The 114,574-nt window shown below is 73.2% G+C and carries 98 protein-coding genes and 2 pseudogenes (1 of these 100 only partly in view); 53 read left to right on the top strand and 47 right to left on the bottom strand.

Features of this window, described 5'->3' with window-relative positions; genetic code table 11:
* Positions 1-84, top strand: partial view of an ATP-binding protein gene (locus ACIBSW_RS08445; RefSeq protein ID WP_354722427.1) — the end only. Its footprint begins 1,863 nt before the window's first position; 84 of the gene's 1,947 nt are visible here — the last part of the coding sequence; its start codon lies beyond the left edge, outside the window; the stop codon is at positions 82-84.
* Here ACIBSW_RS08445 and ACIBSW_RS08440 read toward each other — a convergent pair.
* Positions 36-767 carry a DUF2071 domain-containing protein gene (locus ACIBSW_RS08440; protein ID WP_354722426.1) on the bottom strand — a complete coding sequence of 244 codons (732 nt, stop codon included), beginning with the start codon at positions 765-767 and terminating at the stop codon, positions 36-38. The genes ACIBSW_RS08445 and ACIBSW_RS08440 overlap by 49 nt on opposite strands.
* A 93-nt stretch (positions 768-860) precedes the next feature.
* On the opposite strand from ACIBSW_RS08440, the gene ACIBSW_RS08435 reads away from it, so the two are divergent.
* Together ACIBSW_RS08435 and ACIBSW_RS08430 are read left to right on the top strand one after the other, a co-directional pair.
* Positions 861-1,598, top strand: coding sequence for a neutral zinc metallopeptidase (locus ACIBSW_RS08435; RefSeq protein WP_354722425.1), 738 nt, complete (start codon positions 861-863; stop codon positions 1,596-1,598).
* 104 nt (positions 1,599-1,702) lie between these two features.
* Complete coding sequence (locus ACIBSW_RS08430) at positions 1,703-2,350, top strand: HAD family phosphatase (RefSeq protein WP_354722424.1); 648 nt, start codon at positions 1,703-1,705, stop codon at positions 2,348-2,350.
* A gap of 46 nt (positions 2,351-2,396) precedes the next feature.
* Here the strand turns inward: ACIBSW_RS08430 and ACIBSW_RS08425 are convergent, their stop codons facing one another.
* Positions 2,397-4,940, bottom strand: coding sequence for an FtsX-like permease family protein (locus ACIBSW_RS08425; protein ID WP_354722423.1), 2,544 nt, complete (start codon positions 4,938-4,940; stop codon positions 2,397-2,399).
* A complete protein-coding gene (locus ACIBSW_RS08420) occupies positions 4,940-5,695 on the bottom strand; it encodes an ABC transporter ATP-binding protein (RefSeq protein WP_184998847.1) in 756 nt (251 codons plus the stop codon). Before ACIBSW_RS08420 ends, ACIBSW_RS08425 begins: the two co-directional genes overlap by 1 nt.
* Before the next feature lie 247 nt (positions 5,696-5,942).
* Here ACIBSW_RS08420 and ACIBSW_RS08415 point away from each other — a divergent pair, with 247 nt between their 5' ends.
* Complete coding sequence (locus tag ACIBSW_RS08415) at positions 5,943-6,434, top strand: DUF1778 domain-containing protein (RefSeq protein WP_354722422.1); 492 nt, start codon at positions 5,943-5,945, stop codon at positions 6,432-6,434.
* A gap of 28 nt (positions 6,435-6,462) precedes the next feature.
* A complete protein-coding gene (locus ACIBSW_RS08410) occupies positions 6,463-7,263 on the top strand; it encodes a DUF4097 family beta strand repeat-containing protein (protein WP_354722421.1) in 801 nt (266 codons plus the stop codon).
* 44 nt (positions 7,264-7,307) lie between these two features.
* On the opposite strand, the gene ACIBSW_RS08405 is transcribed toward ACIBSW_RS08410, so the two are convergent.
* Positions 7,308-8,018 (bottom strand): response regulator transcription factor, encoded by a 711-nt coding sequence (locus ACIBSW_RS08405; RefSeq protein ID WP_354722420.1) that lies wholly within the window; start codon positions 8,016-8,018, stop codon positions 7,308-7,310.
* Positions 8,019-8,150: 132 nt separating this feature from the next.
* Positions 8,151-9,311 (bottom strand): PD-(D/E)XK nuclease family protein, encoded by a 1,161-nt coding sequence (locus ACIBSW_RS08400; protein ID WP_354722419.1) that lies wholly within the window; start codon positions 9,309-9,311, stop codon positions 8,151-8,153.
* Positions 9,312-9,434: 123 nt separating this feature from the next.
* Here ACIBSW_RS08400 and ACIBSW_RS08395 point away from each other — a divergent pair, with 123 nt between their 5' ends.
* The 3 genes from ACIBSW_RS08395 to ACIBSW_RS08385 all read left to right on the top strand — a co-directional run bounded on the left by ACIBSW_RS08395 (position 9,435) and on the right by ACIBSW_RS08385 (position 12,193).
* Complete coding sequence (locus ACIBSW_RS08395) at positions 9,435-10,550, top strand: site-2 protease family protein (protein ID WP_354722448.1); 1,116 nt, start codon at positions 9,435-9,437, stop codon at positions 10,548-10,550.
* Positions 10,551-10,579: 29 nt separating this feature from the next.
* Positions 10,580-11,527: a tRNA (adenine-N1)-methyltransferase gene (locus tag ACIBSW_RS08390; protein WP_354722418.1), complete on the top strand. Its 948-nt coding sequence runs from the start codon at positions 10,580-10,582 to the stop codon at positions 11,525-11,527.
* A 75-nt stretch (positions 11,528-11,602) separates the two neighbouring features.
* A complete protein-coding gene (locus tag ACIBSW_RS08385) occupies positions 11,603-12,193 on the top strand; it encodes a hypothetical protein (RefSeq protein WP_184993337.1) in 591 nt (196 codons plus the stop codon).
* A gap of 58 nt (positions 12,194-12,251) precedes the next feature.
* Here the strand turns inward: ACIBSW_RS08385 and ACIBSW_RS08380 are convergent, their stop codons facing one another.
* Complete coding sequence (locus ACIBSW_RS08380) at positions 12,252-12,536, bottom strand: ferredoxin (protein ID WP_354722417.1); 285 nt, start codon at positions 12,534-12,536, stop codon at positions 12,252-12,254.
* A 184-nt stretch (positions 12,537-12,720) separates the two neighbouring features.
* On the opposite strand from ACIBSW_RS08380, the gene arc reads away from it, so the two are divergent.
* From arc to prcA, 6 genes are all read left to right on the top strand, one after another.
* On the top strand, positions 12,721-14,499 hold the full coding sequence (gene arc, locus ACIBSW_RS08375; RefSeq protein WP_184993339.1) for a proteasome ATPase: 1,779 nt from the start codon (positions 12,721-12,723) through the stop codon (positions 14,497-14,499).
* 227 nt (positions 14,500-14,726) lie between these two features.
* Complete coding sequence (dop, locus tag ACIBSW_RS08370) at positions 14,727-16,244, top strand: depupylase/deamidase Dop (protein WP_354722416.1); 1,518 nt, start codon at positions 14,727-14,729, stop codon at positions 16,242-16,244.
* Between the two features lie 104 nt (positions 16,245-16,348).
* Positions 16,349-16,564: a ubiquitin-like protein Pup gene (locus ACIBSW_RS08365; RefSeq protein WP_023364349.1), complete on the top strand. Its 216-nt coding sequence runs from the start codon at positions 16,349-16,351 to the stop codon at positions 16,562-16,564.
* A 22-nt stretch (positions 16,565-16,586) separates the two neighbouring features.
* Positions 16,587-16,907 (top strand): endonuclease VII domain-containing protein, encoded by a 321-nt coding sequence (locus ACIBSW_RS08360; protein ID WP_354722415.1) that lies wholly within the window; start codon positions 16,587-16,589, stop codon positions 16,905-16,907.
* The gene (gene prcB / locus ACIBSW_RS08355; RefSeq protein ID WP_354722414.1) at positions 16,826-17,665 is read left to right on the top strand and encodes a proteasome subunit beta; all 840 of its coding nucleotides are present in this window, start codon (positions 16,826-16,828) and stop codon (positions 17,663-17,665) included. The genes ACIBSW_RS08360 and prcB overlap by 82 nt, the downstream gene beginning before the upstream one ends.
* A 59-nt stretch (positions 17,666-17,724) precedes the next feature.
* Positions 17,725-18,555 (top strand): proteasome subunit alpha, encoded by an 831-nt coding sequence (gene prcA, locus ACIBSW_RS08350; RefSeq protein ID WP_354722413.1) that lies wholly within the window; start codon positions 17,725-17,727, stop codon positions 18,553-18,555.
* Positions 18,556-18,759: 204 nt separating this feature from the next.
* Here prcA and rfbB read toward each other — a convergent pair whose 3' ends face one another.
* Complete coding sequence (gene rfbB / locus ACIBSW_RS08345; RefSeq protein ID WP_354722412.1) at positions 18,760-19,734, bottom strand: dTDP-glucose 4,6-dehydratase; 975 nt, start codon at positions 19,732-19,734, stop codon at positions 18,760-18,762.
* A 128-nt stretch (positions 19,735-19,862) separates the two neighbouring features.
* Here rfbB and pafA point away from each other — a divergent pair, with 128 nt between their 5' ends.
* Positions 19,863-21,221, top strand: a complete 1,359-nt coding sequence (gene pafA, locus ACIBSW_RS08340) for a Pup--protein ligase (RefSeq protein ID WP_354722411.1) — start codon at positions 19,863-19,865, stop codon at positions 21,219-21,221.
* A 26-nt stretch (positions 21,222-21,247) separates the two neighbouring features.
* A complete protein-coding gene (locus ACIBSW_RS08335; protein ID WP_354722410.1) occupies positions 21,248-21,469 on the top strand; it encodes a hypothetical protein in 222 nt (73 codons plus the stop codon).
* Between the two features lie 32 nt (positions 21,470-21,501).
* On the opposite strand, the gene ACIBSW_RS08330 is transcribed toward ACIBSW_RS08335, so the two are convergent.
* Positions 21,502-22,587, bottom strand: coding sequence for a DUF3866 family protein (locus ACIBSW_RS08330; protein ID WP_354722409.1), 1,086 nt, complete (start codon positions 22,585-22,587; stop codon positions 21,502-21,504).
* A gap of 145 nt (positions 22,588-22,732) precedes the next feature.
* On the opposite strand from ACIBSW_RS08330, the gene ACIBSW_RS08325 reads away from it, so the two are divergent.
* The 8 genes from ACIBSW_RS08325 to ACIBSW_RS08290 all read left to right on the top strand — a co-directional run bounded on the left by ACIBSW_RS08325 (position 22,733) and on the right by ACIBSW_RS08290 (position 29,286).
* Entirely contained in the window at positions 22,733-23,728 is a 996-nt protein-coding gene (locus tag ACIBSW_RS08325; protein ID WP_354722408.1) for a WYL domain-containing protein, read from the top strand.
* Positions 23,725-24,711, top strand: a complete 987-nt coding sequence (locus tag ACIBSW_RS08320) for a YafY family protein (protein WP_354722407.1) — start codon at positions 23,725-23,727, stop codon at positions 24,709-24,711. The genes ACIBSW_RS08325 and ACIBSW_RS08320 overlap by 4 nt, the downstream gene beginning before the upstream one ends.
* Positions 24,712-24,721: 10 nt before the next feature.
* Positions 24,722-24,976 (top strand): hypothetical protein, encoded by a 255-nt coding sequence (locus ACIBSW_RS08315; protein WP_354722406.1) that lies wholly within the window; start codon positions 24,722-24,724, stop codon positions 24,974-24,976.
* Positions 24,977-25,153: 177 nt separating this feature from the next.
* Positions 25,154-25,483 (top strand): Sec-independent protein translocase subunit TatA, encoded by a 330-nt coding sequence (gene tatA / locus ACIBSW_RS08310; RefSeq protein ID WP_354722405.1) that lies wholly within the window; start codon positions 25,154-25,156, stop codon positions 25,481-25,483.
* Positions 25,484-25,489: 6 nt separating this feature from the next.
* Complete coding sequence (tatC, locus tag ACIBSW_RS08305) at positions 25,490-26,452, top strand: twin-arginine translocase subunit TatC (RefSeq protein ID WP_354722404.1); 963 nt, start codon at positions 25,490-25,492, stop codon at positions 26,450-26,452.
* Positions 26,453-26,478: 26 nt separating this feature from the next.
* Entirely contained in the window at positions 26,479-27,378 is a 900-nt protein-coding gene (locus tag ACIBSW_RS08300) for a diacylglycerol kinase family protein (protein ID WP_354722403.1), read from the top strand.
* 107 nt (positions 27,379-27,485) lie between these two features.
* Positions 27,486-27,668, top strand: a complete 183-nt coding sequence (locus ACIBSW_RS08295) for a hypothetical protein (protein ID WP_354722402.1) — start codon at positions 27,486-27,488, stop codon at positions 27,666-27,668.
* A 43-nt stretch (positions 27,669-27,711) separates the two neighbouring features.
* A complete protein-coding gene (locus tag ACIBSW_RS08290) occupies positions 27,712-29,286 on the top strand; it encodes a diguanylate cyclase (protein ID WP_354722401.1) in 1,575 nt (524 codons plus the stop codon).
* A gap of 20 nt (positions 29,287-29,306) precedes the next feature.
* Here ACIBSW_RS08290 and ACIBSW_RS08285 read toward each other — a convergent pair whose 3' ends face one another.
* Genes ACIBSW_RS08285 through ACIBSW_RS08275 form a run of 3 tightly spaced genes read right to left on the bottom strand, consistent with a single transcriptional unit; the run spans position 29,307 to position 30,971 of the window.
* Complete coding sequence (locus ACIBSW_RS08285; protein ID WP_354722400.1) at positions 29,307-29,717, bottom strand: VOC family protein; 411 nt, start codon at positions 29,715-29,717, stop codon at positions 29,307-29,309.
* A 40-nt stretch (positions 29,718-29,757) separates the two neighbouring features.
* Entirely contained in the window at positions 29,758-30,189 is a 432-nt protein-coding gene (locus tag ACIBSW_RS08280) for a helix-turn-helix transcriptional regulator (RefSeq protein ID WP_354722399.1), read from the bottom strand.
* 35 nt (positions 30,190-30,224) lie between these two features.
* Positions 30,225-30,971, bottom strand: a complete 747-nt coding sequence (locus tag ACIBSW_RS08275) for an HAD-IA family hydrolase (protein ID WP_354722447.1) — start codon at positions 30,969-30,971, stop codon at positions 30,225-30,227.
* Between the two features lie 85 nt (positions 30,972-31,056).
* On the opposite strand from ACIBSW_RS08275, the gene ACIBSW_RS08270 reads away from it, so the two are divergent.
* The 4 genes and pseudogenes from ACIBSW_RS08270 to ACIBSW_RS08255 all read left to right on the top strand — a co-directional run bounded on the left by ACIBSW_RS08270 (position 31,057) and on the right by ACIBSW_RS08255 (position 37,473).
* A complete protein-coding gene (locus tag ACIBSW_RS08270; protein ID WP_354722398.1) occupies positions 31,057-33,855 on the top strand; it encodes a DEAD/DEAH box helicase in 2,799 nt (932 codons plus the stop codon).
* Positions 33,856-33,945: 90 nt separating this feature from the next.
* Complete coding sequence (locus ACIBSW_RS08265) at positions 33,946-35,502, top strand: glycosyltransferase 87 family protein (RefSeq protein WP_354722397.1); 1,557 nt, start codon at positions 33,946-33,948, stop codon at positions 35,500-35,502.
* A 23-nt stretch (positions 35,503-35,525) separates the two neighbouring features.
* Positions 35,526-35,786 (top strand): annotated as a pseudogene (locus ACIBSW_RS08260) (hypothetical protein); the annotation flags it as partial.
* 397 nt (positions 35,787-36,183) lie between these two features.
* Positions 36,184-37,473, top strand: a complete 1,290-nt coding sequence (locus ACIBSW_RS08255) for an alpha amylase C-terminal domain-containing protein (protein WP_354722396.1) — start codon at positions 36,184-36,186, stop codon at positions 37,471-37,473.
* An 81-nt stretch (positions 37,474-37,554) separates the two neighbouring features.
* Here ACIBSW_RS08255 and ACIBSW_RS08250 read toward each other — a convergent pair whose 3' ends face one another.
* Entirely contained in the window at positions 37,555-38,556 is a 1,002-nt protein-coding gene (locus ACIBSW_RS08250) for an NAD(P)H-dependent glycerol-3-phosphate dehydrogenase (protein WP_354722395.1), read from the bottom strand.
* An 81-nt stretch (positions 38,557-38,637) separates the two neighbouring features.
* A complete protein-coding gene (locus ACIBSW_RS08245; RefSeq protein WP_354722394.1) occupies positions 38,638-39,279 on the bottom strand; it encodes an HAD family hydrolase in 642 nt (213 codons plus the stop codon).
* A gap of 63 nt (positions 39,280-39,342) precedes the next feature.
* Here ACIBSW_RS08245 and coaD point away from each other — a divergent pair, with 63 nt between their 5' ends.
* Positions 39,343-39,783: a pantetheine-phosphate adenylyltransferase gene (gene coaD / locus ACIBSW_RS08240; protein WP_354722393.1), complete on the top strand. Its 441-nt coding sequence runs from the start codon at positions 39,343-39,345 to the stop codon at positions 39,781-39,783.
* Here coaD and ACIBSW_RS08235 read toward each other — a convergent pair.
* Together ACIBSW_RS08235 and ACIBSW_RS08230 are read right to left on the bottom strand one after the other, a co-directional pair.
* A complete protein-coding gene (locus ACIBSW_RS08235) occupies positions 39,780-41,114 on the bottom strand; it encodes a pectate lyase (protein WP_354722392.1) in 1,335 nt (444 codons plus the stop codon). The genes coaD and ACIBSW_RS08235 overlap by 4 nt on opposite strands.
* Before the next feature lie 104 nt (positions 41,115-41,218).
* Complete coding sequence (locus ACIBSW_RS08230) at positions 41,219-41,599, bottom strand: VOC family protein (protein ID WP_354722391.1); 381 nt, start codon at positions 41,597-41,599, stop codon at positions 41,219-41,221.
* Positions 41,600-41,619: 20 nt separating this feature from the next.
* On the opposite strand from ACIBSW_RS08230, the gene ACIBSW_RS08225 reads away from it, so the two are divergent.
* Both ACIBSW_RS08225 and ACIBSW_RS08220 read left to right on the top strand, forming a co-directional pair.
* The gene (locus ACIBSW_RS08225; protein WP_354722390.1) at positions 41,620-42,573 is read left to right on the top strand and encodes an RNA polymerase subunit sigma-70; all 954 of its coding nucleotides are present in this window, start codon (positions 41,620-41,622) and stop codon (positions 42,571-42,573) included.
* The gene (locus ACIBSW_RS08220; RefSeq protein WP_354722389.1) at positions 42,557-43,339 is read left to right on the top strand and encodes an inositol monophosphatase family protein; all 783 of its coding nucleotides are present in this window, start codon (positions 42,557-42,559) and stop codon (positions 43,337-43,339) included. The genes ACIBSW_RS08225 and ACIBSW_RS08220 overlap by 17 nt, the downstream gene beginning before the upstream one ends.
* On the opposite strand, the gene ACIBSW_RS08215 is transcribed toward ACIBSW_RS08220, so the two are convergent.
* The 9 genes from ACIBSW_RS08215 to ACIBSW_RS08175 form a co-directional block, all read right to left on the bottom strand.
* Complete coding sequence (locus tag ACIBSW_RS08215) at positions 43,340-43,792, bottom strand: DUF1707 domain-containing protein (protein ID WP_354722388.1); 453 nt, start codon at positions 43,790-43,792, stop codon at positions 43,340-43,342. It lies immediately after the preceding gene.
* 53 nt (positions 43,793-43,845) lie between these two features.
* Positions 43,846-44,505 carry an FHA domain-containing protein gene (locus ACIBSW_RS08210; protein WP_354722387.1) on the bottom strand — a complete coding sequence of 220 codons (660 nt, stop codon included), beginning with the start codon at positions 44,503-44,505 and terminating at the stop codon, positions 43,846-43,848.
* Positions 44,502-45,767: a VWA domain-containing protein gene (locus ACIBSW_RS08205; protein WP_354722386.1), complete on the bottom strand. Its 1,266-nt coding sequence runs from the start codon at positions 45,765-45,767 to the stop codon at positions 44,502-44,504. Before ACIBSW_RS08205 ends, ACIBSW_RS08210 begins: the two co-directional genes overlap by 4 nt.
* 10 nt (positions 45,768-45,777) lie before the next feature.
* Positions 45,778-46,752: a protein phosphatase 2C domain-containing protein gene (locus ACIBSW_RS08200; RefSeq protein WP_354722385.1), complete on the bottom strand. Its 975-nt coding sequence runs from the start codon at positions 46,750-46,752 to the stop codon at positions 45,778-45,780.
* Entirely contained in the window at positions 46,749-48,884 is a 2,136-nt protein-coding gene (locus tag ACIBSW_RS08195) for a tetratricopeptide repeat protein (RefSeq protein ID WP_354722384.1), read from the bottom strand. The genes ACIBSW_RS08200 and ACIBSW_RS08195 overlap by 4 nt, the downstream gene beginning before the upstream one ends.
* 56 nt (positions 48,885-48,940) lie before the next feature.
* Positions 48,941-50,137 carry a hypothetical protein gene (locus ACIBSW_RS08190; protein WP_354722383.1) on the bottom strand — a complete coding sequence of 399 codons (1,197 nt, stop codon included), beginning with the start codon at positions 50,135-50,137 and terminating at the stop codon, positions 48,941-48,943.
* Positions 50,138-50,141: 4 nt separating this feature from the next.
* Positions 50,142-51,095 carry a glutamate ABC transporter substrate-binding protein gene (locus tag ACIBSW_RS08185; RefSeq protein WP_354722382.1) on the bottom strand — a complete coding sequence of 318 codons (954 nt, stop codon included), beginning with the start codon at positions 51,093-51,095 and terminating at the stop codon, positions 50,142-50,144.
* Entirely contained in the window at positions 51,095-52,417 is a 1,323-nt protein-coding gene (locus tag ACIBSW_RS08180) for a hypothetical protein (protein ID WP_354722381.1), read from the bottom strand. The genes ACIBSW_RS08185 and ACIBSW_RS08180 overlap by 1 nt, the downstream gene beginning before the upstream one ends.
* Before the next feature lie 177 nt (positions 52,418-52,594).
* Positions 52,595-54,142 (bottom strand): long-chain fatty acid--CoA ligase, encoded by a 1,548-nt coding sequence (locus tag ACIBSW_RS08175; RefSeq protein WP_354722380.1) that lies wholly within the window; start codon positions 54,140-54,142, stop codon positions 52,595-52,597.
* A gap of 216 nt (positions 54,143-54,358) precedes the next feature.
* Between ACIBSW_RS08175 and ACIBSW_RS08170 the strand changes: the two genes are divergently transcribed.
* A complete protein-coding gene (locus tag ACIBSW_RS08170) occupies positions 54,359-54,553 on the top strand; it encodes a ferredoxin (protein WP_354722379.1) in 195 nt (64 codons plus the stop codon).
* Between the two features lie 85 nt (positions 54,554-54,638).
* On the top strand, positions 54,639-56,132 hold the full coding sequence (locus ACIBSW_RS08165; RefSeq protein ID WP_354722378.1) for a M1 family metallopeptidase: 1,494 nt from the start codon (positions 54,639-54,641) through the stop codon (positions 56,130-56,132).
* An 18-nt stretch (positions 56,133-56,150) separates the two neighbouring features.
* Here the strand turns inward: ACIBSW_RS08165 and ACIBSW_RS08160 are convergent, their stop codons facing one another.
* The 5 genes from ACIBSW_RS08160 to ACIBSW_RS08140 are packed head-to-tail and all read right to left on the bottom strand — an operon-like array spanning position 56,151 to position 63,736.
* Positions 56,151-57,401 carry an extracellular solute-binding protein gene (locus ACIBSW_RS08160; RefSeq protein WP_354722377.1) on the bottom strand — a complete coding sequence of 417 codons (1,251 nt, stop codon included), beginning with the start codon at positions 57,399-57,401 and terminating at the stop codon, positions 56,151-56,153.
* Position 57,402: 1 nt separating this feature from the next.
* Positions 57,403-59,871 carry a caspase family protein gene (locus tag ACIBSW_RS08155; protein ID WP_404799313.1) on the bottom strand — a complete coding sequence of 823 codons (2,469 nt, stop codon included), beginning with the start codon at positions 59,869-59,871 and terminating at the stop codon, positions 57,403-57,405.
* A 52-nt stretch (positions 59,872-59,923) separates the two neighbouring features.
* Positions 59,924-60,307, bottom strand: a complete 384-nt coding sequence (locus ACIBSW_RS08150; protein ID WP_354729529.1) for a hypothetical protein — start codon at positions 60,305-60,307, stop codon at positions 59,924-59,926.
* A gap of 45 nt (positions 60,308-60,352) precedes the next feature.
* Positions 60,353-61,504 (bottom strand): DUF2786 domain-containing protein, encoded by a 1,152-nt coding sequence (locus tag ACIBSW_RS08145; protein WP_354729531.1) that lies wholly within the window; start codon positions 61,502-61,504, stop codon positions 60,353-60,355.
* Between the two features lie 57 nt (positions 61,505-61,561).
* Positions 61,562-63,736 carry an MMPL family transporter gene (locus ACIBSW_RS08140; RefSeq protein ID WP_354729532.1) on the bottom strand — a complete coding sequence of 725 codons (2,175 nt, stop codon included), beginning with the start codon at positions 63,734-63,736 and terminating at the stop codon, positions 61,562-61,564.
* Positions 63,737-63,955: 219 nt separating this feature from the next.
* On the opposite strand from ACIBSW_RS08140, the gene ACIBSW_RS08135 reads away from it, so the two are divergent.
* The 4 genes from ACIBSW_RS08135 (at position 63,956) to ACIBSW_RS08120 (ending at position 70,259) form a co-directional block, all read left to right on the top strand.
* Complete coding sequence (locus ACIBSW_RS08135) at positions 63,956-65,326, top strand: glycoside hydrolase family 6 protein (protein WP_354729534.1); 1,371 nt, start codon at positions 63,956-63,958, stop codon at positions 65,324-65,326.
* Positions 65,320-66,477, top strand: coding sequence for a cellulose-binding domain-containing protein (locus tag ACIBSW_RS08130; protein ID WP_354729536.1), 1,158 nt, complete (start codon positions 65,320-65,322; stop codon positions 66,475-66,477). The genes ACIBSW_RS08135 and ACIBSW_RS08130 overlap by 7 nt, the downstream gene beginning before the upstream one ends.
* A 121-nt stretch (positions 66,478-66,598) precedes the next feature.
* Entirely contained in the window at positions 66,599-68,050 is a 1,452-nt protein-coding gene (locus tag ACIBSW_RS08125) for an ATP-binding protein (protein ID WP_354729538.1), read from the top strand.
* 109 nt (positions 68,051-68,159) lie between these two features.
* Complete coding sequence (locus tag ACIBSW_RS08120) at positions 68,160-70,259, top strand: PQQ-binding-like beta-propeller repeat protein (RefSeq protein WP_354729540.1); 2,100 nt, start codon at positions 68,160-68,162, stop codon at positions 70,257-70,259.
* Here ACIBSW_RS08120 and ACIBSW_RS08115 read toward each other — a convergent pair.
* The 6 genes from ACIBSW_RS08115 to ACIBSW_RS08090 form a co-directional block, all read right to left on the bottom strand.
* Complete coding sequence (locus ACIBSW_RS08115) at positions 70,253-72,484, bottom strand: bifunctional diguanylate cyclase/phosphodiesterase (RefSeq protein WP_354729542.1); 2,232 nt, start codon at positions 72,482-72,484, stop codon at positions 70,253-70,255. The two genes, ACIBSW_RS08120 and ACIBSW_RS08115, sit on opposite strands and share 7 nt — an antisense overlap.
* 106 nt (positions 72,485-72,590) lie before the next feature.
* Entirely contained in the window at positions 72,591-74,222 is a 1,632-nt protein-coding gene (locus tag ACIBSW_RS08110; protein ID WP_354729544.1) for an acyl-CoA dehydrogenase family protein, read from the bottom strand.
* A gap of 27 nt (positions 74,223-74,249) precedes the next feature.
* Positions 74,250-74,960: an alpha/beta fold hydrolase gene (locus ACIBSW_RS08105; protein ID WP_354729546.1), complete on the bottom strand. Its 711-nt coding sequence runs from the start codon at positions 74,958-74,960 to the stop codon at positions 74,250-74,252.
* Positions 74,961-75,784: 824 nt separating this feature from the next.
* The gene (locus ACIBSW_RS08100) at positions 75,785-76,873 is read right to left on the bottom strand and encodes a helix-hairpin-helix domain-containing protein (RefSeq protein ID WP_354729247.1); all 1,089 of its coding nucleotides are present in this window, start codon (positions 76,871-76,873) and stop codon (positions 75,785-75,787) included.
* A 117-nt stretch (positions 76,874-76,990) separates the two neighbouring features.
* On the bottom strand, positions 76,991-79,948 hold the full coding sequence (locus tag ACIBSW_RS08095; protein ID WP_354729245.1) for an Ig-like domain-containing protein: 2,958 nt from the start codon (positions 79,946-79,948) through the stop codon (positions 76,991-76,993).
* Between the two features lie 170 nt (positions 79,949-80,118).
* Positions 80,119-81,018: a LysR family transcriptional regulator gene (locus ACIBSW_RS08090; protein WP_354729243.1), complete on the bottom strand. Its 900-nt coding sequence runs from the start codon at positions 81,016-81,018 to the stop codon at positions 80,119-80,121.
* Between the two features lie 71 nt (positions 81,019-81,089).
* On the opposite strand from ACIBSW_RS08090, the gene ACIBSW_RS08085 reads away from it, so the two are divergent.
* Genes ACIBSW_RS08085 through ACIBSW_RS08075 form a run of 3 tightly spaced genes read left to right on the top strand, consistent with a single transcriptional unit; the run spans position 81,090 to position 85,399 of the window.
* On the top strand, positions 81,090-82,199 hold the full coding sequence (locus tag ACIBSW_RS08085; protein ID WP_354729241.1) for a TDT family transporter: 1,110 nt from the start codon (positions 81,090-81,092) through the stop codon (positions 82,197-82,199).
* 12 nt (positions 82,200-82,211) lie between these two features.
* Positions 82,212-83,966, top strand: coding sequence for a dynamin family protein (locus ACIBSW_RS08080; RefSeq protein ID WP_354729239.1), 1,755 nt, complete (start codon positions 82,212-82,214; stop codon positions 83,964-83,966).
* On the top strand, positions 83,963-85,399 hold the full coding sequence (locus ACIBSW_RS08075; RefSeq protein ID WP_404799275.1) for a dynamin family protein: 1,437 nt from the start codon (positions 83,963-83,965) through the stop codon (positions 85,397-85,399). The genes ACIBSW_RS08080 and ACIBSW_RS08075 overlap by 4 nt, the downstream gene beginning before the upstream one ends.
* Positions 85,400-85,414: 15 nt before the next feature.
* Here ACIBSW_RS08075 and ACIBSW_RS08070 read toward each other — a convergent pair whose 3' ends face one another.
* The 4 genes from ACIBSW_RS08070 to ACIBSW_RS08055 form a co-directional block, all read right to left on the bottom strand.
* Entirely contained in the window at positions 85,415-86,263 is an 849-nt protein-coding gene (locus ACIBSW_RS08070; RefSeq protein WP_354729235.1) for a tetratricopeptide repeat protein, read from the bottom strand.
* Positions 86,264-86,266: 3 nt separating this feature from the next.
* Positions 86,267-88,831, bottom strand: coding sequence for an Hsp70 family protein (locus ACIBSW_RS08065; protein WP_354729234.1), 2,565 nt, complete (start codon positions 88,829-88,831; stop codon positions 86,267-86,269).
* 73 nt (positions 88,832-88,904) lie between these two features.
* Entirely contained in the window at positions 88,905-89,969 is a 1,065-nt protein-coding gene (locus ACIBSW_RS08060; RefSeq protein ID WP_354729232.1) for a hypothetical protein, read from the bottom strand.
* A 126-nt stretch (positions 89,970-90,095) separates the two neighbouring features.
* Positions 90,096-90,659 (bottom strand): GNAT family protein, encoded by a 564-nt coding sequence (locus ACIBSW_RS08055; protein ID WP_354729230.1) that lies wholly within the window; start codon positions 90,657-90,659, stop codon positions 90,096-90,098.
* A 62-nt stretch (positions 90,660-90,721) separates the two neighbouring features.
* On the opposite strand from ACIBSW_RS08055, the gene ACIBSW_RS08050 reads away from it, so the two are divergent.
* A complete protein-coding gene (locus ACIBSW_RS08050) occupies positions 90,722-92,983 on the top strand; it encodes a glycoside hydrolase family 9 protein (RefSeq protein WP_354729228.1) in 2,262 nt (753 codons plus the stop codon).
* A 16-nt stretch (positions 92,984-92,999) separates the two neighbouring features.
* The gene (locus ACIBSW_RS08045) at positions 93,000-93,560 is read left to right on the top strand and encodes an HAD domain-containing protein (protein WP_404799274.1); all 561 of its coding nucleotides are present in this window, start codon (positions 93,000-93,002) and stop codon (positions 93,558-93,560) included.
* A 493-nt stretch (positions 93,561-94,053) separates the two neighbouring features.
* Here ACIBSW_RS08045 and ACIBSW_RS08040 read toward each other — a convergent pair whose 3' ends face one another.
* Positions 94,054-94,437 (bottom strand): helix-turn-helix transcriptional regulator, encoded by a 384-nt coding sequence (locus ACIBSW_RS08040; RefSeq protein WP_354728556.1) that lies wholly within the window; start codon positions 94,435-94,437, stop codon positions 94,054-94,056.
* 208 nt (positions 94,438-94,645) lie between these two features.
* Between ACIBSW_RS08040 and ACIBSW_RS08035 the strand changes: the two genes are divergently transcribed.
* Both ACIBSW_RS08035 and ACIBSW_RS08030 read left to right on the top strand, forming a co-directional pair.
* Positions 94,646-94,969, top strand: coding sequence for a YciI family protein (locus tag ACIBSW_RS08035; RefSeq protein ID WP_354728554.1), 324 nt, complete (start codon positions 94,646-94,648; stop codon positions 94,967-94,969).
* Complete coding sequence (locus tag ACIBSW_RS08030; protein WP_354728552.1) at positions 94,966-96,198, top strand: DUF6596 domain-containing protein; 1,233 nt, start codon at positions 94,966-94,968, stop codon at positions 96,196-96,198. Before ACIBSW_RS08035 ends, ACIBSW_RS08030 begins: the two co-directional genes overlap by 4 nt.
* Here the strand turns inward: ACIBSW_RS08030 and ACIBSW_RS08025 are convergent.
* From ACIBSW_RS08025 to aceA, 3 genes are all read right to left on the bottom strand, one after another.
* A complete protein-coding gene (locus ACIBSW_RS08025; RefSeq protein WP_354728550.1) occupies positions 96,195-97,673 on the bottom strand; it encodes a mannitol dehydrogenase family protein in 1,479 nt (492 codons plus the stop codon). The two genes, ACIBSW_RS08030 and ACIBSW_RS08025, sit on opposite strands and share 4 nt — an antisense overlap.
* Before the next feature lie 167 nt (positions 97,674-97,840).
* Positions 97,841-99,436, bottom strand: a complete 1,596-nt coding sequence (aceB, locus tag ACIBSW_RS08020) for a malate synthase A (RefSeq protein WP_354728548.1) — start codon at positions 99,434-99,436, stop codon at positions 97,841-97,843.
* A complete protein-coding gene (gene aceA / locus ACIBSW_RS08015; RefSeq protein ID WP_377885239.1) occupies positions 99,436-100,713 on the bottom strand; it encodes an isocitrate lyase in 1,278 nt (425 codons plus the stop codon). Before aceA ends, aceB begins: the two co-directional genes overlap by 1 nt.
* A gap of 141 nt (positions 100,714-100,854) precedes the next feature.
* Between aceA and ACIBSW_RS08010 the strand changes: the two genes are divergently transcribed.
* Positions 100,855-102,306 carry an XRE family transcriptional regulator gene (locus ACIBSW_RS08010; protein WP_354728546.1) on the top strand — a complete coding sequence of 484 codons (1,452 nt, stop codon included), beginning with the start codon at positions 100,855-100,857 and terminating at the stop codon, positions 102,304-102,306.
* Here the strand turns inward: ACIBSW_RS08010 and ACIBSW_RS08005 are convergent.
* Complete coding sequence (locus tag ACIBSW_RS08005) at positions 102,298-103,071, bottom strand: methyltransferase domain-containing protein (protein ID WP_354728544.1); 774 nt, start codon at positions 103,069-103,071, stop codon at positions 102,298-102,300. The two genes, ACIBSW_RS08010 and ACIBSW_RS08005, sit on opposite strands and share 9 nt — an antisense overlap.
* Positions 103,072-103,157: 86 nt before the next feature.
* Here ACIBSW_RS08005 and ACIBSW_RS08000 point away from each other — a divergent pair.
* Positions 103,158-103,445 (top strand): annotated as a pseudogene (locus ACIBSW_RS08000) (winged helix-turn-helix transcriptional regulator); the annotation flags it as partial.
* A 346-nt stretch (positions 103,446-103,791) separates the two neighbouring features.
* On the opposite strand, the gene ACIBSW_RS07995 reads toward ACIBSW_RS08000, so the two are convergent.
* On the bottom strand, positions 103,792-104,688 hold the full coding sequence (locus ACIBSW_RS07995) for a polysaccharide deacetylase family protein (protein WP_354728542.1): 897 nt from the start codon (positions 104,686-104,688) through the stop codon (positions 103,792-103,794).
* Positions 104,689-104,920: 232 nt separating this feature from the next.
* Between ACIBSW_RS07995 and ACIBSW_RS07990 the strand changes: the two genes are divergently transcribed.
* From ACIBSW_RS07990 to ACIBSW_RS07975, 4 genes are all read left to right on the top strand, one after another.
* Positions 104,921-105,664 (top strand): lytic polysaccharide monooxygenase, encoded by a 744-nt coding sequence (locus ACIBSW_RS07990; protein WP_354728540.1) that lies wholly within the window; start codon positions 104,921-104,923, stop codon positions 105,662-105,664.
* Between the two features lie 77 nt (positions 105,665-105,741).
* Positions 105,742-106,284, top strand: coding sequence for a DUF305 domain-containing protein (locus tag ACIBSW_RS07985; protein WP_354728538.1), 543 nt, complete (start codon positions 105,742-105,744; stop codon positions 106,282-106,284).
* A 46-nt stretch (positions 106,285-106,330) separates the two neighbouring features.
* Positions 106,331-106,834, top strand: coding sequence for a MarR family transcriptional regulator (locus ACIBSW_RS07980; RefSeq protein WP_354728536.1), 504 nt, complete (start codon positions 106,331-106,333; stop codon positions 106,832-106,834).
* 17 nt (positions 106,835-106,851) lie between these two features.
* Positions 106,852-107,385 carry a GNAT family N-acetyltransferase gene (locus ACIBSW_RS07975; protein WP_354728534.1) on the top strand — a complete coding sequence of 178 codons (534 nt, stop codon included), beginning with the start codon at positions 106,852-106,854 and terminating at the stop codon, positions 107,383-107,385.
* A 3-nt stretch (positions 107,386-107,388) separates the two neighbouring features.
* Here the strand turns inward: ACIBSW_RS07975 and ACIBSW_RS07970 are convergent, their stop codons facing one another.
* Complete coding sequence (locus ACIBSW_RS07970; protein ID WP_354728533.1) at positions 107,389-108,027, bottom strand: response regulator transcription factor; 639 nt, start codon at positions 108,025-108,027, stop codon at positions 107,389-107,391.
* Entirely contained in the window at positions 108,024-109,199 is a 1,176-nt protein-coding gene (locus ACIBSW_RS07965; RefSeq protein WP_354728531.1) for a histidine kinase, read from the bottom strand. The genes ACIBSW_RS07970 and ACIBSW_RS07965 overlap by 4 nt, the downstream gene beginning before the upstream one ends.
* 152 nt (positions 109,200-109,351) lie before the next feature.
* On the opposite strand from ACIBSW_RS07965, the gene ACIBSW_RS07960 reads away from it, so the two are divergent.
* The 3 genes from ACIBSW_RS07960 (at position 109,352) to ACIBSW_RS07950 (ending at position 113,986) form a co-directional block, all read left to right on the top strand.
* Positions 109,352-110,134 (top strand): ABC transporter ATP-binding protein, encoded by a 783-nt coding sequence (locus ACIBSW_RS07960; RefSeq protein ID WP_404799273.1) that lies wholly within the window; start codon positions 109,352-109,354, stop codon positions 110,132-110,134.
* A complete protein-coding gene (locus tag ACIBSW_RS07955; RefSeq protein WP_354728529.1) occupies positions 110,131-112,683 on the top strand; it encodes an FtsX-like permease family protein in 2,553 nt (850 codons plus the stop codon). The genes ACIBSW_RS07960 and ACIBSW_RS07955 overlap by 4 nt, the downstream gene beginning before the upstream one ends.
* A 475-nt stretch (positions 112,684-113,158) precedes the next feature.
* Positions 113,159-113,986, top strand: a complete 828-nt coding sequence (locus ACIBSW_RS07950) for a hypothetical protein (RefSeq protein WP_354728527.1) — start codon at positions 113,159-113,161, stop codon at positions 113,984-113,986.
* The last annotated feature ends 588 nt before the right edge of the window (positions 113,987-114,574 follow it).

The raw sequence follows: 114,574 nt of genomic DNA, 5'->3' as shown, positions 1-114,574 counted from the left end.
GTGCGGCGGGTGCTGGGCGTCGCCACGGACCGGGGTCAGGCGGCGGCCGGCGCGCCGAAGACGACTGGCACGCCGGGGGAGTAGAGGACGCTGGCCGGCGGTCCGGCCGGTAGCGGCAGGCCGGCGGCGCGCAGCAGGCCGTCGTCGAGGTCGAGCAGCTCCGCGCGGTGCAGCGGCCAGCGGGGGTGCTCGTTCGGCAGGTGCACGGTGCGGCCCCAGGCGCGGGTGTGCAGGCCCCAGCGGGCGGTCACGAAGTGCTCCAGCGCCGACGGTCGATCCAGTGCCGCTCCGACGCGTACCGTCATGGAAGAGGCCGCCCCGCGCGGGGCGGGCCAGCGTCGCCTGCTGGTGTATCGCACGACGTCGCGGTCCTTTTCCAGGCGCATGCGGGACCACATGTAGGGCAGGCGCAGCAGCGCCCGCGCGGTCAGCACGGGCAGCAGGCGCTCGGCGTCCAGCGAGAGGAAGACGACCGCCCGCCGGCCCTGGCCGTCCACGCTGTACAGACGGACGTTCGTCTCGCAGAACGTGCCCAGGTAGGGAATGCCCGGGCCGCGCAGCGCGCCGAGCCGCACCATCCGGAAGCCGATCAGCCCGGCGTACGTGACGCCGTCGAGGGTGTCGGGGACGGTGCCGCGCGGCAGGAACGGCGCGACCACCTCCGGCGGCAGGGCCCAGTGCAGGAACGCCAGGTCGTGCCAGCGCTGCACCAGCCACGGGCGGCGCACCGGCCGCACCGTCTCGGGGGTCACGTCCTCGATCCGCACGGACCTATCATGCACGGGCATTGATCCTTTTGTGGTGCTCCGTGCGTATCGTGGGTACATCCCGGTAACGCCTGCCCCTCGGAGGACCCCCGCATGCCGGTACCGCGTCGTTCCCGCATCCTGCTGCCGGCCGTCGTCGTGGCCGCGCTGGTCGCGCTCGGTTGCGCCGCGGCGCCCGACGAGCCCGCCGCCGGTCCGGACCGCCCGGCGGCGACCGCCGACCGCGCCACCACGCCGGCCGGGGAGGATCCGGACGGCACCGACACCCCCGAGGAGTTCGCGGCCGACGTCGGCGACGCGACGCGGGTCGCCGAGGACTACTGGAAGGCCGGGTTCGCCGACTCCGACCTGAAGTTCCGGCCCGTCGCCGAGGTCATCCCGTACGAGCGGGAGGGCGAGGTGGAGTGCGGCGGGCAAGCGCTCGGGCTCAACAACGCGGCGTACTGCTCGGCCGGCGACTTCATCGCGTACGACATGAACTGGGCGTTCGCCGCGTTCCGGCAGATCGGCGACGCGTTCATCTTCTACCTGCTCGGCCACGAGTACGCGCACGCGATCCAGGCCCGGCTGCGGATCGCGCACGAGCTCTCGATCGACCAGGAGCTGCAGGCCGACTGCATGGCGGGCGCGTACATCGGCGACATGGAGCGCAAGGGCCGGCTCAGCCTCGACGACGGCGACCTGGACGAGCTCGCCGCGGGCCTGGAGGCGGTCGGCGACGACCCGGGCCAGCCCTGGTTCGCCGAGGGCGCGCACGGCTCGGCGGAGCAGCGCACCAGGGCCTTCAACCGCGGCTACCGGGACTCGCTCGAGCCCTGCGACGTGTCGTAGCCGTCACACCATGGCGCCCGGCGGCGCCGGGTTCGCCAGAATGGGCGGGTAGACGATCCGATCGGCCCGGGAGGCCCGCCCTGACATCACGACTACCGGCTGCGGTGCTCTTCGACATGGACGGCACGCTGGTCGACAGCGAGAAGGTCTGGGAGGTCGCGCTGCACGAGCTCGCGGCGCGGGCCGGCGGCGAGCTGTCCCCGGCGGCGCGGCGGGCGATGATCGGCTCCAGCATGGCCGCCTCGATGCGGATCCTCCGCGACGACCTGGGCCAGCCCGGCCGCGACGAGGCCGCCGACATCGACTGGCTGGAGCGGCGCGTCGAGGAGCTCTTCGCCGACGGACTGGTCTGGCAGCCCGGCGCGTTCGAGCTGCTGAAGGCCGTGCGGGCCGCGGGCCTGCCGACCGCGCTGGTCACCTCGACCGGCCGCCGGCTGGTGGAGGTCGCGCTGGACACCCTCGGCCGGGAGAACTTCGACGTGGTGGTCTGCGGCGACGAGGTGTCCGCCCCGAAGCCGGACCCGGCGCCGTACCGGACCGCGGCCGGCCTGCTGGGCGTGGATATCGCGGAGTGCGTGGCGATCGAGGATTCGCCGACCGGCCTCGCCAGCGCGGTGGCCTCCGGCGCCGCGGTGCTCGCGGTGCCCGCCGAGCTGGAGCTGCCGGCGACCGACGGCGTCCACCTGCGCGACTCCCTCGAGGACGTCGACCCGGCGTTCCTGTCGAGCCTGCTCGCCCCGGTACCGGGCTGAGCCCGCGCTGGCCCGTTCTCTCGAGCCGACGCGGGAACTCCCCCCGTCAGTCGTGGGCGATGGCGCCCAGGACGTTGAGGCGGGCGGCGCGGATCGCCGGCAGTACCGCGGCGATCACGCCGACCAGGGCGGCCAGCACCAGGTAGGTGCCCATCCGGCCCCAGGGCAGCACCAGCTCGGTGATGCCGTCGCTCTCCAGGGCCCGGGTCACCGCGGTGCCCAGCCCGGCGCCGACGACCACGCCGAGCAGCGCGCCGAAGACCGAGATCACCACGGCCTCGACCGTCACCATGCGCATCGTCTGCGCCCGGCCCAGGCCGACCGCGCGCAGCAGGCCCAGCTCGCGGGTCCGCTCCAGCACCGACAGCGCCAGCGTGTTGATGACGCCGAGCACGGCGATCAGGATCGCCAGCGCCAGCAGGATCTGGATCATCGTGATGATCACGTCGAACGTCGAGGCCTGCTGGTCGACGAACGCCTGCGCGTCCTGCGCCGAGACCTCGGGACTGTCCGCCAGCAGGGCCTTGACCTGCGGCAGTACCTGGCCGACCGGAACGCCGGCGTCGAGCCGGACGAAGCCGATCATCGGCTGGGAGATGCCGAAGTCCTTCGAGGCGGCGGCCGGCAACAGGAAGTTGCCCGGCAGCGCGTCCTCCGGGAACGTCGCCGCGACCGTGTACTCGTGCGGATCGCCGCGGGACGCCTGGATCGTCAGCCGGGTGCCGACCTGCCAGCCGTGCTCGCTCGCCTCCGCCGCGCTCACGACGACCTGGTCGTCGCGCAGCGTCGTCAGCGTGGCGCCGTCCCCGTACGCCTCGGACAGCCCGGCCAGGTCGTCGGTGGCGTCCACCCACTGCTTCTCGCCGTTGACCAGGACCTGGTCGCTCCAGAGGCCGGCCGCCGCCCGTACGCCCGGAATGGCCGCGGCCTGGCGCAGCACGGCCGGGTCGTAGGTCGCCGGGCGCGGGCCGTTGTCGTCCCCGCTGATGATCACTTCGGCCTTCAGGACGGTCGCGGCCATCGCCTGGAGGCTGCTCTTGGCGGAGTCCATCACCACGGTGACGCCGGTGACCAGCGCGATGCCGACCATCAGCGCGGCCGCGGTGATCGCCGTGCGGCGCGGGTTGCGGCCCGAGTTGAGCCGGCCCAGCCGGCCCGGCAGCGACCACGAGAAGAGCCGGCCGATCACCGAGACGACCGGGCGGCTGATCAGCGGGGTGAGCAGCGCGATGCCGATGAACGACACCAGCACGCCGCCGAGGATCGTCCAGAGGGTGGCGTCGCCGACATCCCCGAACAGCCCGATGCCCAGCGCCGTCGCCCCGGCCGCCGTGACCACGCCGCCCGCGATGCTGATCTTGGTGAGCGGCCGGTCCGGCGTGGCGACGTCCTGCATCGCCGCGACCGGTGAGATCCGCGACGCGCGCAGCGCCGGCAGCACCGCGGCGACCACGGTGACCAGCACGCCGACGACGAACGAGCTGATGATCGCCTCGAGCGGCACGCCGAGGGGCGCCAGCTCCAGCCCGCCGCCACCGACTGAGCTGAACAGGTACGCCAGCCCGAAGCCGACCCCGACGCCGGCCGCGAGGCCGAGCACCGCGGCGACCAGCCCGATCACCACCGCCTCGACGAGGACCGAGCCGATGACCTGGCGCCGACTCGCGCCGATCGCCCGCATCAGCGCCAGCTCCCGGGTGCGCTGCGCGACGATGATCGAGAAGGTGTTGAGGATCAGGAAGACGCCGACGAACAGGGCGACGCCGGCGAAGCCCAACAGGATGTTGCTGAAGAAGCCGAGCCCCTCCTGGATGCCGGCCGCGCTCTCCTCGGCGAGCTGCTCGCCGGTCCGGGACTCGTAGCCGGCGCCGACGACGCCCGCGATCCGGTCCCGCAGCGCCTCCGGCGTCACGCCGTCGTCCGCCGTCACCTGCACCGAGCTGAAGACGCCGGTCTCGCCGAGCATGAGCTGCTGCGCGACGGGCTCGGTGAACGCGACCTCCTGCGCGCCGCCGATGCTGTCCCGGTTGCCGCTGTAGCCCCAGATGCCGACGAGGGTGAACTCCTTCTTCGGCTCCAGCGTGAGCACGCCGACCCGGTCGCCGACCTTGATGCCGGCGGCCTTGGCCACTGCCGCGTTCACGGCGATCTCGGTCGCGGCGGTCGGGCCGCGGCCCTCGCGCAGCTGCATCAGGTCGTCGGTGCCGGTCCAGTTGTTGCCGAGCCGGGGCGGGCCCATCGAGGTGAGCACCTTGCCGTCGCTGCCGATCACCCGGGCGCCGTCGGCGCTGACCTGCCCGACCGCCTTCTTCACCCCGGGAACGCCACGCACCTGCTCGACCACGGAGGCGGGCAGCGGGGCGGCCACCTGTTCGCCCTCGAACTCGGAGACCTCGACCTTGGGCTTGGCGCTCACCGAGACGTCGGTCGTGGAGAACGCGCTGGCGAACAGGGAGTCGAACGAGCGGTTCAGGGTGTCGGTGACCACGAACGCGCCGGCCACGAACATGACGCCGAGCACGACGGCGAGCCCGGAGAGGATGAGCCGCAGCTTGCGCGCCAGCAGGCTCTTCAGGGTCGCGCGCAGCATCAGAGCACCACCGGCGCGGCGTGGGTGTCGAGGCGCTTCATCATGTCCAGCACCGACTCGGGCGTCGGCTCGAGCAGCTCGTCGACGATCTCGCCGTCGGCCAGGAAGACGACGCGGTCGGCATAGCTCGCCGCCACCGGGTCGTGGGTGACCATGATGATGGTCTGGTGGTGCTCGCGGACGCTGGCACGCAGGAACGAGAGCACCTCGGCGCCCGACCGCGAGTCCAGGTTGCCGGTCGGCTCGTCGGCGAAGATGACGTCGGGCCGGCCGATCAGGGCCCGGGCGCACGCGACGCGCTGCTGCTGGCCGCCGGAGAGCTGGCTGGGCCGGTGGCTCAGCCGGTCCCGCAGGCCGACGGTGTCGATGACGATGTCCCACCACTGCGGATCGGGCTTGCGGCCGGCGATGTCCAGCGGCAGCCGGATGTTCTCCTGCGCGCTGAGCGTCGGCAGCAGGTTGAACTGCTGGAAGATGAAGCCGACCCGGTCCCGGCGCAGCCGGGTGAGCGCCTTGTCGCCCAGCCCGGTCACGGCGGTGCCGCCGATGTGCACCTCGCCACGGTCGACCGTGTCCAGGCCGGCCAGGCAGTGCATCAGGGTGGACTTGCCGCTGCCGGACGGGCCCATGATGGCCGTGAACCGGCCCCGCTCGAAGTCCGCGCTCACCCCGCGCAGCGCGACGACCCGGGCCTCGCCGGAGCCGTAGACCTTCCAGACCTCTTTCGCACGTGCGGCCACCGGATCGCCGGCCATCGTCGCTGTCACTTCCGCCCCCTGTAGTCCATCTTGTGGACCGGCCGGACTGTGGCGCCCGGCCGGCCCGCCCAGTGTTTCGTCGAAATCGGGCGGGGGCGTCCGCCCACGGGCGGAGCGCGACGCGGAGATTTGCTCGGGGATTCCTCCAGCGGACTCTCAGGGTTGTCCCTGACTCCGGCTCGCGCGGCGGGTTGACGTCGACGTGGCGGTTGACAGACGTCACCAATGACGTCACTATGGCGTCATGGACCTGACACCGTACCTCGAGTCGCTGCGCGGCGACCTCGCCGCGGCGGCGGCGCCGGGCGGCCCGGAGACCACCCGCGCGGCCGAGCTGCTCAGCCACGCGATCGAGGCCTCGGCCCGGCTCGCGCTGCTGCAGGCGCTCTCCGACGCGGCGGCCGAGATCACCACGCGGCTGCACGGGCCCGTGGTCGACGTCCGGCTCCGCGGCCGGCAGGCGGACCTCGTGGTCAGCCAGGTCGACGCCGAGCCCGAGCCGCCGGCCGCGGCGCCGGCCGCGCCGCCGCTGGAGGGCGGCGACCTGGCCCGGCTCACGCTGCGCATGCCGGAGGCGCTGAAGACCTACGTCGAGCAGGCCGCCGCGGCCGAGGGCGTCTCGGTCAACTCCTGGCTGGTCCGGGCCGTCACCGCGGCCGCGGCCCGGCCGGCACCCGAACCGCCGCGGGGCCGGGGCCGCACCGGAAAGCACATCACCGGCTTCGCACAGGCCTGACCAGCTCACCCACCGAAAGGACAAGACCATGCCCGAGTTCGACCACGCGACACCCGTCACGGTCTCCCTGCGCCTGCAGCGCGGCGAGGCGGACGTCTACGCCGAGCCACGCCAGACCGTCCGGGTGGACGTCACTGAGGCGGGCGCCGACGCGTCGGAGACCTTCACCGTACGGCTGGAGGGCGACACGCTGATCGTCCACGCGCCGGAGGGCGCGCCGTGGCAGTGGCGCTACCCGAAGACCAGGGTCGTCGTCCGGGTGCCGGAGGGCAGCTCGCTGGCGATGAAGTCGGCGTCGGCCGACGTCCGCGCGGTGGGCCGCTACGCGACGGTGCAGGCCAGCCTGCAGTCCGCCGACGCCGAGGTGGACCGGGTCGACGGCGACGCGAGCCTGAAGGCCGCCAGCGGCGACCTGAAGGTGGCGCACGTCGGCGGAGCGCTGCGGCTGGGCAGCTCGTCGGGCGACGTCGAGGTCGGTGACGTCATCGGTGACGTCAGCGTCGACACCGCGAGCGGCGACATCACCATCCGGGCGGCCGGCGCGTCCGTGCAGGCGGAGTCGGCGTCGGGCGACATCGAGGTCGGAGTGCTCCGGCGCGGCCGGGCCCGGATCAAGACGGCGTCGGGCGACGTCTCGGTCGGCGTCGCCGCGGGTACCGGCGTCTGGCTGGACCTGAGCACCGCGTCCGGCTCGACGTCGAACGACCTGTCGATGGGCGCGACGCCGCCCGGCGGCGAGCAGCAGGCGACCCTGGAGCTGGGCGTGCGCACGGCGAGCGGCGACATCGACGTGCACCGCGCCGCGGGCGCGACGCCGCTCGCGGCGTAGGTCCTGTTCGGCCCGGGGGCCGGCTGCGGTAGGCCCCCGGCGTCTCAGCGGCCGGGCCGGACCAGCCCGGCCTCGTAGGCCAGCACGACCGCCTGCACGCGGTCGCGGAGGCCGAGCTTGGTCAGCAGATGCCCGACGTGGGTCTTGACCGTCGTCTCGCTGACGGTCAGGGCCCGGGCGATCTCGGCGTTCGAGTGCCCCTTCGCGATGTGCATGAAGACCTCGCGCTCGCGCTCGGTCAGGGCGCCGAGGGCCGGCGCGGCCGACATGGCGGCGGGCGCCGGCAGCGCGTCGGCGAGGCGGGCGAGCAGCCGCGCCAGGAGCTGCGGTGCGACGACCGAGCCGCCGTCGGCGACCGCGCGGATGGCCGACACCAGCTCGGCCGGCGGCACGTCCTTGCCCAGGTAGCCGGCCGCGCCGGCGGCGACGGCGGCGAGCACGTGCTCGTCGGCGTCGAGCGCGGTCAGGATCAGCACGCGCACCGGCAGCCCGGAGTCGCCGATGGCCCGGGTGGCGGCGAGCCCGTCGAGGCGCGGCAGCCGCACATCCATCACGACCACGTCGGGCAGCAGGCGGCGGGCGAGGTCGACGGCCTCGACCCCGTCGCCGGCCTCGCCGACGACGGCCAGGCCCTCGGCGCCGTTCAGCGCCATCCGCAGCCCGGACCGCAGCATGGGCTGGTCGTCGGCGAGCAGCACCCGGACCGGTCGGGTGGCCGCCGCGGCTGTCGCCGTCGCGCGGTCGCTCGCCGTCATCCGCTGTGCCTCCAGTGCTGGGTAGCCGGCCCTGCAATCGGCCCTGCACACGATAGGTGATCCCCGCAGGTCCCTATCCCCGGCGGCATCCCCCGCCGGGCGGTGGCGGGGCCGGGTGGCGGGCCGTCGCGGTTACGGGCGGCGGGACGACGGCACCGGGGTGGTGCCGGCCGCGCCGGGGCCACCGGTCGTGCCGCTGTCGTCGGGCACCGCCGGGCCGGGCACCGCCGGGCCGGGCGCCGCCGCCGGGTCGGGCACCGCAAGGCCGGGCGCCGCCGCCGGGCCGGGTGTCTCGGCCGCTGCCGGTTCGGGGTAGGCCGGGGGAGTGCCGCCGAACTCGGGGCAGAACCGCTGGTGGCTGCACCACCCGCAGAGCTTGCTCGGCTTCGGGCGGAAGTCCCGGTCGGCCTTGGCCCGCTCGATCGCCTGGGACAGCGCCATCAGGGTGCGCTCGAAGCGCTCCAGCTCCGCCGCGTCCGGGCTGTAGTCGCAGACCTCGGCGTCCTTGAGGTAGAGCAGGCGCAGCACCCGGGGCACGACCCCGCGGGTGCGCCACAGCACCAGCGCGTAGAACTTCAGCTGGAACAGCGCGCGGCCCTCGAACGCCTCGCGCGGCGCGCCGCCGGTCTTGTAGTCGACCACCCGCAGGTCGCCGGCGGGCGAGACGTCGAGGCGGTCGATGTAGCCGCGGATCAGCAGCTCGTCGCCGACCAGCGTCGACACCAGGCTCTCCCGCTCGGCCGGCTCCAGCCGCCGCGGGTCCTCGACCGCGAAGTAGCCGGCGAGCAGGTCGCCGGCGCCGCTCAGGAACGCCGCGATCCGCTCCGCCTCCGCGCCCGCCGCGATGCCGGGCAGCGGCTCCGCGGCCTCGCCCGGCGCCGCGACGGTCCCGTCCGGCGCGGTCCCGTCCGGCGCGGTGGTCGCGTCCGGGGCGGCCGGGGCGAACAGGCCGGCCAGCAGCGGCTCCTCGCCGAGCAGGCGGGCCCACTCCGGCGCGACCAGCGCGGCCGCCGACTCCGGCGTGCGCTGCTCGGCCGGCAGGTCGAACAGGCGCTCCAGCACCGCGTGCACCAGCGTGCCGCGCACCTGGTCGGCGGTCGGCCGCTCCGGCAGCCGGTCGATCGTGCGGAAGCGGAACAGCAGCGGGCAGGTCTTGAAGTCCGCGGCCCGCGACGGCGACAGCGACGGCCCGGCGGGGCGCTCGTCCGGGCCGGGCACCCGGCCGGCGGCGGGGCCGGGCACCGCGTCGCCGGGCGCGTCCGCGGAAGGAGACAAAACCGTTTCTGCCGTCATGGTGACAAGGCTATGGGACGGGTATGACGAAACCGGCGAGGCGGGGCTCTCAGGCGCGGTCCGTAGCATCGATGCGTGGACGAAGGCGCTCAGCAGACCCGCCAGGCGCGGCGGCCCGGCCGGATGGTCGGTCACGTGCTCGGCTTCCCGGTGTACCTGCACCCCTCGATGCTGCTGCTCGCGCTGCTGGTCACGGTCGTCTACGGCGGCTACGCGGAGGCCGAGCTGGGCCTGTCCGGCGCGCCCGCGTACGCCGCGGGCTTCGGTTTCGTGGTCTGCCTGCTGGCCTCGGTGCTGCTGCACGAGCTGGGCCACGCGCTGACCGCCCGGCGCTACGGCATCGGGGTGCGCCGCATCACCCTGGAGCTGCTCGGCGGCTGGACCGAGCTGGACCGCGACGCGCCGACGCCCCGCGTCGACGCGCTGGTCTCGCTGGCCGGCCCGGCGGTCTCGTTCGTGCTCGGCGGGCTCGCGACCGCCGCCGCGCTCGCCCTGCCGGACCGCACGGTCGCCGGCCAGATCGTGTTCCAGATCGCCGCCGGCAACATCATCATCGCCATCTTCAACGTGCTGCCGGGGCTGCCGCTGGACGGCGGCCGGGCGCTGCGGGCCGGGCTCTGGGCGCTGATCAAGGACCGGAACCGGGCCACCGTCGCGGCCGCCTGGTGCGGCCGGTGCATCGCGGTGCTCACCGGCATGGCCGTCTTCACCCTGTACCGGCTGAACGTCCTCACGCTGTTCGGCCTGGTCTTCATCCTGCTCGTGGTCTACACGCTGTGGCAGGGCGCCGGGCAGTCCATCAGGCTGGCCCGGATGACGCGGCGGTACCCGCTGGTCGACCTGGGCACCCTCGCGCGGCCGCTCTTCGCCGTACCCTCGGGAACGCCGCTGGCCGAGGCACAGCGCCGCGCCGACGCGGCGGACCGGGCCCGCGACGCCCTGGCCGTCGCCGATTCCAGCGGCCGGGTGGTCGCCCTGGTCGACGCGGCCGGCTCGGCCGCCGTGCCGGCCGAACGGCGGCCGTGGGTCTCGGTCGACTCGGTCTCCCAGGACCTCGGCCGGCTGCCCGTCCTGTCGCTCGGGCTGAGCGGCGAACAGGTGGTCCGGGCCGTGCAGGCGCACCCGGGTGCGCAGTACGTGGTCACCTCCGGGGAGGATGTCGTCGGCGTGCTGCACATCGCGGACCTGGCCGAGCTGCTGGAACCGCGCCGCGCCGCGCGCAGGCCGTCCGGCCGTTGAGTTCTCCTACCGACATGAAAGAGCGATCAGTGACTGTGCAATCCACCACCGTCGTCGACGAGCCCGCGCCCGCCCACCGCGGGCCGTTCCGCGAGGGCGACCGTGTGCAGCTCACGGATCCCAAGAACCGCATGCACACCATCGTGCTGGAGTCCGGCAAGGCCTTCCACACCCACCGTGGCGCCCTGGAGCACGACGCCCTGATCGGCCTGCCCGAGGGCAGCGTCGTGGTCTCCAGCGGCGGCACGGCCTACCTGGCGCTGCGCCCGCTGCTCTCCGACTACGTGCTCTCCATGCCGCGCGGCGCCCAGGTGATCTACCCGAAGGACGCGGCGCAGATCGTCGCCATGGGCGACATCTTCCCGGGCGCCAAGGTCATGGAGGCCGGCGCCGGGTCGGGCGCGCTGACCTGCTCGCTGCTGCGGGCCGTCGGCAGCACCGGCGAGCTGCACTCGTACGAGCTCAGGGACGACTTCGCGGCGATCGCGCGCAAGAACGTCGAGGCGTTCTTCGGCGGGCCGCACCCCGCCTGGCACCTGCACCAGGGCGACGTGGCGGAGGCCGAGGGGTCCGGTTTCGACCGGATCGTCCTTGACATGCTGACCCCCTGGGAGGCCCTCGGCATGGTCGAGCGCGCGCTCGTGCCCGGCGGCGTCTTCATCGGTTATGTCGCCACCACCCCGCAGCTCTCGGAGCTGGTCGAGGCGCTGCGCGAGCGCGGCGGCTGGACCGAGCCCCGGGCCTGGGAGTCGCTGGTGCGCGACTGGCACGCGGACGGCCTCGCCGTGCGCCCCGACCACCGGATGATCGCGCACACCGCGTTCCTGGTCTCCGCGCGCCGGCTCGCGCCCGGCGTGACCGCGCCGCCGCGGCGCCGCAAGCCCAGCAAGGGCGCCGAGGCGTACGCCCTGCGCAAGGCCGCGCGGGCGGCCATCGCGGCCGAAGGTACGGAGACGGCTGACGATACCGGGGTGTGACGGTTCGGGACGGATCCGGTAGTTTCCGTCGCGGGTTTCGATGGGGTTTGGGAGCGGAGGGAACGGGTGGGCGCGATGAGTTCTCCGCCGTTCGGTGGCAGCAATGAGATGCCGGCGGTCTTCCCGGACTGGTCGCCTTACGAGGATCTCGACTCGGCCGCCCGGGCCTACCTGCGCGATCCCGAGGTGGCGCTCGACGCGCTCTTCGGGGTGCTGCGCGGCGCGTCCGTGCTGTGCTTCACGCTGGAGCGCTTCGTCAACGAGGTCAACGGCGTCTGGCAGGAGGTCGTCATCTGCGACGGCAGCCGGCTGGTGCTCTGGCACGGCGAGGACGTGGCGCCCGGCGACGGCCCGGTCGGCTCGATGACCTCGTCGCTGCGGGTGGTGCCGCTCTCGACGGTCACCGAGGTGGGCTGCCGCCGGCGGCTCACCCGGACGCCGACCGGGCAGGCGCGGGTCGACAGCATCGACGTCTATCTGCTGCTGAGCTCGGTGGACGACGCGGTGCCGCCGCCCGGGATGGCCGAGGACGAGGGCCGGGCCGCGCTGCGGCACGACGCGCTGCGCTTCGGCAAGACGCTCGACGACGGCGGACCGGGGCAAATCGCCCGATTGGAAGAGTTTTCCCGAGTTGTCGCATCTTTGGTCGGTCGCCCGACCCTGTGACATTTCCGGCACCACCGGACGGGCGCCGCGCACGGCCCGTCCGGGCCCGGCCGGCGCCTCAGTCGGCGTCCGGTCCGGCGATCTCGACGTCGTCGTCGCTGCGCACGACGTGGATGCAATCGCCTGGGCACTCCTTGGCCGCGTCGATCACCTCGAGCCGCAGCCGGGCCGGCACGCCGGTGCGCACCCCGGGGTTCTGCAGCAGCTCACCCGTGCTGTCCTTGACGTACGCGAGCCCGTCGATGTCGAACTCGAACACCTCGGGCGCGTACTGCACGCACAGCCCGTCACCGGTGCACAGGTCCTGATCCACCCAGACCTCGAGCTCGCCCGTCTCGGTCACAGCCGACACCGTTTACCTCCCCTGACTAGCCCCGTCCGACGTTACCCGAAGGCTCTGACCACTCGGTGCGGGTACCTGGCCGAATCGATCAAGGTTCAGTGACGAGGGTGTTGCATGGGTCGAAAACCGGCCCACAGCGGCTAGTGTTATCTCCAAGACGTTCGAGCCCCCGGGGAGGTGGGACGTGGCACGTAGCGACGAGGCGTCAGGCGCCGCACGTTGGGAGAAAGAGGCCAACGATCTCTCCAGCCAGGTTGCGTTCCTGCAGGAGGAGCTAGCCCTGGTTCGGCGCAAGTTGACCGAAAGCCCCCGACACGTCCGGCAGCTCGAGGAACGGCTCGCGGCAACGCAGGCGCAGCTCGCTCGGCTGACCGAGAACAACGACCGGCTCGTGGCGACCCTCAAGGAAGCCCGGGCTCAGATCGTCACTCTCAAAGAGGAGATTGACCGGCTCGCCCAGCCGCCCAGCGGCTACGGCGTATTCCTCGCCGCCCATGAGGACGGCACAGTCGATGTCTTCACGGGCGGACGCAAGCTCCGGGTGGCGGTCTCCCCGTCGCTGGCGGTCGAGGAGCTCAGGCGGGGGCAGGAAGTCCTGCTCAACGACGCTCTCAACGTGGTCGACGCGTTCGGCTACGAGCGGGTCGGCGAGGTCGTCCTCCTCAAGGAGATCCTCGAGGACCCGGCCGGCGGTCCGGGCGACCGGGCGCTGGTCATCTCGCACGCCGACGAGGAGCGGATCGTCCACCTGGCCGATTCGCTGCTGGTGTCGAAGCTGCGCGCGGGCGACTCGCTCATGATCGAGCCGCGCTCGGCGTACGCGTACGAGCGCATCCCGAAGAGCGAGGTCGAGGAGCTCGTCCTCGAAGAGGTGCCGGACGTCGACTACACCGACATCGGCGGCCTGCACTCGCAGATCGAGCAGATCCGCGACGCGGTGGAGCTGCCGTTCCTGCACGCCGAGCTGTTCCGGGAGCACCAGCTGCGCCCGCCGAAGGGCATCCTGCTCTACGGCCCGCCCGGCTGTGGCAAGACCCTGATCGCCAAGGCCGTGGCGAACTCGCTCGCGAAGAAGATCGCCGAGCGCCGTGGCGAGGAGAAGCACACCAGCTACTTCCTCAACATCAAGGGTCCCGAGCTGCTCAACAAGTACGTGGGTGAGACCGAGCGGCACATCCGCCTGGTCTTCCAGCGGGCGCGGGAGAAGGCCGGCGAGGGTACGCCGGTCATCGTGTTCTTCGACGAGATGGACTCGATATTCCGCACCCGCGGCTCCGGCGTCTCCTCCGATGTGGAGAACACCATCGTCCCGCAGCTGCTCAGCGAGATCGACGGTGTCGAGGGCCTGGAGAACGTCATCGTCATCGGCGCCTCCAACCGGGAAGACATGATCGACCCGGCGATCCTGCGCCCCGGCCGGCTCGATGTGAAGATCAAGATCGAGCGTCCGGACGCGGAGGCGGCGAAGGACATCTTCGCCAAGTACATCCTCAGTGGCCTGCCGCTGAGCGACGACGACCTGACCGAGCACGGCGGCGACCGGGACGTGACCGTCGCGGCCATGATCGAGGCGGTCGTCCTCCGGATGTACACGGAGTCCGAGGAGAACCGCTTCCTGGAGGTCACCTACGCCAACGGTGACAAGGAGGTCCTCTACTTCAAGGACTTCAACTCCGGCGCGATGATCCAGAACATCGTCGACCGCGGCAAGAAGATGGCGATCAAGGAGTTCCTCACCTCCGGCAAGAAGGGTCTCCGGCTCCAGCACCTGCTCGACAGCTGCGTCGACGAGTTCCGGGAGAACGAGGACCTGCCCAACACCACCAACCCCGACGACTGGGCCCGCATCTCCGGCAAGAAGGGCGAGCGGATCGTCTACATCCGCACGCTGGTCTCCGGTGGCAAGGGCGCAGAGGCCGGCCGCTCGATCGAGACGGCCAGCAACACCGGTCAGTACCTGTAGAACATGGCAACGCCCGACGCGGGCGGGGAGGCGCTACGACGCGCCACCTCGTCCGCGTCGCGCATCTCTACTCTGCGTATCGTGGCGAGCACGCCCAGAGCGGAGAACCGCTCGGGGAGCGTCTAGGCTCGATACATGGGCAACGGCAGCACAGTGGCGGGTGAGGTGGTCGGCATGAGCTCGGTTCCGACTCGCGTCATCTCCGTGGCGTCAGCGGAGGTGATCGCATGAGCGTTCGACGGATCATGGGTACCGAGGTGGAGTACGGCATCTCGGTGCCTGGTCAGCCCGGCGCCAACCCGATGGTCACCTCGTCCCAGGTGGTCAACGCGTACGGGGCGCGTCCGGAGTTGAACCGGGGCGGCCGGGCCCGGTGGGACTACGAGGAGGAGTCGCCGCTGCGCGACGCCCGCGGTTTCACCTACTCCGGTGCCGCGTACGACCCGGCGGACGCGCTCGCCGACGAGGACCTCGGCCTGGCCAACGTGATACTGACCAACGGTGCCCGGCTCTACGTGGACCACGCGCACCCGGAGTACAGCACCCCGGAGTGCACCAACCCGCTGGACATCGTCCGCTGGGACAAGGCCGGCGAGCGGGTGATGGCCGAGGCGTCGCGGCGGGCCGCCACGATTCCCGGCACGCACCGCATCCAGCTCTACAAGAACAACACCGACAACAAGGGCGCCTCGTACGGCTCGCACGAGAACTACCTGATGCGCCGGCAGACGCCGTTCGCCGACATCGTGGCGCACCTGACCCCGTTCTTCGTGACCCGGCAGATCTTCTGCGGCGCCGGCCGCGTCGGCATCGGCCAGGACGGCACCGGCGCGGGCTTCCAGATCTCCTCGCGGGCCGACTTCTTCGAGGTCGAGGTGGGTCTCGAGACCACCCTGAAGCGGCCGATCATCAACACCCGCGACGAGCCGCACTCCGACGCCGACAAGTACCGCCGCCTGCACGTGATCATCGGCGACGCGAACCTCTCCGAGATCTCCACCTACCTCAAGGTCGGCACGACCGCGCTGATCCTCAACATGATCGAGGAGAAGGTCTTCACCGGCGAGCTGGGCGTCGCGGACCCCGTCTCCGAGCTCAAGGCGGTCAGCCACGATCCGTCGCTCAAGCACCTGATGCGGCTGCGCGACGGCCGCCGGCTCACCGCGCTCGACCTGCAGTGGGCGTACTACGAGCGGGCCAAGAACTTCTGCGACGACCGCTACGGCACCGACGCCGACGAGCAGACCGTCGACGTGCTGCAGCGCTGGGAGGACGTCCTGGACCAGCTCGGCCGCGACCCGATGGTGCTCTCCGACCAGCTCGACTGGGTCGCCAAGCTGCGCCTGCTCGAGGGCTACCGGGACCGGGAGAACCTGGCCTGGTCGTCGCCGAAGCTCCAGCTGGTCGACCTGCAGTACTCCGACGTACGCCCGGAGAAGGGCCTGTACCACCGCCTGGTCGCGCGCGGCTCGATGAAGACGCTGCTGGACGACGAGGCGACCCGCAGCGCGATGGTGACGCCGCCCGAGGACACCCGGGCCTACTTCCGCGGCGAGTGCCTGGCCCGGTACGCGTCCGAAGTGGTCGCGGCGAGCTGGGACTCGGTGATCTTCGATGTCGGGCGCGAGTCGCTCGTACGGGTACCGATGATGGAGCCGGAGCGGGGCACCAAGAAGCACGTCGGCGCGCTGTTCGACAAGTGCGACACCGCGAAGGACCTGCTCGAAGTGATCACGAGCCGCTGACGCCGCGCGGGCGAGAAACACCCGTGACGACGGGCGTTTTCGTCGTACCCGCGAGGTAAGTTTTTCCCAACCCGAACCAGTTGGGTCATGAAGGGGGACAGGCCATGGCAACGCGAGACACCGGCGGTCAGTCGCAGTCAGGCAAGGGTAAGCGCGACGAGGAGATCGAGGACGTCACCACCGAGGCCAACCCTGAGGTTGCCGAGCGACACGCCGAGATCACCGAGGATGTCGACGACCTGCTCGACGAGATCGACTCCGTGCTGGAGGAGAACGCCGAGGAGTTCGTGCGGGGTTACGTCCAAAAGGGCGGCGAGTAACGCCAGAGGGGGCGAAGCGGACATGCCACGGGGGCTTGATGACCGCAACGGCCGCGGCTCGGTCGAGTTCGACGAGATGCTGCTGGCCCAGGAAGGACGCTGCGCCATCTGTGGCGCAGCCGATCCCCAACACCTCGATCACGATCATCGCACCGGATGGGTGCGCGGGATATTGTGCTTCAACTGCGACGGCGGCCTCGGGCAGTTCCGGGACAGCCCGGAACTCCTCGCCGAAGCGATCACGTATCTGAAAGGAACCACGTGGCAGCGGGTTTTGATCCATCCGGGCGTCTTCCAGATGTGTTCACCAATGCGGGGACGTCCTCCTTCACGCAGTTCCTGAGCCAAGCGGCCCCCGAGCTGCTGCCGGGTCGCCGGCCGCTGCCGCCGGGGCTGCACGCCGACATAGCGCCGCACGGCACCACCATCGTCGCCATCGCGAGCGCCGAGGGCGTCGTGATGGCCGGCGACCGCCGCGCCACCATGGGCAACCTCATCGCCAGCCGCGACATCGAGAAGGTGCACCCGGCGGACGCCTACTCGCTGATCGGCATCGCCGGCACGGCGGGCATCGGCATCGAGCTGATGCGCCTGTTCCAGGTCGAGCTGGAGCACTACGAGAAGATCGAGGGCGCGATGCTGTCCCTCGACGGCAAGGCCAACCGGCTCGCCGCGATGGTGCGCGGCAACCTCGGCGCGGCCATGCAGGGCCTGGCCGTCGTCCCGCTCTTCGCGGGCTTCGACCTGTCGCCCTCAGACCCGTCGCGGGCCGGGCGCATCTTCAGCTTCGACGTCGCGGGCGGCCTCTACGAGGAGACCGGCTACGACGCGATCGGCTCCGGCTCGCTGTTCGCCAAGGCGGCGCTGAAGAAGAAGTACCGCGCCGGCGTCAGCACCCAGGACGCGATCCAGTTGGCGGTGGAGGCGCTCTACGACGCCGCCGACGACGACACCGCGACCGGCGGGCCCGACATCACCCGCAAGATCTACCCGGTGGTGATGACCGCGACGGCGGACAGCACCCACCGGCTCACCGAGGCCGAGATCAGCGCGGTGGCCGAGGCAGTGGTCGCCGGACGGATGGAGAACCCGGGCGGCTGATCGCCCGGAAGTATTCGCCACAAGAGCCAGCCATCCGGTCATCGAAGGAGTAGCCACCCGTGGCCATGCAGTTCTACGCCTCACCCGAGCAGGTCCAGCGCGACCGCTCGGAGTACGCCCGCAAGGGCATCGCCCGCGGCCGCTCCGCCGTCGTCCTCACCTACGAGGGCGGCGTACTGCTGGTCGCCGAGAACCTCACCTCGCTGCGCAAGATCAGCGAGCTCTACGACAGGATCGGCTTCGCGGCCGTCGGCCGCTACAACGAGTTCGAGAGCCTGCGCCGGGCTGGCGTGCGGATGGCGGACCTCAACGGGCTGGCATACGACCGGCGGGACGTGACCGGCCGGGCGCTCGCGAACGCATACACCCAGACGCTCGGTGCGATCTTCTCGGAGACGCAGAAGCCCTACGAGGTGGAGATCTGCGTGGCGCAGGTCGGCACCTCGCCCGAGGCCGACGAGCTGTACCGCATCACCTACGACGGCTCCGTCCAGGACGAGCCCGGCTTCATGGCCATGGGCGGCTCGGCCGAGGCCATCTCGACGGTCCTCAAGTCCCGCCACGACGTCGCTGCGGACCTGCCCACCGCCCTGGCCCTGGCCGTCGAGGGCCTGGCCAGCGTCGGCGGGGAGAACGGCGCCCCGCGCACGCTGGGCGCGGCCCAGCTCGAGGTCGCCGTCCTGGACCGCCGCCGCATGGGCCGCGCGTTCCGCCGCATCTCCGGCGCGGCGCTGACCACCCTCCTCGAGGGCGGCAAGGACCAGCCCGAGAAGGAGATCGGCGAGGCCGGCGACGTCGCCCCGCCGGCACCCGGCGAGGACAAGCCGACCGTCTCGGCCGCGTCCACGGACCTCGAGGGCAAGGAGCCACCCAAGCCCGACGCTTCCTGACACCCACCACCCAGGCCCACCCCGCCCGCCGCCACCACGGCGGCGGCCGGGTCGGGGCGGGGCGGCCCGGGTCTGGACCGGCCCGCCTGCGGCGGCTTGCCGGGTGCGGCGGCTTGCCGGGTGCGGCGGCTTGTCGCCCGCCTGCGGCGGCCTGCCGGGTGCGGCGGCTTGCCGGCCGGTTCTGGCGGCTTGGTGCGGGGTCTGTCAGTCGGTGACCAGGGGGCGCCACCAGTCGCGGTGGTCGCGGTACCACTGGACCGTGTCCGCGAGGCCGGCGGTGAAGTCCACCCGGGGGCGGTAGCCGAGTTCGCGGCGGATGTGGTCGTCGTCGAGGGCGTAGCGCTGGTCGTGGCCCTTGCGGTCCGCGGTCGTCTCGACGCTGTCCCAGTCCGCGTCGCAGGCCTTCAGCAGCAGGGCGGTCAGGTCCCGGTTCGACAGCTCCGTGTTGCCGCCGATGTGGTAGACCTCGCCGGGCCGCCCGTGTTGCAGCACCAGCGCGGTGCCCCGGCAGTGGTCGTCCACGTGCACCCAGTCGCGCACCTGGGTCCCGTCGCCGTACAGGGGCAGCTTGCGGCCCTCCAGCAGGTTCGTGACGAAGCGGGGGATCAGCTTCTCGGGGTGCTGGTAGGGCCCGTAATTGTTGGCGCAGCGGGTCACCACGACCGGCAGCCCGTGCGTGCGGTGGTACGCCAGCGCCAGCAGGTCCGAGCCGGCCTTCGTCGCGGCGTACGGGGAGTTGGGCGACAGCGGCGAGCGCTCGGTCCAGGCGCCGGTGGCGATCGACCCGTACACCTCGTCGGTGGAGACGTGCACGAAGCGGGACGTGCCGTGGCGCAGGGCCGCGTCCAGCAGCACCTGGGTGCCGACCACGTTCGTCATGGCGAACTCCGCCGCGCCGGCGATGGAGCGGTCGACGTGCGACTCGGCGGCGAAGTGCACCACCGCGTCGTGTCGCGGCAGGACCGACTCGACCAGCGCCGCGTCGCAGATGTCGCCGGGCACGAAATCGAGGCGCCGGCTCTGGCTCACCGGGTCCAGGTTGTCGAAGTTGCCGGCGTAGGTGAGCTTGTCCAGGACCGTGATCCGGACGCCCTCCAGGCCCGGCAGCGCGTCGGCGAGCGCGGTGCGTACGAAGTGGGAGCCGATGAAGCCGGCGCCGCCGGTGACCAGAAGATTCATCAAGCGAGAGTGTATCCGCAGGTCGCAGGCCTGAGAGTTGATCTCGGTCCGGCGAGACCACGCTGTGCATCGGTGAAACGGCGCGTTGTCACTGCCGCGAGCGGCACTTGTGAGGCTAGTGTTTCGTCATGGAACGGCGAATTTTCGGCCTCGAAACCGAGTACGGAGTCACCTGCACCTATCGGGGACAGCGGCGGCTGTCGCCCGACGAGGTGGCCCGCTACCTGTTCCGCCGAGTGGTGTCCTGGGGACGCTCCAGCAACGTATTCCTCCGCAACGGTGCCCGCCTATACCTCGACGTCGGTTCCCACCCCGAGTACGCAACGCCCGAGTGCGACTCCGTCACCGACCTGGTCGCGCACGACCGCGCCGGCGAGCGGATCCTCGAGGGCCTCCTCGTCGACGCCGAGAAGCGGCTGCACGACGAGGGCATCGCGGGCGAGATCTACCTGTTCAAGAACAACACCGACTCGGCCGGCAACTCGTACGGCTGCCACGAGAACTACCTGGTGAGCCGCCACGGCGAGTTCGGCCGGCTCGCCGACGTCCTCATCCCGTTCCTCGTCACCCGCCAGCTCATCTGCGGCGCCGGCAAGGTGCTGCAGACCCCGCGCGGCGCGGTCTTCTGCCTCTCGCAGCGCGCCGAGCACATCTGGGAGGGCGTCTCCAGCGCGACCACGCGCAGCCGCCCGATCATCAACACCCGCGACGAGCCGCACGCCGACGCCGAGCGCTACCGGCGCCTGCACGTCATCGTCGGCGACTCCAACATGAACGAGGTCACCACGCTGCTCAAGGTCGGCAGCGCCGACATCGTGCTGCGGATGATCGAGGCCGGCGTGGTCATGCGCGACCTGTCGCTGGAGAACCCGATCCGGGCGATCCGCGAGGTCTCGCACGACATCACCGGCCGTCGCAAGATCCGTCTGGCCAACAACAAGGAGGTCAGCGCTCTCGAGATCCAGCAGGAGTACCTGGCGAAGGCGACCGAGTTCGTCGAGCGCCGCGGCGGCGACCCGACCGCCAAGCGGGTCGTCGAGCTGTGGGGCCGGGTGCTCAACGCGATCGAGAGCGGCGACCTCAACCCGGTCTCCCGTGAGATCGACTGGGTGTCGAAGTACAAGCTGATCGAGCGCTACCAGGCCAAGCACGAGATCCCGATGAGCCACCCGCGGATCGCCCAGCTGGACCTGGCGTACCACGACGTGCGCCGCGGCCGCGGCCTGTACGCGCTGATGGAGAAGCGCCGGCAGGTCGACCGGATCTCCAACGACCTCGAGATCTTCGAGGCGAAGGAGACGCCGCCGCAGACGACCCGGGCCCGCCTGCGCGGCGAGTTCATCCGGCACGCGCAGGAGAAGCGCCGCGACTTCACGGTCGACTGGGTGCATCTCAAGCTGAACGACCAGGCGCAGCGCACGGTGCTGTGCAAGGACCCGTTCCGGGCGTACGACGAGCGCGTGGAGCGCCTGATCGCCAGTATGTGAAACGCAGCGGCTAGGCTGGTCAGGCCATGACGACGCCATCGCACGAGCCTGACCAGCCGCCGCCCGCCGAGAAGCCGGAGCGGTCGATCGAGGATGTGATGTGGGCGCGGGTCGGGCGCCGCCGTGATCGCGTCTACTCCCAGGTCCAGCAGGCCCGCAGCGGCAGGCACCTGGTACCGACCTGGCTGATGGCGACCGCGCTCGGCCTGATCCTGCTCGGCTGGCTCTACATCATCTTCTTCGACTGACGCCGAGGGCCGGCGGCGGGCAAGGCGCCGGGTCAGCCGATGAGCGTGGCGGCGTGCCGGCCGGCCGCGGCGGCGGTGATGAAGTAGGCGTGGTCCTGCGCGAGGCCCCGGCCCATCGTGGACAGCCGCACCGGGCTCGCCTCCAGGGCCGCGTCGAGGCCCGCCGTCGGCACCCGGACCAGCCGGTGCAGCCCCGTCAGCGGCGCCAGGTCCGCCTCGACCTCCTTCGCCAGGTCGACCGGCAGGTCGTCCGGGATCACCAGGTCCGCCGGGACCAGCGCGACCCTCCCGTACGCGGTCAGGCTGTGGTGCGAGACGCCGCGGTGGCGCGGGCGGGCGTCGCCGTCGGAGATGCGCAGCGACGCGACCGGTGCGCCGCCCAGCGCGACGGTCGCGTTGATCGTCTCGCCGAGGGCGACACCCGAGAAGCCCCAGGGCGTACCCGTGCCGAGGTTGCCCGGACCCTGCGCGACGATCGTCACGTCCGCGCCCAGCACGTGCCGCGCCGCCAGCAGACCGGTGTGCACCGTGCCCGCCTCCAGGTCGCCGCCGAAGGCCTGGCCGGTGGTCACCGTGCCGGCCAGCCGGTCGCGCAGGCCGTCCAGCGTGCGGGAGAACCAGGCCGGCAGGGCGCCGCCGTCGGTCATCACGTACGCGACCCGGGCGTCCGGGCGGTCCGCGTGGACGCCGGCCAGGATCGCGGGCAGGGCCGAGTGCAGGTCGGCGGTCACCACCGGCATGCCGTCGAGGCTGTCCGCCCGGGCCATCACCTCGCGGTGCGGCGAAGCCTCCTCGTCGACGCCGAGCAGGATCGGCTGCAGCGGCGTGTACCGGGCCTTGACCAGGTGGCCCGAGTCGCGGTCGGTGCCGGGGGACCGCGGCGGGTCGGCCGGCAGCCGGTCGGGGAGCGCGACCACCAGCGCGTAGCCGCCGGTGCCGAGGCCCATCACCAGCGCGCCGACGTTCAGCAGGACCCGGTCGCCGGCCACCGGGGCGCCGGTCAGCTCCGGGTACGCGAGCGCGCGCACCGTGCCGTCGTCCGTCGTCACGTCGAGCTCGACGGCGCCGTGCCACTCACGCCGTACCGTCGTGACCGTTCCTGATCGCCAGCGCACCATGACGGCGACCCTATCGGCCGGCCGTGCGCGGCGCAGCGGCCCGGCTGGGTGTTTTGGGGTGATTCGGCGGCCGCTGGCGCCGCCGGAACGCGAGCGCGGACTGCGCATACCGCCATCGGGCGGGGTTGCTGCTAGCGTTTCGGTCGTGTCGCGGACCCGCACCGAGCGCCTGGTGAACCTGGTGATCTGCCTGCTGTCCACGCGACGGTTTCTGACCGCCGCGCAGATCGCCGCGACCGTGCCCGGCTACGAGCACGACCCCGACGATCCCCGCGACCACGAGGCGTTCCAGCGCAAGTTCGAGCGGGACAAGGCCGAGCTTCGCGAGCTGGGCGTTCCGCTCGAGACGGGCCTGTCGAGCGCGTTCGACACCGAGTCCGGCTACCGCATCGCCCACCGCGAGTACGCGCTTCCCGAGATACCCCTCGAGCCCGACGAGGCGGCCGCCGTCGGCATCGCCGCCCGGCTCTGGCAGCACGCCGGCCTCGCAGCCGCCGCGTCCTCCGGGCTGGCCAAGCTGCGCGCCGCCGGCGTCGAGGTCGACCCGCAGGCCACCCTCGGGGTGGAGCCGGTCGTCACGGTCGACCCGGCGTTCGGCCCGCTGACCGGCGCCGCCCGCAAGCGCCGGGCGGTCACCTTCTCCTACCGGGTACCCGAGGTCGACGAGCCGTCCACCCGCCGGCTGCAGCCGTGGGGCGTGGTCTGCTGGCAGGGCCGGTGGTACGTCGTCGGCCACGACCGGGACCGCGACGCCACCCGCTGCTTCCGGCTGTCGCGCATCGTCGGAGCGGTCCGCGCGGTCGGCCCCGAGGGCGCGTTCACCCCGCCGGCGGACGTCGACCTGATCAGCCACGTCTCGCGCCGGTTCGGCCCGGTCGAGCGCAACGGGCGCGCCACGGTGCTGGTGCGCCCCGGTCGGGCCGCCGGGCTGCGCCGGCTCGCGGTGGAGACCGTGCCCGGCCCCGACGGCGATCGCCTGACCCTGCCGTACTCCGACGTGGAGTGGCTGGCCTCGCGGCTGGTCGGCTACGGCGCGGACGTGCGCGCGGACGGGCCGCCGGAGCTGCGCGAGGCCGTCATCCAGCAGCTCAAGGAGGTCGTGGCGCGCCACGAGCGGGTGCTGCCCGCGGTGCTGCGATGACCCCCGCGCCCCGTACCCGGGAGAACAAGGCCTCGGCCGACCGCCTGGGCCGGCTGCTCAATCTCGTGCCGTACCTGCTGGCCCGCCCGGGGATTCTCGTCGCCGAGGCGGCGGCCGCGTTCGGGATCACCGAGCGCCAGCTGCGTGAGGACCTCGAGCTGCTGTGGGTCTGCGGCCTGCCGGGCTACGGCCCGGGCGACCTGATCGACATGGCGCTCGACGGCGACCGGGTGACCATCACCTACGACGCCGGCATCGACCGGCCGCTGCGGCTCAACCCGGACGAGGCGCTCGCCCTGGTGGTGGCGTTGCGGATGCTGGCCGAGACGCCGGGGATCGGGTCGCGGGACGCGATCGAGCGGGCGCTTGCCAAGATCGAGAATGCGACCGGCGACGTCGTCGACACCCCGGTCGCGGTGCGGCTGCCCGCGGACCTGGCGAAGGTCGACGAGATCCGCGGCGCGGTCGAGCGCCGGCACGCGCTGCGGCTGACCTATTACACGGCCGCCCGGGACGAGACCAGCGAGCGGGTCGTCGACCCGATGCGGATGCTGATGGTCGGCCCGCGCGCGTACCTGGAGGCCTGGTGCCGGCGCGCCGAGGGCACCCGGCTCTTCCGGGTGGACCGCATCGACGCGTTCACCGAGCTGGACGAGCCGTCCGCGCCGCCGGCGCGGGCGGTGCCGCACGACCTGAGCGACGGCGTGTTCCACCCGACGCCGGACCTGCCGCTGGTCACGCTCCGGGTGGGCCGGGGCAGCCGGTGGATCACCGAGTACTACCCGTGCGAGGAGGTGCGGCGCGACGGGGACGAGTGGATCGTGACGATGCGGGTCACGGATCTGGGCTGGGCGCAGCGGCTGCTGCTCGGCCTCGGCCCGGACGTGACCGTGGTCGGCCCGGCGGAGCTGGTCGACCGGATCCGCGAACAGGCCACGACCGCGCTGGACCAGTACGCGGCGCCCGCGCCCGGCACCGCCTAAGCTGTCCGCCATGGTGACGTGGATCGTGATCGCCGTGGTGGTCCTCGCCGTGATCATTCTGGTGGCCGCCGTGCTGTCCGTGCTGGGCCGGCTCTCCGGCCTGGAGCGCGCCGGGCGCAAGCTGGAGCGGCGCCGGCAGGAGGCGACGAAGCTGCAGGAACGCGCGGCGGTGCTGGAGCGCTCGGCCGCCGCCGTGCAGGACCGGGCCGAGGTCATGCAGTCCCGGCTGGCCGTGATCAGGGCCGGTCACGGGTCGGACGAATAACACTCCTTACAGAAGACGTGAGCCCGTGATAGCGTGCGGCGTTCCCGGGGGTGTTGTCCGAAATCCCCGGGCCCGGAACGCAAACAAACAGGTCCGGCACGGGTCTCTCACAACAACCACACGTACGATGGACCCGCATCACCCGTCAGGACCCTGATCCGATCGACTGGAGTATCCATGGGCGCCCTCAAGCCGTGGCACATCGCCATCTTCGTAGTCGTCCTCGTGCTGCTGTTCGGCGCGAAGCGGCTGCCGGACGCGGCCCGGTCGCTCGGCCGCTCGCTGCGGATCATCAAGGCTGAGACGAAGGGCCTCGTCGACAACGACGACAACAACGTCGCCGACAAGGCCGAGCCGCAGTACTCGCGGCAGCCGCTGCAGCCCGACGAGATCCAGCAGCCGGGCCAGCCGGGCTACCCGCAGGCGCCGCCTGCGAACGGCCAGCAGTTCCAGCAGCCGCCGGCCCAGCCTTACGTGGACCCGGTGCAGCGCACCAACGACCGCTGACCCATCGTGGCCTTCTCCCTCCGCCGCCGGGGGCCGAGCAAGTTCGAGCAGGCCTCCGACGGTTCGATGACGCTGATCGAGCACGTCCGGGAGTTGCGTAACCGTCTCTTCTGGTCGTCGCTGGGCATCGTCGGCGGCCTGATCATCGGCTTCATCATCTCCGGCTGGGTGTTCGACATCCTCAAGCAGCCGTACTGCTCGCTGGACAGCTCGTGGGTGACGAACGCCGAGGGTGAGCGGGTCTGCAACTTCGTCGTCCTTGGTGTGGTCGACCCGCTGATCCTCAAGCTGAAGATCGCGCTGTGGGTCGGACTGATCCTCGGTGCGCCGGTCTGGTTGTACCAGCTCTGGGCCTTCATCGCGCCGGGCCTGCACCGGCACGAGCGCAAGTGGGCGTACGTCTTCGTGGCCATCGCGGCGCCGCTGTTCATCGGCGGCGCGGTGCTCGCGTACTTCGTCGTCAAACACAGCCTGGCCTTCATCCAGGAGGCCGGCATCCTGGGCGTGACCACCCAGCTCGAGGTCGGGGCGTACGTCGGCTTCGTGACGAACATGATCCTGTTGTTCGGGGTGGCGTTCGAGTTCCCGCTGATCCTGCTGATGCTCAACTTCACGGGCGTGGTGTCCGCGCAGAAGCTGATGAGCTGGTGGCGCGTCGTCGTCTTCCTGTCGTTCGGCTTCGCCGCCATCGCCACGCCGGACCCGGGCCCGTTCGGCATGACGCTGCTCGCGCTCTGCATGGTCGTGCTCTACCTGCTCGCGGTCGGCGTCGCCTTCCTCAACGACAAGCGCAAGGGCCGCGGCAAGGAGATCTACGCCGGGCTGGACGACGACACCATCTCGCCGCTCGAGGACGACCGGGACCCGGTCACCGCGGGCGACCGGATCGAGACGCCGTCCCCGGTCGAGGCCCCGGTGCCGGTGGCGAAACCGTTGCCGCTGGAGAGCCGGTTCGACGATATGACCTGAGGCACCGGCCGGGTACCCTCCCGGCTGTGACGAGCGACGACATCGCGGTGCTGGCCAACCCGCTTGCGGGCAGGGGCCGGCACCGCGGTCTGCTTTCCCAGGTCCTCGACCGGCTCGGCGCCTCCGGTCGGACCGTGCGGCTGCTGAGCGCGGCAAGCGCCGAGGACGCCGAGAAGGCCTGCCACCGCGCCGTCGCCGAGGGCGTCGGCGCGCTGGTCGGCTTCGGCGGGGACGGCACGCTGCACCGGGCGGTGCAGGCGGTCGCCGGCACCACCGTCGGCTTCGGCATGGTCCCGGCCGGCACCGGCAACGACTTCGTGGCCGGCACCGGCGTCCCGTCGGACCCCCTCGCCGCGGCGGACGCGATCGCCGACGCGGTCCGGACCGGGCGGGCCACCGAGATCGACATGGCCCGGGTGACCACCGCGGAGGGCGACGTGCGCTGGTTCGGCGCCGTCCTGGCCGCGGGCTTCGACGCGATCGTCAACGAGCGCGCCAACCGGATGCGCTGGCCGCGCGGCCCGCGCCGCTACGACCTCGCCATCCTGCTCGAGCTGGCCCGGCTGCGGCCGCGCAGCTACTCGCTGGTCCTCGACGGCGTCGACCACAGCTTCAGCGGGGTACTGGTCGCCGTCGGCAACTGCGCCAGCTACGGCGGCGGCATGCGGATCTGCCCGGACGCCGACCCGGCGGACGGCCTGCTCGACGTCGTGGTCGCCGGCCCGCTCGGGCGCGGCGCCGTCGCGCGGCTCAAGCCGCGCCTGCGCCGCGGCACGCACGTCACCGACCCGGCGGTCACCAGCTACCGCGCCCGGGAGGTCCGGATCGCCTCGGAGGGGATCTTCGGGTACGCGGACGGCGAGCGCGTCGCCGCGCTGGATCTGGTCGTGACGTGTGTTCCGGGCGCGGTGCGCCTGCTGCGCTGAGCCCGCCGCGGGTGCGGTCCGGTTGCCTTCGCCGCTTCGCCGTCAGCGCCGCCGCGCCGGCGCCGAACTGAGCGGGGAAGCCCCACACCGCACGCGAGGGAGACCGCATGTCGATCGGTTCGCTGAGCTCGGGCACCGTCTCCACCGCGACCCTCGCGCAGGCCGACGCCTCCGCCGCGAAGACGGTCGAGGGCGCCCGCACCATCGCGGACCACGTCGCGGCCGCCGAGCAGGAGCCGGCCCGGCCCGCCTCGGCGACGCTCGGCACGCTGGTCGACACGTACCTCTGAGCTGGGCGGGGTCATGAGAGTCCGATGAACGAGAGGCAGAACGGTGACTGCGGTTCTGGCGTTCGCGGCGACATTCGCCGCCGCTGTGGTGATCTCGGCGGTGGTCTCCGTATCAGCCTGGCGGCGCCGGGACGAGGCGGCCGGATACGGCCCGATCGCCTTCATGGCGGCCGGCGCGGCCTGGTGGTCGGCCATGTCGATGGTCAACCTGTTCCTGCCTGACGAGACCGCGTCGATGTGGGCGATCTCGCTGGCGTACGCGGGCGTGTTCGCGGTGATCGCCGGGTGGTGGGCGGCGGCCCGGGCGCTCGCCGACCGCTTCTGGCGGCTCCGGCCGCGGATGGCCGTACTGCTGGCGGCGGAGCCGTTGTTGTGCGCCGTCGTCCTGGCGACGAACCCGTGGCACCACCTGTTTCTGGACCACCTCGAGCCGACCAGCGGCGGTGGTGCGTACGCCGCGGTCTTCGGCCCGCTGTTCTGGGTGCACGCCGCCTACAGCTACCTGGTGCTCACCGTGGCCGCGATCGCCGTCCTACGGATCTTCAAGCGCGCGGCCGGCCGCCACCGCGCATACCTGGTGGCCATGGTCGCCTACGCGCCGACCCTGGCCGTCAACCTCACCGGGATGCTCTCCGGAGGCCGGCTCGTCGGCATGACCGCGATCGGGTTCGCGTTCAGCGCCCCGGTCATGTACTGGGTCGTCCGCCACAGGTCAGGGCCGTCGTCCGCCCCGGTCACCCACCGCGACCTGTTCACCATCATGTCCGACCTCGCCATCGTCGTCGACGACCAGCGGCGCGTCCTCGACCACAACCCGGCCGCCGGCCGCCTCCTGAGCCGGCTCGGCGCCGCCGGCGGCGGCCTGCTTCCGGACGCGTTCGGCGAACTGCCCGCCGGCGGGCAGCACGAATTCACCATCAACGACATCGGCGGTACGGGCACCGACCTCAGCGTCCGGGTCAGCGGACTGGCCGGGCACCGGCGGCGCGGCAGCGCCCGGCTTCTGGTCGCCCGCGACGTCACCGATCACAACCGGCAGCGCCGCGCCCTGGAACAGGCGAACGACCGGTTGCACGCCCAGGTGGCCACCATCGAGAGACTCCGCAACGACCTCGCCGAACAGGCGTCCCGGGACCACCTCACCGGCCTGCACAACCGACGCCACCTGATGACCGGGCTGTCCGGCATGCTCGCGGCGGGCCGGCCGTTCAGCATCGCGCTCATCGACATCGACCACTTCAAGCAGATCAACGACGGTCACGGGCACAACACCGGCGACGACGTGCTCCGGCAGGTTGCCCGGCACCTGGCGGCGGCCAGTCCCGGTGACCTGGTGGCCCGTTACGGTGGCGAGGAGTTCGCGATCGTCCTCGACGGCGTCGGCCCCGATGACGCGGCCGCCCGCATCGACGAGCTGCGCCGCGAGATCGGGGCCGCTCCCGTGTACGCCGGCGGCGCCACCATCTCGGTGACCGTCAGCGCCGGCATCACCGAGGCGACCGACGGCCACGACATCATCAGCCTCATCCACACCGCCGACATGGCCCTCTACGCGGCCAAGGCCGCCGGGCGCGACCGGGTCGAGATCGCCGGGCGGGCAACCGCGCCGGCGGTGTGACCTCCCGCCGCGCCGGAGCCTCAGGCACCCTGCTGGAGGATCCGGACCGCGTTGCCGGACGGGTCCCGCAGGCCCATGTCGGTGCCGTAGAAGTGGTCGGTGGGCTCCTGCGTGAAGTCGGTGAAACCGCCCGCCTTGAGCGACTCGTACAGCCCGCGGACATCGTCGGTGTTGAGCACGACGCCGTTCATGGCGCCCTTCGCGATCAGCTCGCGGAGCTGACCGGCCGTCGCCTCGTCGTGCAGCGGCGGCCCCGGCTGCTCGAGGGAGAGCTCCGTGCCGCCGTCGCCGGGCACCCGGACGGTCAGCCAGCGGTAGGAGCCCTGCTGGACGTCGTTACCCTTCTCGAGGCCGAGCCTGCCGACGTAGAACTCCAGCGCCTCGTCCTTGTCGAGGACGTAGATGGACGCGACGTTCAGCTTGGTGATCATTTGGCTCTCCTCCGCCGGGTGTGATGGGAACGTCGTCAGGCTAGGGCCGCCGGCCCGGCGGAGTCTTCTCCGGAACTGCTGTCTTGCGTGGCCGGGTGTTGGCCAGCTGGACGCAGTTGGGCACGACGACCGGCCCGTTGCCGCCGCGGTACGCGGTCGGCGTCTCGCCGACGATCTCCCGGAACGTGCGGCTGAACGTGCCGAGGCTGTTGAAGCCGACGGCGGAGCAGACGTCGGTGACGCTGCGGCCGGTCTCGCGCAGCAGGAACATCGAGCGCTCGATCCGCCGCCGCTGCAGGTAGCGGTGCGGCGTCTCACCGAACACGGTACGGAAACAGCGGCTGAAATGCGCCGGCGAGAGGTGTGCGACGGCCGCGATGGCGCGGACGTCGAGCGGCCCGGCGTACGCCCGGTCGATCGCGTCGCGGGCGCGGAGCAGGCGCCGGTTGAGCTCCTCGACCTCGCGGCTCACGCCGCAATGCTAGGGAAAAGTCGCCGCCACCGCGCTCAGATCGGGCAGCCGGCCAGGGCCAGGGTCGCGCTCAGGCCGTTGCTGCGGCCCGGCTCGGCGGCCGGGAGCACCAGCGCCGCGCAGCCGGCCCGCACCGCGCCCGCGTCGGCCGGGCTGTCGCCGACCATCAGCGTGCGCTCCGGGTCGGCGCCGAGCATGCCGCAGGCGCGCAGGAAGATCGCCGGATCGGGCTTGGTGCGGCCCACCTCGTAGGAGAGCGCGTACGCGTCGACCAGGCCGTCCAGCCCCCACGCCGCGAAGTGCGGCCGGATGTCGAAGCCGATGTTGCTCACCACCCCGACCTTGATCCCGGCGTCGTGCAGGGTGCGCAGGGTCGGCTCGGTGTCCGCGTACGGCAGCCAGCCGGCGGGGCCCAGCAGCCGCTCGTAGAGGGCGTCGGCCAGCCCTTCCACGTCGGTGCTGACCGTCTCCGCCAGGCCGGTGTACGCCGCGCGGTGGCTGTGTTCGTACAGGTCACGGTCGGCCCAGTGCTCCGCGAGGTGCAGCGGGACGCGGTAGGGCAGCGGCCCGCCGGCCCGGCCGGCGGTGACCAGGCGGTCGGCCAGGATCGTGGCCTTGCCACGCTCCAGCTCGCGCCCGCAGGCCGCCGCGGCGGCGACCACCCACGTCACCGGCTCCTCCACCTGAGCGAGGGTGCCGTGGAAGTCGAAGAGCACGGCGTCGACCTGTCGGCGCGACGGGTAAGCGGTCGATTCGGCGGCATCCGGCACGCCGTGCACCATACCCAGCGACTCCGACGCAACTGTCGGCGCCGCCCGGCAAGCCATGATCTTCGTTGTGTCAGGGGTAAGCACTAGCCTTGTGTTCATGACGAGCCGTGCCGATGATGTGAGCCCCGCCGAACGGTATGCGGCTTCGAAACGTCGGGCGGCCCGCGCGGCCGAGTTCCCGGCCCTCGACGATTTCATGCTGGATGTCGGATTCGATCTCGACGACTTCCAGCGCCGGTCCTGCGAGGCGCTCGAGCGCGGCAGCGGCGTGCTGGTCTGCGCGCCGACCGGGGCCGGCAAGACGGTGGTCGGCGAGTTCGCGGTGCACCTCGTGCTGCGCGGCGCCGGCGCCGCCGGCCGGCGCAAGTGCTTCTACACGACCCCGATCAAGGCGCTCTCCAACCAGAAGTACCACGACCTGGTGGCGCGCTACGGCGCCGAGCAGGTCGGCCTGCTGACCGGCGACAACGTCATCAACGGCGACGCGCCCGTGGTGGTCATGACCACCGAGGTCCTGCGCAACATGCTCTACTCGGGCTCGGCCAGCCTGCAGGGCCTGGCCTACGTGGTGATGGACGAGGTGCACTACCTGGCCGACCGGTTCCGCGGCGCGGTCTGGGAAGAGGTGATCATCCACCTCCCGGCGTCGGTGACGCTGGTGTCGCTCTCCGCCACGGTCAGCAACTACGAGGAGTTCGCCGACTGGCTGGTCACCGTCCGGGGCCACACCGAGGTGGTGGTCAGCGAGCACCGGCCGGTGCCGCTGTGGCAGCACATGCTGGTCGGCAAGCGGATGTTCGACCTCTTCCACGACGCCGACGCGGCCCGCAAGCACGACGTGCACCCCGAGCTGCTGCGCTACACCCGCGAGATGCTGCGCCGCCTCGAGCTGACCGACCGCACGGCGGGCCCGGGCTGGCAGTCGCGCGGCGGCCGGTCGCGCCGCTGGCAGCCGCCGCCGCGCGCCGAGGTCGTCGACCGGCTCGACCGGGCCGACCTGCTGCCGGCGATCCTGTTCATCTTCAGCCGCGCGGGCTGCGACGCCGCCGTGCAGCAGTGCCTCTCCGGCGGGCTGCGGCTCACCAACGCCGACGAGCGGGCGGAGATCCGGCGCATCGCCCAGGCGAAGGTCGCCAGCATCCCCGGCGAGGACCTGACCGTCCTGGGCTACTGGGAGTGGCTCGACGGGCTCGAGCGCGGCGTCGCCGCGCACCACGCCGGCATGCTGCCCGCGTTCAAGGAGGCCGTCGAGGAGTGCTTCGTCCGCGGCCTGGTCAAGGCCGTGTTCGCCACCGAGACCCTGGCCCTGGGCATCAACATGCCGGCCCGGTGCGTGGTGCTGGAGCGGCTGGTCAAGTTCAACGGCGAGGCGCACGTCGACCTCACCCCGGGGGAGTACACCCAGCTCACCGGGCGGGCCGGGCGGCGCGGCATCGACGTCGAGGGCCACGCGGTCGTGCTGTGGAGCCCGGAGGTCGACCCGCGGCACGTGGCCGGGCTGGCCTCGACCCGCACCTACCCGCTGCGCTCCAGCTTCCGTCCGTCCTACAACATGGCGGTCAACCTGGTCGGCACGGTCGGCGCCGACGAGTCCCGCGAGCTGCTCGAGTCGTCGTTCGCCCAGTTCCAGGCGGACCGCTCGGTGGTCGGCCTGGCCCGGCAGGTGCAGCGCAACGTCGACACCATGCGGGCGTACGGCGACGACGGCGCCTGCCACCACGGCGACTTCGACGAGTACTTCGCGATCCGGGTCTCCATCGCCGACCGCGAGAAGGCCATCGCCCGGCAGGGCGCCACCCAGCGCCGCGCGGCCACGCTCTCCTCCCTGGAGAAGCTGCGCGTCGGCGACGTCATCCGGGTGCCGCAGGGCCGCCGGGCCGGCCTGGCCGTGGTCCTCGAGCCGGTCAGCGGCGGCTTCGGCGAGCCGCGCCCGCTGGTGCTCACCCAGGACCGCTGGGCCGGGCGGGTCAGCCCGGCCGACTTCCCCGGCGCGGTCGACGTGCTCGAGCGCATCAGAGTGCCCAAGCACTTCAACCACCGTTCCCCCGCGGCCAGGCGGGACTTGGCCGCCACGGTCAGCGCCACCGGCCTGGACCGGCACGGCGACGGCGCCCGGCGCCGCGGCCGCGACCGGGGCGTCCCCGGCGAGGACGCGGAGATCGCGCTGCTCAAGGTGCAGATGCGCCAGCACGCCTGCCACTCCTGCCCCGACCGCGAGGAGCACGCCCGCTGGGCCGAGCGCCGGCACCGCCTGGCCCGCGACACCGACGCCCTGCGGGACAAGGTGGCCGGCCGCACGGGATCGCTCGCGCGCACCTTCGACCAGGTCCTCGCGGTGCTCACCGGCCGCGGCTACCTGTCGGCCGACGGCGAGGTGACCGACGCCGGCCGGATGCTGGGCCGGATCTGGACGGAGGCCGACCTGCTGGTCGCCGAGTGCCTGCGCCGCGGCGTCTGGGAGGGCCTGGCCCCGGAGGAGCTGGCGGCGGCCGTGTCCATGGTGCTCTACGAGTCGCGCCGCGAGGGCGACGAGCGGGCCTCGGTGCCCAAGGGCGCGACGACCGGCGCGGTCGACGCCTGCCAGAAGCTGTGGGCCGAGATCGAGTCCGACGAGGCCGCGCACGGCCTGTCGCTGACCCGCGAGCCCGACCCGGGCTTCGTCTGGCCGATCTACCGGTGGGCCCGCGGCGAGCCGCTGGCCCGGGTGCTGGCGAGCGGGCACAACTACGAGTCCGACATGCCGGCCGGCGACTTCGTCCGCTGGGCGCGCCAGGTGCTCGACCTGCTCACCCAGTTGAGGGACGCGCCCGCCGCGTCGGCCGGCATCCGCGACACCGCCCGCAAGGCGATCACCGCCGTGAACAGGGGAGTCCTGGCCTACCAGACCGCGCTCTAGCATCTTCGCGGCCCCCCGCAGGCCGGGTCGGGCAGATAACCTGGCGCGATGGTTGATCGCCGTGTCGGTGCCGTCTGGGCACTGTTCGGGATGGTCGCGCTGGCCTCCTGCGCGCTGGTGTTACAGCGCCCGCCGCATGATCGCCTCTCGGATCTGCACATCTACTACGGTGCGGTGCAGACCGTGCAGGACGGGCATCCGTTGTACGGCTACGTCGCCGAGAACGGCGGCCCGTTCACCTACCCGCCGTTCGCGGCGCTGCTGCTGCAACCCATAACCCTGGTTTCCGAACCGGTGTTGCGGTTGGTGTGGCTGGTCCTGACCGTCGCCGCCATCGCCGGGATCGCCGCCGCCGCGGGCCGAGGGCTCAGCGCGGCGGTCGGCCGGCGGCCGCTGCTGGTCGCGGCGGCCGCCTGTGCGATGTTGCTGTCCGCGCCGGCACAGAGCAATCTGCGTTTCGGCCAGGTCAGCGTGTTCATCGTGCTGCTGGCGCTGGTCGACGCCCTGGGTCTGACCCCGGCCCGCTACCGTGGCGTGCTGGTCGGTGTGGCTGCCGCGATCAAGCTGACGCCTCTGCTGTTCGTCGTCTTCTTCCTCCTCGCTCGCAGGCCCCGCGACGCGGTCCGCGCGGTCGGTGCCTTCGTCGCGTGTGCGGCGGCGGCCGCGCTGGTCCTGCCTGGCGACAGTTGGACGTACTGGACCGGGACCATGCTGCAGACGTCCCGGATCGGTAATCTGGCGTCGCTGGGTAACCAGTCGGTTCACGGCATGCTGATGCGCGCGGGCGTGGCACCGCAGACCCTGCCGGTGTTGTGGGCGGTGCTGGTGGCGCTCGTGTGCGCTGTCGCGCTGTGGCATGCCCGCCGCGTCGCTCTGGCCGGCGAGCCGGCCCGCGCGGCGGTACTCGTCGGCTGTGCCACCGTTGCGGCCTCCCCGGTCTCCTGGACTCATCACCAGCTGTGGACGGTCCTCGCCGCGATGCTGATGATCGCGGCGCACGGCCGGCTGCGCAGGGCGGCCGGTGCGACCCTCCTGGTGGTCATGGTGTTGTCCCTGGGAAGTCTTCTCGGTGCGGTGTCGCTGCGACCCGGTCTGCAGTTCCTGTTCGAGAATGCCCGCTCGCTCGGGGTGGTGGCGATCTGCCTGGCGGGCATCGGCGGGGTCGCTGTCACCGCGGTCCATCAGGCGAGCCGGGCGAGGTCTCGCCGGGTCTGGCTCCGGGCCGCCACCACGGCCGCCGCGGCGGTGGCGGGTTTCGTGATCCTTCCGCTGCCCGCAGGGGCGGATCCGACCTTCAAGTCCTACAGCCTGGCCGACACCGCCAACCCGCGCTACTTCTTCTACTGCCGCACCGCGGAAACCTGTGCCGCTCTGGCCGACGGCGCGCCGGTGCGTTTCGGCACGTTCCGGGAACCGACCAAGGTGAGAGTCAACGGGATGGTCGATCGGGCGGTGGCGCGGCTGGAGTTCACCAGCGCGCCGGGCGGCCCCGCGCGGGAGATCCCGTTGGTCGAGATGTTCCCCGGCCAACGGGCGTTCTCGTTCCGGCTGGCCAATATCGCCGCCGGCCGCCTCGTCGCCTACGGGCACAGCGGCCAGATCCTGGCGGTGTTCACCGACTCCCTCGATCCGCCCTCCCGAACGTGACGTGGCAGTACTAGCGTCGGTGCATGCCCGCAGCCCAGGACCACATCGATCCGGCGACCCCGATGGGCGCCGACCTGATCGGCGGCGGCGTCACGATGCGGTTCTGGGCGCCGGCGGCCGAGCACGTCCACGTGGTCTTCGGCGGCGTCGACGGCTACCGGCCGAGCCCCGCCGACGAACTGGTGAAGGACCCGGCCACCGGGCACTGGACCGGCTTCTTCCCCGGCATCGGCCCGGGCGAGAAGTACCGGTTCCTGGTGCAGGGCCCGGGCGGCACCGGCCTCAAGCGCGACCCGCGGGCGCACGAGCTGGAGCTGTACGGCTACCCGGACTGCGACGCGCTGGTGGTCGACCACGGCGCCTACCCGTGGCACGACGCGGACTTCCGGGCGCCTGACTTCGCCGACCTGATCGTCTACCAGTTCCACGTCGGTGTCTTCCACGCCGTCGACGACGACGGGAACGACCGGCGGGCCAAGCGGGTCGCGAAGCTGCTGGACGCGGTGCAGCGGGTGCCGTATCTCGCGGAGCTCGGCGTCAACGCGGTGCAGCCGCTGCCCGTCGTCGAGTTCCAGGGCGAGTGGAGCCTCGGCTACAACGGCACCGACCTGTTCTCGCCGGAGATGGACTACTGCGTCGCGCCCGAGGAGCTGCCGCCGTACCTGAAAAGGGTCAACGCCCTTGCTGAGCGCGCGCGGCGCCGCGGCCCTGACCGAGGCGGACCTGGCCGGCCAGGTCAACCAGCTCAAGGCGTTCGTGGACATCTGCCACCTGTACGGCATCGCGGTCCTCTTCGACGTGGTCTACAACCACGCCGGCGGCGGGCTCGACCCGCAGAGCATCGACTACATCGACCTGCCCGCCGACCCCGGCCCGCACGACAACGCCTACTTCTCGCCGGACGGCTGGGCCGGCGGCCGCGTCTTCGCCTTCGGCCGGGACGAGGTACGCCGCTATCTGATCGACAACGCCCGGATGTTCCTGGACCGCTACCACGCCGACGGGCTGCGCTTCGACGAGGTGTCGGTGATCGACGCCAAGGGCGGCTGGTTCTTCTGCCAGGAGCTGACCGAGGAGCTGCGCCGCGGCAAGCCGTCCGCCGTGCAGATCGCCGAGTACTGGGGCGAGCGGCGCCGGCTCGCCGTGCAGCGCCCGCCCGCCGGGATGGGCTTCGACATCGGCTACAGCGACGGCCTGCGCGACGCGGTCCGGCAGACCCTGGCCGAGGCCGCCGGGGGAGCCGGCGCGGCCGTACACATCGGCCGGATCGGCGAGGGTCTGCGGGGCACCCCGGGGACCGAGCACGCCTGGCAGTCGTACCACTGCCTGGAGAATCACGACCTCGTGCTGGACATGGACGACCACCGCGCGCCGCGCATCGCGCGGCTGGCGGACCCCACCAACCCCCGATCCTGGTACGCCCGCAGCCGGGCGCGCGCGGCGACCGGTGTGCTTCTGACGGCGCCGGGCGTGCCGATGCTGTTCATGGGCGAGGAGTTCCTCGAGGACAAGCTCTGGAACGACAGCCCGGAACGCGCCGACCGGCTGATCTGGTGGGACGGTGCGCTGGGCGAGGACCGGCACATGGCGGACTTCCTGCGCTTCACCCGCGACCTGATCCACCTGCGGCGGCGGCATCCGGCGCTGCGCGCGGACCCGGTGACGGTGTGGCAGCCGGCCGACCGGGTGCTGGCCTGGCAGCGCTGGGTGCCGGGCGCCGGCCGGGACGTGGTGGTGGTCGTCAGCCTGTCGGAGTCCACGTTCCACGGCTTCCGGCTCGGATTGCCGCAGCCCGGCCGGTGGCACGAGGTCTTCAACAGCGACGCCTACGACCACTTCCCGAACCCGTGGGTGTCCGGCAACGGCGGCGCGGTGGACGCCTCCGGGCCCGGGCTGCACGGTTTCGCCCAGTCGGCGTACCTGACCGTCCCAGCCAACGGCATCCTGGTCTTCGCCCGGGACCCGGGCTGAGCCCGTCCAATTGAACGGTGGCGGTTCACGCCGTGATACTCGTGGATCTGATCAAGATGTCGTCCACCTGCCTGAGTGGACTCAGCCGGGGTCGGACTCGTGGCCGGCCGGGTGGGTGCTCAGCAGGCCGTCGTAGGCGCGCTCGGCGGTGATGTCGCCGGTGATGACGCGGTGGATCGTGCGGGTGATGGGCATGGCGAGCCCGTGCTGGTCGGCCAGCCGCACCGCCGCGTGCACGGTTTTGACCCCCTCGGCGACCTGGCCCATCTCGGCGAGGATGTCGTCCAGCCGCCGGCCGCGGCCGAGCTGCTCGCCGACGTGCCGGTTGCGGCTCTGCGGGCTGATGCACGTCGCCACCAGGTCGCCCATTCCGGCCAGCCCGGCGAGCGTGCGCGGCTCGCCGCCCATCGCGACGGCGAGGGTGGTCAGCTCGGCGAGCCCGCGGGAGATCACCCCGGCCCGGGTGTTGTCGCCGACGCCGAGGCCCTGCGCGATGCCCGTGGCGATCGCCACGACGTTCTTCAGCGCGCCCCCGACCTCGCAGCCGATCACGTCATGGTTGGTGTAGACCCGCAGCAGGCCGCGCCGGAACACCTGTTGGATCGCGGTGGCGACGGTGAGGTCCTCGGTGGCGATCACGGTGGCCGCCGCCATGCCCGCCATTATCTCCTTGGCCAGGTTGGGGCCGGTGAGCGCGGCGGCCGGATGCCCCGGAAGCACCTCCTTGATCACCTCGGTCATCCGCAGCAGCGAGTCGCGTTCGAGGCCCTTGCTGAGGCTCACCACGGGGATCCACGGGTGCAGGTCCGGCCGGACCTGCTCCAGGGTGGCGCGGAACGCCCCGGTCGGCACGCCGACGACGAGCAGCTCCGCGTGCGCGGCCGCCTCGGCGAGGTCGGAGGTGGCGCGAAGCCGGCCCGGCAGCGGGAAGCCGTCGAGATAGCGCCCGTTGCTGTGCTTGGCGTTGATCTCCTCCGCCGTGGCCGGATTGCGGGCCCAGATCAGCGATTCGTGATCGCGGCGGGTGAGGATGGACGCGACCGTGGTACCCCAGGAACCGGCACCCAGCACGGCGATCCGCATGGCTTCCCCTTCTTCGGCGCACCGTCCGGTGCGAGTTGAGAATACGGCGGCGAGGGCACTCCGCGGGCCCCGTCCATGCGGTTACAGCAGGATCCGACGGATGGCGGAAGCGACGTCGCCGCAGACCTCCGTGGGCTGGTAGGCGGCCTGGCTCCACGCCCGGTCGTTCGAAACCCACACGCTCTGAAGTCCCAGCGCAACCGCTCCCGCGATGTCGGCCTCGGGCGAGTCGCCGATGACCCACGCATCCCGCAGGGGGAGCCGGGCGAGGTCGGCGGCCGCCTGGAAGATCTCCGGGGCGGGCTTCTTGTGGCCGATCGTCTCCGAGACGACCCATCCGTGTACCAGCCGGTCGAGGCCGGCGTTGCGGATCTTCGCCTCCTGTTGCGCGGTGCGGCCGTTGGTGACGATCACGCAGGTCCAGCCCCGCGCACGCGCGGACCTCAGGGCCTGCTCGCACGCACTCTCCAGCACCACGCGGCCGGCCGCCCCGTCGTCGAGCAGAGCGCGGATCGCGGCCCGGGGCGCGATGCCCTCATATCTGTCCACCATGGCTGATGAAACCGCGTCGCGGTCGGTGTAACCGCCGGCGTCGAGATCCATGACCCAGGCGACATCGGTGTCGGGTAGGCCGTGTTCGGCCAGAAACGCCGCTACGGAAGCCCGGAAGGCCGCATCCCGGTCGATCAGGGTGTTGTCGAGATCCACCAGCATCAGCGGCATGGGCGTAGTAGATCACGCCTGACGGACCACTCCTGCGCCGCGCGGCGCGTCTAGTCTGGCCCGGTGCCTCATGCATTCGACGACGGTCCCGGTTCTGTTCGACGAGCCGTCTATCCCGGGACGTTCGACCCCTTCACGCCGGGCCACCTCGACATCGTCGACCGGTCGCGCCGCATGTTCGACCACGTGACCGTCCTGGTCGCCGTCAACGACGACAAACGGCCGTCCCGGCCGGGCACCGCGCGGGCGACGGAGATCGAGGGCCTGCTTCCGGCGGACTGGGAGAATGTCTCGGTGGTCGCCTGGCACGGGCTGACCGCGGACTACTGCCGGCACCACGAAAGCCGGGTGATCGTCCGAGGGCTCAGGAACTCGGCCGACTGGGCGCGCGAGTACGAACTCGCGGCGATGAACGAGTCCCTGGGCGTGGCGACGTTGTTCCTGCCCGCCCGGCCTGAGCTGGCGGCGATGTCCTCCACCGCGATGCGCGCGGTGTCGCGCTAGACGCCGAGGCGGCGGATCCCCACCGAGGCGCCGACGATGCGGGGCACCTCGGCCGTCGGGTCCAGCCGGGTGCGCAGCGTCGGCACCCAGCCCGCGTCCGGTGCCAGGTCGGGGTCGTGCGCCGCGTTGTGGGCGGCCACCAGGTCCACCGGCCGCGCGGGCCGGCTGCCGATCTGCACCAGCGTGCCGACGGTCGTGATCCGGGTGCCCTTCCAGTAGCGGATGAGCTCGCCGTCCGGCAGGTCCTCGCTGCGCACGAAGTGGTTGTTCTCCGCGTAGATGCTGGACTCCACGCCGACGCCGAGCGAGTAGGCGTACTCCTCGTCGGTGGCCCGGTAGGCGTTGTTGTAGACGTCGACCTGGCCGAAGCGGACCCGCGGCGCGCGCTGGATCACGTTGGCGAAGCGGTTGTGGTGGACCGTGACGCGCAGCTTGCCGACGTCGACGCCGGGGGTGTCGGTCGAGCCGATCAGCATCGTCTTGTCGTGGTCGTAGTAGTCGTTGTAGGAGACCGTGACCAGGTCGGAGCCGCGGATGATGTCGCTCGCGCCGTCGTGCACCTGGTACGGGCGGCCGAGCCGGACCGGCTGGTCGGCGTCGTGGTTGTTGCCGTCGCTGAACGTGTTGTGGTCGAGCCAGACGTTGGTGGCGCCGGTCAGCGAGACCAGGTCGTACAGCGAGTTCCAGTTGCCGGCGGCGCCGTCGGTCGGATCCCAGGCCGGGAAGCAGTCGGCGGCGTCGGTGAACTCGATGTTGCGGACGATGACGTTGCCGACGTTCGCCAGGATCAGGCTGCCGTGCTCGATCCGGGCCCCGTTGATGCCGATGAGGGTCGTGTCGGACCCGACATTGATCTTGATCTGGTCGCCCTGGCGCTTGGCCGACCGGACCCGGGCGTCCTCGAGCGGACCGCTCGGCCTGCTCGCCCGGCCCCAGACCGCCGGATCGTACGCCGCCAGGAACGCGTCGAGGTCGTACTCCGCATCGGCGTAGTCGGCGCACCCGAGCGGTCGCCCGGCGGCGTCCACGCTCATGCTGAAGCGCCCGCTGACGAAGACGATCCGCGGCGCGGCGTCGCCGGCCAGCGCCGCGAGCAGCTCGGCGCGGTTGCGGGCCACGAACACGTGCGCGTCGTCGGCCGCCGAGCCGCCGGTGGTCCCGGAGCCGGCGGCGGCCCAGCCGTCGTTCGGTGCCAGGGGCTGCCGGGCGATCCGCAGCGCGGCGGCCGACGGGCCACCGCCGGTCCGCGCGGCGTCGGCCGGCACGGCGGTGCTGAGTCCGAGTGCGACGACGACCGAGACTGCGGCCGCGGCAAGGGATCGTCCGCGCATGGTGCGCTCCAGGAATCGAAAGGGAGGAAAGCGCTTACCAGAGGCCAACGTTTGCATGGGCATTTGCGCGAGTCAATGGAAACGGATGTGCAGGAAGTTTGCAGTCAGGGCCAGACGGTGGACCGCGCCGGGAACGACTCCGGGTCGCTGTGCACGGGAATCACGCACAGCAGCTGGCCGCCGGGCGCACGCAGCACGTGGCAGTCCAGCCACCGCGCCACCTCGGTCGCGCCCAGCCCGGTCAGCCGCCGCGTCTCCGCCACGACGTCGTCGGTCTCGATGTCCACGTGGTAGCGCGGCGCGTCGTCCACGGACTGCACGCCGACGGCCAGGCCCGGGAACGCGTCCGCGAGCATCGTGAACTGCTCCTCGCCGGGAACGGCCGCCGCCGGCGCGCCGAGGGCGGCGGACCAGAACGCCGCCGCGGCGGGTGCCTCGGCCGCGGGGGCGTCGACGAAGAGCCCGTACAGCCGACTGCGATGCATGTCGCCAGGGTAGGGGTAGCGTGCGGGTCGTGCAGGCCGAGGAGTTCCGGGTCGAGCTGACCGGGTACGCGTACCGGATGCTGGGGTCCGGATCCGAGGCCGAGGACGCGGTCCAGGAGACGCTGCTGCGGGCCTGGCGGCACGCCGACCGCTTCGACGCCGACCGCGGATCGCTGCGGACCTGGCTGTACTCGATCGCCACCAACGTGTGCCTCGACATGCTGCGCGGCGCCCGGCGCCGGGCCCGCGCGGTCGACCTCGGCCCCGCGGCGCGGGCCGGCTCCCCGCTCGGCGCGCCGCTGGCGGAGGGTGCGTTTGTACGGCCGATCGAGGACGGCCGCGTGCTGCCCGACTGCGAGGACCCGGCCGAGCAGGCGGTGCGCCGAGAGTCCGTACGGCTGGCCTTCGTCGCGGCTCTGCAGCGGCTCTCGCCGCGGCAGCGGGCCGTCCTCATCCTGCGCGACGTGCTCGGCTGGCACGCCGACGAGGTGGCCGGCCTGCTGGGCGCCTCGGTGGCGTCGGTGACCAGCGCGCTGCAGCGGGCCAGGGCGGCCCTGCGCCGGGACGCACCGGTCGCCCCGCTGGACCCGGACGCCGTGGCGCTGCTCGACCGCTACTGCCGCGCGTTCGAGCGCTACGACGTCGCCGCGATGGTGGCGCTGCTGCACGAGGACGCCACCATGTCCATGCCGCCGTTCGCCTGGTGGCTGCGCGGGCGCGACGAGATCGCCCGGGCGCTGCGGCACGGCGACGGGTCCTGCCGCGGCGCGCGCCTCGTGCCGGTCGCCGCCAACGGCACGACCGCGTACCGGCAGGAGCGGCCGACCGGGCCCGGCGGCGGGTACGAGCCGTTCGCGCTGATGTTCTTCGAGACCGCCGGCGGACGGGTCACGGAGATCACCACGTTCCTCGAGGAGCCGGGCGTCTGGGACGCCGCGCCGCGGGCAGTATGGGTGGGTGCAGAGCGATCTTGAACTTGCCCGGGCGGCCACCCTCGCGGGAGCGGCCGTCGGCCTGCGGTACTTCGCCGCCCTCGCCGACCTGCCCCAGGAGCGCAAGGCCGACGGCAGCGTCGTCACCGAGGCCGATCGGGCGGTCGAGGCCGCCGTCCGCGCGGTGCTGGCCGAGGGCCGGCCCGGCGACGCCATCCTGGGCGAGGAGGGCGGCGCGACCGGCGACGGCGCCCGCCGGTGGATCATCGATCCGATCGACGGTACGGCCCAGTTCGTCGGCGGCGACGACCGCTGGCTGGTCCTGGTCGCCCTCGAGGAGGCCGGCGAGATCGTCGCCGGGGTGGCCGCGGTGCCCGCGCAGGGCGGCCTCTGGTGGGCGCGGCGTGGCGGCGGCGCGTTCGCGGCCCGTTTCGACGGTACGGGCGAGCGGCGGCTGCGCGCGGGCGGCGGCCGCGCCACGGTCGCCGGCAGCCGCGTGGGCGTCATCCCGGTGGCGCCGAACGTGACCGCCGCGGACGAGGCGATCGCCGCGCCGCTCGGCGCGGTCGCCTCCATCGTGGAGTGGGACGTGCACGCCGCGCTGCTGGTCGCCGACGGGACCCTGGACCTGGCGTTGCAGACCCGGGGGCAGCTCTGGGACTTCGCCGCCACCTCGCTGATCGTGGAGGAGGCGGGCGGCTGCTACGGCGGCGCCGACGGTATCCGCGGGCCGCGGCCGGGCGTGTCGCTCTTCGCCGCAGACCGGGCGTTGTGGCACGCCGCGCACGCCGCGCTCTGGCCGGTGTAGCTACGGCGAGGTGTTCGACGAGGTGACGAAGAGCAGGGCCAGCAGGGCGCCCATCGACAGCACCACGCTGATCATGCCCAGCACCCGGCCGAGCAGGGCCGGATTGACCCCGCGGGCGCCGCTGCCCTTGGTGCTCATGACGATCGCCGCGATGGCCGGGATGATGCCCACCACGCAGAAGGACATCGGCAGGCTGAACAGGCCGAGGATCAGCGCCGTGCGGCCCGCGTTACGGTTCGGCGCGGTCGGCGGCGCCGCGATGCGCGGGTCCCAGTGCAGCCGCGGCGGCAGGTCCTGCACCTGACCGAGCAGGTCCGACGCGTACGTGGCGGTGCTCACCGCGACCACCCGGGCGTCGTGCTGCGCCATGGTGAGCAGGCCCTCGTCGAGAGCCTGACCCAGCAGGTCGATCACCTGGGTGCGGTGCACCGTCCCGATGCGCTCGTCCCTCATCGGTGGCGAACGTATCGCGACGCGGGCCGGCCGCGCGGCGAAACACCCGGTTGTCAGCCCGCCGGCGCGTGCAGGGTGATCGTCGTCCAGGCGCCGACGTGTACGCGGTCGCCGTCGCCGACGCCGCGGGTCTGGCCCGCGGTCAGCGGCTTCTGCTCGTCGTTGAGCCACGTGCCGTTGGTCGAGCCCAGGTCGGAGACCAGCCACACGCCGTCGACGCTCAGGGTCAGCAGCGCGTGGCTGTGCGAGACCCCCGGGTCGGCGTCCGCGAGGTCGATCTCCGGGTCGGTGCCCTTGGAGGCGCTGCGGCGCCCGATCCGCACCTGTGGGGGCGGCAGCGTCACGGTGCGCTGGTCCGTCTGCTCGGGGAAGTCGACGCCCTCGATCGCGTTCGCCTCGAAGTACTCGCGGTCGGCGTACACCGTCGCCGTCCAGCGGCCGGCCGCCGTGGGTGCCGCCGGCGGCTGGGCCAGGGTCGGCACCCGGCCGGTGCTGTGGTCGAAGCCGCAGTCCTCGCAGAACCGGCCCGCCCCTGAGCGCGGCGTGCCGCAGTTCGGGCACGGATCGCCGCCCGGCGAAGAGACCGGCGAAGAGGCCGCGGGAGCGGCCGTGGCCGGGCTGAACGCCGCCGTTCCGCCGATCTTCGCGCCGCAGGTGTCGCAGAAGTCGCCCGTCGTGGACGGGTGGCCCTTCGGGCAGGTGAAGGTCGTCATTGCGCCCGTCCCACCCGGACGGTCTTGGTGGAGCGGGTGTCCAGGGCCATCTCGTCGGCGGCCTCGACCTTGCGGCGCAGCCGGACCGTTCCGGTCGCCGCGTCCTCGATGTCGACCACCGTGGCCAGCAGCTCCTCGGTCGCCTTGTTGCCGCTCTCGTGCGCGAGCTGGGCGGCCCGGCCGAACTTCAGCGTCGCGGTGCGGTCGTCGCCGGCCTTGCGGGCCTCGATGCCCTGCTGGATCGCCTCGGCCAGCTCGGCCTGCCCGGTGTAGTGGGCGACCTGCCGGTTGATCCGGGTGGACAGCGCCGCGTCCTCGGTCCACACCGCGCGGACCAGCGTCTGCGCGTGCACCACGTCGCCCTCCACGACGGACACCCGGGCCGCGAGCATCTCGTCGCCCGCCGCGCCCGCGGTCACGTCGACGCACACGTGGTAGTCGCGGCTCTCCGAGCCCCAGGAGCCGAGCGGGTAGCGCCCGGCCCGGGGCCCGTCCGCGACCCGCTTGCCGGTCAGGTCGGCCACCTGCGGCTCGACCTGCTTGACGAAGCGGACCGTCGAGTTCACCGGGGTCCAGACCTTGAGCTGCACGTCGGCGGCCGTCTTGCCCATGGCGGCGGTCATCATCTGCTCGAACGCCACGGTCAGGTCCTGCGGCCGGGCGACGATGTCGACGGTGCCCAGCATCGCCGCCGCTACCTTGCGCAGCTCGGAGACCGTCCAGTTGGTCCCGACGCCGCGGCAGTCGCAGGTGAAGCTGCCGCCGATCTCGGCCAGCACGCTCTCCAGGTAGCCCTGGTACTCGCCGTTCTCGCCGTCGGTGAGCAGGATGGCGTGCGCGATGTCGCCGGGCCGCTGCGCGAAGAGCTGGCCGGCGAGCCGCAGCCAGGCGCCGATCGCGGTGCCGCCGTTGGCCTGCAGCCGGTCGATCGCGCCGACCGCCCGGGCGCGGCTCTCCGGCGTGGCGACGGCGAGCTCGCCGGGGGCCGGGAAGAGCTGCTGCGCGGTGCTCACGCCGGCGATGATGGCGAAGCGGACGCCGTCGTCGATGCAGTTCACCGCGGCCTTGGCGGCCTGCCGGGCGGCGGCCATCCGGCCCTCGGCCATCATCGAGCCCGAGCAGTCCACGATGATGATCTCGGTGGCGCCGGCCGTACGCCGCCCGCCCTCGGCGCCCGACGAGGCGACGGTGACGATGGCGTTGACTTCGGTCGCGCCCAGGGCGAGGAACTCGTTCTGGAACGCCTCGGCGGTGTACGGCACGGACTCTCCCTCAGCTGTCTGGAGTGTTGACGGGAACAAGGGCGACGGTGATGTTGTCGGCGCCGCCCGCGGCGTTGGCGATGCCGACCAGGGACCGCGCCGCCGCCAGCAGGCCGTCGGTGTCGCGCAGGGCGGACCGGACGGTGTGCGCGAAGACGGCCGGCTCGATCAGGTAGTTCCACAGGCCGTCGCTGCACAGCACGAGGTGCCCGGGCACCTCGGCGTAGAACGTGCCGGTGCGCGGCGCGACCGTGCCCGCGTCCGCGCCCAGCCAGGCGGTGATGGCGTGCGCCTTCGGGTCGTTCCAGGCCGCCCGCTGGTCGGCGCCGAGGGCGATCACGTGTGTCGCCCACGAGTCGTCCTCGGTGAGCTGCACGGCGGCGCCCGCGGCGGGCACCCAGTACGCCCGGCTGTCGCCGACCCACCCGTACCCGATCTCGGTGCCCCGCACGCAGGCCGCGACGATCGTGCAGGCCGGGTTGGACGTGGCCCGGCGCGGGTCGCCGGTCGTGGCCAGCACGGCGACGGCGCTGCCGGCGCCGACGATGGCCGCGCCGATGCTCTCCGCGAGCTCGGTCGCGGCCAGGGTCAGCGCCTTGCCGGCGGCCTCGGCGGCGGTCTCGGACGCGACGTCCGGGTCGAACGACGAGGACACCCCGTCGCAGACCACCACGTCGACGTCCGCGCCCCGGGTGGCCAGCCACATCGCGTCCTCGTTGCGGTGGTGCCGCCGGCCGCGGTCGGTCACCGCGGCCGCGACGGCGCCGCCGTCGGCCTCGACGTGGTCCCGGGGCCGGGCGGCGAGCAGGCCGCAGTTGCCGCAGTAGCCGTCGTCGCCGACGACCCCGGCCGCGCCGCAGGACGGGCAGTCCTTGCCGATGGCCAGCCCCGCGCCGGTGGCCAGCGCCTTGCCGCAGTTCTCGCAGAACGCGGCGCCCGCGGCCCGCTCGTCGGCGCAGGACGGGCAGTCCTCCTGGGCGATCACGTGCGGGTCCTCGGCCGGGCGGCGTTGGCCTGGTCGACCAGGCGGATCTTCTCCGGCCCGTGCGCGGCCCGGGCCATCTCCCGGTACGCGCCCTCGAGCGCGAAGCGCACGTCCCGCTCGCCCGCGGCGCCGTCGCCGCTGGTGCCCAGCACCGCGGCCGGCACCGAGGTGCCGGCGGTCAGCGTGCTCAGGGCCCGCTCGAGCAGCTCGGCCCGCAGGGCCGCGAGCTGCGCGGACTCCATCTCCAGCCGGTCGATCAGCGCGGCCGCCGCGGCCAGGGCCGCGACGTCGGCCGCGGCCGACGGGTGCGCGTGCACCAGCGCCCGGACCGCACCGACCTGCGAGCTGCGGTACGCGGCCGAGGTGCCCGGCACCCGGTTGTACGCCTCGACGGCCCCGTCCCGGTCACCGGTGGCGAGCCGGCACCGGGCCAGCCCCGCCGCGGCGGTCGTGTACGCCGGATCGGTGCGGCTCACCACGTCGTAGTAGCCGGCCGCCTCCGCGGGGCGCCGCGCCAGCTCGAGGGCCAGCCCCAGGGCCAGCTTCGGGGCGAGCTCGCCGGGCAGCGCCGAGTAGACCGCGTCGAACCGCTCCCGCGCCCGGCCCAGGTCGCCGGAGGCCAGCGCCAGGACGCCGTCGTACCAGGCGAGGCGCCAGTCGCCGGCGGCCGCCGCGGTGATCGTGTCGCGCAGCCGGGCGGCGTCGGCGAACGCGGCCGGACCGGTGCCGGCGGCGCCCAGGTCGATCAGCGCGCGCAGGGCCCGCAGCTGCACCTCGAACGTGTTCTGCGGCGCCTTGCCGAGCAGGGTGAGCACCTCCTGCGGATCGGTCACCGTCACCGAGGCCAGGAACGCGGCCGACGGGTCGGTCAGGTCGATCATCGGGGCGGGCAGGAACCGCCAGTTCGGCTCGTCGCTGCGCGGGTCGGTGCGCAGCTCGCCGGTGAACAGCCGGGACGTGGACGGGCGCGGCTCGCCGTCGGCGGCGAGCACCTCGCGCAGCACGCCGAGCATCTGCTCGGACATCTCCCCGGCGTCGACGAAGCGTTCGGCCGGGTCGATCCGGGTGGCCCGGTCCAGCAGCCGGTAGAACGACTCGTGCTCGCGGTAGACGTCGAACTCGCCGCGGTCCGGCAGGCTCTGCTTGAACGTGCTCTGGTAGCCGCGGAAGTCGGTGGTGAGCACGGCGAGGGTGCGGCCGATCGTGTAGAGGTCGGACTGGACGGACGGCCCGGCCTGCGCCATCTCCGGGGCCTGGTAGCCGACCGTGCCGTACAGGGCGGCGTCCTGGTCGTCGATGTGCACGACGCCGCCGAGGTCGATGAGCTTGACCTGGTCGCCGGTCTGGATGACGTTGTCCGGCTTGAAGTCGCAGAAGATCAGGCCGCGGTCGTGCAGGTAGCCGAACGCCGGCATGATCTCCAGGACGTAGGCGAGCGCCTGATCCAGCGGCAGCGGGTCCGGCTGGTTGCCGTTGGCCGCGCGGCGGTCCTTGAGCATGCCCTTGAGCGACTCGCCCCCGACGTACTCCATGACGATGTAGCCGGCGCCGTCGTGCTCGACGAAGTTGTAGATCTTCACGATGTTCGGGTGCTCGACCTCGGCGAGGAACCGCTGCTCGGCCACCGCGGCCGCGAGGGCGTCCTCGTCGCCGGAGTTGAGCAGGCCCTTGAGCACCACCCAGCGGTCCGAGACGCGCTTGTCGTTGGCCAGGTAGATCCAGCCGAGCCCGCCGTGCGCGAGCGCGCCGATCACCTCGTACTGGCTGCCGACCAGGTCGCCCTTGGCCAGCTTCGGGGTGAAGTTGAAGGCCTCGCCGCATGACGGGCAGAAGCCGGCGGTGCGCCCGGGCCGGTCGCCGCGGGCGCGGCCGACCGGGTTGGCGCACTTCGCGCAGTACCGCTTCTCCTCCGGCACCTCCGCGACCGCCATGATGGCGGTGGCCGGGTCGCGCTCCGGCAGCGGCGCGACGTCGACCAGGCCGCCGCCGAAGCGTCGCCGCCGGCTGCCGGTGCGGCCGCTGCCGCCGCGCACCGATCCACCCGTACGCGTGGACAGCGCGGCGGTGCGCACCGAGGGCGCGGTCGCGGTGCGCTGCCTCGGCGCCGGCGCGGCGGCCTTCGGCGGGGCCATGCCGCAGGTGTCGCAGTAACCGTCCTGGATGGCGCCCGGACAGTCGCGCTGGCATCTCACAGGAGTCCGTCCCTCGCGGTCGTTGCGGTGCGGCGGGCCACCGCGTCCTGGTACGCGTTCACGGCCGCCCGCGCGGCGTCGAGATCGCAGGGCGCGGTGTAGAGCGAGGCGCGCGCCCGCTCGGCGAGCGGCGCGAGCGCGGGGTCCTCGGCGAGGCCGCGGCGGCCGGCCTTCGCCTGGTAGGCGTCGAGCCGCCCGCGCAGCTCGTTGCGGGAGCCGAGCATCGCGGCGTTGCGGGCGGCGGCGCCGCGCAGGGCCTCGAGCCGCTCGCGGGCCCGCCGGGTCCAGTCGGCGAGCCGGGGGCTGATCAGCGCCCAGTGCCCGGCGGCGGCGAGCGCGTCGAGCGCGGCCAGGTCGGGACGCAGGTCGGGACCGGCCGCCGTCGCGACGGCGGAGTCGGCGAAGCGGCCGGCGACGCTCTGCTGCGCCGCCGCGGCCGCGCCCGCCGCCTCGGCGAGCTGGTCGGCCAGGGCGTGCGCGTCGGTGAGACGCTGGGTGAGTGCCTCGCGCAGCTCGCCGGCCGACGTGCGCTCGGCGTCGGCACGGTCCAGCAGCGTGCGTACGGTGGCCAGAGCCGTCTCGTCGCAGCCCAGCGGGTCCGTGGCCAGCGCCGAGGTGAAGTCACCGAGCCGGCGGTCGGCCTCGTCCAGGGTGGCCGAGCGGGTCAGCGTGCGCAGGTGGCCGAGCGACGACGCGACGGTGGCGGCCTCGGGCATCAGGCGGTGCCACACCTCGCCCGCCCGCTCGGCGACGTCGACAGCGGTCCTGAACGCGGCCTCCATCGCGGCGAGCAGCTCGGCGGGGGAGCAGGTGGTGCTGATCTGCCCGGCGCCGAGCAGCCCGCGCTGCGCCAGCGGCACCGTCCGGGTGGAGAGCGTGACCGAGCGGCCGAGCACCTGGTGCACGTAGGCGGCCTTCTCGGCGTCGGTGAACCGGCGCTGGTCGCGCGCGGCCCGCGCCGCGGTGATCAGCGCGGTCAGCATCCGGTAGCCGTCCCAGAGCTGGGTCAGCGCGGTGGTGGCGTCGGCCCAGGCCGCGGCGGTCCGGCCGGTCAGCGGGCCCCGGTCGAGGTCCTTGCGCGCGGCGTTGTCGTCGAGGTCGACCAGGTTGGTGGCCATCGCGGCCGCGGCCGCCTCGAGGCGCATCAGCTCGCCGTCGGCGCGGCCGATCAGCTGCTGGGTCGGCGCGGTCACGGTGTCAGTCCCGGTACTCGGCCGCGGGCGGCCGCGGCGCGGCGCCGAAGTCGCCGAGCCACCGCTCGTAGGTGGCCTTCCAGGTGCCGTTCGCGCGATTCTTGGCCAGCACCGCGTTGACGAACCGGGTGAAGTCCTCGTGCTCCTTCGGCATCGCCATGCCGTACGGCTCGTCGGTGAAGCGCGGGCCGACCACCTTCGCGTACGGGTCCTGCGCGGCCAGGCCGACCAGGATCGTGTCGTCGGTGGAGATGGCGTCGACCTCGTTCTGCTGGAAGGCGACCAGGCAGTCGCCGAAGCCGGGCCGGTCGACGGCGATCGGTCTGCTCGCCACCTTGCCGATGTTGTCGTACGAAGTGGAGCCCTTGGCCGCGCAGACCTTGCGGCCGCCGAGGTCGTCGATGCTCTTGGCCTTCGAGTCCTTGGAGACCAGCACCTTCTGCCCGGCGTCGTAGTAGATGCTGGAGAAGTTGACGTCCTTCCAGCGGGCGCAGTTCGCGGTCATGGTGTCCGCGACGATGTCGACGGAGCCGTCCAGGACCGAGCTCACCCTCTTGTCGTACCCGATGACCTTGATCTGGATCTTGTCGGGATCGCCGAAGATGGCCTGGGCGACCTGCCGGCCCATGTCCACGTCGAAGCCCTCGACCTTGCCGGTGAACGGGTTGCGGGAGCTGAACAGCAGCGTGTCCTGGCTGGTGCCGAGCACCAGCCGGCCGCGTTTCTGGATCTCCGCCATGTAGCTGCCGGCCGGCATCCGGCCCGGCGCGGGCAGCGCGCCGGCGGGGCGCAGGCTCGCCCGCGGCTTGCAGGACGTGTCGGCGGGCCCGGCCGCGGCGGTCGCCGAGGGGCCGGCGGACGTGGTCGGCCGGCCCGGCAGCGGCGAGGAGTCCCCGGCGCAGCCGGCGGCGGCGAGCACGGCGAGGGCGGCGACGGCGAGGGCGGCGCGGGTGTGCATCAGCGGTACTCCTCGAGTCGGGCCCGCATGCCGGCGATGACGAGGCCGCAGACGATCAGGGCGAGCAGCGGGCCGAGCACGGTGAGCGGGCCCAGGCCGCGCCCGGCGTCGCCGATCTCGTCGCTGAACACGGCCTTGCGGTTCTCCAGCGCGCGGCCGATGTCGTCGGTGAGGCCGGTGAACGTCTGTGACGTCTGCGCGCCGATCGCCAGCGCGACCGCGCCGTCGTAGTCGGCGCCGTTGTCGAGCTCGCGGACCTGGTCGTGTGCGCTCACGTAGGCGCGGTGCCGGGTGATCGCCGAACGCACGGCCTGCCCCGCGAGGCCGCCCGGCACGGCCTCGGCGGCGTCGGCGAGCAGGTCGTTCAGCTGCCCGGTGGTGGCGTCGAAGTCCTTCTCGAGGGTGCCCTCGCCGGAGCGGGCGGCCAGGGTCAGCGCCTCGTCGCCGCGTTCGCGCAGAGCGGCGATGCGGGCCTCGGCGAGCAGGGCGACCGGCCGCGAGCCCTCGGTGTCGGCTTCGGACAGATGGGCGCGCTGCGCGATCAGCACCCCGCCGACGGCGAGCGCGAGGACCACCGTGCCGGCGGTCGCGGCGACCAGCGGCAGGTTGAACGTCCGGTGCGTGGCCCGGCTCAGATAGAGCTGTGCCCGCAGCAGCGCGCCGAGCAGGGCGATCAGCAGGACCACCAGCAGCGCCGCCCACCAGGAGCTGCGCGCGGCGCCGTAGCCGTCGTCGACCTCGCCGCGCGCGGCCTGCAGCAGCGCCTGCGCCTGCGGCTGCAGGGAGTCCCGGCTCAGCGCGGACGCGGAGGAGAGGTACGACGCGCCGATCGGTAGGCCCTGCCGGTTGTTGGCGCGGGCGCTGGACACCAGGCCCGCGTACCGGGTGACGTCGGCGGACAGCCGCCGGATCGCGTCGGCGGAGCGGCCCTGCTCGGGCGTGCGCCGGGCGGCCGAGGTCAGCGCGGCGTTGGCCCGGTCGAGGTCGTCCTCGTAACGGCGGGTCAGCGCGGTCGGCTCGAGGCCACCGGCGAGGAAGGCCTGCGCGGCGGTGGTGTCGGCGTCGGCGAGCGCGGAGTAGATGGTCTCGGCCTCGACGAGCAGCGGCTGCGCCCGGTTACCGAGGTCGTCGGTGCCGTTCGCCGCCGCGGCCGCGGTCAGGCCGGTGACGAGGCCGGTCAGCAGCGCGAGCGAGACCAGGACGGCGAGGATCAGCTGGAGGCGCCCGGGGGAGGTGTGGCGCAGCCGCCCGACGCGGTCGAGGACACCGGCGCGGGTGTCCGCCGCGGCCGGAACCGCGCGATCCAGCTGCGCTGTGCTCAAGCTTCCTCCGTCGATGCAGTGCGTGGTCGGGCACTCACCCCCGCCACTGTGCCGCACGGGTGCAAACGATCTTCACGACGGGGTGGAGCGGCCGATTCTACGCAGGAAACGGCACCCGGAGAGTCCCCCTCCGGGTGCGCTTCCCGCGATCCGCCAGGTCGGACCGGCGGTGGTGGGTCAGGTGAGGGCGCGCTTGAGGAGTTTGCCCGTCGCGGTCATCGGCAGGGACTCGGCGAACTGGATCGTCCGTGGGTACTTGTAGCCGGCCATCTGGTCCTTGCTCCAGGCGACGAGCTCCTCCTCGGTGATCGCGGCGCCCTCCTTGAGGATCACGTACGCCTTGACCTCCTCGCCGTGGCTCGGGTGCGGCACGCCGATGACCGCGGCGAGGGACACCGCCTCGTGGGTCATCAGGACCTCCTCGACCTCGCGCGGGTAGACGTTGAAGCCGCCGCGGATGATCATGTCCTTGGCCCGGTCGACGATGTAATAGAAGCCGTCCTTGTCGCGCCTGCCCAGGTCGCCGGTGCGGAACCAGCCGTTGTTGAGAACCTCGGCGGTGGCCTCGGGGCGGTTGTAGTAGCCGTTCATGATGCAGTGGCCGCGGATCGCGATCTCGCCGATCTCGTCGCTGCCCTCGACGGTGTTCCAGGACTCGTCGATCAGCTTCAGCTCGACGCCCCAGATAGGGATGCCGATGGAGCCGGGCCGCGGGTCGCTGTCGGGGTCGCTGAACGTCGCGACGGGCGAGGTCTCGGACAGGCCGTAGCCCTCCAGGATGGTCACCCCGAGGCGCTGCTGCACCTCCTTGATGATCTCCAGCGGGAGGCTCGACCCGCCGCTGACCGCGACCCGCATGTTGCGGGCGATCTTTTCCACGTCCACGTCGTCGGTCAGGGCGTTGAGCAGGCCCCAGTACATCGTCGGCACGCCGGCGAAGAACGTGACGTCCTCGGCCTGCAGCAGCTTGACCGCGGCCGCGGCGTCGAAGCGTGGCAGCAGCACCAGCGTCGCCGCGGTGGCGAAGCCCGCGTTCATGTTCACCGTGGAGCCGAAGGAGTGGAACAGCGGCAGCACCAGCAGGTGCGTGTCGGTGCCGGGCTTCGCCTGGAACAGCCGGTTGCAGGTCAGGGCGTTGAGGATCAGGTTCGAGTGGCTGAGCTCGGCGCCCTTGCTCTGGCCGGTGGTGCCGCTGGTGTAGAGGATGACCGCCGGATCCGTCTCGGCCGCCGGCACGGTCTCGAAGGCGGGGGACTGGCCGGTCAGCGCCCGGCCCAGCGTCTCGGCGCCCTCGATCGGCGACGGGGCGGCCGGGTCGGCGGTGACCAGGAAGAAGTGCTCGCAGCCCTCGGCCTGGCCGAAACCGGCGTGGCCCTCGGCGCCCATCGGCAGGTCGGCGGTGCCCTGGAAGCAGAAGTACGCCTTCGCCTCGGAGTCGGTCAGGTGGTAGGCGATCTCGCGGCCCTTGAGCAGCACGTTGAGCGGCACGACCACCGCGCCGGCCTTGAGGATCCCGTAGTAGATCACCGGGAAGTACGGCAGGTTCGGGCACGACAGCGCGACCTTGTCGCCGCGGCCGATGCCACGCGAGGCCAGCAGGTTGGCGACCTGGTTGGCGCCCGCGTCCACCTGGGCGTAGGTGAGGCGCTGGTCGCCGAGGACCACCGCCGTCCGGTTCGGGTAGCGCCGGGCGCTGTCCTCCAGGAAGACGGAAAGGTTGATCATGGTGGTCTCCTCGAAGCTCCGCAGTGCGACGGCCTCAATCCCAACATGCCGGGGATGGTTGAAGAACCCTCCAGCCGATTTTGTTCACCCCACGCGGGACGCGGCGGCGACCGGCCGTTTTCGCGGCGATCGGTACATATCCATGCGGATGTTGACCGGCGCGGGGTCGCCATGCAGTGTGGACGCGGTGACTCAACGTGATGCCTGGGAGGGCTCATGAAGGTAGCCGTCGACACCCACCTGTGCATCGGGTCGGGCACGTGCGCGCTGACCGCCCCGGCCGTCTTCGACACCGATCCCGAGGAGGCGGTCGTCGTCCTGCTCGAGCCGGAGCCGCCGCCCGAGCAGTACGAGGCGGTCCGCTCGGCGGTGCTGCACTGCCCGGCCGCGGTGATCTCGATCCTGGACTGACACGGCTTCGAGGAACTTCGATAGGTTCGAGCTGACCACTCCACGTCGGACCGTGATCCGGTCCGCGACGGAAGGAAGTTCGACCGTGCGACGACTGCTGGTGGCAACGCTCGCCACCGCACTGACCTTGGCCGGGGGTGCGCTCCCGGCACAGGCCGCACCCGCTCCCGGCGGCGCCGGGCTGGGGGACGAGTACTTCCCCGACTACGGCAACGGCGGCTACGACGTCTCGCATTACGACGTCCGGCTGCGCTACTACCCCGACGACGACCGGCTCACCGGCACCACCACGATCCTGGCCACCGCGACACAGGATCTCAGCTCGTTCCACCTCGACTTCGTGCTCGACGTGGCCTCCGTGAAGGTCAACAACCGGCCCGCCGCGTTCCGCGCCGAGGGCGACCACGAACTGGTGGTCACCCCGCCGAGGTCGGTCGCGCGCGGGAGTGCGATGACCGTGGTGGTGCAGTACTCCGGCGTGCCGTCCAACAAGGTCGCGGCCGGCTACACCGCCTGGGTGCGCACCCCCGACGGCGCGCTCGCGGTCGGACAGCCCGAGGAGGCCTGGTGGTGGTTCCCGAGCAACGACCACCCGAGCGACAAGGCCACCTTCGACGTCTCCGTCGCGGTGCCCGACGGGGTCGAGGTGATCAGCAACGGCGTCATGCCGCGCAACCCGGTTCGCGAGATCCTCGGCTGGACCCGGTGGAGCTGGCGCTCGATCCATCCGCAGGCGACCTACCTGGCGTTTCTGGCGATCGGGCAGTATGAGATCACCCGGGACACCACGGCCGACGGCCAGCAGGTGATCAACGCGTACTCGGATCTGCTCGCGCCGGACTTCGAGGACGCGGCGAAGGCCAGCGTCGAGCGCACCGCAGAGGTGGTCGACTGGGAGAGCAGCGTCTTCGGGCCGTACGCGTTCGAGAGCCGCGGCGGCGTGGTCGCCCCGCCGAACACGCTCGGCTTCGCCCTCGAGACGCAGACCCGGCCGGTCTACTCGTCGGCCTTCTTCCGCAGCGGCTCGAACATGTCGGTGGTCGTGCACGAGAACGCCCACCAGTGGTTCGGCGACACCGTCTCGGTCGACCAGTGGAAGGAGATCTGGCTCAACGAGGGCTTCGCCAGCTACGCCGAGTGGCTCTGGTCGCAGGAGCAGGGCGAGGGCACCGCCCAGGAGATCTTCGACTACCTGTACGCGACCGAGCCGGCGGACTTCTGGACCGTCGCGCCCGCCGATCCCGGCCCCTCCGGGATCTTCGACAACGCCGTGTACGACCGGGGCGCGATGACCCTGCATCAGCTCCGGAAGACCATCGGCGACGAGGACTTCTTCGAGCTGCTGCGCACCTGGGTGGCCGAGCACCGGTACGCCGACGGCAACACCGCCGAGTTCACCGCGCTCGCCGAGAAGATCTCCGGTCAGCAGCTGGACGAGCTGTTCGACGCGTGGCTCCACACGCCGTCGAAGCCGGCCGTCGAGGGCGCCACCGCGCAGCTGCGGGCCGCCGCGCCGAAGGCGCCGAAGTCGCTTGCCAGGATCCAGCAGAACCACGACCTGCTGCACGACCGGCACTGAGCGCCGGGCCCTGCGGGGCTACCTGCCCTGCAGGGCCCGGGTCAGCCGGTCGGCCAGGTCCGGCGGAAGCGACTCGCGTCTGTGGGTCAGCACGTCGTGCACCTGTTCGTTGAGCACCCGGCTGAAGGCCACGTAGTTCGGCGATACCGGCCGCAGCCGGGCGGTGTCGATCGCCTCCCGCAGCCGCGGCAGGTACGGGTACTTCTGTTTGATCGACTCGTCCTCGTAGACGACGGCACGGGTGGCGGCGAAGCCGCCGTTGACGAAGAGCAGCCGCTGGGCGCGTTCGCCGGTGAGGAACTCGATCAGCGCCTGCGCCGCCCGGGGTTTCCTGGTCCGCTCCGCGATCGCCAGGTTCTGCCCGCCGAGCACGCTGACGCCGGGCAGCCGTGTCACGTCGAAGTCGAACTTCGCGCCGCCGGGCTGATCGCCGGTGCGCATCGCCCGGTACGCGACCGGCCAGTTGCGCATGAACAGCGTCTTGCCTTCCTGGAACGCGATGCGGCTGCTGGTCTCCTCGGAGTTCACCGCGTCGGCCAGGATCGGGCCCGGCCGGAGCAGCCGGGCGGCCTCGTCCCACTTCGCCAGGTCGAGAGTCACCCGGCCGTCGGCGGAGACCGCGAGGTCGCCGCCGATCGACCAGACCGCCTCGAGGAAGTTGACGGTGAGCCCCTCGTAGGCGTTGAGCTGCCCGGTCCAGGCGGCCTCGAAGCCGGACGGGATCTTGGCGGCCCTGATCGTGTTCCAGTCGAACGGCGGCTTCAGCCCTTGGTCGGTGCGGTAGTAGAGCAGGCCCGCGTCGGTGTTGAACGGCAGCGCCCACAGCCGCCCGTCGTACCGGCAGGTCCGCAGCGGGTTCGGCATGAAAGCCCGGTCCGGGCGCTCGGCGAGCAGCGAGGAGTCGATCGGCCGGATCAGCCGGCGCCCGGACGGCGGCGCGGCGAACCGGGCCGTCCAGGCCACGTCGAGGTTGAAGATGTCGGTGTCGCCGTCCTCGGCCCGGCTGACCATCTCGGCGTACTGTCCGTCCGCGGCCTCGGGCAGCGTCACGATCCGGGCCCGGTTGCGCGGGTGGCTGTCGTTCCAGATGTTCACCAGCTGCTGGCGCTGCCCGCCGGGGCTGTCGTCCTGGCCGCTGAGGATCACCAGCTCGCCGGCCTCGAGCTCGGCCGGCCCCGACAGCGGGCCGAACAGGAACAGCGAGGCGATCAGCGCGGCGCCCGTCAGGTTGCCGGCGACGAAGGTCATCCAGGGTCGCAGCCGTAGCACGTCAGTCGCCTTCCATCTCCCAGACGGCGCGGAACATCGAGGTGAGCGCCGGCTGCAGGGAGTCCGGCCCGGCGTCGAAGCAGCGGCCGCCGCTGTCCGTGGTCAGCGCCGCGAGGGCGGCGTCGGCGCAGCTCACGTCGCCGACGGCGATCACGAAGATGCGTACGCCGGCGGTCTGCGCCGCCGACGGCCGCGGCCGGCCGCTGGTGTCCTTGCCGTCGGTGAGCACCACCAGGGTGCGCTGCGCGTCGCCGGGTCCGGCCCGCAGCGCCGCGGCGCCGCGGCGGACCGCCTCGTACAGCGGGGTGTCGCCGGCGGGCCGGACCGCGGCGGCCGACCGGCGCACCCGGCCGACCGGGTCGTCGCCCGCCGCGGCGATCGGCAGCAGCTCGCGGGCGCCCTGGCCGCCGAAGGTGAGCAGGCCCAGCTCGTCGCGCCGGCCCAGCCGGGAGGCCGCCTGCTCGACGGCGGCCGCGGCGACCTCGAAGCGGGTCCGGTCCGGGTCGGCGGTGACGGCGTTCATCGAGCCCGAGGAGTCCAGGGCGACCAGGAAGCGGCCGGGCCGGCGGGCCGCGGCGTAGAGCTCGGCGACGTTGCGGCGGGTCAGCGCGTTCGGCTCACCCGGCACCCGCCGCACGAACGGCCAGTCGGCGAGCGCGCCGTTCACGGGCCCGATCGGATCGGCGGCGTCCAGGCCGGTCGGGCGCAGCCCGGCGCGCAGCAGCGCCTGCCGCCCCGGCTTCTGCCGCAACCAGCTCACGAACCAGGCCGCGTACGACCGTGCGGTGCCGCCCTGCGCGCTCCGCGGCCAGGTCAGGGTCACGGCGACCTGGCGGACCGCCGGGGTGGTGGCCGGGTAGAACGCGTGCAGCTGGTCGACGGCGGCCGGGACGGCGGCGCCGACGCAACCGCCGTCCGGTGCGTCGCCGCGGTTGAACCGCACCAGCTGCTGCTCGGTGAGGAGCACGGCGGTGCCGCCCCGGACCCGGCGCTGGTGGCACAGCAGGGCCGCCTCGTCGCCGACCGGGTAGCCGCCGGCGTCCAGGAACCGTTCCAGGGGCTGCTCGATCTCCGTACGGGCCGCGGCCGGGTCGAGGGTGCCGTCCCGGTAGAGGGTCGCGGTCGCCATCCGCGCGACCGCCGAGCCGGCGAAGTCGCCGCGCACCACGCCGTCGCGTCCGCCCACCGCGGCGAGCAGGGCCGGAAGGGAGACATTGGAGCGGCGCCGCGCCTCGTCGCCGGGCACCCGGGCCCGCGCCGGCACGCCGAGCACGATCGGGGTCTGCGCGATCAGCTCCACCCGGTCGATGACGTCGCGGGCGTCCGGCGGGACCTCGCCGGCGGTGGCCGGCAGCCAGACGTCCGGGTGCGGGCCCACGTCGCGCAGGTAGTCCCGGCCGTCATCGCCGACGCCCCAGCCCTTCCGCAGGCCCTCGGTGAGATCGTCGACGGCGGCCGGATAGACGTAGAGGTCGACCGCGCGACAGCCGTGCTGCCGCTCGGCCACCCACTCCTCGAACCCCGCGGCGATCTCCCGGTAGGCGCCCAGCCCGCCCGGCGCGGCGGCCACCCGGACCTGTGCCGGGGTCGGGCACCCGCCGCCCGCGACGGCGCCGTCCGCCTGGATGCCGCACCCGCAGAGCAGGCCGGCGGCCGCCAGTAGCGGCAGGAGCACGCGCCGCGGCAGCGGGCCCCGGCCCCCTGGGGCCGGCGCCGGCACCGGAGCCGGCGCCGGGCGGGGCGGCGGCCGATCGGGTGCGAGCCCGCGGGCGCTGTGCGCGATCCGCAGGATCCCCTGCATCCGATGCGCGGAGTACGTCGGGCTCTGCCGGGGCGAGGCGGCGTCGCGCCGCATCCGGGCGGCGACGTACTGGTACAACTCGTACGAGTCGACCGCGCCGTCGCGGTTCATGTCGGCCCGGCCGGTCTCCAGCCCGTGCACGACAGAGCGGGTGAACAGCCCGGCGTCCGACTCGTACGCGTGCTCGATCGAGGTGGCGGCGGTGATCACCACCTCGCCGCGGTGGCTCCGGTCGTCCGGGTTGCCGGCCTTGAAGCCGGGCATCGGGGGCGACGCCGGCGGCTGCTCCGGGCCCAGGCCGGCGAGCACGCCGTCGTGCTGCACGAACGCGCCCGCGTAGCAGCAGTCGAGCAGCACGACGATGCGCCGGGCCGGGCTGTCGCGGATCTCCGCGCTGATGTGGTCGGCCTTGAGCCCGGTGACCCAGAGGGAGTCGCGCATCGTGTCGTGGTTGACGAAGTACAGGTTGCCGTCGCCGTCGCGCTCGCCGTGCCCGGAGATGTGCAGCAACAGCATGTCGTCCGGGTCGGCGTGCGAGAAGAAGTCCCGCACCATCAGGCCGGCGGCGCGCACGGTGGCGTCCTGCAGGACGGTCACCTCGAAGTCCCCGATGCGCGGGTCGCCGAGGACCCGTTCCAGCTCCGCGGCGTCCCGGGCGGTGCCGGGCAGCGGTGCGAACGCCCTGCTCTGGTAGCTCTCCGTTGCGATGATCAGCGCACGTCTACGGCTCAGGGTCGGTGACCTCCTCGATGAACGCCTTGATGAGCTTGTCGACCTGCGCGTCGCTGGCGTTGGTGAGGATCAGCTCGGCCTTCTCCGTCCGGAACTCGATCTGGCCGCGGCCCTGCCGGCGCCGCCAGTCGGCGAGGTAGGTCAGCACGGCGGTGATCGCCTCCGGCTGGGCCAGCACGGACATGATCAGCGTGCCCACCGCGATCAGCTCGGCGCCGCGCGCACCCTCCGGCGCGCCGGGCTCGCGGTCCTGCGCGACGGAGACCACGTCATCCAGGTCGTGCAGCTCGTGCAGGAGCTTCTTCGCCGCGGTGTCGGCGGCGGTCTCGTCCTCGGCCACGACTGTGACCCGGGCCACGATTGTCTTGCTCACGGCCGTACCCTACACAGTGGAATCAAGATCTTGCAGAGGGTGTGGCTAAGGCAGGTTCGCCTCGTCGGCGGCCTCGCGGCCGGACTCCCAGCCCTCGCGGTTGGCCACCCGGAAGCCCCGGCCGCGCACCGTCGACGGGAACGAGCGGTCCCGGGCCTCGCGGATCCGCACGTCGCGGGAGGCGAGCACGGGCAGCAGCGCGGCCGGGTCGCCGATCTGCTCCAGCGCCGCCCGGCCGGCCTCGGCGAGCCGCTCGCCGATCCGGACCGCGTAGCCGACCAGGAACGACTGCCGGAAGGTCTTGAGCCGGGCCCGGCCCGCCTTGCCGCCGGGCGGCTCGGCGCGGGCCATCGCCCGGTGCGCCTGCACCAGCAGCGAGGTGTGCAGCAGGTCGACCGCGTCGATGTCGGCGTCGAAGCCGAAGACGGTGGCGAAGCCGAACTCGGGGGACCAGACGACGTGGCAGCGGTTGGCCCGGGCGACGGAGGTGAGCAGCGAGGCCTTCTCGCTCTCGTACGGGTGGTCGACCCCGATGCGCCGGGCGTACGGGACCACGGCCTCGCTCGCGCCGGTCAGCAGCGCCTCGTCGAGGCTGTGCAGCGAGATCAGCTCCTGCGCCTTGGCGGTGTACGCCTCCGCCTCGGCCGGGAACGTGGTGGCCTCGGCCTTGGCCAGCAGCGCGCGCACCCGCTCGAGCTTCGCGTCGTTGCCGGGCGCCCGCGGTGCCGCCGTCGCCTGGCCCGGCGGCGGGACCAGCGTCTCGATCGGCGGCAGCCCGGCCAGCAGGCCCAGCAGCGACAGCAGCGCGTCGATCAGCGTGACCCGGTCGACCCGACGGTGGGCGGCGACCTCCCGCAGGTAGCCGGCGTCGTCGCCCCACCAGGCCCGGGCCGCCAGCTCGCCGGCCTGTGCCCGCCAGCGCGCGTCGACCGTCTTGGGCGGGAAGCCGCGCAGGTACGCGGCGACGGCGTCGATGATCAGCCGCGGCTGGACGCCGGTGCCGCGCCGGGCGACGACCCGGTGCAGCTCGGCGGGCTGCCATCCGCCGCGCCACAGCCGGGCGGCGGCGTCGAACAGGGCGGTGGCCAGGGCCGGATCGACGTCGGCCGCCGGGGCGACGGCCAGGGTGTCGAGGCCGTCCTCGTACCCGAGCCGCCCGCCGACGACCGCGACGATCGTCTCCCGCACCGAATTCACGTGGCAATGATGCCCGGCCTCCCCGGGCCGGGAGGCCCAGGGAGGCGCGCGTCACCGTTACCGGCCGGCGGTCACCAGGTCCACCGGGCTGCGTTCCGGCTCGGCCGGAGCCTCGCGCAGCCTGTCGCCCTCGACGTCGATGTCCGGCAGCAGGCGGTCCAGCCAGCGCGGCAGCCACCAGGCCCGGCGCCCCAGCAGGGTCATCACCGCGGGCACGATGGTCATCCGGACCACGAACGCGTCGAAGAGGATCGCCACCGCCAGCGCGAAGCCGATGGACTTCACCAGCGACTCGGGCGAGAGGATGAAGCCGGCGAAGACGCTGACCATGATGATCGCGGCGGCCGTCACCACCCGGGCGCCGTGCGCGAAGCCGGAGACCACCGCCTGCGTCGGCGCGGCGCCGTGCACGTGCTCCTCGCGCATCCGGCTGACAAGGAACACCTCGTAGTCCATGGCCAGGCCGAAGACGATGCCGATCAGGAAGATCGGCAGCATGCTGATGATCGGGCCGGCCTGGTCGATGCCCAGCGCCGAGTTCAGCCAGCCCCACTGGAAGACCGCGACGACCGCGCCGAACGTGGCCGCCACCGAGAGCAGGAAGCCGGCGATCGCCTTGAGCGGCACCAGCAGCGACCGGAACAACAGCGTCAGCAGCAGGAACGCCAGCACCACGATCACCGACAGGTACGGCAACAGCGCCGAGCCCATCCGGTCGGACATGTCGATGTCGACGGCGGTGGTGCCGGTGACGGAGATGCCGGCACCGCCGGAGTCCCGGATCGCGTGCACCAGCGCCTCGGTCTCGGCGCTGTCCGGCGCGGAGGCCGGGATGACCTGCAGGACGGCGGTGTCCCGGGCCGGGTTGACGGCCGGCGGGCTGACCGTGACGACGCCGGGCAGGCCCTTGATGGCGGCGGTCGCCTCGGCCGCGGCCCGCTCCGGGTCCCGTCCGCCGGCGGCGTCGACCACGACGGTGAGCGGGCCGTTGAAGCCGGCGCCGAACCCCTCGGTCAGCGTGTCGTAGGCCTTACGCTGGGTCGACTCGGGACTCGCCATGTTGTCGCCGGGCAGGCCGAGGCGCATGTCGAGGGCGGGAACCGCGAGCACCAGCAGGCCGACGACGGCGGCGACCAGGACGGCCACCGGGCGCCCGGTCACGAACCGGGCCCAGCGCAGGCCGGCGGTCGGCCTCGCGCCGGAGGCGGCCTCCGGGTCCCGGCCGCGCCGTCCCATGATCCGCCCGCCGGCGAAGCCGAGCAGCGCGGGCAGCAGGGTCAGCGCGATCAGCACGGCGATGACGACGGCGAAGGCCGCCGCGAGCCCCATCTCGGTGAGCACCGGGATGTTCACCACGGCCAGCGCGGACAGGGCGATGACCACGGTCAGGCCGGCGAAGGTCACCGCCGAGCCGGCGGTGCCGACGGCCCGCGCGGCGGCCTCGTCGCCCGCCCGGCCGATGGTCAGCTCGTGCCGGTACCGGGAGACGATGAAGAGCGCGTAGTCGATGGCCACCGCGATGCCGAGCATCAGCGCCAGCGTGGAGGTGCTGCTGCCGAGGTCGACGAAGCCGGAGGCGATCTGGATGCCCAGCATCGCGGCGGCGACGCCGAGGATCGCGGTCAGCAGCGGGAGCCCGGCGGCCACCAGCGAGCCGAACGTCACGACGAGCACCACGGCGGCGACCAGGATGCCGAGCACCTCGGAGTTGCCCGGGCCGCCCTGCTCCTGCATGGCGTCGCCGCCCATCTCCACGGCCAGCCCGGCGTCACGGCCGGCCCCGGCGGCAGCGGCGAGCGCGTCCCGGTCGTCCTGGGCCAGCGCGGTCGCCGGCACCGCGAACGTGACCTGGGAGTACGCGACGGTGCCGGCGGGATTGACGGTGCCCTGCAGCGGGTCGGTGACCGCCACCACGTCCGCGACGCCCTTGAGCCGCGCGACGGTCTGCGCGATCGCGGCCCGGTTGGCGTCGTCGGTGAGCTGCTCCCCGGCCGGCGCGGCGAACACCACGCGGGCCCGCGCGCCGTCGGCCGCGGCGCCCGGGAAGCGCTCGGCGAGCAGGTCCATCGCCTCCTGCGCCTGCGTGCCCGGTATGGAGAACTCGTCGGACGTCGGCCCGGACAGCGTGGCCGCGCCGACGCCGAGCAGGGCCAGCGCGGCGAGCCAGAGCGCCAGGACGAGTTTGCGCCGGTGGAAGCTGAACCGGCCGAGCCGGTACAGGTAGGCGGCCATTCGAGACTCCAGGGTCGGGTGGCTGTGACCCTTTGAACGATCACCGAATTCGCGCTCCGGCGCGTCGTCTGGTCGCAGTCATCCGCATACCGTCGCCGTGGTACCCGGCCGGCACCGGCTACTGCGACCAGACGAGTTCGGGTTGAGATTTCACCCTTGTTACAACTACGGTGGTCGATGCATGGGAGCGCTCCCACGTCCATCCCCAGGAGATGTCGAATGCGCTTGAGAATCCTCGCGACCGCCGGTGCCATGGTCGCCACCACCGCCGTGCTCTGGCCCGGATCCGCCTCCGCCGCCGAGTCCCCCTACTACACCGATCCGCAGACCAGCGCCGCCAGATGGGTCGCCGCCAACCCCGGCGACTCCCGCGCCGCGGTGATCCGCGACCGGATCGCGAGCGTCCCGCAGGGGCGCTGGTTCACCCAGAACAACACCGCGACGGTCGCGTCCGAGGTGGACTCGTTCGTCGGCGCGGCCGCCGCGGCCGGCAAGACGCCGATCCTGGTCGTCTACAACATCCCCAACCGCGACTGCAGCGGCGCGAGCTCCGGCGGCCTGCCGAACCACACGGCGTACCGGCAGTGGATCGATCAGGTCGCCGCCGGGCTCAAGGGGCGGGCCGCCGCGATCATCCTCGAGCCGGACGTGTTGCCGATCATGACGAACTGCCTCTCCCAGGCGCAGCAGCAGGAGGTCTACGCCTCCATGGCGTACGCGGGCAAGAAGCTCAAGGCCGGCTCGAGCGCCGCCCGGGTCTACTTCGACGCCGGCCACTCGGCCTGGCTGTCGGCCTCGGAGATGGCGGCGCGGCTGGTGCGGGCGGACGTCGCGAACAGCGCGGACGGCATCTCGGTGAACGTCTCCAACTACCGCACCAACGCGGAGTCGATCCCGTACGTCCGGAACGTCATCGCGGCCACCGGCGACTCCAGCCTCAAGGGCGTCATCGACACCAGCCGCAACGGCAACGGCCCGGCGGGCAGCGAATGGTGCGACCCGGCCGGGCGCGCGATCGGCATACCCAGCACCAACGCGGTCTCCGACCCGATCCTGGACGCGTACCTGTGGATCAAGCTGCCCGGCGAGGCCGACGGCTGCATCGCCGGCGCCGGCCAGTTCGTGCCGCAGCGCGCCTACGACCTGGCGATCGCGGCGGGCCCCGTCACGACGCCGCCGACCACTCCGCCGACGACCCCGCCGACCACGCCTCCGACCACGCCGCCCACGACGCCGCCGACCACGCCTCCGACCACCCCGCCCACGACGCCGCCGACCGGTGGCGCCTGCTCGGTCGCGTACACGGCGAACGCCTGGTCGAACGGCTTCACCGCCGACGTCAAGATCACTAACAACCGCGCCGCGCTCACCGCGTGGACCCTCACCTTCACCGTCCCGGCCAACGTGACCCTGGCCAGCGGCTGGAGCGGGGTCTGGTCGCAGTCGGGCACCACGATCACCGTGCGCAACGCGGCGTGGAACGGCAACCTCGGCGCCGGCGCGAGCGTCAGCGCGGGCTTCCAGGCGAGCTTCACCGGCGCCGCGCCGGCGAACCCGACCGGGTACGCGCTGAACGGCGTCGCGTGCTGATCAGGCTGGCGGCGGCCGGCACCCTGCTGGTGGGTGCCGTGCTCGCCGCCGTGACCCCGGCGGCGGCCGCGACCGCCTGCGACGTCGTCTACACCGTCAACCAGTGGAGCACCGGCTTCACCGCCGACGTGCGGGTCACCAACAACGGCGCGCCGATCAACGGCTGGGTGGTGACCTGGACGTTCACCGGCAACCAGCAGGTCACCAACGGCTGGAACGCCCAGGTGACCCAGTCCGGCGGCGCGGTGCGGGCGGCCGCGCCGCCCTACAACACCACCCTCGCCACCGGCGCCTCGACCGGCTTCGGCTTCCAGGGCACGTACTCGGGCACCAACGCCGCGCCGGCGTCCTTCGCACTCAACGGCGTGACCTGCAACGGCGACCCGCCACCGACGACAACCCCGCCCACAACCCCGCCCACAACCCCGCCCACAACCCCGCCGACGACGCCACCGACCAGCACGCCGCCCAACCCGGGCGGATGCGCGTCCGGTGCCCGGTGCGACGGCTTCGAGGGCACGCAGGCCGACTGGGCGGTGACCTATCCGGACTGCTCGGGCGCGGGCAAGGCGGTGTTCGACACCGCGGTCGCGCACGGCGGCGGCACCTCGCTGCGGATCGACGGCGCGGCCGGCTACTGCAACCACGTCTTCGTCCGCAACACGGCCCTGCTGCCGGCCGCGGGATCGGCGTTGTTCGTGCGCTACTGGGTGCGGCACACCACCGCGCTGCCGGCCGCGCACGTCACCGCCGTCGCCCTGCGCGACGCGAACGACGGCAACCGGGACCTGCGCTTCGGCGGCCAGAACGGCGCCCTGCAATGGAACCGGGCCTCGGACGACGCGACGCTGCCCGAGCAGAGCCCGGCCGGGGTCGCGCTGTCGTCCCCGCTGCCGGTCGGCGCCTGGAACTGCGTCGAGTTCAAGGTCGACGGCCGCGACGGGACGATGCAGACCTGGCTGAACGGGACCTCCGTGCCGGGGCTGCTCGAGGACGGCGTGCCCACGCACGACATCGACGGCCAGTGGCTGAACCGGACCTGGCGACCCGCGCTCACCGACCTGCGGCTGGGCTGGGAGAGCTACGGCGAGGGCGCGGACACGCTCTGGTACGACGATGTCGCGGTCGGCACCACGCGCGCCGGCTGCTGATTCGGCGGCCGGTGCACCGGCGGCGGCGCGGCAGCAGCAGCCGCGCCGCCGTCCGGTGTTTCTCGCCGTAACGGGCCGAGGTCGCCGCGGCGTGTCACTCTTGGTGCGGGAAGGGGCCGCCATGTCCTTCGAATACGCGGGCGCCACGGTCGAGATCGTCGACGCCGCCACCATCCTCGCCGCCGCGCGGGTCAACCCGGTCGAGCTGCTGCGCCGGGCCGCCTTCCCGGCGCCGGTCAGCGGCGCCGAGCTGACCGTGACCAGCGCCGACACCGGCTCCGGGCCGGTGCACGTGTTCGTCGCGGAGATCCGCGCCGACGGCGCCGACGGGCCGAGCAAGGAGCGCCTGCGGGCGCTCGTGCTCGGCAACGTCCCGGTCGGCCCGCTGCTGGCGAAGCGGATCGCCGCCGGCGACGTGGTCACCACCCGGATCGTGGACGAGGTCGGCGCGGCGGCCTTGGCGGCGTACCGGAAACTCGGTCTTGATCGTCCGGCCGGGCCCACCGCCGAGCGTGAGCCGGGCGCGGTCCTGGCCGACGCCGCGGCCGGAATGCAGGCGACGGTCGGCTACGAGCGCGAGGGCGTGCTGCGGCTGCGCGCGGAGGTCGCCCGCGACGAGGTCCGGCCCGAGCATCTCGAGGCGATGGTCCGGCTGATGCTGCAGGCCGTGGTCGAGCTGCTCGGCCCGGAAGCCGGCGAGCGGCCGCTGGCCGGCCGCCGCTACCTGGTCACCCGGGAGACCATTCCCCGGGTCGCGACGACCACCCAGACGGTCACCCTCGACCAGGTCGGCGGGCTGGTGGAGCTGGTCGCCGAGCTGCGGCAGATCGCGGTGTCGTTCCGGCACCCGGAGGCGATGGCCCGGTGGGGCGCGCGCCGGCCGCAGGGCATCCTGATGTACGGCCCGCCGGGCACCGGCAAGACCATGCTGTCGCGCGCGCTCGCCAACGAGATCGGCGCCGACTTCCGGGAGGTCCGCACGCCGGAGATCCTCGACAAATGGCTCGGCGGCTCGGAGCGCAACATCAAGCAGATCTTCCGCGAGGCCCGGCGCTACCGGGAGCCGACGCTGATCCTCTTCGACGAGTTCGACTCGATCATCAGCTACGCCGGCTCGGGCGGCGACGCGGCGAGCCAGGCGATCAACGCGGTGGCGGGCATCTTCAAGCAGGAGATGAACGACCTGATCGAGGCGAACCCGAACGTCATCGTGGTGGCGACGACGAACTTCCCGCACCGGGTCGACGACTCGCTGATCCGCTCGGGCCGCTTCGACGTGAAGATCTCGGTGCCGAGGCCGGACGAGGCGAGCCGGGCGGAGATCTTCCGCAAGATGATCGCGCAGCTCGTCGCGGTGCACGAGGAGCCGGGCTTCACGATGTTCGCCGACGGGCTCGACCTGGCCGAGCTGGCCCGGCTGAGCCACGGCATGACCGGCGCGGACATCAAGGAGGTGCTGCGCCGGGTGCAGCTGGCCAAGGCGATGCAGGACGCCCGCACCGGCGGGATGGTCGGGCCGATCAGCCAGGACGAGCTGAAGGCCAGCATCACCGAGCTGTCGACGCAGCGTTAGGTCCGCCAGGCGGTCCATCTGTTCCCAGGACATAGCCGTACGCCTATATTGAGACTCCCAGGTGGATCGATGGTCCGCCTGATGGACCAGTCTCGAGAGGGGAACGGCGATGGAGGTCCCGCGCAGAGACGTCCTGCGGGGCGTGGCCGTCACGGCCGCCGCCACGGCACTGACCCAGCTGCCCGCCGCCGGCGCGGACGCGGCGCCCGCCGCCGCGTCGTGCGCCACGCCCGGCGGGAAGGACTTCCCGAAGGTCGGCGGCAACTACGGCAACCAGAACTACTCCGCCCTGCGCGGCATCCACCGGGGCAACCTGCGCCGCCTCGGCGCGGCCTGGGTCAACCGCATCGAAGGCGGCCTGACCACCGGCACCAACCAGAGCACGACGGTCGCCGTCGGCGGCGTCCTCTACATCGAATCGGCGCTGGGCAACGTCCTCGCCGTCGACGGCGGCACCGGCGAGACGAAATGGAAGTACACCCAGACCCGCGGGCCGGTCACCCGGCGCGGCGTCGCCGTCGGCCAGGGCCTGGTGTTCACCCACGGCCGGGGCAACTGGATCATCGCGCTGGACCAGGAGACCGGCGCGGTGGCCTGGGAAAGGCAGATCACCGGGTACGGCAACATGGAGAAGGTCGCGATCACCCACCACGACGGACTGCTGCACGTCGGCACCCACGACAGCGCCCGGGCCGCGGCGCTGGCGCTGAGCGCGACCGACGGCTCGCTGGTCTGGCACTTCTGGGGCACGCCTGGCCCCGGCGAGCTCGGCAACGACACCTGGGAGGGCGACTCCTGGCAGACCGGCGGCGCGGCGCCGTGGATACACCCGGCCCTGGACCCCGAGCTCGGCCTCGTCTACTGGACGTTCGGCAACGTCCGCGGCAACAACTCCTCGCAGGACGGCTCCGGCCGCGGCGGGCAGAACCTGTTCTCCAGCTCGATCGTGGCGCTGGAGATCGCCACCGGGAAGTACCGCTGGCACTTCCAGTCGATACACCACGGCATCTGGGACATGGACAACGTGATGGCGCCGGTCCTGGCCGACGTCCGCATCCGCCGGCGGATGCGCAAGATCGTGGTGTACGGCAGCAAGTCGGGCATGTACTTCATCCTCGACCGCACCGACGGGTCCGCGCCGCTGGGCATCGACGAGGTGCCGGTGCCGCAGGAGCCGCGCCAGAAGACCTGGCCGACGCAACCCTTCCCGCGCCAGGGCCCGTGGACCGAGACCCGGGTCGTGGACCAGCCGCTGGGCACCTCGGTGCCGGGCGACCCGAACCGCGCGGTGCCCAACTACGTGCGGGGCGCGCTGTACGACCCGCACTGGGACGTGCCGGTGCTGTCCATACCCGGGCACGGCGGGGGAGCGGACTGGAACCACCAGTCGTACAGCCACAGCACCGGTCTGGTGTACACGGGCTTCGGCTACGTCGCCGCGGCGCACTCGCTGACCGAGGCGAGCAACGGCCTGCGGCCGCCGGGCGAGTACCAGACGGGCGGCGTGGTGGCGGTCGACCCGGCGACCAACGAGGTGCGCTGGAAGCGGCGGATGCCGTACTCGCTGGCGCACGGCAACGGCGTGCTCAGCACCGCGGGCGACCTGATCTACATCGGGCAGCCCGACGGCAACCTGCTCTGCCTGGACGCCGGCAACGGCCGCGAGCTCTGGCGCTTCCAGACCGGGGCGGCGATCAGCAGCAGCCCGATCATGTACGAGGCCGGCGGGGTGCAGTACCTGGCGGTCTACGCGGGCGGCACCGGCATCCCGTACGGTGACTCGGCGCCGCGCGGCGACTTCCTGTGGGCCTTCCGGATCGGCGGCGACGTGCCGCCCGCGCCGGCCCCGCCGCCGCCGGTGATCCGCCGGCCGGTGTCCGGCGCGCCGGTCGAGGGGCACACCGTCGGCAACACCGTGGTGCTGGCCCGCACCTACAACCCGGCGACCGGCACGGTCGGCGCCACGGAGTCGACCGCGGTGAACGCGATGGCGCCGACCCACCTGCGGGTGCCGGCCGGTACGACCGTGACGTTCGTGAACCCGCCGGACAACGTCCAGGTGCACGGCGCGACCCAGTTCTTCGAGGGCCTCTTCGACGTCCGCCTGCGGCCGGGCGAGTCGTTCGAGTACACGTTCGAGCGTCCGGGGGAGTACTTCTTCAACGACAGCTACAGCCCGCGCCCGACCGGGAAGATCGAGGTCTACTGACCGACGGCGCCGATCGAGGTCGCGGCGAAGTCCGGCGTCGCGGACGGCCTGCCGAAGTGGTAGCCCTGCGCCAGCCGGTAGCCGAGGCGGTGCAGCTCGGCGGCCTGCTCGGCGGTCTCGACGCCCTCGGCGACCGCCATCAGGCCGAGCCCGTTGCTGACCTGGATCAGGGCGGTGGCGATGACGGCGTGCCGGCCGGCCATGGTGATGTTGTCGACGAACGACTTGTCGACCTTCAGGACGTCGACCGGCACGGTCTGCAGCAGGCCGAGCGACGAGTGGCCGGTGCCGAAGTCGTCGAGCGCGATCGTGACGCCCAGCTCGTGCAGCTCGTCGAGCGCCTGAACCGCGTGGCTGCCGCCGAAGACCGCCGTCTCGGTGACCTCGACGGCGAGGCGCTCGGCGGGCAGCCCGGTCTGCGCGAGCGTCGCCGCGACGACCCGGGAGAAGCCGGGCTGGGCGAGCTGGCGGGCCGAGACGTTGACGCTCATCTTGTACGGCGCCCGCTCACCCAGCTCGGCGTCCCAGGCGACCGCCTGCGCGCACGCCGTGCGCAGGATCCACTCGCCGAGCTCGACGATGAGCCCGTTGCGCTCGGCCGCCGGGATGAACAGGTCCGGCGCGACGAACCCCCGGACCGGATGCTCCCAGCGGACCAGGGCCTCCACCCCCCGGATCCGGCCGTGCGGCAGCCCGACGATCGGCTGGTAGACCATGCGGAACTGACCGGCGTCCAGGGCGACGCGCAGCTCCGCGCCGATGCGCGCCTGCTCGTCCGCCTCCTCGTCGAGGTTCTCCGCGTAGCGGCAGTAGCCGTTGCCGGAGCCCTTCGCCACGTACATCGCCACGTCGGCGCGGCGCAGCACCTCGAACGGGTTGGTGGTGCCGCCGCTGTCGGCCACCCCGATGCTGGCGTTGACCAGCAGCTCGTGATCCTCCACCCGGATCGGGGTGCGCAGCGTCTCGGACAGCCGGGCGACGGTGAGGTCGGCCGCCGCGTCCGTCGCGCCCGGCATCATGAGCGCGAACTCGTCGCCGCCCATGCGCGCCACGAGCACGTCGTCCGGCAGGGCCGTGACCAGGCGGCCGGCGAGGACCGTGAGGAGCTGGTCGCCGACGGCGTGGCCGAGCCGGTCGTTGACGCCCTTGAAGTCGTCCAGGTCGAGCAGCGCGACCTGCACCGGTCCCTCGCTCAGCGCCGCGCGCAGCGCCTGCTCGAGGCGGCGCCGGTTGGCGAGGCCGGTCAGGTCGTCCTCCATCGCGAGATCCTCGAGCTGGTCGGCCTGCCGCTGCACCTGCGCGACGAAACCGCCCATCCGGACCACGACGAGCAGAAACAGGACGACGGCGGCTGCCGCGATCGCCACGCGGTTGACGCTGTCACCGCCGATGCCCGGCAGGAACAGCAGCGCGGGCGCCAGCAGCGAGCTGACGGCCAGCGTGGCCAGGCGGCCACGACCGACCCGCGCGGCGCCCGGCAGCTGCGACGGCGCCCCGGCCGAGCGCATCGACGGGTGCAGGGCGGCGGCGCCCCAGGCCACGTACGAGAGCAGGAAGGCCGCGTTGAGCAGGCTGCTCTCGTCGTTCGCGGTGTAGAGCGAGACCAGCGAGTAGCCCACGTCGCCGACCAGCAGGAACACGCCGGCCAGGCCGAGCAGGTGCCCGCTGACCGTGCGGCGCCCGGCGGTGGTGTACAGGCGGGCCAGCATCGCCAGCAGCAGTACGTCGGCCGCGGGATAGGCCACGCTGATGGCCCGCTCGAGCGTCGAGGCGGTCGAGTCGGCGGCGATCGGATGCATGACGAAGACCCAGAACACCAGGCCGAGCCCGGTGCCGACGACGGCCGCGTCGACCAGGCCGGCGAGATCCCGGCTGGCGCGCACCCGCACCAGCAGGACCAGGCCGATCACCAGCATCGGGTACGCGGCCAGGTAGAAGACGTCGGCGAACGACGGATACGGCTCGTCGTGGCGGGCGAAGACGTAGTACTCCCAGACCAGGTCGCCGACGACCCAGGTGATCTGCCCGGCGGCGAACCAGTACCACATCGCCGGGCGCTCGGGCCGGTGCAGCCGCACGCCGAGCAGGATCGCGAGGCCCGCCAGGAGCCCGACCAGGTTGTAGACGAGGTTGGAGGCGAGGTCGTCAGGGGAGAGCAGGAAGTAGCCGGCGGTCAGGCCCGAGCCCACCACCAGCCAGATCCACCAGAGCCTGTTCTGCCGCACAGTGGGCAATCGACCGGGTACGCGCCTGGCTGAGCCTTAACCGGCCCAGGCGACGCCGGTCACCGCGGCACCGGGGTGGTCAACGGTGACCTGCATCACATGAAGGTCAGGCCGGCATGGCCCGTTCCACGATCGCCGCGGTGTCCGCGCCCCGGGGCAGCGTGCCGAACGTGTGCCCCCAGTCGCCGCCGAGCCGGCTCGCGCAGAACGCGTCCGCCACCGCCGCCGGCGCGTGCCGCACCAGCAGCGAGCCCTGCAGCACCACGGCCATCCGCTCCACCACCCGGCGGGCGTCGCTCTCCAGGTCCTCGCCGGCGCCGAGCAGCGCGGTCAGCCCCGCCGTCGCCGCGTCCAGGCGGGCGTCGGCGCCGGCGGCCGCGGCCACCTCCGCCCGGAACGCCTCCAGGCTGCCCGGGTCGCGGCGCAGCGCGCGCAGCACGTCCAGGGCCTGCACGTTCCCGGAACCCTCCCAGATCGAGTTCAGCGGCGCGTCGCGGTAGAGCCGCGGCAGTCCCGACTCCTCCACGTAGCCGTTGCCGCCGAGGCACTCCAGGGCCTCGCCGACCACGGCCGGCTGGCGCTTGCACACCCAGAACTTGCCGACCGCGATCGCCAGGCGGCCGAACGCGCGCTCCTGCGCGTCGCCGCGTACACCCCGGTCGACGGCGCCCGCGAGACGCAGCGCGAGCGCCGTCGCGGCCTCGGACTCCACGGCCAGGTCGGCCAGGACGTTGCGCATCAGCGGCTTGCCGATCAGCGGGCCGCCGAAGGCGGACCGGTGCCGGGCGTGATGCACCGCCTGCACCAGCGCGGCGCGCATCCCGGACGCCGACCCGGTCACGCAGTCCAGCCGGGTCATCGAGACCATCTCGATGATGGTCCGCACGCCCTTGCCCTCGTCGCCGACCAGCCAGCCGACGGTATCGTCGAACTCCGGCTCGCTGCTCGCGTTGCTGCGGTTGCCGAGCTTGTCCTTGAGGCGCTGAATGCGGAACGGGTTACGCTCGCCGTCGGGCAGCACCCGCGGGACCAGGAAGCAGGAGAGCCCGGCCGGCGCCTGCGCCAGCACCAGGAACAGGTCGCACATCGGCGCGCTGGTGAACCACTTGTGCCCGCGCAGCCGGTAGGTGCCGTCAGCGGCCGGCGTCGCGGTGGTGGAATTGGCCCGCACGTCGGAGCCGCCCTGCTTCTCCGTCATGCCCATGCCGGCCAGCAGGCCCCGCTTGGCGGCGGGCGCGCGCAGGCCTGGGTCGTACGCGCGGGCGGTCAGCAGCGGCTCGTAGACGGCCGCCAGCTCCGGCGCGTTGCGCAGGGCCGGCACGACCGCGTACGTCATCGAGATCGGGCAGGAGTGGCCGGCCTCGACCTGGCTCCAGGTGAACATCCCGGCGGCGCGGGCGACGTGCGCGCCGGTCCGGCGGTCCGCCCACGGCGCACCGGCGAGGCCCTCGCCGACCGCGACCTCCATGAGCCGGTGCCAGGACGGGTGGAACTCGACCTCGTCGACGCGGTGGCCGTAGCGGTCGTGGGTGAGCAGGCGCGGCTCGTGCCGGTTGGCCTCCTCGGCCCAGCGCTGCGGCTCGGCCTCGCCGCCGAGCTTGCCGAGCCGGTGCAGGTCGTCGGTCGCCCAGCCGGCGCCCTCGCGGGCGACCCCTTCGAGCAGGGCGGCGTCGGCGGCGATGTCGTGTCCGACCAGCGGCGGCGGCTGGTTGACGACGTCATGGGTAGCGGGAGACATGCGCACAATCTATGGCCCGCGGCCGCCTCAGGACACCGGCGGGGACCAGGTCGCGGCCATCGCCGCGATACGTTCGGCGACGCCGTCCGGGTCGACGACCTGATGCAGGTGCCGGCCGGTCATCCGCTCGACGGCCCACCCGCGCGCGGCGGCCTCGTTCGCCACCTCCTCGTACGGCGGGCCGAACAGCAGGTAGCCGCACGGCCGGCCGTCCCATCCGTCGGGGACGGGGATCTGCTGCTCGTAGTAGCTCAGCGGCAGCCGCGGCAGCTCCGCCTCGACGGCCTCGCGGGTCGCCCGGTCCGCGAACATCGGGGCGACCTCGGCCTCGTCGTACCAGGTGGTCCACGGCGGCAGGACGCCGTCCTCGGCGATCTTCCGCAGGAACTCCAGGTCCTCGGGCCTGGCCACCGGGGTGGCTCCCAGCCGGGCGGGCAGCGCGGCGTCCACGAAGAGGCACCCGGCGACCGGCCTGGTCAGCGCGGCGACGATGGCGGGGACGAACAGGCCGGCGTTGCTGTGCGCGACCAGCACGACCGGGCGATCGGGCGCGAGCTCCGCGACCCGCTCGGCGACCAGTTCGGTGACCCGCGGCCAGAACGGCGGCGCGGTCCGGGCTATGTCGAGCAGCGAGGGCACCACGACGGCGGCGCCGCGCGTGGTGAGCCGCTCGGCCACCGGTGCCCAGGTGGCGGGACCGACGGACGGGCTGTGCACGAGAACGAAGGCGGCGTCCATGACGCTCACATTCCCGGAAAGCGCGGGTTGTCGCCAGGCGGACACGTCACGCCGTCAGCGAAACGGGAGGTCGAGGTTGGTCGGTGGGTGGGATTCGGTTGCGGTGGACGGGTGGGGCCGGGGGTGACCACGCACGGCTTTTGGACCGTTTTAGGCTCGTGTGTGGTCACCCCCGGCCCCACCCTTGCATGGGAGCCTGTTGCGCTGAGGTCTTGGTCGCTCAGCGCTGGGTGCCTGGTATTGCTTGGTGTGCACCTTGCGGTCCGGGGTCTGGCTGCCGCGCTATGGGCGCGGCAGGGGATTTGGTCGGGCTGGCCGGCCTGGGTGGTGGGTCAAGCGGACGCACCTCGCCGGTTGCGGCGCGGACGACGACGCCCGGCCCTTGTGGGTCTCGGGCCGGGCGTCGTCGTGCGGGCCGTGCCCGCGATACGGGTCAGGTCGTCCGGGGTTGCCGCGGCGGTGGGCTCGGGAGTCTGCTTGCCGCTCTGCCGCCAATGCCCAGGTAGCGGGACCGACCGACGGGCTGTGCGCGAGAACGAAGGAGGCGTCCATGGTTACGGGCCGCGACCGGCGAGGTGCGTCCGCTTGACCCACCACCCACGTTGGCCAGCCCGACCGAAATCCCTGCCGCGCCCACAGCGCGGCAGCCAGACCACCCACCGCAAGGTGCACGCCAAAGCCAGACCAGGCACCCAGCGGCGAGCAACCAAGACCCTGGCGCGACAGGCCCCCACCCGTCCACCGCAACCGAATCCCACCCACACCCGCAGACGACGACGCCCGGCCCTTGTGTTTCAAGGGCCGGGCGTCGTCGTGCGGGTGTGTCAGCTGTCCTGGAGGTTTCGGTCGGCGAGCAGCTGCGCGCGCTCCGGCCAGGTCGGCAGGCTCGCCGACGAGCGCATGCCGGCGGACGCGAGCGCGGCACGGAGCGCGGCCTCGTCGCTGGCGGCGAGCTGGGCGAAGGTGGTGATGCCGGCGGTGCGCAGCGCGTCGGCCATCTTCGGGCCGATGCCCGCGATGCGGGTCAGGTCGTCCGGGGTCGCCGCGGCGGCGGGCTCGGGAGTCCGCTGCATGGGCACCTCCGTCACCGGCTCCGGCACGGTCTCCGTCACCGGCTCCGGCGCCGTCTCGACCGGTGCGGCGGGCACCGGTGCGGGGATCGGGAGCTCGGGGGCGGCCACGTCGGCGCGGCCGTTGCGGTCGCCGTCAGCGAGTAGACGTGCCTGCTCGGGCCAGGTTGCCAGGCCCGGGGCGGAGCGCAGGCCGGCCGACTTGACGGTGGAGCGCAGGGTCTCGGCGTCGGTGTCGGCGAGGTCGCGGAAGGTGGTGATGCCGGCGGCGGCCAGGGCGGTCGCGATCTTCGGGCCGATGCCCTCGATGAGGACGAGCTTGTCCGGGCTTGCGACCTGCGCGGCAACGGGCTCGACGACAGCGACAGGCTCGGGCTCGGCAACGACGATGGGCTCGGGCTCGACGACGGCGACGACGGGCTCAGCAACGGCGACAGACTCGGCGACCGGCTCGGGCTCGGCGATCGGCTCGGGGTCCGTGACGGGCTCGGCGACGGCGACCGGCTCGGGCACGGCGACGGGCTCCGGCTCCGCGACGGGCTCGGCGGCGACCGGCTCGGGTTCGGCAACGGGCTCGGCGGCCGCGACGGGCTCAGCGGCGGGCTCGGGCTCAGCGGCGGGCTCGGTGGCCGCGGCGGGCTCCGGCTCGGTCGCCGGGGTTTCCGCGGTGTCCGTGGCCGGCTTGGCCTCGGCGGTCGCGGTGGCCGACTCGGTGGAGGTGGAAGAGGTCGCGTCGTCGACCGGCGACTGTGCGGAGCGGCGGGCGAGGATGCGACCCCGGACCAGCCAGCCCACGAACAGGCACACGAGCAGTGCGGCAACTATGGAAAGGAGCGATGCCACGGCATGGCCTCCGAAGACAGGGATCGAGATGTAGCGCGCAGCTTTGCACATCTCGATACCGCACCCGGCACGGCGTGCCGTATTCGTGACCCCAAGTGGGTGAATTCGCCCGTCCGGTCAGGGGTGTGGTCGGAGCAGGGTGATCCGGTTCGCGCCCAGCTCGGTGACGTACAGGTTTCCGGTCGCGGTGTCCTGGGTGACGTCGAGCGGCTGGCTGAAGCCGGTCAGGCCGTCGAGGCCGGTGGTGCGGTTGCTCAGTGTGCCGTTCGGCGCGACGTCGAAGGTTTCGATGTCCTGTCCGGCCGAGTAGCGGACTACCAGAAGTTTGCCGTCCAGGGTGCCGCCGCGGTACTCGATGGCGCCGTTGGCCGAGGCGTGCAGGCCCGCGTCGTAGGTGCCGGCCAGGTCGAAGGCGGGGTCCGGCTGCGTGCCGACCGGGTACGCGCCGACCTGGAACGCGTCGGTGCCCGCGGTCGGGTTGCCGCCGGCCAGCACCCACTCGCAGCGCAGCGGGTTCGGGTGGCCGTAGTAGCGGCCCGGCTTCACGTCGAAGACGTAGTCGGTCTCGGCGGTGGGCACATTGGTCAGCGCCGGCACGGCTGGTGCGGTGTAGCCGCGGCGGGCGCAGGACGCGGGCAGCGGCATGGGCGTTGCGGGGGTGTTGCCGCCGGCGGCCGAGCCGTTGGTCGGCGCGTACAGGTGGCCGTTGCGGTGCCAGACCAGGTCGTAGGCGTTGCGGACGCCGGTGGCGTAGATGGTCAGCGGCGCACCGGCGGCGTACGGGTCGTAGTTGCCGCCGTCCGCTGTTCGCACGTCGATCGGCGTGCCGGTGAAGGTCGTCGGGTCGAGTCGCAGCACCGCCGCGCTGAGCAGTTGCTCGGACCGGTTTCCCCAGGTGGAGTCGGGCGCGCCCATCGCGTTGTTGGCGCCCTGCGAGACGTACAGCGCGCCGTCGGGACCGAAGGCCAGCGAGTTCGTCTCGTGGTCCTTGACCGAGCGTGGCAGACCGGTCACGACCGGCGCGTAGGTGCCCAGGCCGGGTCCGCTGAGCCGGCCGATCCGGCCCGACCAGTCCGGCACGTTCAGCGGGCCCACGTACTCGTAGTTGTCGGTCACCCAGAGGTTGCCCGCGGGGTCGAAGGCCATGCCGATCACCGTGCGGGCCGGCGCGCCGGGCAGGCCCAGCGCCGCCGCGTTGTCGCGTACCGCGGTGATGGTCGTCGCCGCGCCGAGGGTGCCGTCGGCGTTGATCACGAAGCGCAGGATGCGCCCGTCGAGGGTGCCCGCGTACAGGCGGCCGTCGGGGCCCTTGACCACCGTCGTGAAGGGTGCGCCGGTCGCGACGCCGACCACCTTGTCGAAGCCCGGGCCGCCGGGACCGCTGCCGGCCCCGGTCGTGAACACGATCGAGTACGGGGTGAAGGCGCGCCCGCCCACGTCGCGTACACCGGACGTCAGGGTGAACCGGTACGTCGTGTTCGCCGCCAGCGGGGAGTTCGGCGAGAGGTTGACGACGTCGCCGCCGCCGCTGGTGATCACGTTGGCGGGCACTGCCGCGCCGTCGGCGAGCCGGGTCAGCGTCACTGTCGCTCCGGTCAGTGTCGCCGGGTCGACGCCGCCGCCGGGTAGCACCAGGTCCTCGACGACGCTGGTGGTCAGCGGCACGGCGGTGGCGCCGTTCGCGGGCGTGCTGGTCCGCACCCCCGGCAGCGCGCCTGCCTGCGGGACGCTGACCACGTCCACGTAGTTCAGTTTGGTGTTGGTGCCGCCGGTCGCGCTGAGCGTGAGCCGCCCGTCGGTGACCGTGACCGTCCGCGTCACGGTGGCGTGCCGCGCCGACGCGGTCGGGGCGAAGGCGGCGACGCCGTTCTGGTCCTCGATGCCGAGCCAGTGCACGCTGTCGAGCGCGGTGCCGGCGTCGCCGACCGCGGCCGTCACCGTGTAGGTGCCGTTCGGCACGGCCGCCTCCCAGGAGCCGGGCGCGGTGACGCCCGCCGACCCGGCGGGCAGCTGGGCGTGCACCAGCGTGGCGAGCCGCACGTCGCTCTGCCCCGCCGCCGGGTTCCGGTTGCGGCCGTTGCCGGCGAGGCTCAGCGGCGTGGTCGTGCCCGGCTGCACCCAGCCGTACCCGCGGGCGGCGGCGAACGCGTCGCCGGAGTCGCGCAGGTAGCCGGCCGGTGGCGCGGTGGCGGCGTCGGAGAAGTTCACCCGCAGCGCGAACGCCGCCGGAGTCGCGGTGACCGTCGCGGACCGCGCGGACTCCGCGCCGGCGGTGTCCACCGCCGTGACGGCGTAGCCGTACGCGGTCCCGTTGCCGACCGCGGTGTCCAGCCACGACGCCCGGGCCAGCGGCGCCGGTCCGGAGACGAGCGTGCCGCCCCGGTAGACGCGGTAACCGGCGAGGTCGGCCGCGGTCGACGCCGTCCAGGCCACCGCGACCTGCGAATCCCCGGGCGTCGCGGTCACGCCGGCCGGTGCCGCGGGCGGCCCGACCCGGCCGATCTCCAGGTAGTTCAGCTTGGTGTTGGTGCCGCCGGTCGCGTCGATCGTCAGCCGGCCGTCGCTGACCGGCACGGTCACGGTGGCGGTGCGGAACTCGGCCGCGGCGGTCGAGACGAACCCGGACACCACGGCGACGCCCTCGGCCCGGATCGTGTGCGAGCTGTCGTACGCGGGCCGGTCGCCGACCGCCACCGTCACCTGGTAGGTGCCGGGCGGCAGCGCGTACTCCCAGGCGCCCGGCGTCGCCACGCCGGCGGTGCCGCCGACGTCGCCGTACTGGAGGTGGATGAGGGTGTTGAGCCGCGGGTCGATGCCGGCCCGCGCGCGGTCGCGGGTGTTGCGGGTCAGGTCCAGCGGATCGTGTGTCCCGGAGACCACCCAGCCGGACCCGCGCGCCGCGTCGAACGCCAGGCCCGTGTCGGCGGCGTACCCGGCCGGCACCGCCGACGCCGCGGGCTGGAAGTCGACCTTCGCGATGGTTGTCACGGCGGCGCGCGCGGGTGCCACCGACGCGAACGGCGCGGCCAGCGCGGCCAGCGCGACAAGGGCCACGATCCACAGACGACGATGCACGGCGATCCCCCAGACCGGCCCTCACCGGACCGATGCCAAGCTCGCACGATCAACGCCGCTGTGTATCTGTCAGGAATCCGTCGAGGTCGTATCCGCAGCTCAGGCCGGGAGCCGTTTCGTCCGAGCCCGATCACTGCGCGGGAACACCGAGACCTGGCCAAATGCGGAGATCAGCGGTGCCGCCGGGCGATCGCGTACAGATCGCGGGCGGGCCCGATGAGCTGGCCGCCGGCCGGCCAGACCGCGCGCAGCTGCCGCTGCAGGAGCATCGGGGCCGGCACCGCGACCAGCGTGCCGGCGGCCAGCTCGGCGGTGACGGCCAGCGAACTGAGCACCGCCGCGCCGCTGCCCGCCGCGACCGCGTGCTTGATCGCCGTCGTCGACGACAGCTCCAGCAGCGGCGCCTCCGCCGTGGACGGCCGCAGCGACTCCTCGAACGCGCGCCGGGTGCCCGAGCCCGCCTCCCGCGACACCAGCGGGGTCGCGGCCAGCTCGGCCGCGGTGACGCCGCGCCGCCGCCGCGACCAGGGGTGATCCGGCGCCACCACGACCACCAGCCGGTCGGCGGCGACGGCCTCGGCGTGCAGCCCGGCCGGTACGTCCGGGCCCTCGACGAAGCCCAGCTCCACCTCGCCGGCGAGGACCGCCGCCGCGACCTCGGCGGAGTTCGCCGCCCGCAGCGTCACGCTCAGCCCGGGATGCCCGGGCCGCAGCGCGACCAGCCACGCCGGCAGCAGATACTCCGCGACGGTCTGGCTGGCGGCCACCGCGAGCCGGCTCTCGTGGCTGGTGCGCAGCGCGGCGGCGCCGGTGGCCAGGGCGTCGGCGGCGTCGACGGCCGCCCGCGCCCAGTCGGCGACCAGGGCGCCCGTCGCGGTCAGTGTCGAGCCGCGCGGCGAGCGGTGCAGCAGGGTCAGCCCGAGCCGGCGCTCCAGCTCGCGCAGGCGGGCGCTCGCGGCCGGCTGGGAGATGCGGTGCGCGGTCGCCGCACGGCCGACGCTGCCCAGCCGGGCGACGCTGAGCAGCAGGTCGAACGGGGTGAGGTCGGTGACCTGCGGCGGCAGAGGCATAACCGCAGCCTATGACGCCTGAGGGTGGCGCCGGGTACCGGGCCGGCCCGGATGACCGGACAGTGGAGATCATGACCGCCCTGCTGGAGCGACAGTCCCGTACCGCACGTAGCGCACCCACGATCGTGTTCGGCCCGAACTGGTTCGCCGTCGTGATGGGCACCGGCATCCTCGCCACGGCCGCCGCCGCCCTGCCGGTGCACGTGCCGGGGCTGCGCACCCTGGCCGTCCTCGGCTGGGCCCTGGCCGCGGCGCTGCTGGTCGTCCTGGTGGTCGCGGCGGTCCGGCACGCGACCACGTACGCCGACGACCCGGTCCTGTCGCAGTTCTGGGGAGCGCCGCCGATGGCGCTGATGACCGTCGGCGCCGGCACCCTGCTGGTCGGCCGGGACTGGCTCGGCGAGCCGGTCGCCGTCGCCGTCGACCTGGTGCTCTGGACCGTCGGCACGGTGCTCGGGCTGGTCGTGGCCGTCGCGGTCCCGTACCGGATGATGACCCAGCACCGCGCCGGGCCGGACGCGGCCTTCGGCGGATGGCTCATGCCGGTGGTCTCGCCGATGGTCTCCGCCGCCGGCGGCGCGCTGCTCGTCCCGCACGTCGCGGCCCGCGCCGAGCTGCTGCTGGCCTGCTACGCGATGTTCGGGATCAGCCTCTTCGCGGCGGTCGTCGTGATCGGCCAGATCTGGGGCCGGCTGGTGCGGCACGGCCCCGGCCCCGCCCGGCTGGTGCCGACGCTGTGGATCGTGCTCGGCCCGCTCGGACAGTCGGTCACCGCCGCACACCTGCTCGGGCGCGCCGCCGAGGGCGTGCTGCCCGAGCCGTACGCGACCGGTGCACAGCTGGCCGCGGTGCTCTACGGCGTACCGGCGCTGGGTTTCGCCCTGTTCTGGGCGGCGCTGGCCGGCGCGATCACCGTGCGGACCGCCCGGGCCGGCCTGCCCTTCTCGCTGACCTGGTGGAGCTTCACGTTCCCGGTCGGCACGGTGGCGACCGGCGCGAGCGGCCTCGCCGTGCGCACCGGCTCCGGCCTGCCGGCCGCCCTGGCCGTCCTGCTCTACGCCGGGCTGGTCGCCGCCTGGGCGGTCGTCGCCGTCCGCACGGTGCGCGGGCTGCGGCGGGGCGACCTTCTGCGACCGGCGCCGCCCGCGATAGGGTCTGAGCAGGCCCGCGTGGACATGTAATGAGGGAGCCGGTTGGCTACGGACCTGCTCGCCGAGCTGGACGGCGCGCGCCGCCTGGCCGCCGCGAACGACCGGCCCGACCTTGCCGAGCGGCTGGACCGGGCCGTCGAGCGACTGCGCGCCGACGACGTCGCGGTCGCCGTGGTCGGCGAGTTCAAACAGGGCAAGAGCACGCTGGTCAACGCCCTGCTGCGCACCGACATCTGCCCCGTCGACGCCGACGTCGTCACCGCGGTCCCGACCGTGCTGCGCTTCGGCACCCCGCCGTCGGTCACCCTGCAGATCCCCGCCGAGGACGGCACCGTGCGTCCGGTCGGCGTGCCGTTCGGCGACCTGTACCGGCACGTCACCGAGGGCGCGCCCGGCGCCGACGGCGAGGCCGCGCCGCGCAGCGTCGAGGTGTGCCTGGACCGGCGGCTGCTCGGCGCCGGGCTGTCCTTGATCGACACGCCCGGCGTCGGCGGCCTGGACTCCGCGCAGGGCAACCTCACCCTCGCCGCGCTGGCCACGGCCGGTGCGGCGCTCTTCGTGACCGACGCGGCGCAGGAGCTGACCGCTCCCGAGGTCGATTTCCTGCGCCGCACGCTGGAACGCTGCCCGAACGTCTGCTGCGTCGTCACGAAGACCGACCTGCACGGAGACTGGCGGCGCATCGTCGAGCTCAACGCCGGCCACCTCGCCAAGCAGGGCCTCGACGTGCCGATCATCGCCGTCTCCTCGTTCCTGCGGCTGCGCGCCCACGCCCGTGACAGCACCGAGCTCAACGTCGAGTCCGGCTTCCCGCGCCTGGTCGAGCTGCTGCGCCGCGACGTGCTCGGCGCGGCCCGGGCGGGCATGCAGGCCGCGGCGCGCGCCGAGCTGACGTTCGTCGTCGGCCAGCTGCGCGAGCGCGTGGTCGCCGAGCAGGCCGCGGCGGCGTCGCCCGCCGCGGCCGCCGCGATCACCGACCGGTACGCGGAGCGCCGGCGCCGTACCCAGTCCCTCGGCACCTGGCAGACCGTGCTGGGCGACGGCATCCAGGACCTCACCACGGACGTCGACCACGACCTGCGCGAACGCCTCCGAGGGCTGCTGCGGCGCGGCGAGGCGCTGCTGGACGAGTCCGACCCGCGCGACACCTGGCGCGACTTCCAGGCCTGGGCGGCCCGGGAGGCGACGGCCGCCGCCGTCGACAACCTGATGCTGCTGGTCACCCGCACCGAGCAGCTCGCCCGCGACGTCGCGGAACGCTTCGACCTCGAGTACGACGGCCTCGACGTCGACCTGCCGTCACCCGAGCAGGGCCTGGGCAAGGTCGGCGAGCTGGACGTCAGCTTCCACAAGTCCGGCATGCAGCAGTTCCTCGGCGCGTTCACCGCGGCCCGGATCACCTACGGCGGCTTCTACATGCTCGGCGCACTCGGGGCACTGTTCAACGTCGCCGTCGCCGCGCCGATCGGGCTGCTCGCGGGCCTGACCCTGGGCCGCCGGCTGATCAGACAGGAGCGGGACCGGCAGGCACAGCAGCGGCGCCTGCAGGCGAAGGCCGAGCTGCGCCGCTACGTCGACGACGTCTCCTTCCACGTCGGGCGCGACTCGCGCGAGGCGGTCCGGCGCACCCAGCGTTTCCTGCGCGACGAGTTCGGCGCCCGCGCCGCGGCGGTCGACCGCTCCACCGCGACGGCCGCGGCCGCCGTACGCGAGACCGCGGCCCTGCCGGAGGCCGCGCGGCGAGAGCGGGCCCGCCGGCTCGCGTCCCTGCGCGGCGAACTGGACCGGCTCGGATGAGCGCCCCGATGACCCTGCTGGAGCAGGTCCGTGCGCTGCTCGACCGGGCGGGCGCGGAGACCGCCGATCCGGCCGTGCGCGCCGCGATCGCCGGCGCCCGCCGGCGCCTCGACGAGCCGCTGCGCGTCGCCATCGCCGGCAAGGTCAAGGCCGGCAAGTCCACCCTGCTCAACGCCCTGGTCGGCGAGGGCCTCGCGCCGACCGACGCGGGGGAGTGCACCCGGATCGTCACCTGGTACGCCGACGGCCCCACCTACGCGGTCACCGCGCACCTGACCGACGGCGGCACCGAGGCGCGGCCGTTCAACCGGGTCGACGGCGCCGTGCGGATCAGCCTCGGCCGCCCCGCCGAGCAGGTCGACCACCTCGAGGTGCGGGTACCCAGCGCCCGGCTGCGCCGGCACACCCTGATCGACACCCCGGGTATCGCGTCGCTCTCCACCGACGTCTCCCTGCGTACCATGGCGTTCCTCGACGCCGAGGGTGAGCGGGCCGCCAAGACCGACGCCGTCATCTACCTGCTGCGCCACATGCACGCCAGCGACGTCCGCTTCCTCGAGTCCTTCCACGGCGACGGCCTGTCCAGCGGCACCCCGGTCAACGCCGTCGGCGTGCTGTCGCGCGCCGACGAGATCGGCGGCGCCCGCCTCGACGCGATGGCGGCGGCGGCGCGGGTCGCCGGCCGGTACGCCTCCGACGAGCGGCTGCGCCGGCTCTGCCCGATAGTCGTCCCGGTCGCGGGCCTGCTCGGCGCGGCCGGCGCGACCCTGCGCGAGGACGAGTACCGGACGCTGGCCGCGGTGGCCGCCGAGCCCATGGCCGAGATCGTCGAGCTGCTGCTCACCGCCGACCGCTTCGCCGCGTCGGCGCCCGAGCGCCGCGAGGCCCTGCAGCGGCTCGGCCTGTTCGGGGTCCGGCTGTCCGTGCGGCTGATCCGCGAGGGCAAGGTGCACGACTCCGCCGACCTGGCCGCGGCGCTGACCGAGCACAGCGGTATCGACCGGCTGCGCGCGGTCTTCGCGGCCCAGTTCGTCGGCCGCAGCGAGGTGCTGAAGGCCCGCTCGGCGCTGGCCGTGCTCGACGAGTTCCTGACGCCCGGCTCGGCGCTGGCCGCCGAGGCCGAGCGGATCCGGGCCAGCGCGCACGAGTTCGTCGAGCTGCGGCTGCTCCACCTGGTCCGGTCCGGGCGGCTGCCGGGCACCGACGCGCAACTGGCCGAGATGGACCTGCTGCTCGGCGGCGCGGGCGGCGCCGCGCACCACCGGCTCGGCCTGCCGGCGGACGCGCCGCCGGCCCGGATCGCGGCGGCGGCCCAGGTGGCGCTGGCCCGGTGGCAGGGCGTGGCCGAGCACCCGTTCACGGCCCGGGAACTGCGCACGGCGGCCCGCGCCGTGGCCCGCAGCTGCGAGGGCCTCCTCGCCGCGGTCTCCTGAACCGCGCGTCGCGGTTCAGGACCCTCGCTCGTCGCGGACGCGCTCCGACATGGCGGCCTGTTCCCGGCGGACCCGTTCGAGAATGGTCGTGTCGGCCAGCAGGTCGGGGAGGCCGACCTCGCGGTCCAGCGCCACGACCTGTTCCAGTTCGGCGACGGCCCGGTCGAGCTCGCCCCGCTGGTGGTAGAGCATGGCGATGTTGTACCGCGTGATCGCCTCGCCGGCCCGGTCGCCGACCTCCTGGACGATGGGCAGGGCCTGTCCGTAGTGGTCCAGCGCAGCCTCGAGGTCGCCCAGGTTGTCGTAGGCGAGGCCGATGTTGTTCAACGTGGCGGCCTCGCCGGCCCGGTCGCCGACCTCGCGGCGGATCGGCAGGGCCTGGTGGAAGTAGTCCAGCGCCTTCTGCTGGTCGCCCAGTTTGTTCTGCACGCTGCCGATGTTGTTCAGCGTGACGGCCTCGCCGGCCCGGTCGCCGACCTCCCGCTGGATCGGCAGGGCCTGGCCGTAGTGGTCCAGCGCCTTCTGCCGGTGGCCCAGTACGTCATACGCGAGGCCCATGCTGGTCAGCGTGGCGGCCTCATTGCCGCGGTCGTCGGCGGCCCGGTACAGGCTCAGCGCGCGGTCGTAGGCGGCCAGCGCCTCCGTGGGGGAGCCGATGATGCGCTTGGCCCGCCCCAGGTCGTAGTAGGCGCCGGCGTCGTCGCCCAGGGTCAGGGTCTGCTCGGCCAGCCGGATCACGTCGGCGAACCGCGACCGGGTCAGCCACACCCGGCCGACCAGGTCGCCCACCGCACTCGCGATGCCGGCCTCGCGGCCGGCCACCGCCAGGCGGTGCACCTCCACCAGCTGAGCGATCGACGTCATGGCTCAGGACCAGGAGGGGTGACCCTCGCGGGCGTTGCCCTGGGTCAGCGTTACCTCGTCGCTGCCGTCCGCCTTGACGATGACGATCTTCGGCCGTTCCAGCACGCCGCGGGTGAACGCCAGCCAGTCGCCGCCCGGCGCCCAGGACGGGTCCATCTCCCGTTCGGCGTCGAAGGTCAGTTGCCGGGCCTTCGAGCCGTCGCTGCCGATCAGCCAGATGTCGGAGAGGTCGGGCGAGGTCTTGCGGGTGTACGCGATGGTCTTGCCGTCCGGCGACCACGACGGGTCGTTCGCGGGACCGGATTCGCCCTTGGTGATCTGCTTGCCGGGCTCCTCGGGGTCCGCGACCGTCAGCACGAAGATCTGCCGTACGCCGTCGACCTCGGTCCAGTAGGCGATCTTCTTGCCGTCGGGTGACCAGACCGGGTCGTCCTTGACCCGGCTCGACCAGGTCAGCTGGGTCGGCTCGGACTCGCCGAACTTGAGGGTGAAGATCTGCGCCGTGCCGTTGACCTTGCGCATGAACGCGATCCGGGTGCCGTCGGGTGCCCAGTCGGCCCCGCCGGCGGTGTCGCCGATCACCTTCTCGGAGTCGGTGCCGTCGGCGTTCAGCAGCCAGATCGAGTTTCCGCCGTCGGGCAGCCTGCGGGTCAGCGTCATCTGCTTGCGGTCCGGTGACCAGTCGGGGCCGACGTCGTTGCCGCGCTCGGAGATCAGCGTGCGGTCCGGCTGTCCCGGGGTGAGCAGCTTGATGACGGACTTGCCCGCCGGCCAGCTCTCCTTGCCGGTGTCGACGCGGATGTACATGGGGTCCGTCGGGTACGGCGGCGCGGTGACCGACGGCGAGGCCGGCGCCGAGGCCGGCGGCTGTGCACCGGTGCCGCCCTTGCGGTCGTCGCCGCGGTTCAGCGCGATCACGGCCGCCGTGGTTCCGGCGATGACGGCAAGGGTGAGCGCGCCGACCATGATCATGAGGCGGCCGGTACGCCTGGGTGATCCGTTCTCGTCCCCGCCCGCCGGCGGGTAGGTGCCGGGCGGGACGGGCGGCGCCGACCCGAGGGCCGGGGTTCCGAATCGCGGGCCGGCGGACACCGGAACCGGCGCGGTGCCGGAGACGGAGGCCGCGCCGCGCGAGAAGGCGACCGGCGCCGCGGAGCCGTAGGTGACGCCGGTGGTCGGCTCGTCGACGACGGGTGTCGCGTGCGCCCGGGCGCTCGGGACACCGTTGCCGCTCACGGCCGGGATCGGCGCGCTGCCGGCTCCTGGCGCGGGCATGACCTGTGTGGACGGGAGGCTCGCCTCGGCCGGTGCCGGCGTCCGGTCCGCGGCGGTGATCGAGGTGGTCTGTGCCGGTGCCGCGCTCGCGGTGGCGGCCACCACCGGTGGGGCGGCGCCGTGGCCCGGTGCGGAAGCCCGGTCCGGGGGTCCGGTCGTCTCCGCCGGCGGCGCGGCGGTGCCGGCGTGGGCGGTCGGCGCGACCGCCGCCGCGAACGGCGAGGTCCCGCCGGTGATCAGCGCGGTCGACACCGCGGCGCCCAACGCGATGCTGTGCTCCGGATGCGGGTCGGCCACCACCGGCCGGTCGAACGCCGTGGACAGCAGCTGGCTGACCAGCGGAATCCGCGACGAGCCGCCGGCCAGCAGCACCGCGTCGAGCTCGCCCGGCGCCACCCCGGCCCGGCGCAGCGCCCGGTGCATCGCCGTCACCGTGTCCTCGAGCGCGGGCGCGATCATCGACTCCAGTTCGGAGCGGTTCAGCCGGACCCGGGTGTGCGTCCCGGGCAGCGCCACCGGGATCATCACCTCGGTGTCGAAGGAGAGCGCCTCCTTGGCCTCCACGCAGTCGCGGCGCAGCCGGGACAGGGCGGTGACCACGGCCGGTTCCTCCGGGTCCAGGCCCTCGACCGCGCCGCCGAGCACGCCGAGGACGTGCCCGAAGACCGCCTCGTCGAAGTCGGCGCCGCCGAGCTGCTCGATGCCCTCCGGCTCGCCGAGCAGCTGGAAGCCCTCGCCGTCGCGGCGCAGCACGGCCGCGTCGAACGTGCCGCCGCCCAGGTCGTAGACCGCGACGGTCTCGCCCGGCGCGATCCTGCGGGCGGTCGCGTGCTGCAGCGCGGCGGCCTCGGGCTCGGTGCGCAGCAGCACCGGGCCGGTGTCGGCCAGCCGCAGCGCCTGGTCGAGCTGCTCGCGCTTGTAGGGGCCCCAGTTCGCCGGGTGCGTCACGGTCAGCACCGCCGGCGGCCCGCCCTGGAGCTGGGCGACCGCGTCGAGGACGTGGCGCAGCAGCTTGGCGGTCAGCGCGTGCGCCGAGAACGGCGCCCCGCCGACCAGGATCGGCACCGGGTCGCCGATGCGGCGCTTGAACTCGCGCGCCAGCCGGGCCGGCTCGGTCAGGCCGCGGCGCTCGGCCGCCTCGCCGATCAGCAGGCCGCCGTCGGGGCGCACGAAGACCAGCGAGGGGATCTCGGCGCGGCGCCCGCCCAGCCGGGCCACCTCCACGCGGCCGTCGGCGCGGACCGCGGCCGCCGTCTGGGTCGTGCCGAGGTCGACACCCAAGCCGTACTGCATCACCACAGCTCAAGACCTTACGGGCAGCGCGCCACCGGCGGCACCGCCGGACGGGCTGTGTCGGGGGTGGTGTTCATGGTGTGACCGCGCACTTGGGCGCCACGGTCCGCCACCGCGCGCAGAAGGCCTGCGCCGCGCCGGGGGACGCGAAGCCGTCGTGCAGCAGCACCCAGGATCCGGCGCCGTCGTCGGCCAGCTCGTCCGAGGCGAGGCTGTCGACCAGCCGGACCTGCATGCCGGCGGCGGCGAGCTTGGCGCGCCGCGCCTCGGCGGCCGCCTGCCCGCCGTCCGCGCCGCGGTGCGGGAAGGCGTCGACCAGGACGAACGGCCGTCCGACGGGTGCGGCCGCGACGGGCGTGGAGGCGGCGGCGCCGGGCGGTGCGGCGGCGCGGTCGCGGCCGGGCAGCGGCAGGCGCAGGCCGGAGAACGCGACCGCGGCGGTGGCGCCGAGGGCGAGCAGCACCGCGACGGTGCCGGCGGCCCAGCCGGGCAGCCGCGGCCTGCGCGTGCCGGTGCCGACGGCGGTCAGCAGCGGCCGCCGGTCCTCGCCGGCGCCGTCGTACACGGAGACGATCACGGCGTACGGCCTCGGCGCGCCCATCAGCGGGCGCGACGGCCGGGCTTGCAGGACGACCGGGAGCGACGCGCCCGCCTCGAGCCGGGCGGCCTCGGGCCGCGCCTCGGCGCTGCCGCCCGGCGGGTCGAGCGTCGCGCTGATCCGCAGGTCGGCGGGGTAGCCGCCGGCGTTGCTCAGGCGCAGGTCGAACGTCTGCGCGGCGCCGGGCCGCGGCGTCAGGTCCCCGGTGACCGGTACCGGCACGGCGACCGTGAGCAGCCCGGTGGCGAAGCCGGCGGTCGTGCCGCCGGCGGTGTCCTCGGCGCGCACGGTGAACGGCACCAGCGACGCGCTCGGCGGCTGGTCGGCGGGGGCGCGCAGCACCACCTCGACCGTCGCCGTCGCACCGGGCGCCACGGTGGCCGTCGGCGGGTCGACGCTCGCCCAGCCGGAGGCGCGCCCGCGGGCGACGGTGATCCGGACCTCGCGCGCGGCGAGGCTCGGATTGCGCAGCGTGACCGGCACCCGGACCGCGACGCCCGGCGGCAGGGTCACGGGGGTCGCCGGCAGGGTCACTTCCACGCCGACGATGGTTTCACCGGCATGGTCACGGCAGGTGGGTCGGGTCGCCAACCTGACCGGCGATCCACCCTCCCGTGGCCCGGCCCGGCCTGCGGTGAGCGGGCCGGCGCCGAGCCGATCGCCCGGCTATCGCCGGGTCGCCCGCCATTCGGCGGCCAGGATCGCGAAGATCAACTCGTCGTGCCAGGCGCCGTCGAAGAGGACGCACTCCCGCAGGTGACCCTCCTGGCGCAGGCCGAGCCGGCGCAGCGCCCGCGCGGACGCCTCGTTGCCGGCGTTCGTGCTGGCGGTGACCCGGTGCAGCGCCATCCGGTCGAAGGCGAGGTCGAGCAGGGCGGCGGCGGCCTCGGTGGCGTACCCGGCGCCCTGCGCGTCGGGGTGCAGGATGACGCCGATCTCGCCGTGCCGGTGCTCCGTGCTGACCAGGCTCAGGTCGACCTCGCCGACCAGGCGGCCGGTGTCGCGCTCCTCGGCGGCCAGGACCAGGCAGTCGCCGTCCTCGGCCAGCCGGGTCATGGTCAGGCGCTGCCGGACCACGTCGCGGACGCCGTCCAGGGTCGGCGGCGGCCAGTAGAGGTAGCGCAGCACCTCGGGCCGGCCGCGCAGATCGAACAGCGCGTCCGCGTCGCCGGTCCGGAACGGCCGCAGCAGCAGGCGGGCGGTGGTCAGGGGTTCGTCAAGATCGAGCACCCGCACATGGTCTCACCAGACGTATCGAAACTGTTGACACCCCGTTACAGGCGCACGACCATATGCTCACCAGTCAATGGAAGCGCTCCCAAGGAGACCCTCCCGTGATTCGAGCCCTTGGCGCCGCCGTCCTGCTGACCGCGACACTCACCGTGGTGGGGCCGGCGTCCGCGGCCGCCGCCGACGAGGTCGAGCAGGTCGTCAACGGTGGCTTCACGTCCGGCACCGACCCGTGGTGGTCCACCGCGGGCATGCCGATAACCCTGCGCGACGGCCGCGCCTGCGTGGACGTACCCGGCGGCACCACCAACCGCTGGGACGCCGCCGTCGGCCAGAACGACATCGACCTCGTCGCCGGCGAGTCCTACCGCTACTCGTTCACCGCGTCCGGCGACCCGGACGGGCACATCGCCCGGGCGATCGTCGGGCTCTCCGTCGCGCCGTACGACACCTACTTCGAGTCCTCGCCGGTGCTGACCGTCGCGGGCGACACCTACTCGTTCACCTTCACCTCGGCCGTGACCACCGCGCAGGCGCAGGTCGCGCTCCAGGTCGGCGGCAGCGCCACCGCCTGGGGCCTCTGCCTCGACGACGTCTCCCTGGTCGGCGGCGTGCCGCCGGACGTCTACGTGCCCGACACCGGGCCGCGGGTCCGGGTCAACCAGGTCGCCTACCTGCCGCGCGGCCCGAAGAAGGCCACGCTGGTCACCGAGGCGACGACCCGGCTGGGCTGGCAGCTCAGGAACGCCGCCGGCGCGACGGTGGCGCGCGGGCACACGGCGCCGCGCGGCGTCGACGTCTCCTCGGGCCAGAACGTGCACTCGATCGACTTCGGCGGCTACCGCGGGCGCGGCACCGGCTACACGCTGGTCGCCGACGGCGAGACGAGCCGGCCGTTCGACATCGACGCCGCCGCCTACGAGCGGCTGCGCCTGGACGCCCTGAAGTTCTACTACCCGCAGCGCAGCGGCGTCGAGATCCGCGGCGACCTGCGTCCCGGCTACGCCCGCCCGGCCGGCCACGTCGACGTCGCGCCGAACCTCGGCGACGGCGCGGTGCCCTGCCAGCCCGGCGTCTGCGACTACACCCTGAACGTCATCGGCGGCTGGTACGACGCCGGCGACCACGGCAAGTACGTCGTCAACGGCGGCATCTCCACCTGGCAGCTGCTCAACCAGTTCGAGCGCACCACCGAACCGGGCCGGCTCCGCGACGGCACGCTGGCCGTCCCGGAGAGCGGCAACCGGGTGCCGGACATCCTCGACGAGGCCCGCTGGGAACTGGAGTTCATGCTGAGCATGCGGGTGCCGGCCGGCAAGCCGCTCGCCGGCATGGTGCACCACAAGATCCACGACGCCAACTGGACCGGGCTGCCGCTGCTGCCGCACCTCGACCCGCAGCCGCGCGAGCTGCACCCGGTCTCGACCGCGGCGACCCTGAACCTGGCCGCCACCGCCGCGCAGGCCGCCCGCGTCTACCAGCGCTACGACCCCGCGTTCGCCAAGCGGGCCCTCGCGGCGGCCCGGACCGCGTACGCGGCCGCGCTGGCCGAGCCCGCGCGCTACGCGCCCGAGTCCGACGGGGTCGGCGGCGGCGCGTACAACGACAGCAAGGTCGACGACGACTTCTACTGGGCGGCGGCCGAGCTGTACCTGACCACGGGGGAGAAGCGGTACGCCGACGCCGTGCTGGCCTCGCCCGTGCACACCGCCGACATCTTCGGCCCCGGCGCGTTCGACTGGGCCAACACGGCCGCGGCCGGCCGCCTCGACCTCGCCCTGCTTCCCAACCGGCTGCCCGGGCGGGCGGCGGTCCGCGCGTCGATCGTCCGCGGCGCGGACAGGTACCTGGCGGTACAGGCCGGGCACCCGTACGGCGTCGCGTACGCGCCGGCGAACAACATGTGGGACTGGGGCTCGAACAGCCTGCTGCTCAACAACCTGGTGGTGGTCGCGGGCGCGTACGACCTCACCGGCCGCGACCGGTACCGCGACGGCGTGCTCGAGGGCATGGACTACCTGTTCGGCCGCAACGCGCTCAACATGTCCTACGTGACCGGGTACGGCGAGGTCAGCTCGCAGAACCAGCACAGCCGCTGGTACTCGCACCAGCTCGATCCGGCCCTGCCGAACCCGCCGGTCGGTTCGCTGGCCGGCGGCGCGAACTCGTCGATCCAGGACCCGTACGCGCAGAGCAAGCTGACCGGCTGCGTCGGCCAGTTCTGCTACATCGACGACATCCAGTCGTGGTCGACCAACGAGCTGACCATCAACTGGAACTCGGCCCTGTCCTGGGTGGCATCCTTCGTCGCGGATCAGACGTAGACCTAGACTGCCGATCATGATCGACGTCGAGAAGCCGGTATGGCTTCTCGACGTCGACGGCGTCCTGAACACGGTCCGCCCCGGCTGGGGCGGACCGCCGAGGCGGGCGCAGGTGTGGTCGGGCCAGGACAGCACGTCGTACGTGCTGCGCTGGGCGCCGGCCCTGATGGACCGCATCCGGGCGCTGGCCGCGGAGAAGGTGGAGATCCGCTGGTGCACCACCTGGTGCCCCGAGGCGGACACGCTGGAGCGCCTCTGGCGGCTGCCGGAGCTGGGCCGCGCCCTGCACGCCGACCCGATGCCCCGCGGCTCGGACTGCTGGCCGCTCAAGCAGCAGGCGGCCCGGGCGGTACTGGTCGAGGAGCGCCGCCGCCTGATCTGGACCGACGACGACGCCCTGCCGCCGCCGGGCCCGCGGCGCGACAAGCTGACCGGGCGGGGCCGGGCGCTGCTGATCGCGCCCAAGCCGCTGCGCGGCCTGCAGCCGGAAGACCTGAACCTGATCGAGAAGTTCGCCGAGGGCCGCCGCCTGCCCACCCACCGGGTGGCCGGCCGACACCGGCACACCGCCGACTGAGACTCCGCGCGGCCCGAACCGGGCCTGCCGAGTGGGCAGGGGCGCTGAGGTCAGGCCGGGCGAGCGGCGGCGGCCCGGGCGATCCCACCGGTGCCAGGTCAACCGCGCCGCCGACGCGGCCGGGCGGGACTCCAGTGACCGGACCACACCGCCCGGCGGGTCGGGTCGCGGATATGGCCGGGCGGGCTTTCGCGGTGGCCGGACCGCACCGCCCGGTGGGCCGGGTCGCCGACGTGGCCGGGCGGGCTTTCGCGGTGGCCGGACCGCACCGCCCGGTGGGCCGGGTCGCCGACGTGGCCAGGCGGGGCTTTCGCGGTGGCCGATCGTGCTGCCCGGCCGCCGGGTCGCCGTTGCCGGCCGGGCTTTGACCCCGGCCGGACTCTGTTCCGGGTGTTCAGGCCGCGTTCCCGTGGTCAGGCCCGGGTTCGCCGTGGTCAGGCCCGGTTCCCGCGGTCAGGCCGCGTTCGTGGTGGCCGGGCCGTGTTCGCGGTGGTCAGGCCGCGCTGCCCAGTGGGCCGGGTCGCCGGTTGCCGGCCGCTCGTGCTGCTGCGGCGCGGGCGTCGTGCGATGCCGCGGCGGGCCCGGACTGGCCGTGCACCCGGTCGAACGTCATGAGCCACCGGATCTGCTCCCGCGGCGGCACCCCGCATCCGCGCAGGAAGGCAACGAGCGTGTCGCGCCGCGCGGACCCGGTGCCGGAGATGAGGTTGTAGACCGTGGCGCGTGAGATCGGTGTCCCCGCCTCCCGGCTACGCCGGGCTACGCTGTCGACGGAACGCCGACGCGCGTTGATCAGCGCCCGTAGGCGCCGCCCGAATTCTGCCGGTGTCCGGGCACCGGTCGGGTCCGCAGGGATCGCCGTGATTTCGGCGCTCATCGCCCTCGCCTCTTCTTCGCGTTAGGGGAATGCAGCTCCAGCCACCGTCGATCTTTTCGGGTGCGCAGGGCCGCGAACAAGTGCGCAACTGCGTACCAGTTTGGGCCCGGATAGTTTCTGAACGGATGGTGTCGGATCGGGGCGGGCGCGTTCGTTGCAGGGGTGCCGGCGCCCACGGGGGCGCCGGACGACCACAGGAGATGAGCCGATGCAGTACCTGGTTTCCGTGATCTTCGACGAGCCCGGCCTCGCCACGCAGGACGAGGCGGCCGCCATCGACGTGTTCAACGACCGGCTCGTGGCCGAGGGCCACTGGGTCTTCGCCGGCGGCCTCGCCGAGCCCGGCACGGCCACCGTCATCGACAACCGGGGCGGCGCGGAACTGATCACCGACGGCCCGTTCGTGGATTCGAAGGAGTTCCTGGCCGGCTTCTGGATCATCGAGGCCGCCGACCTCGACGTCGCGCTCAAGCTCGCCGCCGAGGGCTCGAGGGCCTGCAACCGCAAGGTCGAGGTGCGACCGTTCCGGTGAGCGTCGCCGACACCGAGGAGGCGGTCACCCGCGCGCACCGCGAGGAGTGGGCGCGGGTGGTCGCCGCCCTGGCCCGGCGCTTCGGCGACCTCGACATCGCCGAGGAGGCCGCGGCCGAGGCGTTCGCGACCGCCGTCGAGCGGTGGCCGGCCGACGGCGTGCCGCCCAACCCCGGAGCCTGGCTGACCACCGCCGCCAACCGCCGGGCCATCGACCGGATCCGGCGCGAGAGCAAGCGCGGCGACAAGCAGAGGGAGGCTCGGATGCTGTACGACGACGCCCCGCCCGAGCCGGCCGGCGCCATCGACGACGAACGGCTCCGGCTGATCTTCACCTGCTGCCACCCGGCGCTGGCGATGGAGACCCGCGTGGCGCTGACCCTGCGCATGGTCGGCGGCCTGACCATGCCCGAGATCGCCCGCGCGTTCCTGGTGGGCGAGGCCGCTATGGGCCGGCGGATCACCCGCGCCAAAGCCAAGATCAAGGCCGCCCGCATCCCGTACCGGGTGCCGTCCGAGCAGGACCTCCCGGCCCGCGTCTCCGGCGTGCTCGCGGTGCTCTTCCTGGTCTTCAACGAGGGCTACCTGGCGACCGGCCCCGGCACCGACCCGGTACGCCAGGACCTGACCGCCGAGGCGATCCGGCTCACCCGCCTGATCCGCACCCTGCTGCCGCGCGACGGCGAGGTGGCCGGCCTGCTGGCGCTGATGCTGCTCACCGAGGCCCGCCGCGCCGCCCGGGTCTCCCCGCGCGGCGAGCTGGTCACCCTCGGCGAACAGGACCGCGGCGCCTGGGACCCGGCCCTGATCGCCGAGGGCCACCGCCTGGTACGCGAACGCCTGGCCACCGGCGAGCCGCCGGGCCGCTACCAGCTCCTCGCCGCGATCAACGCCGTGCACACCAGCGCGCGCGACGTGCGCGACACCGACTGGTCGCAGATCGTCGCCCTCTACGACCAGCTCCTGCGCCTCGACCCCTCGCCGATCGTCGCCCTGAACCGGGCCATCGCGGTCGCGGAGCTGGACGGCCCCGAGGTGGCCCTGGCGAACGTCGACCGCCTGGAGGCCGGGCTGGCGGGCTATCACGCCTTCCACGCGACCCGCGCGGACCTGCTGCGCCGGCTGGGCCGCAGCGGTCCGTCGCGCGCGGCGTACGACCGGGCCATCGAGCTGGCGGGCAACACCGCCGAGACCGCCTACCTGACCCGCCGCCGCGACCAGCTGGGCTAGGGCGTGCCGGCCAGCTCCTCCAGCGTGGCCCGGGCGCCCTTGGCGTGCAGGGAGGCCAGCACCGACGCGTACGCGGACACGAACCGCTCGTCGTCCACCAGGTCGCCGAAGAGGTCCCGGTCCCGGATGAACGCCAGCGGGTCCTCGCCCGAGCGCCGCGCCGCGGCCACCAGGGTGTCCCGGAGCCGGTCCACCACCTCGATGGGCCGGCCCTGTTCGTCGACGCCCTCGGCGTACCGGGCCCAGCTCGCCACGACGGCGGTGGCGCGCAGGATCTCGCCGCCGGTCTCGAGGTTGCGCCGGATCACCGGCAGCAGCCACTTCGGGATGCGGTCGGAGCTCTCCGCGCAGAGCCGGGCCACGGTGTCCTTCACCCGGGCGTTGGAGAACCGGTCGATCAGCTGGTGCCGGTACTCGTCCAGGTCGATGCCGGGCACCGGCTCCAGCGTCGGGGTCGCCTCGGTGTACATGTACGCCAGCAGGAAGTCCGCGAACAGCGGGTCCTGCGCGACGTCGTGCACCAGCCGGTAGCCGGCCAGGTAGCCGAAGTAGCAGAGCGCCTGGTGGCTGGCGTTGAGCAGGCGCAGCTTCATCAGCTCGTAGGGCTCGACGTCGGCGACGACCTGCACGCCCGCGTCCTGCCACGGCGGCCGGCCGAGCGGGAACCGGTCCTCCAGCGCCCACTGGGTGAACGGCTCGCAGACCACCGGCCACGCGTCGTCGACGCCGAACCGGGTGCGGACCAGCTCGCGGTCGTCGTCGGTGGTCACCGGGGTGATCCGGTCGACCATGCTGTTCGGGAACGCGACGTGCTCCTGGACCCAGGCGCCCAGGGCGGGGTCGAGCAGGGTGGCGAAGGCGACGAAGCTGCGGCGGGCGACGTGGCCGTTGCCCTGGATGTTGTCGCAGCTCATGATCGTGAACGGGTCCAGGCCGCGCTCGCGGCGGCGGGCCAGCGCGGCGGTGATCAGGCCGAACGTGGTGCGCGGCGCGGCGCCGGGGGTCAGGTCGTGCCGCACGCCGGGATCGTCGGCGAGGAAGTCGCCGGTGACCGCGTTGATGTTGTAGCCGCCCTCGGTGATGGTCAGCGAGACGATCCGCACCCCGGGGGAGGCCATCTTCTCGATCACCGCCTCCGGGTCGTCCGGCGCGAAGAGGTACTCCCGGATCGAGCCGATCACCCGCGGCTCGAGCGTGCCGTCGGGCGCCTTGACGACCAGGGTGTACAGCCCGTCCTGGGCGTCGAGCGCCTCCTGCATGCGCCGGTCGGCGGGCATGACGCCGACGCCGCAGATGGCCCAGTCCAGCGCCGCGCCCGCGTTCATCAGGCGATCGAGGTACATCGCCTCGTGTGCCCGGTGGAAGCCGCCGACGCCGAAGTGGACGATCCCGGTGCGCAGCGCGCCCCGGTCGTAGGCGGGTGTGGGCAGGCCGTCCGGCAGGGACGGCAGGGTCTTGGCATTGAGCGGCAACATCGGCGCTTCCTCCCAGCCTGGAACGGGTCCGACGTCACCAGCATCCCGTGAGCCCGCGCGCCGGGCACTTCGTACCGCTTCTTTCGCATTGTCCGTCAACACGGGCAACGGCCCGGTGGCAGATCGCCACCGGGCCGCCTCGGAAGGGCCATTCCGTCTCTAAGCCGTCAGACCGCCACCGCCGGCGCGAGCTTGCCGCCGGTCATGTGCCGCAGGTACGCCGGCAGGGTGAGGAACTCCGGGCAGGTCCGCTCGGAGAGCAGGACGGTCAGCAGCGTCCGGGCCTGGCCGAAGCGCCGCGCGGCGTCCTCGTCCAGGGCGCCGGTCTCGGCCAGCACGTCCAGTTCCTCGCGCAGCATCCGGGTGACCAGCCCGGCCGTGATCGGCACGCCGTAGTCGGTCGGGGTGCCCGTCGAGATCCACTGCCAGAGCTGGGTCCGGCAGATCTCGGCGGTCGCCGCGTCCTCCATCAGGCCACCGAGCGCGACCGCGCCGCGCCCGCCGAGCCAGGCCGCCACGTAACGCAGTGCCACGCTGACGTTGGTCCGCAGCGCGACCTCGCTGACCGTGACGGCGGTGGCCCGCACGTCCAGCAGTTCCTTGGCCGTGACCCGGACGTCGTCGCGCTTGCGCACGATCTGGTTCGGCTCGAAGCCGAGCCACTGGTCGAAGACCTCCTTGCAGGTCTCGACCAGGCCGGGGTGTGCGACCCAGGAGCCGTCGAAGCCGTCGCCGACCTCGCGCCGCTTGTCCTGGCGGACCTGGTTCAGCGCCCGCTTCGCGGCCACCGGGTCCCGGCTGGGCACGACGGCGGCCATGCCGCCGATCGCGTGTGCCCCGCGCCGGTGGGCGGTCTTGACCAGCAGCTCCGTGTACGCCCGCATGAACGGAGCCGTCATCGTCACCTGCGACCGCTCCGGCAGCACCACGTCGGGGCGGTTTTTGATCATGCTGAACAGGTAGTCCCAACGGCCCGCGTTGAGCCCCGCCGAGTGCTCGCGCAGCTCGTAGAGGATCTCGTCCATCTCGAAGGCGGCGGTGATCGTCTCGATCAGCACCGTCGCGCGGATCGTGCCACGGGGGATACCCAGCAGGTTCTGCGCGAAGACGAAGACGTCGTTCCACAGCCGCGCCTCGAGGTGGCTCTCGAGCTTCGGCAGGTAGAAGTACGGGCCGCTACCGCGGTCGATCTGCTTCTGCCCGCAGTGGAACAGGTACAGACCGAAGTCGAACAGCGAGGCCGAGACCGCCCGCCCGCCGATGCGCACGTGGCACTCCGGCAGGTGCCAGCCGCGCGGCCGCACCATGACGGTCGGCAGCTCGTCGCCGACCCGGTACTGCCGCCCGTCCGGCGCGGTGTAGTCCAGCTTGCCGTCCAGCGCGTCCCGCAGGTTGCGCTGGCCCGAGACGACGTTGTCCCAGGTCGGCGCGGTAGCGTCCTCGAAGTCGGCCATCCACACCTTGGCGCCCGAGTTCAGCGCGTTGATGGTCATCTTCCGCTCCGGCGGGCCGGTGATCTCCACCCGCCGGTCGGTCAGGTCCTCGGCGGGGGGTGCCACGGACCAGGTGTCGTCGATGCGGATGTGCTTGGTCGACTCGAGGAAGTCCAGCTCCGTGGTGCGGGTCGCCCGGCGGCGCCGGCGGCGCTCCAGGAGCTGGACCCGTCGCGCGCCGAATTCCCGGTCCAGCGCCACGACGAATTCGATCGCCTCGGGGGTGAGGATGTCGGTGTAGTCGGACGCCGCGACGGTGACAGTTTCCATCAGAATTGCTCCGCTTCGGTCGAGCCGGACAGCGCGGTGGTGGAGCTCTCCGGGTTCAGCGCCGTCGAGACGGCGTCGAAGTAGCCGGTGCCGACCTCAGCCTGGTGCTTGGTCGCCGTGTAGCCGTTCGCCTCGGCCGCGAACTCGGCCTCCTGCAGCTTCACGTACGCGCTCATGCCGGTCTCGCCGTAGCCCTTGGCCAGCTCGAACATCGAGTGGTTGAGGGCGTGGAAGCCGGCCAGCGTGACGAACTGGAACTTGTAGCCCATCGCGCCGAGCTCCTTCTGGAACCGGGCGATGTCGGCGTCGTCGAGGTTGCGCTTCCAGTTGAACGACGGCGAGCAGTTGTACGCGAGCATCTTGCCCGGGTGCTCCTTGTGCACGGCCTCGGCGAAGGAGCGGGCGAACTCCATGTCCGGCTTGCCGGTCTCGCACCAGATCAGGTCGGCGTACTCGGCGTAGGCGACACCGCGGGCGATCGCGGCGTCCGGGCCGCTGCGCACCCGGAAGAAGCCCTCGGCCGTGCGCTCGCCGGTCAGGAACGGGCGGTCGCGCTCGTCGACGTCGGTGGTGAGCAGGTCCGCCGCCAGGGCGTCGGTGCGGGCGATGATCAGGCTGGGCACCCCGGCCACGTCCGCGGCGAGGCGTGCGGCGTTCAGCGTGCGGATGTGCTGGGCCGTCGGGATCAGCACCTTTCCGCCGAGGTGGCCGCACTTCTTCTCCGAGGCGAGCTGGTCCTCCCAGTGCACGCCCGCCGCGCCCGCGGCGATCATGGCCTTCATCAGCTCGAACGCGTTGAGCGGGCCGCCGAAGCCGGCCTCGGCGTCGGCGACGATCGGGGCCAGCCAGTCACGCTCGTTCTTGCCGGCGGCGTTGTCGATCTGGTCGGCGCGCAGCAGCGCGTTGTTGATCCGGCGCACCACCGCCGGCACCGAGTTCGCCGGGTAGAGGCTCTGGTCCGGGTAGGTGTGCCCGGACAGGTTCGCGTCGGCCGCGACCTGCCAGCCGGACAGGTAGATCGCCTTGAGCCCGGCCCGGACCTGCTGCACGGCCTGGCCGCCGGTCATGGCGCCGAGCGCGTTGATGTAGTCCTCGTTGTGCAGCAGGTCCCAGAGCCGGCGGGCGCCCCGCTCGGCGAGGGTGTGCTGCTCCTGGACCGTGCCGCGAAGCTTGACGACATCCTGCGCCGTGTAGCTGCGGCGCACGCCGAGCCAACGGGGATCGCCGGCCCACGCCCGAGTGAGGTCCGCTGCGGTACCGCCCCGAACTTCGGTCAGCTGATCAGTCATGTGAATAGCCCTTCAGTGCTGTGCCTTTGGTGCCTGGGTGGAAGAAGTTCACTGTCACGCAGGGCGCAACCCCTAAAGAAGGCACTTGTGAGGAGAAGAATCGAGAATCTTCTGCTAGCGTCAAAACCTATGACGGCTTCACCTTCCGACGCCACGGTCGACCTCGTGACGCTCGGGCAGCGCCTGCGGCACCAGCGCCGCGCCAACGGCATGACCCTCGATCAGCTCAGCGCGGCGGTCGGCCGCGCGCCCTCGCAGCTCTCGCTGATCGAGAACGGCAAGCGGGAGCCGAAGCTCAGCGTGCTGCAGGCGATCGCCGGCGCTCTGGGCGTACAGATGCAGGATCTGCTGCGACCGGAGGCGCCGAGCCGGCGCGCCGGGCTCGAGATCGAGCTGGCCCATTTCCAGCGGGAGCAGGCATATGCCGCGCTCGGCCTGCCGACGGTGCGCGGCGGGCGGCGGCTGCCGGCCGACGCGCTGGAGTCGCTGATCGGGCTGCACCGCGAGCTGACCCGGCTGCTCACCGAGCAGAGCGCCACTCCGGAGGTGGCCCGGCGGGCCAACCAGCAGCTGCGGGTCGAGATGCGCGAGCGCGACAACTACTTCGAGTACATCGAGCAGGCCGCGGCGAAGGTGCTGCAGTCGGTGCGGCACACCACCGGCCCGCTCTCGCAGCGCGGCATCCTCGACATCGCCGCGCAGCTGGGCTTCTCGTTGCACTACGTGAGCGACCTGCCCGGCTCGGCACGCTCGGTGACCGACCTGCGCAACCGCCGGATCTACCTGCCGCAGGTGGCCAGCGGCAAGGGCCACGACCCGCGCGCGGTGGTGCTGCAGACCCTCGGCCACTTCGTGCTCGGCCACAACGACCCGGGCGGCTACCGCGACTTCCTGCGCCAGCGGGTCGAGGTGAACTACTTCGCGGCGGCGCTGCTGATGCCGGAGAAGTTCGCCACCGAGTTCCTGCGCGAGGCCAAGGCGGACCGGGCCCTGGCCATCGACGACTTCCGCGACGCGTTCGGCGTCTCCTACGAGACGGCCGCGCACCGCTTCACCAACCTGGTGACCCACCACTTCGGCATCCCGGTCCACTTCGCCCGGGTGCACGAGAGCGGCACCGTCTACAAGGCATACGAGAACGACGACGTCCGCTTCCCGACGGACGTCACCGGGGCGATCGAGGGCCAGCACGTCTGCCGCAAGTGGGCGTCGCGCACGGTGTTCGGCGCCGACGACCCGTACTCGTCGTTCTACCAGTTCACCGACACCGGCTCCGGCACGTACTGGTGCACCGTGCACGTGGAGTCGACCCGCTCCGGCGAGTTCTCGGTGACGGTGGGCACGCCGTACGAGCACGCCCGCTGGTTCCGCGGCGGCGACACCACCCGGCGCACCGTCTCGAGCTGCCCGGACCCGAACTGCTGCCGCCGCCCGCCGGCGGAGCTCGTCGAGCGCTGGGGCGGGCAGGCCTGGCCCAGCGCCCGGGTCCACTCGCACCTGCTGGCGGCGCTGCCGCCCGGCACCTTCCCCGGCGTCGACGCACAGGACGTCTACGAGTTCCTGCAGCGCCGCTCAGAGTGAGGCGACGACCAGCCGTACCTCGATCGGGGCGGCGACCGCGCCGGCCGGGTCGACGAACGGGGCCATCGCGGCGTGGCAGCCGGCCACGATCCGTTCGTGCACGGCCCGGTCGACGCCGTCCGCGATCGGCAGCAGCTCGGCCGTGAGGAAGGTGTCGAGGCTGTCCATCCGGGTCGCGTCCAGCCACGTCTCGCGGCGGTGCTCGCGCAGGCCGGCCGCGGCGAAGAGGTCCGGCTCGCCGGCGCCGAAGTAGCCGCCGATCAGGTCGAGCGCCGCGGCGCCGGCGTGCCGGGCCACCACCTCGGTCAGCGCGACGTAGCCCGGGCTGGCGGCCAGCCGCCCCGGCACCTGCACCACGACGCGCCCCCGCGGGCCGGCCACCCGGCCCATCTCCCGCAGCGCGGCCACCGGGTCGGCGAAGAACATCAGCGCGGCCTGCGACGCCACCACGTCGAATGAGGCGTCGCCGAACGGCAGGACGCCGGCGTCGCCGGTCAGCCAGCGCAGGTCCGGCCGCAGCCGGCGGGCCACGGCGAGCATCGCCTCGCTGCGGTCCAGCCCGGCGACGCCGCCGGGCCCGGCCCGGCCGGCGGCGGTCCGGGCCACGATGCCGGTGCCGCACCCGACATCCAGCAGCGACGATCCGGGTACGGGCGCGGCGGCGTCCACCAGCCGTCGCGCCCAGCCGGCGAAGAGCGCCGGCACGAAGGTCGACTCGTAGAATTCGGCGGCCCGCGCCGACAACGCATAGGTCTGCTCGGTCATGCCGCCACGCAACCACCGCCCGCACAAGGGCGAAAGTTCGAAGAACGAACTTCCCCGGCCCGGCCGCGGGGGCGCAGGGTGGGTGCATGCGAGGCTACGGGCAGTACTGTCCACTGGCGCTGGCCGCCGAGGTCTTCGCCGAGCGCTGGACGCCGATCATCATCCGGAACCTCTCGCTCGGCTGCACCCACTTCAACGAGATCCTCGACGGCGCGCCGGGGCTGTCGCGCAGCGTGCTCTCGCAGCGGCTGCGCCTGCTCGAGCGCGCCGGCGTGGTGGGCAGGACGCAGACCGGCAGGTCCACCGCGTACGGCCTGACCGTCAGCGGCGGCGAGCTCGCCGGGGTCTGCCTGGCGCTGGGCGCCTGGGGCGCGCGCTGGCGCGAGGTCCGGCCCGAGGACCAGGATCCCTACCTGGCGCTGTGGACCCTGTCGAGGATGATCGACCCGGCCACGCTGCCGCGGCCGCGGGTGGTCGTCGCCTTCCACATCACCGGTCACCGCGCGCCGAACCGCTTCTGGCTGGTCCTGGCCGCCACCGGCAACGAGGTCTGCGTCAGCGCGCCGGGCTACCCCGAGGACGGCCAGGTCACCACGGACGTCGCCGGCCTGGTCCGCTGGTACGCGGGCGAGGCGACCCTCGGCGCGGTGCAGCGCGGTGGCGGCATGGCGGTGCGCGCGCCGAGCTGGCTGGTCCGCGAGCTGGCCGGCTGGGGCGCGCTCAGCCCGTACGCCCGGGTCGGTGCGGGATGTAGTCCTCCAGCAGGGCCGGGGTCAGGCCGGCCCGGTGAATCGCGCGCAGGGCGGCCAGGAAGTCCCGCACGAACGCCGGGCGGAAGTGCATCAGGATGATGTCGCCGCGCTGGACCGCCTTGCCCTCCTGGTAGCGGACCTTGCCCTTGTGGACGGTCTCCTTCCACATGAAGGCCGCGTCGATGCCGCAGTCGTGCGCCGCGCGCAGCGTGGTGGCGTCCCGGGTGCCGAACGGGGGGCGGAACAGCACCGGGCGCCGCCCGTACAGGTCGCCGAGCCGGTCGGCCGAGCCGCAGATCTCGCGGTGCTGGAACGCGTAGGACCGGCCCCGCAGCTGGGGGTGGGTCATCGTGTGCGCCTCGATCACCGCGCCGTGCTGCTGCAGCCGGGCGAAGTACGGCTCGTCGTCGCGGATCGCGTCGGTGGTGAGAAAGAGGGTGACCGGCACGCGCGCGGCCGCGAGCAGCTTGGGCGCCTCGGGTGACCTGATGAAGCCGTCGTCGATGGTGAGGAACGCGACCGGCTGATCGGTCGGTATCCGCGACAGGTACGGCACGCCCCCGGACGCCGGCAGCGTGATGGGCACCGGCGGCGGCGCCGCCGGGAAGACCGGGATGTCGGACAGCGCCCAGCCGACCGGCGGCGGCGCGGCCGGCGCCGAGGGGGCCGCGAGAACCGGGCCCGGCACGGACGCCGGGCTCGCCGACGCGGACGGGACCGGCCGCGCGGCCTCCGCGCCACTCCGGCCCGCACCGCCCCGCCCGGCGTCGCCTCGGTCGGCGTCGCCCCGGCCGGGGGAGCAGGCGGCGGCCGGCAGCAGGGTGAGGGCGGCGGCCAGTGCGAGGGCTCGGCGGCTCAAGATCACATTGACCACCGTAGCAACGCCCGCAAAACGCGCAGCGCAGGCAAATCGGTACGGAACGCAATCGCGGCTGGTGGGACATCGAAAAACTTCGTTAGCTCTATTTACTGTTAACAAGCTTTAACTTATGTTGAACGGACAGCCGACGGAGCTTTCCCATCGGAAGATCTCGATGCCCGCGGCAGGCCGGGAGCCCCCACCCCGGCCTGCCGTCCCCCATGAAGAGGAGCGCTTCATGAGACGAAGACTCACCCTGCCGATGCTGACCGTTGCCACGGTCGGCGCCTCGTTGTTCATCGCCGTCGCGCCCGCCTCGGCGCACGGTTACATCTCCTCGCCGCCCAGCCGCCAGGCCAACTGCGCCCGGGGCGCGGTGGCCAACTGCGGCGACATCGTCTACGAGCCGCAGAGCGTCGAGGCGCCCAAGGGCTCGATGCAGTGCAACGGCGGAGGCAGCCGCTTCGCCGTGCTCAACGACAACAGCCGGGCCTGGCCCGCCGCGTCGGTCGGCCAGTCGGTGACGTTCAACTGGGTGCTCACCGCCCGGCACGCCACCACCAACTGGGAGTACTTCATCGGCGGCACCCGGCTCGCCAACTTCAACGACGGCGGCGCGCAGCCCGGCGCCACCAAGACCCACACGGTCAGCATGGGCGGCTTCAGCGGCCGGCAGACCCTGCTGGCCAGGTGGAACATCGCGGACACCGCCATGGCGTTCTACTCCTGCGTGGACCTGAACATCGGCGGTGGCGGCGGCAACCCGCCGACCACCCCGCCGACGACGACGCCGCCGACCAACCCGCCGACCAACCCGCCCACGACGCCGCCGCCGGCCGGTGGCACCTGGCGGGCCGGCACCGCGTACGCGGTCGGCAGCACCGTCACCTACGGCGGCCTCTCGTACCGCTGCCTGCAGGCGCACACCGCCCTCGCGGGCTGGGAGCCGCCGAACGTTCCGGCCCTCTGGGCCCGGATCTGACCCCGCACCATCGGACGGGTCCACCGCCGCCGGCGCGTGGACCCGTCCGGCTTGGAAGCACCGGGAGGTTCTCGATCGTGCGCCGCCTCTTCGCCGCCGTCCTGCTGCTGGCCGCTCTGGCGGGCTGCTCCGCCGAGCCGGCGGAACCGCCGCCGCCCGCCTTCAACGCCACCGACGTGATGTTCCTGCAGATGAGCATCGACTACATCGGACAGGGCGACCAGGTGGTGGCGCTGGCCGAGCGGCGCGCCGCCGACCCGCGGGTGCGTGCCCTCGCGGTCGAGCTGCGGGGCCAGTGGCAGGGCGAGGCGGAGACCATGCGGCGCTGGCTGACCGGCTGGCAGCAGGCGCCGTCCGCGGATCCCGCGGCCGGCGCGCACGCGGGCCACGGCGAGCTGCACTCGCTGCGGCCCGCGGACCTCGCCGAGCTGACGGCCGCAAAGGGCGCCGACTTCGACCGTACGGCGGTCAGCCTGCTCCTCGGGCACCTGCACAACTGCGTCGAGGTGACCCGGATGGAGGCGACCGGCGGGCAGTCCCCGCCCGCGAAGGCGCTCGCCGAGACGATGACCAGGCAGCGCCAGGGTCAGATCCAGCGGATGCTCGCCCTGGCGGCGTAAAGCACCCGTCCGCCCCTGCTTGAAGCTTCAATTTCGCAGTACGATGATGTGCGTGACCGTCGAACCCGCCGGATCGCCCCGCTGGCTGAGCGCGGGCGAGCTGCACGCCTGGCTGCCCATCGGCGGCCTGCTCCTCAAGCTGCCGGCCGCCCTGGACGCGCAGACGCTGCGTGACTCGGGACTGAGCCACTTCGAATACCTGGTGCTCGCGAGCCTCTCCGAGGCGCCGGAGCGCACCCGCCGGATGAGCGAGCTCGCCGCCCTCGCCAACGGCTCGCTGTCCCGGCTGTCACACGTGGTGAAGCGCCTCGAGAAGCGCGGCTGGATCGAGCGCCGGGCCTGCCCGTCGGACGGCCGATACACCAACGCGGTGCTCACCGCGGCCGGCTGGGAGAAGGTCCTGGCCAGCGCGCCCGGGCACGTCGCGGCGGTCCGTGCGCTGATCCTGGACGCGCTGACCGCCGAGGAGCTCGAGCGGTTCGGCGAGATGGCCCGGCGGATCCTGGACCGCCTCGAACCCGGGGACGCCCGCGCCGCCTTCCCCGGCTGACGGATATCGTCACCGTCGTGGCCGAACTGATCGCACCCACCGCGCGCCTGCACCGCGCCTGGCTGAGGTCCCGCGACGAGTGGGGGCGCGACACCCACCAGGACGGCGCCGGCCTGCGCGCGGGCGACGAGGTCGACACCCCGGACGGCTTCGCCGCCTGGGTGCGCCGTCTGCTGATCGAGTCGGACCCGGCCGTTCCGGTGTCCGAGGGCTGGGTGCACTGCACCTACTGGTGGATCGTCGAGGACGGCGAGGTGCTGGGCGCGATCGCGCTGCGCCACGAGCTCAACGACTTCCTCGCGCGCGCCGGCGGCCACATCGGCTACGGCGTACGCCCGTCGGCGCGCCGCCGCGGCCTCGCGTCGTTCGCGCTCGGCGAGGTGCTGCGCCAGGCCGGCAAGCTCGGCCTGGACCGGGTGCTGATCACCTGCAACGTGTCCAACGAGGCGTCTCGCCGCACGATCGAGCGCAACGGCGGCGTGCTGGAGGACATCCGCGAGACGGAGATCGGCCGGCTGCGCCGCTACTGGGTCGACGTCTCCGCCGACTGACCCTCAGCCGACCAGGCGGCGCTCCCAGGCCCAGGCGGCGATCTCCACCCGGTTGCGGGCGCCCAGCTTGGTCTGGACGCTGCCCAGGTGGGTCTTGACCGTGCCGACCGAGATGAAGAGCTTGGTGGCGATCTCCGCGTTGGTCAGGCCGCGGGCCGCCAGCTTCACCACGTCCAGCTCGCGCGGCGACAGGCCGCCGTCGTCGCCCGCCGGCGCCGGCGGCGACAGGTGCTCCAGCAGCCGTACGGTGATCGACGGGCTGATCAGCGCGTCGCCCGACACCGCCGCGCGGACCGCCTCCACCAGCAGCGCCGGCCCCGAGTCCTTCAGCAGGAAGCCGGCCGCGCCGTTGCGCAGCGCCGAATGCACGTACTCGTCGAGGTCGAAGGTCGTCACCACGACCACCTTGACCGGGTCCGCGACGCCCGGCCCGGAGAGCAGCCGCAGGGCCTCGAGGCCGTCCATCCGGGGCATCCGGATGTCGAAGAGCGCCACGTCCGGCCGCAGCCTGCGGGCCATCGCCACCGCCTCGACGCCGTCCGCGGCCTCGCCGACCAGCTCCATGTCCGGCTGCGCGCCGATGATCATTCCGAAGCCGGTGCGCACCATCGCCTGGTCGTCGGCGATCATCACGCGGATCACCGCGCCACCTCCTGGTCGAGCGGCAGGGCCGCGTCGACCACCCAGCCTCCGTCGATGCCCGGCCCGGCGGAGATGCGCCCGCCGACCGCGCGGACCCGTTCCGTCAGGCCCACAAGACCGTACCCCGGCGCCTCCCGCGGCACGGTGGCGCGCGGCGCCGCGCCGTCGTTCGCCACCCGGACCAGCAGCCAGTCGGGGGTGCGGCGGACCCACACGTCGGCGACCCGCGCGCCCTGGGCATGCCGGCGGATGTTCGTCAGCGCCTCCATCACCACCCGGTACGCCGACGTGGACACCTCCACCGGGATCCCGGCCGTGCTCCCGTCGACGTGCAGCCGGGCCAGCACGCCACCCGAGGCGCCGAACTGGTCGAGCAGCGGCCCGAGCTCGTCGACCCCGGCCAGCGGCGCCAGCGGCGCGTCCGGCCGGGCGTTCGGGTCGCGCAGCACGCCGACCATCCGGCGCATCGACGCCATCGTCTCGGCGCCGGCCGCCTCGATCTGCTCGAGCGCGAGCATCACCCGCTTCGGGTCCTGCTCGGCGACGAAGCGCGCGCCCTGCGCCTGCACGACGATGCCGGTCACGTGGTGTGCGATGAAGTCGTGCAGGTCGCGGGCGAACTCGGCGCGCTGCTCCGCCCGTACGGAATCGATCGCCCGCTGCCGGGTCGACTCGATGGTGCGCAGGTAGACGGCGAGGCCGATGACCGCGGTCGCCGCCAGGCCCAGCGCCAGGCCGGCGATGACGTAGTCGGCGGTCAGGCCGCCGCGCAGCGGCAGGAAGCCGATCGCCATGCCGATCGGCAGCACGGCGATGACCGCCCACTGCGCGTCGCCGCGGCGGGCGACGACGTACATGATGCCGAGCAGGCCGACGGCCTCGGCCAGGCCGAAACTGCCGCCGACGCCGCCGGTGAGCACGGCGAGCACGAGCGTCAGCAGTAGCGAGCACCCGGCGAGCAGCATCGCGAGCTTCGGCAGACGCGTCGAACCCTGTCGGTGCCGGGGCAGCCAGACCACCGCGGTCGCCACCGCGCTGACGATCATCACCGGCGCCAGGATCATGCTGCCGCCGCTGGCCAGGGTGCTCAGGTCGATCAGGCCGAGCACCGCCATCAGCAGCAGGGCGGCGACCTGGCCGGAGTGGAACAGAAGATTCTTTCGCGTCAACATCGTGACCCAGCGTAACCGCTGGTCAACGCCCCTCCATCGGCCGAAAGTCAGACCCGGGCCGGGCGGTTGTCCCCGCTGCGGACCGATGCGCGGGCCGGCCCCGCGCCATCAGGATTCTCCCAGTTTCGCTCACCCCGCCTCGGAGGCTCCTGATGAGAACGCAGTCCCCGGCCGTCGCGCCGGCCCCGGCCGGTCCGGACGACGGCATGACCGCCGTCGCCGCGGTCAACCTGGTCAAGGTGTACGGCAGCGGCGACACCGCCGTACGGGCCCTGGACGGCGTCACCGTCGGCTTCGCCCGGGCACAGTTCACCGCGATCATGGGCCCGTCCGGCTCCGGCAAGTCGACGCTCATGCACTGCCTCGCCGGCCTGGACACGGCCACCTCGGGCCGGGCCCTGCTGGGCGGCACCGACCTCACAGCCCTGAGCGACAAGGTCCTCACCCGGGTCCGCCGCGAGCGGATCGGGTTCGTCTTCCAGTCGTACAACCTGCTGCCGCAGCTCACCGCCGAGCAGAACATCACCCTGCCGCTCGACCTGGCCGGCCGGCGCGCCGAACGCGGCCTGTTCGCGCACCTCGCCGACGTGCTCGGCATCACCGGGCGCCTCGCGCACCGGCCCAGCGAACTCTCCGGCGGCCAGCAGCAGCGGGTCGCCCTGGCCCGCGCGCTCGTCTCCCGCCCCGAGGTGGTCTTCGCCGACGAACCGACCGGCAACCTGGACTCGCGCTCCGGCGCCGAGGTGCTGACCTTCCTGCGCAACTCGGTGCGCGACCTCGGGCAGACCATCGTCATGGTCACCCACGACCCCGCCGCGGCCGCCTACGCCGACCGGGTGGTGCTGCTCGCCGACGGCGCGGTCGCCGGCGACCTGGACCGGCCCGGCCACGCCGAGATCGCCGACGCCCTGCGCGACCTGGGAGCCCGCCGATGACCGTGCTGCAGACCCAGCTCACCGGGGTGGCACGGCGCCCGGCCCGGCTGCTGCTGACCGGCCTGGCCATGCTCGTCGCGTCCTTCGTGGTCTACGCGACAGTGCTCGCGCAGCAGATCACCGTGCGCACCATGCTCGACGGGCTCAGCGGCACCCCCGCGGCCGCCGACCTCGTCGTCGGCCCGGACCGCCCCGACGGCACGCCCTTCCTCACCGCCGACCACCTGGCGAAGATCAAGGCCGTGCCCGGCGTCGCCGAGGCGGTCGGCCGGACGGAGACCACCGGCATGACCGGCGGGCAGTACCTGAACCTGACCGCCGACCCCGGCAGCGGCCCCCTGGCGGTCACCCACGTCACCCAGGGCCGGTACCCGGCGGCGCCCGGCGAGATCGCCGTCAGCCCCCGTACGGCGGACCGGCTAGGCCTGCCCGTCGGCACCGCCGTCACCCTCTTCACGAGCTGGGACGACAAGGGCAACCCGGCCAAGCCGGTGAAATTCACCGTCACCGGCCTGGTCGACGCCCGCGACGACTACGGCTTCACCGGGTACGCGCCGGAGAGCACCATCACCGCCCTCGCCCCCGACGGCCTGCTCACCCAGGTGGACCTGCGGCTGCGCCCCGGCGCCGACGCGGCCGAGGTACGCGCCGCGGTGGAACGGGCCGCACGCTCCGGCCCGGCCCCGGCCGAGGGCTTCGAACGCCCCCGGGTCCGCACCGGCCTCGCGGTACGCACCGCCGAGGCGAACCGGGCCGCGGCCGACCTGAACGCCCTGTTCGCCGTGGTCGCGATGTTCGTGGCGATCGCCGTCGTCGCCGCCGGCCTCGTCGCCACGTCCACGTTCCGGATCGTCTTCGCACAGCGGATGCGCCAGCTGGCGCTGCTGCGGGCCGTCGGCGCCGGGCGCGGCTCGATCAGCCGGGCCCTCGCCGCCGAGGGCGCGCTGACCGGCCTCGTCGCCGGCGTCGCCGGCGTGCTCGGCGCCCTGGCCGCCGGCCACGCGCTGCCGCCGCTGCTGCGCGCCCTCGACCTCAGCGTCGCCTCGCCCGGCTGGCCCGTGCTGCCCGCCGTCGGCGTGATCCTGCTGTCGGTGACCATCACCGTGCTGGCCGTGCTCGCCCCGGCGGTCTCGGCCGCCCGGGTCTCCCCGCTCGAGGCGCTGCGGTCGTCCGGCACCACCGGCGGGCGCCGCGACATCGGCGTGCCGCGCTGGGCGTTCGGCCTGCTGTTCGCGCTGGGCGCGGCGGCGTCGGCCGCGTACGTCATCGCCGGCCTGCCCGGCCGCGACGAGAAGGACTACCAGGTGGAGCCGATGCTGCTCATGGTCGTCGTCTCGGGCGCGCTCGCGTTCTTCGCCCTGATGGCCCTCGGCCCGGTGCTGGTACGGCCCGTCCTCGCCACCGTCGGCTGGCCGGTGCGGCGCCTCGGCGCGGTCGGCCGGCTCGCCGTCGGCGGCGTCGGCGGCGCACCCCGGCGCGCCGCCGCGGTGTCCGTGGTCGTGGCGCTCGGCGTCACCCTGATCGCCGGGCTCGTCGTGACCGGCGCCTCGATCCGCGTCCTAGCCGACCGGGAACTCGCGTCGTCGGTGCCCGCCGACTTCGAACTGACCGCCGACTCCTCAGTGCCCACCGCCCTGTACGAACAGGCGAAGGCCAGCACCGACCTGGCGCACGTCACGCCGTACCGGCGGCTGAACGACGTGCGGGCCGGCGGCACGGAGTTCGGCTTCGCCGCCACCGACCTGGCCATGACGGCCCTGCCGGCGCTCGGCAAGCTCGACGTCTCGGCCGGCTCGCTCGCCGACATCGGCCCCGGCCGGATCGCCGTCTCGGGCTTCGCCGCCGACGAGACCGGCCTGAAGGTCGGCGACACCACGACCCTGACCGCCGCCGGAAAGACCACGCAGGTGAAGGTGGTCGCCACCCTGCCCGACGCGGCTCCACTGCAGTCCTACCTGCTGCTCGACCCGGCCGACCTCACCGGCCTCGGCGCGCCGACCGCCTACTCGGGCCTGCTCGCCGACGCGGCGAACCCCGGCGAGGAGGGCCGCACCGCCGGGCAGAAGGCGCTGCGGCAGCTCGCGCAGGGCCGTACCGGAATGGGCGTCACCGTCCTGGCCGACCAGCGCGACCAGCTCAACCTGGTCCTCGACGGCGTGCTCGGGGTGGCCCTCGGCCTGATCGGGCTGACGGTCCTGATCGCGGTCGTCGGCGTGGGCACCACGACGGCGCTCTCGGTCGTGGAACGGGTCCGGGAGTCCGGCCTGCTCCGGGCGGTCGGCCTGTCCCGCGGCGCCCTGCGCCTGATGCTCACCACGGAATCCAGCCTGTACGGCGTCATCGGCGCCACCATCGGCCTGCTCCTCGGCGTCCCGTACGCCTGGCTGTCGATCAAGGCCCTCGGGGTGAACGCGCCGCTGTCGCTGCCGGTGTGGCAACTGGCCGCGGTCTTCGCGGCGCTGGTCACCTTCACGGCACTGGCCGGGGTACTGCCCGCCCGAAAGGCGTCCCGGGTCAGCCCGGTCGCCGCCCTGGCCACCGACGGCTGACGAGCAAGCACCTGCTCCCGAGAGCGACCGGGCCGGCCGGGCGCGGCCGACCCGGTCGCGGCTCGCTGGCGTCGTCCGGTTGGTGGAGTGGCCCAGGGTCAGGGTCCACTCGGCCAACCGGATAACGCCACCGAACCCCGACCACACCCAGCCGACCCGCCGACCCCGACAGCAAACGCCCCTCACCCACAGTCAGAGCCCACTCCACCAACCGGACAACCCCACCAAACCCCGACTCGCCCAACCACACCCAGCCGACCCGGTACCCCCGAAAACAGACGCCCATCACCCACAGTCAGAGCCCGAGGACGCGCGCTTTCGGGTCGGTCCGGCTCGGGGACCCGGACCCGGTGCGTGGTGTGCCCGCTGGGTCCGTCCGTCCGGGTCGGCCTTTGGTGAATTGACATCGGCGGGGATGATGTCGACGTCAGAGCCGCCATGATCATCGCGGAGGTCGAGTGAACGTCAGCCACGCATGGTGATCCGGCGGCGGCGCGAGGCCGCGCGCGCGGACCAGATCATCCGGGCTCTCCAGCGGCCTCCGGAGCCCATCGAGGTGCGCGGCGCCCGGCGATGGCGGTGGGCGGACGAGCACTGGCGCGACTGGCTGCGCCGGTCCGGCACCGCCACGGAGCTGTTCACCCGGCGCAACGAGAGCGACGAGTACCGGTACCTCCTGGGCGCGGACGCCTACCGGGACCAGTTGGTGGAGGTGCTGTCCCGCGCCCAGCCCCGGGACTGCGCGGCCGCCGGCCTCGGCTGCACCCGGCGCATCGACCGCGCCTGCCGCGGCCCGGAGATCTGCTCCCGGGATCGCGCGGAAGCCCCCGCCGACCGAACCCGCCGGGAGGGCCCGCTCCCCGGCGCCTGCGACTCGTTCCACCTGGACCTCGGCGACGGCCACGCCTCGATCGAGTTCAGCGCGGGCGACCGGCACCGCGCCGTGCTGTGGTGGGAGATTTCGTCGCCCGCGATGCTCTGGATCGACGGCACCCGCATCGCCCCGGAACAGACCCTCGACGTCTCCGGCCGATGGCTCGACGACCGTTTCTACATGGTGCAGGCCGCAGGCCCGGAGGACCATCCGGCACAGGAGTACGGAATGGGAACCCTGAGCTGCCGCATCAGATCCGTTCTGCTCCACGACGCCGACCGGTCCTCGACAAAGCTGCTCACCCCAACCCCGACCGAACCCTGGACCGATCCACGGATCGTCCGCGACGGCGAATCGCTGCTGATCTACGCCCGCCCGGAAGACACCAAGACCGGCACTCCACCGACCCGAACCCTGCCGGTCGAATAACGCCCCACTCCCACACCGAGCCACAGCCTCCCTACGATCCACCGCGAACCCTCCCGACACATTCGAGCAGAACCTCGTTCCAATGTCCCGGCCCATGCAAGCCGCCCATTCCATTCGCAATATCCGGGCCGGACACGTCGAGTAATCGGCGCGCCACACGACGTTCGTCCCGGCGAATTTACGGACCCGTCGATATCTTTTGTTCCCTCAGTCAATAAACGGCGACCTTTCCGAATCCTGCCCTCGTCTCCAACCGCAGATTGCGCCCGACGCAATCTGCCGAGCCCCGCCTTCCCCGCCAGCCAGTCGACCAGGCCGCCACCTGTCACCGTCACGGGCATCAGTCACCGTCACGGGCACTCGCACCGGCGAGGTCGCCGGTCGGCGGTTGGCGGTCAGCCGCCCGGGCACAGGCCTCGGCACCGGTCACCGTCACGGGCGCTCGCGCGGTCATCGGCGCAGGCGTGGGCGCTGGTCACCGTCACGGGCGCTCGCGCGGTCATCGGCGCAGGCGTGGGCGCTGGTCACCGTCACGGGCGCTCGCGCGGTCATCGGCGCAGGCGTGGGCGCTGGTCACCGTCACGGGCG

It is taken from the genome of Actinoplanes sp. NPDC049668 (assembly GCF_044465445.1).
Lineage (GTDB): Bacteria > Actinomycetota > Actinomycetes > Mycobacteriales > Micromonosporaceae > Actinoplanes.
This window is presented reverse-complemented; position numbering and strand designations above follow the sequence as displayed.

Bases quoted from the DNA above. Each gene is read 5' to 3' on its own strand.
- ACIBSW_RS08110 (WP_354729544.1), bottom strand. From the start codon at position 74,222: ATGTCTCCCGCTACCCATGACGTCGTCAACCAGCCGCCGCCGCTGGTC.
- ACIBSW_RS08135 (WP_354729534.1), top strand. From the start codon at position 63,956: ATGCGCTTGAGAATCCTCGCGACCGCCGGTGCCATGGTCGCCACCACC.
- ACIBSW_RS08420 (WP_184998847.1), bottom strand. From the start codon at position 5,695: ATGGCCGGCGATCCGGTGGCCGCACGTGCGAAAGAGGTCTGGAAGGTC.
- ACIBSW_RS08410 (WP_354722421.1), top strand. From the start codon at position 6,463: ATGCCCGAGTTCGACCACGCGACACCCGTCACGGTCTCCCTGCGCCTG.
- ACIBSW_RS08050 (WP_354729228.1), top strand. From the start codon at position 90,722: ATGCTCACCAGTCAATGGAAGCGCTCCCAAGGAGACCCTCCCGTGATT.
- ACIBSW_RS08265 (WP_354722397.1), top strand. From the start codon at position 33,946: ATGGTCGCGCTGGCCTCCTGCGCGCTGGTGTTACAGCGCCCGCCGCAT.
- aceB (WP_354728548.1), bottom strand. From the start codon at position 99,436: ATGGAAACTGTCACCGTCGCGGCGTCCGACTACACCGACATCCTCACC.
- ACIBSW_RS08250 (WP_354722395.1), bottom strand. From the start codon at position 38,556: ATGCGGATCGCCGTGCTGGGTGCCGGTTCCTGGGGTACCACGGTCGCG.
- ACIBSW_RS08040 (WP_354728556.1), bottom strand. From the start codon at position 94,437: ATGAGCGCCGAAATCACGGCGATCCCTGCGGACCCGACCGGTGCCCGG.
- ACIBSW_RS08045 (WP_404799274.1), top strand. From the start codon at position 93,000: ATGATCGACGTCGAGAAGCCGGTATGGCTTCTCGACGTCGACGGCGTC.
- ACIBSW_RS08270 (WP_354722398.1), top strand. From the start codon at position 31,057: ATGACGAGCCGTGCCGATGATGTGAGCCCCGCCGAACGGTATGCGGCT.
- ACIBSW_RS08090 (WP_354729243.1), bottom strand. From the start codon at position 81,018: ATGCCTCTGCCGCCGCAGGTCACCGACCTCACCCCGTTCGACCTGCTG.
- ACIBSW_RS08435 (WP_354722425.1), top strand. From the start codon at position 861: ATGCCGGTACCGCGTCGTTCCCGCATCCTGCTGCCGGCCGTCGTCGTG.
- ACIBSW_RS07950 (WP_354728527.1), top strand. From the start codon at position 113,159: ATGGTGATCCGGCGGCGGCGCGAGGCCGCGCGCGCGGACCAGATCATC.
- ACIBSW_RS08085 (WP_354729241.1), top strand. From the start codon at position 81,090: ATGACCGCCCTGCTGGAGCGACAGTCCCGTACCGCACGTAGCGCACCC.
- ACIBSW_RS08195 (WP_354722384.1), bottom strand. From the start codon at position 48,884: ATGGCCCCGCCGAAGGCCGCCGCGCCGGCGCCGAGGCAGCGCACCGCG.
- ACIBSW_RS08175 (WP_354722380.1), bottom strand. From the start codon at position 54,142: ATGATCAACCTTTCCGTCTTCCTGGAGGACAGCGCCCGGCGCTACCCG.
- ACIBSW_RS08320 (WP_354722407.1), top strand. From the start codon at position 23,725: ATGACCCCCGCGCCCCGTACCCGGGAGAACAAGGCCTCGGCCGACCGC.
- ACIBSW_RS07965 (WP_354728531.1), bottom strand. From the start codon at position 109,199: ATGTTGACGCGAAAGAATCTTCTGTTCCACTCCGGCCAGGTCGCCGCC.
- ACIBSW_RS08065 (WP_354729234.1), bottom strand. From the start codon at position 88,831: ATGCAGTACGGCTTGGGTGTCGACCTCGGCACGACCCAGACGGCGGCC.
- ACIBSW_RS08405 (WP_354722420.1), bottom strand. From the start codon at position 8,018: ATGACGGCGAGCGACCGCGCGACGGCGACAGCCGCGGCGGCCACCCGA.
- ACIBSW_RS08415 (WP_354722422.1), top strand. From the start codon at position 5,943: ATGGACCTGACACCGTACCTCGAGTCGCTGCGCGGCGACCTCGCCGCG.
- ACIBSW_RS07980 (WP_354728536.1), top strand. From the start codon at position 106,331: ATGTGCGTGACCGTCGAACCCGCCGGATCGCCCCGCTGGCTGAGCGCG.
- ACIBSW_RS08170 (WP_354722379.1), top strand. From the start codon at position 54,359: ATGAAGGTAGCCGTCGACACCCACCTGTGCATCGGGTCGGGCACGTGC.
- tatA (WP_354722405.1), top strand. From the start codon at position 25,154: ATGGGCGCCCTCAAGCCGTGGCACATCGCCATCTTCGTAGTCGTCCTC.
- ACIBSW_RS08425 (WP_354722423.1), bottom strand. From the start codon at position 4,940: ATGCTGCGCGCGACCCTGAAGAGCCTGCTGGCGCGCAAGCTGCGGCTC.
- ACIBSW_RS07955 (WP_354728529.1), top strand. From the start codon at position 110,131: ATGACCGTGCTGCAGACCCAGCTCACCGGGGTGGCACGGCGCCCGGCC.
- ACIBSW_RS08245 (WP_354722394.1), bottom strand. From the start codon at position 39,279: ATGCCGCTGATGCTGGTGGATCTCGACAACACCCTGATCGACCGGGAT.
- ACIBSW_RS08120 (WP_354729540.1), top strand. From the start codon at position 68,160: ATGGAGGTCCCGCGCAGAGACGTCCTGCGGGGCGTGGCCGTCACGGCC.
- pafA (WP_354722411.1), top strand. From the start codon at position 19,863: ATGGAACGGCGAATTTTCGGCCTCGAAACCGAGTACGGAGTCACCTGC.
- rfbB (WP_354722412.1), bottom strand. From the start codon at position 19,734: ATGAATCTTCTGGTCACCGGCGGCGCCGGCTTCATCGGCTCCCACTTC.
- ACIBSW_RS08105 (WP_354729546.1), bottom strand. From the start codon at position 74,960: ATGGACGCCGCCTTCGTTCTCGTGCACAGCCCGTCCGTCGGTCCCGCC.
- ACIBSW_RS08315 (WP_354722406.1), top strand. From the start codon at position 24,722: ATGGTGACGTGGATCGTGATCGCCGTGGTGGTCCTCGCCGTGATCATT.
- ACIBSW_RS08395 (WP_354722448.1), top strand. From the start codon at position 9,435: ATGGTCGGTCACGTGCTCGGCTTCCCGGTGTACCTGCACCCCTCGATG.
- ACIBSW_RS08140 (WP_354729532.1), bottom strand. From the start codon at position 63,736: ATGGCCGCCTACCTGTACCGGCTCGGCCGGTTCAGCTTCCACCGGCGC.
- ACIBSW_RS07960 (WP_404799273.1), top strand. From the start codon at position 109,352: ATGAGAACGCAGTCCCCGGCCGTCGCGCCGGCCCCGGCCGGTCCGGAC.
- ACIBSW_RS08025 (WP_354728550.1), bottom strand. From the start codon at position 97,673: ATGTTGCCGCTCAATGCCAAGACCCTGCCGTCCCTGCCGGACGGCCTG.
- ACIBSW_RS08010 (WP_354728546.1), top strand. From the start codon at position 100,855: ATGACGGCTTCACCTTCCGACGCCACGGTCGACCTCGTGACGCTCGGG.
- ACIBSW_RS08005 (WP_354728544.1), bottom strand. From the start codon at position 103,071: ATGACCGAGCAGACCTATGCGTTGTCGGCGCGGGCCGCCGAATTCTAC.
- ACIBSW_RS08230 (WP_354722391.1), bottom strand. From the start codon at position 41,599: ATGCATCGCAGTCGGCTGTACGGGCTCTTCGTCGACGCCCCCGCGGCC.
- ACIBSW_RS08360 (WP_354722415.1), top strand. From the start codon at position 16,587: ATGCCACGGGGGCTTGATGACCGCAACGGCCGCGGCTCGGTCGAGTTC.
- ACIBSW_RS08285 (WP_354722400.1), bottom strand. From the start codon at position 29,717: ATGATCACCAAGCTGAACGTCGCGTCCATCTACGTCCTCGACAAGGAC.
- ACIBSW_RS08295 (WP_354722402.1), top strand. From the start codon at position 27,486: ATGTCGATCGGTTCGCTGAGCTCGGGCACCGTCTCCACCGCGACCCTC.
- ACIBSW_RS08185 (WP_354722382.1), bottom strand. From the start codon at position 51,095: ATGCACACCCGCGCCGCCCTCGCCGTCGCCGCCCTCGCCGTGCTCGCC.
- ACIBSW_RS08400 (WP_354722419.1), bottom strand. From the start codon at position 9,311: ATGACGGCAGAAACGGTTTTGTCTCCTTCCGCGGACGCGCCCGGCGAC.
- ACIBSW_RS08235 (WP_354722392.1), bottom strand. From the start codon at position 41,114: ATGCGCGGACGATCCCTTGCCGCGGCCGCAGTCTCGGTCGTCGTCGCA.
- dop (WP_354722416.1), top strand. From the start codon at position 14,727: ATGAGCGTTCGACGGATCATGGGTACCGAGGTGGAGTACGGCATCTCG.
- ACIBSW_RS08335 (WP_354722410.1), top strand. From the start codon at position 21,248: ATGACGACGCCATCGCACGAGCCTGACCAGCCGCCGCCCGCCGAGAAG.
- ACIBSW_RS08385 (WP_184993337.1), top strand. From the start codon at position 11,603: ATGAGTTCTCCGCCGTTCGGTGGCAGCAATGAGATGCCGGCGGTCTTC.
- ACIBSW_RS08215 (WP_354722388.1), bottom strand. From the start codon at position 43,792: ATGAGGGACGAGCGCATCGGGACGGTGCACCGCACCCAGGTGATCGAC.
- ACIBSW_RS08125 (WP_354729538.1), top strand. From the start codon at position 66,599: ATGTCCTTCGAATACGCGGGCGCCACGGTCGAGATCGTCGACGCCGCC.
- ACIBSW_RS08210 (WP_354722387.1), bottom strand. From the start codon at position 44,505: ATGACGACCTTCACCTGCCCGAAGGGCCACCCGTCCACGACGGGCGAC.
- ACIBSW_RS08070 (WP_354729235.1), bottom strand. From the start codon at position 86,263: ATGACGTCGATCGCTCAGCTGGTGGAGGTGCACCGCCTGGCGGTGGCC.
- ACIBSW_RS08365 (WP_023364349.1), top strand. From the start codon at position 16,349: ATGGCAACGCGAGACACCGGCGGTCAGTCGCAGTCAGGCAAGGGTAAG.
- ACIBSW_RS07990 (WP_354728540.1), top strand. From the start codon at position 104,921: ATGAGACGAAGACTCACCCTGCCGATGCTGACCGTTGCCACGGTCGGC.
- ACIBSW_RS08075 (WP_404799275.1), top strand. From the start codon at position 83,963: ATGAGCGCCCCGATGACCCTGCTGGAGCAGGTCCGTGCGCTGCTCGAC.
- ACIBSW_RS08330 (WP_354722409.1), bottom strand. From the start codon at position 22,587: ATGGTGCGCTGGCGATCAGGAACGGTCACGACGGTACGGCGTGAGTGG.
- ACIBSW_RS08035 (WP_354728554.1), top strand. From the start codon at position 94,646: ATGCAGTACCTGGTTTCCGTGATCTTCGACGAGCCCGGCCTCGCCACG.
- ACIBSW_RS08275 (WP_354722447.1), bottom strand. From the start codon at position 30,971: ATGGTGCACGGCGTGCCGGATGCCGCCGAATCGACCGCTTACCCGTCG.